Consider the following 111,979-nt stretch of genomic DNA (forward strand, 5'->3'; position numbering starts at 1 on the left):
TCTCCCGTCTCGGGAGAGGGTGCCTGCGAAGCAGGCTCTCGCGCTGGCTGGAAGCCAGCGCTGACGCGGCAGGCGGACCTTCGGTCCGCCGAGAGCGGGGGGGGGGCGGGGGGGGGGGGGGGGGGGGGGGGGGTTCCCCCCCCCCCTCCCGCCTCTCTGTGAACGAGAGCGCCATGGGAATCGCAACCATAGGGCACGTGAGGCGCGCCGAGCGGGCGCTGCTCCGAAGCAGCGAGGCCGAGCTCGATCGGCTCCTGGCGATGCCGATCGCGCAACGTCGGCAGGTGCCCGACGCCGTTCTTGCGTCGCTTGCCCGGTCGCACCGGCGCCGCTTTCTGGAAAGCCTGGCCGAGGGCGGCTTTACCGACGGCTACCGGGCGGCCGAGCGGCAGATCCGCCGTCGAAACGCCGAGGGGATCGGCAAGGCCGTCGTCTTCGGCGCGCAGAGCGCCGTTACCTGGGTCGATGCGCAAACCCGCGATGACCCGATCCTCCGGTCGGCCGTGGCGGGCGCGCGCTGGCTTGGCCCCCGGGTCGGTCGGGTTGCCCGGTGGGCGGCGCCGCACGCGGTCCGCCTTGCCATCTGGTCGGCGCCGCTGTGGGCGGTGCCATCCGTCGAGTGGCTGCTGATCAACAACCCCGCTCCGCGCGGGGGGGACGCGCTCCGGTGGGCCTGGCTGGCCAAAACCCTGGCGCCCGCGGTGGTGTGGTCGGGGCTGTCGTGGCTGGAGCGGGGCGGCCGGGCGACCGCGCGGCTGCCGATGACGCTGTGCCTCGGCTGGATGCTCATGCCGCTGTGGTCCGCGCTGCCCTACGAGGTCGGCGAACGCCTGCATCCGCTCTGGGCGTCCGATGGCGGCGTGGAAGGGGTCCTTCGCGAGCTCGACGGCTACCTTTTGACCGCGACGGCGATCACCGGGATCTGCATCGGCGCGACCGTGCGAGCGTGGACGCGCTCCGGGCACGGCGACAACGACATGCTGTGAAGGGGAATGAGATGTCAACGCAGGCAACGCGGATGGCGATGGCGTTGGCCCGGGCGGCGGCACGTCCGGTGCACTTGAGCGAATTCTTTGCGTTGGACACGCTGGCCGACGGCAGCGCGGTGGTGACGTCCAGCACGCTGGCCTACCTGGTGTCCATCGGCCGCATCGAGCGGGTGGCGCCGAAATGGTACCGGGCGGTTCCCGGAGCGAACTCGACCCCCGGGTCGTCCGACCATGCGCTCGACCTGATCGACGCGGCGGGCGGCACCCTGGGGGACGCCGAACTCGCGCGGGCGGGCATCAGGCCACCCGCCATCGAGTACCTCGAGCACCGTGGCCTACTCGAGCGCCGCCGAACCAAGCTGGTCCTCGCAGGCGAGTCCCTGGCGGCGCGCGAGAAGGTTCAGGCGGCGGTCGCGCGCATGGCCCTGGCGGCCAGCAAGATGGGCGGCGATGCGGACGCGGCGGCGAGCGAACCGGAGGGGGCCGAGCGGGTCAACTACGGCGTCAGGGCCTTGGACTTTGCGCGCTTGGCCGAGCGCCCGGTGCGCTTGAAGGAGTTCGTCAGCCGAGGCATACCGACCTCGGTGATCTACGCGCTGGCCGACAGCGGCCAGCTGCGGCGGGTCGGGCGCGGTGTCTACTCGTATCAGGCTGCTCAGCCGAAAGACGGCCCGCGCCAGCGCCGCCGTCGCGTCCTCCTGCGCCGCAAGGACTGCGCCACCACCAAAGCGCTCGACCTCGCCGAGGCGTCCGGTCGCCCGATCGACCTCGAGGCGTTCCGTGCGGTGGGGGTGTCGGTCGCGATCGTCTACTACCTGGCGCGCGAGGGGCGTCTGCGTCGGGTGTCCGCGGGCGTGTTCGAGGCGGTGTCCAAGGCGGAGCCCACCGTCGTCCAGCCTGTGTCGTCCAGCGACGAGGCTCTGACCCTCATCGCCGCCGCGGCTGCCCCGCTCATGACGTCGGAGCTTGCCGAGTTGGGCATCTCCGCCAACCGGGTGCGAGGCATGGTGCGCGCGGGCCGCTTGACGCGCCTGGACGACGGCCGCGTCCAGCTGACGGTACCGCCGATGCCCAAGCGCGCGAGCAGGGTCGGCAAGGTGCTGGCGATGGCGCACGCGGCCGCGCAGCGTGGCGAGCCGCTGCGGCTTGCCGACGTCGTGGCCGCAGGCATCACCGCGCAGACCATTCAGGATCTCGTCGACGACGGCCGCCTGGTGCGCACGGGGCGCGGACAGGTGGCTCTGCCGAAGCCCAAGGCGGCCGCCGTCGCCGCCCAGTCGGCGGGGCGTGACCTGCGCGGCGCGGTCCCCGCGAATGTCCGCGAGGCGGCACTGCGCCGTTCGTTGCGCGCCCGGATGCTGATGCCCGCCGGGCAGGATGAGGGGGAGGGCGCACCATGAGGACGGCGGTGGCGCTGGTCATCGCGCGGCGGGCGCAGCGGGCGCTCCGCCTGACCGAGTTCGAGGCCCTGGACGTGCCGCCGACGACCCTGCACTACCTGGTCCGCCGCGGTCGCGTGCAGCGTGGTGCGGATGGCCGCTACCAGTTCATCGAGGGCGCCCCACTGCCGCTGGAGACGGCGCTGTGGATGGCGGTGTGCGCGAACGGCGCGGCGGTCGGCGCGGAAAGGTTCACGCAGGCGGGTATCACCCGGTCCACGCTGTTGCATTTGACCCGCGAGGGCATGCTCGAGCGCGCCGGTGATGGGTACGCGGCGTCACCGCGCCTGCTTGAGTCCACCCGCGTCCCGCCCGTACCGGAGAGCGGTGCGCCTCCCGACCGACGGACGGCCGCCCTGGCACTGGCCGACGGCGCCCCCGGGCCGCTGCGCCTGCGCGACTTCATGCGGTCGGGCATTCCCGCGTCCACCGTGTACCGTCTCGTGTCCTCCGGGGCGTTGTGCCAAGTCGGCCGCGGTCGCTACGCACGGCCGCCCGGAGGCGGGCATCAGCATGCCGAGGCCTGACGCGGTACGCGCACCGACGTCGTACGCTCCGCGACGGCGACCGTCGTCGTGTTGGCCGAGGCGGCTGACGCACCGGTCCGCGACGCCTGTACGAAGCCGCCTCGGGGAAGCCGTCCCGCACGCCGACGGCTGCCCGCACCGAGGCGGATGTCCTGGCGCTGCTGCGGGGCGCCGGGCGGCCGCTCAGCGTCGGCCGATCTGGCGCGCCGTGGCGTTCCACGGCGGCGCCTCGGGAAGCTGGCGGCCGAGAGATTGCTGGAGGTGGACGCCGACGGTCGGTACACGGCGGCCAGATCATTGCCGCGGCCGCCCCGGGACCGTCTGCCGTCGCGGGCCGAGCGTCGCGCCAAGGCCGTGCCGGTCGTGCGAGCCGTCGGCGGTCCTGCGACCGGGCAGGACCTGGAGCGGGCAGGCTTCGGTCGCTCGATGATCCGTTGCCTGGAGCAAGCAGGGCTGATCGCGAGAGTCGGCTTCGGCAAGTACCTGCCAGCGGTGGTCGGAGAGGCCGAAACGCCCACCGACCGGGGACCGGCGCCATCGTGACCGCGGGACGGTACAAATCCTCATCGTCGCCACGTTACAAATCCTCATCGCTGCGGCAGCCCCGCCGAGAATCCTCACTAGGCGGGACTGCCGCGACCACGGCGCCTCCTCGCTCCATGCAGGTGTTGACAAGGACAACGCGCGCTTTAGCCTCCAGGGATTGCAGGCGGGGGCGGGATGGCCGAGGACGGGGACAAGCGCGGGCGTGGTCACGACAACATCGTCGGTCTCGACGCTGGCTTGGCGCGACTGGGCCGACGCCGGGCGCGCGCGGTCACGTTGCACCTCGACCCGGAGAGCGAGCGCATTCTCACCGCCCGCGCGCTGGGCGGCTCCGGCGACCTCTCCCAGGCCCTGGGCTCCCTTCTCCAGCGGTATGAGGCGATGGTGCAGGAAAGCCTGCCGCTGTTGAGCCTCCCGCAGTGGGATTTCGTGTTCTACGCGCTGCGGCCGCGGCCCGACCCGGACACCGGCGACCTGTCGGCGGCGTGGTCAGCTCCCGAAGCGCTCGACGAGATCCGGACGACTTCCTACCACGCCGACGGCTTCGGCGACCACGACGTGGCGATCGTCTATGGGATCCTCGACGGCCTGCGACAGACCGACATGCACGCCGTGCTCGACGCGGTCATGCGCTACCACGCGGCGGGTGAGGGCGCCCCTGGACGGCTGCGCGGCGTGGTTCCGCGCGACGCCGTACTTGGCTGGGATCGCACCGACGACCCGTGAGCAGCACCCGGTGACAGACTCGTCAATGTGCATTCAGGCGGCGGCAAGCGCCGTCGCAATGCGCCGCAGGCGCTCCAGGCCTCCATCCATCCAGGCGTCTTGACCTCGCCGATGCTCTTGCTTGAGCAGGTCGAGCGCGGCCACGGAGGCCCTCCGGGCGGGACCACGCAGCACCTTCCGGGCATCGACCAGCAGGGCGGGCACCGGACGCAGGATATCGGGCACGTCATAAATGTCAGAGGGGTCATCGATCGCCGCCGCCAGATTCATCAGCCGTACGACTTCGGCGAGCTCAGGGCGCGGTGCCAAGGGCGGCGTCACGCGAGGCAGCCCGCATAGCCGCGCCTCGCTCCAGGCGAGGCGGTCCAGCGCCAGCAGGACGGTCCTGGGAGCTTCGCCGCGGCGCGCATAGGTCTTCAAGGTGCGGTAGGTGACACCGAGCATGACGGCTACGGCGTCCAAGGGCAGGTCAAAGCCATCGAGCCATGCCTGAATGTCGGCGGGGTGAGTGGTCTGCACAGGCATCAGGGAGCCTCCCCATCCAGGAAGCGCCCAATGTCCACGCCAGCGCCGATGGCGATCCAGGCCAGCAGCGCCCACTGCACCAGCAGGACCATTTCCCAGCGCGGCAGCGCGCGGAGCTTGGCAACCAAATCCCCCGTTGCGGCATCCTCGTCGTCGGCCAGCAGATTCCCCAGCAGAGCCCCACGCCAGGCTTCCGGGGGCGTCTGGTGCATGGCGACGCCGTTCAATGCGTTGAGCACCCGCCGCCGCTCTTCGCGGTCCAAAAGCGGCTCGTAGGCCTCGGTAACGGCGCGGTGAGTGTTCATAGCCAGCGCCGCGGCGAGCGACCGGTTGCCACCGGTGACGGCGGTCATGCGGTCAATCCAGCCATCAACCTTGGCGTCGAGGTAGAGGGCGACGGTCTTGCCGCCGTCCACCGCCTTGGGACGTCCCCGGGCCATTACGTCACCCGCCGATGTTGGCCTCGGCCGAGGTGATCGGCCAGCTGCTCCATCAGGGTGTCGACCCAGCCGCCGAGACGGGCATCGACGTGAACCGACCAGGCGCACGCGGCGACTTCGCCGTCGTAGGCGGCAAGATCGGCGATCGGCGCGCCGTAGGTGTCTAGCCAAACCTCTTGGTCTTCGAGGTGGGGTTCGGTGGCGAGCTTGCGCTCAGGGTCGTAGGCGTCCGAAAGCAGCGTCACCCCGACGGCAGCGATCGGACCGTCGTCCATCGGGATTGCGCCGTCCTGGACCAGGCGCGCGATGACGCGCGGCGCAGGGTAGCCGTCCACCAGCTCGGCCACCCAGTTCACGCCCTGATTGGGCCCCAAAACGCAGGGACGGTCAAGAGCGGCCATCAGCAGGTCGCGGACCTGTTCACGGATGAGCGCCTCAAGGAGCGTCGCAGAGTTCGACATCGGTCATCTCCTTCGGATGTCGGTTGCGGGAAGCCCTCGAGGGGGACTGGAGCAGGTGCCGGTGACGGTGCGTGTTTTTCTTATAGAAATATTATAGAAATCCATGCCGCGAATATCAAGGGGTCACCCGAGGCGCCGCAGGACATCGGCGTAGCGGCGCTCGATGAGCGCGATGGTGGCGGTCATGGCCGGTCCTTCCGATGGTCTGCCACCACGCTCCCATCACCCCGGCTAGGAATTCCATGACGCTTACATCGACACGCGGCGCTGCTCGACGCGGCTGCTGAGGCGCGGCATGTCGGCGGCGTCCATCATCTGCGCGAACCGGACCGCCTCGTCGTGGTCCTCGAACCGGAGCATGGTGCGGATGTCGCGGCGCTCGAGCACGTTCAGCGGGCTGCCGAAGGAGACGCCCTCCAGACCTCGGCGGCTGCCACGCGGATCGGCCAGGTATCCCGACGGCAGCTTGAGCACCGCGGCGCATAGGTACTGCACGCCTGCGGCCGTCAGCAGCGTGCGGTCCGTCGCGGGCGTGACCGCCAGCCCAAGGCGCGCCGCCATCTCGCTCTTGGCCGCCCAGAGGATGTGGCCGTGCCGCATCGCGTGCTCGACCGCGTTGTGAGCAGAGCGCGAGCGATCGAAGCTGCGGTTGGCCTCCAGGACCTCCTGCCAGAGCAGGTCGACGAAGCGGGGCAGTGTCAGGTCCCGCCAGCCCGAGCTGGAGCAGGCGCTGATCAGGTCATCGACCTTGGCCGTCCATTCCTTCTCCGTCTGGAAGTTCCAGGTGTTGGGGCAGCGGTCGAGGATCATCACGATCAGCGTGCGTATGGCCCGGAGGTGCGCCAGCGGACGCTCATGCTCGGCGAAGATCCGCTCCATGGCGCCGTAGTCCCTGCTCCCCTTCAGCGCCCGGCGTTCGTCGTGATGGCACGCCAGGATCTCCCACAGGTCGACATCGGCGATGTCCAGCAGGCTGCGCGGCCGCGCGAATCCTCCGCCTTCGACCAGGAACCGGAACAGCCAGCCGCGGCCGTAGCCGACGTACTCGATGACGAAGGCGAGATCGCGCCACAAGACGCCATGCAGGGCCTCCAGGAAGCAGGCCCGGATCCGTTTCGCCGCCGCCTCCAGGTGGTGGTCGCTCGTCGGTCGGTCGCTTGGCGACCAGCCCCAGCTGACCGCCAGGGGCTTGCCGAGCGCCCGGGCGGGGAGGCGCTCGACCAAGCGGTCGACCTCCGCCTTGACCTTGGCGTCGGACAGGCGACGGCCGATGAAGTTCGCGCGCAGGTCCGCGTACGCCCCGACGGCTTGGCGGCGAACGGCCTCCCAAGAGGCCTCAATCTCGGGCTCGAGCCAGGACTTTGCGTTCATGTGTCCCCCTCCGGGTTGGGCACAAGACCAAGTGGCGCGCCGACCGCCGTGCCCGTCGGCGACCGCCAACCGAACCGCTTAGAACCAAGTCAAGACCTCGTCGAGGGGGCGCAGAATCCGGACCTGACGGCTGAACCCAATCTGGGCGATGGTCTCATCCCCGTCCTCGTCGGCGTCGGAGAGCGCCTGAAAAGCGCCCGGACGCACCGCGTGGCGCTTGCCGTCGACGTCCTTGAGAAGGATGAACCCAGCGACCCGCTGCCCGTCGGTCATGTCAGACATGCCAGCCTCCTGTTGCGAGTGTCGCACGAACATAACGCGAACTCGCAACGGCTGTCACCTGGGACGGAAGTCATATCGGGCGTGATCTGCACGCAGGCAGATGCAGGCACCAGGACTTCTGTCTGACCTTCAAGGACTTGGCGATCAGAGGCTCAAAGGTGGGAAGGCGCCTTCAACCTTCGTTGCTTCGGAACACGCCCCTCGGAGGAGAGGCGAAGCGCCAATGGCAGGGAGGTCACCGAGCGCAGCCTGAAGAGCGGGTCGTCGCCATTCCTGATGGGGGAGACCTTCGGGGCACCTGCTCACCGCGGTGCCGTCCGGCGGCGCTCCGGTCCTGGGCGACGGTTCGGTCAGCTGGGGCGGCAAGACCACCTCGGTGGCGCTGACCAACTGCTTGTCCTGGGCCAACAGCCTGGTCTGCATCGCCCCCTGCGAGATCGTCCGCTTCGTCGGCGCGCCGGGAGAAGTTCGAGCCCAAGGTCTATTGGCTGGACGGCAATCCCGAAGGCGACATCAACCCGGGCACCACCGTGTCCAGCCCCTGCTCGGCGTCCGGGTCGCCGCGGCGCTGAACCTGGCGCCGACCGCGGTCCCCCCTTGCGCCGTCGCCCCCGCCGTCCAGGCTGATGCGGAGCCCGAGCCGCCGCTGGTGCCGCCCGCGAACGAGAAGTTGGCCGCGGCGCGCCACTGGCTGCGCGCCATGCGCGAGCTGTCCCATTCGGTCAGCCTGTGAAACGGTGGGGCGGGGCGGCCGCGGTCCTCAGTTCCGGTTCAGCCCGAAGTCTCGGGTGAACAGCTTGCGCTTCCAGCGGGCCTCCATCGCGAGGATGTCGGCAATGGACGCTGAGGACGCGGCCACCTCGAGGATGCTCACATGGTAATCGGATGGCGGCACCTCACGCATCCCGATGTTCCCGCCATGCCCCGTGCTCACGTACGCTTCCCACCTCCCCCAAAATCCGCTCTCTCCGGACGCGGAGCCGACGTAGCGCTCGCCCGTGTTCGGGCACACAAGCAGGTAGACGCCGTTCACCGCGGCCAGCGCGCCCTTCCAGGCGGCCGGAAGCGCACGCAGGCCACTGAGCTGGGCGGTGAAGTCCATGAACCCGGGGAAGGGCGGCTCGTACCGGGCGCGGCTGATTTCCAGGATGAGCTTGTTCTGGTTGTCCGGGCGCTGCACCCAGGTCCGGGCGGCGGGGCCCCAGTCGATGACGACGCGGCCGTGCAGATCTTGAAGCATGGGGCTGCGGCGCAGGTCGTACTGGTGCTGCCCGGACACGTCTTCCCCGGTCAGGCGATCAGGGGTGCCCTGGGGGACCGTGCTGCACCCGTGATTCTCGTACATCCCGATGAAAACCGTTTCGCCCACCGGGGTCGCCACGAAGGCGGCGATCAGAGCCACGTCGGCGAAGACAGGGCGCTTCTGGACGCTCTGGTAGCTCTCCAGGCGGCCGTCGTCCAGTATCCAAGCATCGTACGGGCTGAGGGCCGTCTTGAATCGGGTGTCCTGGTGCCTGACCAGGCGGACGGTGGACAGGTCCAGGTCGCGGTTGCACTCCAGCAGCAATGCGTTGAACCCGGTCATGTGCCCTCCTTCTCCTTAGGGTCTGCCCCGACCAAGGAGTATGCCTGCGTCGGCGCGCCGTGTCGGCCATCGTGGAGCGTGCTCTCAACCGACGCGACCCTCCTGTCACCGAAGGCCGCGGCATGCGCGCCTTCAACTTTCCACTCTGCGCTGACCCGTCTACGTTGTTCTCGCACCGTGGCTTTCGGGGGCGAGGCGCCAGGATGAGTGACGAGCTGATCGCGGACAGCGGCACCAACGACAAGGTGTCGAACGAGCGGAAGAACCTGAATCGGCTGGCAGGCGAGTTCCTCGTCGCCTCGCGTCTGACGCAGCGTGGTTACATGGTCAGCCTGCAATGGGGGACGACCATCGGGTACGACATTCTGGCCTTCGACAAGAGCGGCAACGTCGCCTTCATCGAGGTGAAGTCCTCGGCCAGCTACAAACGCGCGTGGATTCTCCAGAGCAAGTACGCTACTCCGGAACGTGACGCCATCGACACGTCCAGGCGGTTCATCTGCTGCGTTGATTTGGTCACCGGGCAACGCGAGCCCGACGTGTACATTTTCCCATGCACCGTCGTTGCGCAGGGAATGCGCTACTTCTTTTCGGGGAAGTTCCCGAATTCCCCGTCCTACCATCTTTCACTGGACAAGCGTCCACAGGGCAGCGGCCGGAACGCGACCTGCCCAACAGTCGGGGAGCACATCGAGGCCCACCGATATCTTGAGCACTACGACGGACTGGGGCTGACCCCCATGCTCCGCTGAGCCCGTGCGCGTTCGTCAGGCCTTGCCGAGGGTCGCAGCGACAAGTCCAGCGACGAAGGGGGTCACGGCGACACCGGCGGCGGCCGCGCGATCGGCCAGCGCCTGCTTGCGGGCGGCGGCGATTGGAACCCGGATGACCGGTGCGGTCCGCGGAGCCACAGGAGCCTCGGCGGCCTCGACGTCGCCGTCGGCGACGATGTCGGCCAGCCAGCGGTTCAACGGCTTCCCCGCAGCTTTGGCGGCCTGCTTGGCCTGCTCGGCCAAGTCGGGATGCAAACGGACCCCCAGCGTGCCGTCGGCCTGCTCGAAGCACGTCACCTCGCCGTCATAGGGCAGGCTGGCACGCCAAGCCGCCAGCGTGTCCCAGGGCGTCAGCACCATGCGGTCGGAGACCGCCTCGAAGAAGCCGCCACGCGGCGCCCGGTACAGCCGCCGCATGCCCCACGAGCTCCGATGCTCTGCGACGGGCTCGGCCGTCTCGGTGTCGAGCATGCGGGTCCCGATCCGCATCCGCACCGGTGGCACCTCGCTCATGTTGCGCAGCAGGTTGGCTGCCCGGTAACGCCATTCCCGCGGCGCCAGGGTGACAGCGCGCAGGACGACGGCGCGGCCAGGCGCATCATCGGCTTCGGGTGGCATCGCCGCGGTCAGGAACAGGAAGGCTGAACGGGCTCTGAGCTTCTCGACGCCGTCCTTGGTGTCGATCGGGATGCCTTCCCCCTGGATCAAAGGCCCGTCCAGGATCCAGCCGCGCTCGGCCGCGTAGACGAAGGCGGCGGCGAGCATGACGGCGTTGTCCTGCGGGAGCGCCTTGCCCTTCCAGAGCTCCCAAGCGGCCCAAGGGTTGATGGTCGACTTCGGCATTGGCGGGTTCTGCATCAGGTGGAAGCGGGCTGACCGGCTCTCATCGGTCCGCTGGCGAAAATCACCCGGCGGCGCGGTGGGTGGCAACCTGGTGCGCCCGGATTTCGGCGATGGCGTCACGGACCTCCTCGACGGTCGTCACATGGAAGTCGTCGATTGCATCGCCCGCGATGCAGCGGCCTTTGGCATCCACAGCCCACACCGGAAAGCCAGCGATGTCGTCCGGGACCTGATGGCTGAACAGCATGTTGCCCAGATCGATGTGCTCATCCGTGTGCTCGACCTCGGCCTTTAGGTCCTTCAGCAGTCTGAGCAGACGTCCCGCGTCATGCCCGTCCCAACCCTTGATGGCGGCGACCCGGGTGCGGACGGCCAGATCTGTACCGTCGATGGTCAGGACCTTCTTACCGGTGCCGATGGCCGCTACGGCACCGTTCGGCAGGGATCCATCCCGGTTGGTGGCGACCTCGCGCAGGCCTTTGGGCAGCGCCTCACCGTCGCTCTCAGCCACGAACCAGACATCGTAGCAGGCAATCTGCCCCCACTCGGCGATACCGACACCAGCCCGCACGGATTCGGCAACAACCGCATCCTCCAGGCGTGTCTCGACGTCGGCGCCGAGCTCGATGGCGCCGATCAGCACCCCTTCCTGGCTGAAGGTGATGCGATGGGTTGGACGGTGGGCGTCGGTCAGACTGTGCATGGCGTGGGTCTCTGTTCGAAGAGCAGTGTTGCCTCCAATATGCACGTTGAAAACAACACACACAAGGGCGACTTGCGCGAAAGTGCGATCTTTTTCAATGCGTTACGGTTGTCAATTTGCCGAGCCTTGATGGGCGTTCCGGCTTGGCGGGGTGGTCGGCCGGGACACGGCACGCACCCCTCGGGCCTTCTGCTGCGCACAAGGGGGAGCGCCGCTGCGCGGACGTCACCGTCCGTTTTCCGGGAATGGCCTGCCCGCGGAGAAGACCCGCCACCCGAGGACCCGCCGCTATGGATGCCGTTGCCCAGCTGGAACGGATCGCGCTCGCCCCGTCATGAAACCCACCGCGCTGTTCAGCGGCAACATGGGGCCCCGGCGGCGGCGTTCACGCATGAGGGCGGCGTGGCGCTGCACGGTGTCGGCGATGGCGTTGAGCAGGTGCATGGTGGCCTACGGTGTGTTGGGGCCTGATCGGCGTTGGGCAGGTCGGCGAGCAAGCGGGTAATGGCACGCTCGGTTACGAAGGGATACCGTTCGGTTCAGTTCAGGATGTGCTCGGGACGCAGAATGCCGCGCAGCGGATCGGACGGGTCTTTATCCTCCTTGGCCCAGTACCGCTGGGCGACATCGGCGATCGCCAGCATCTGCTCCGCGGTCAGGCTCGACAGCCACGTCTTCACCTTGCCCATGTCGGTCGGGCTGACCGTCCCTTCGGCCGTGTACCAGATCGTCGTCCGCATCGCCTGCGGGTCTGGCGAGTAACAGATCGGCATCGTCTCGCCGTCCCAATCGTCGAAGTCGGGCATCTCGCCTTGGAGGGCGGTCAGCGCCAGCATCCATTGCCAGCGGGTCATGCTCGGAAGAGCCTCCTCGACCAGCACCTCGTAGCGCGCCAGCACATCGCGCAGGGCGTCCGAACGGCCGCTCCGGTTGCGAGCGTCGATACTCGCCAACGCTTCGGCGGTCAGGTTGAAGCTCACCACCCCTTGGTTGTCCTTTGGGAGTTTGCGAGGGCGACCACGGGGGCGCTTCGGCTTGTCTGGCGTGCTGCTCATGGCGTTCCTCCTGCAATAGATGGCCTGAATCCAAGATTGATCTGCCAGCGGTCAGTGGCAATGATTTTTTATTAAATAAATCGCTTGCGGTTGTATTCTCGCCGCCGTATATCTTGAGCGTATGCCACGGCCCGTGGTCATTCAGGCGACGCCGAGCAGGCGGGTTTCCGGTTCCAACCATCCAGCTAGGGAGAACCCCCATGCGCATCCTCGCCGCCTGCGACGCCGTCGACGTCATCATGAGCATTCTGGGGCAGCCGACTGACGTCTGTTGCGCGACCACTCAGACGCTGAAGAAGTTTCATCTGGAGATGGCTATGGCCATGAGCCTTGGCTGGGCAACCGCTGAGGACATGCACGTGGCTTTGCGGGATGACATCGAGATCGAGCGCCCGTTCAAAGGGAAGGCATTTGCCCATCACATCGCAGCGATCACCGGGGTCAAGCTGCCGGATTGGACTCTGCTGCAAGCCATCATCGTCGCGGCACCCGAGGTGCTTGTGGCCGAGACCGAGGACGAAGGGATCCTGGTCGCTGTGGCCCTGGAGGTCGACCGCCTTCGTGGCCGCAAGTGGGCGTACGACAACGGCGAGGTGCACGGCATCGCGCTCGACCTCGAGCATCTTGGCGGCCATGACTTCGACTGCACCGTTTCCGAATTCGCGGACTATAACCGTACCATCTGGATCGAGAACAATGCCGAGGAGGCGCTGGCTTTCCTGAACGGAGACTTGGCTGAGCTGAACCACGTGGTGGACAACTTCGACACGGATTGGATTGCCAACTACGTGTCGCCAGAGCAGCAGAATATCCAAGGCGACCCGAGCTACGACAGCGGCGTCTATTACAACGGTGTCGGCGTCGAGGTTTGGCCGCGGGCCGTCCGCTACACCATCATCGACCGCAACAACAACGTGATCCGCAAGGTCATTAATATCGACACCGCCACATACCGGAAGCTGAGTACAGCCATGCGCGTGCATGCGTACGGAGACGCTCAGCGCGTGGTCGAAGCCAAGCGCATCGTCCCGCTTGAGATCCATTGAGCGCAGGGCGCAGGCAGCCGAGATTCGTCACGGCGTCAGCCCGAGGCTCGTAGAGCGGGTGCGTCAGATCCCCGCTGCCGATGGCCATTCGATAGCGGAATGGCTGTGGCGGTTGATGGGCATGGTCAGGCCGCCGAGCTCATGGCTTTCCGGGCCGCCGCCTCGGTGCAGACGGTCCGGATGCGTTCGGCGACGTCATCCTCTACACGGCGCTCACCCGCTTCCAGGTAGGCGATCTGGCGCAGACTGAGACCGACTTTGGCGGCGAGCTTGCCCTGCGTCAGGCCAGCAGCCGCGCGCAGACGGCGCACTTCGGCGGCGTCCATGGCCCCGTGAGCTTCGCGGTACGCAGCCCGGTACAGTGCCCTGGCGACACCCTTCGACCAGGTAGTCGGCTGGCCACCGTCCATCAGCAGGATGGCCGCACGCATCGCGTAGGCCGCGTGCTCCTTGCCATCGGGCAGCGACGCGGCGATGGCGTCCTCTTCGGTGAGGCTGTCGAGTTCGTAGCCCGCTTGGCGCAGCTGATCCAGCACCCGGTCCGCTTCGAGTTCCGCCTCTTCAGGCCTGCCGCCGTACGACAGCCAGTCGCGCAGACCGCTGGCCACGGCGAGCGCGGCGTCGCGCTCGAGCCGCGGCACCTCCGAGCGCTTGATTTCGACCGCCGCGGGCAATGCGAACGGCAGGTCCCCAGGGAACTTCTCCAGCTCGATGACGGTCCGGGCAATGGAGCGCTGCGCCTCGGACGCACGGCGCCACACGTCGAGCTCGGCCGCGTAGACCTTTCTGTCGATGGCCGCCTTGTCGGCCGACCGGCTCGCCGCAGCGCCGCGCCGCGGCAGCCTCCGGTAGGCCTCAACCAGCTTCGTGGCCGACTGGACTTCCGAACGGGTCGGGCAGCGCGACGTGTCCATGTTCCCCTCCATCAAGCTCGCCAAGCCATTATGCACAACAGCAGTTCATTGGCAATGCTACCCTATGTTTATATGCCGTTCGATGCACATTATTTGTTCACATCATCCAGCAGTTCAATTCCCACTGATTGTGCGAGTTCACTTTTGTGCAGATGGTCGATGCGGTGCAGGCACGGAATGGTGCCGCTAGCGGCGCCTGCCGCTCGCGGCTGGCGGCTATGAACTGAGTTTGTGCATATTCGCCAACCAGGGTGTCGCGCTCCTGCCCGCGCCGCCCTTCCGGGGTGTGAGGGTACGCGCGCGAGCGCGCGTTCTATTTATTTATGGGTTCGTCGTTGAACGCCCGCGCTTACACGGTGGGGCGCTGACCGCTGTCTCGTATCGAGGAAGGGGCCGGGACGGCCTCGCCGTTCGCGCGCATGTCCTCGACCGTCTCTGCGACGAGCAAGCGAATGCCACGCAGCGCCTCGATCTCGTCCTCGCCGAGCCAAGAGAGGCTGGGGAACTCCAAGCAGGTGGCGACGTGCTCGTTGGCCTCGGAGGACCAAGCGACACTGTAAGTGTAGCGATCAACTGGCATCCAAGCACCCTTCAATACCTAGCGCCAACAGAGCCATATTTATTGCCTCAGAGCGCGTCCGCCCAGACGAGGACGCGGGCGACGTCTTCGGGCCACCACGCGCGGCCGCTGCCGTTCGGGATGAGGCGGGCGTTGAGCGCGGCGGCGATCTCTTCGGGTGTCGCCAGCCCCGTGGCGCGCAGCTCAGTGAGGATCGGCTTCAACCCCTCGACCCAGCCCCTCCGGTTCCAAGGCACGCTCACCGTTTTGACCCCGTCGGCTTCGGCGATCCAATCGAGGAGACGGCGAACGTCCGCCCCAGACCAGGTGCCGCCACGCTCGCTCGGGATGCTCCGCACGTTGAACTCGGCGGCCAGCGCGGCTGGCCCGTCGATGCCGTCGGCGCGCATCTGAGCAACAATGGGCTTGAGCTCGCGCACGCGCTCGAGCGTGTTCCGGCGGCGCGTGTCAGCGGCCTTGAGGCGGCTGTGATGGCGTTTGGCGGCGGCTTCCTCGGCGGCGTCGACGAGGTCGACGCCCGGATTGGCAAGGTCGCCGAACTCCCGGAACTTCATGGCCTGGGCGGTCTTCGGCCCCCTGCCCTTCCCGCTCGCGGCAACGGCGGCCGGGCGCTTCGAAGCCGTCACGACGGGCTCGCCCTCGCCACGTTGCAACGGATGGCCGCTGACAGTCACCACCATATGCTTCCGGGGCTCGTTCATGCGGCGGCCCTTTCCTTGGCCCGGGTTTCGGCAGCCATGGCGATGAGCAGCCGCCGCACGCTGCCTTGGTGCCAGCGCTTGCCGCGCGGAGTCGGGATATCGCGGCTGTTGAGCTCGTCAGCCAGCGCCTTTTGCGTGGTGATGCCCTTGTCGGTGCGCAGGTGCTCGATGAGGTCCCGCAGGTCGGCCACCTGCGCGGCGAACCGCTCGCGACGCGCCTCGGCCGACCGCTTGACGGCGGTCGCCCTGCCCTTATTGCCCGCGACGATCGCCGCCTCAGCACCGCGCACGGCCGTGTTGGCGAACCCCAGCCGCTTGCCGCGCTCCTTCAGGGCGCCGAGCGCCGCCTTCGTCCGCTGCGAGATGATGTCGCGCTCGTGCTCGGCCAGCGCCGCCATGATGTGAATGACCATCTTGTTGGCAGCGGGCACGTCGCAGGCGAAGAACTCGGCACCGGAGTCCATCAGGGCCGAGATGAACGCCACGTTGCGGCTCAGGCGATCGAGCTTCGCGATGACCAGCGTCGCGCGGTGGATGCGGCAGGCCCGCAGCGCGGCCGCGAGCTGCGGGCGGTCGGCCCTCTTACCCGATTCCACCTCGGTGTAGCTGTCGACCAGCCTGCCGCCGACGGACGCGACGTAGCGCTCGGCGGTCGCCTGCTGCGCCTCGAGACCGAGCCCGGACTTTCCCTGTTTGTCCGTCGAGACGCGGTAATACGCCACGAACTTCGGAGCCTTGCCCGTTTCGGTAGCGAACGTCACTCGATGCACTCCCATAAGGCGACTTGTCAACAAAAACGCTTGAGAGCCTACGGACGTAGGCGCTGGTGCGTTTTATGGATGGTTTGCCCAGACGCTGACAAGCGTCAACGGGGCAGGGGGCTCCACCGGCATTTTCCGAGACATGTGTGTCGTTCAACACACATGCGCATTGAAGGTCTTGTGCGCTGTTCCCTGCACATTGCATCTTGGCGGCTCGTGCCTTATCGTGCTCACATGCAGTTGAGGCGTTTTATGCGCCATAGTAAGTCTATGTGGGCAGGGAGCATGTGCGGTGCTGACGAATGTGATGGCGGATGATATCGTGCAAGCGAAGGGACTTGTGCAGGCGTACGCCCGCGTCCCAGTGCGTGGCGCTGTGACACATCCCGCTCCGCCGCCATCGGTCGCCCGCGCCATCGAAGCCTGCCGCGAACTGTGGAACGGGGCAACGCCGCTGGTCCAGGCGCTCGCGATCGCACTCATCGAGGCCGACCCCGACTCCCTGGGCGCCGCCGCGCTGAACGGGGCGCCGCTGCCGCGTGGCCACGCCGACCGCGACGACGTGGTGAGCATCCTCGCGTCGGAGATCACATGGCACGCGCTGACCGATGACCTTGACCAGGACTTCGCGCTGCTCGCAGGCGAGGACGCGGAACGGGCTCGCATGGAATCCCTGGCGACGGAGGTCGGCGCGGCCGCCGACGGTGTGCTGGACAAGCTGACTAAGTTGGGCTTCGACACGAGCGGGATCGGCGTCGAGGACGTGGTCGCGACGGTCGTTTTTGTCGACGACCAGGACGCCGCGCACGCGGCTCGTCACGTCGTCGCCGCGCTGTACGAGGGCAGGCGGACGCCTCTGGCGCTCGGACTGGCTCAGGCGGTGGCGGGCTGGACGCAGCGCGGCGTCTGGGGAGCGCTGGCGCCGGACGAGTTGCGCGGCCTGCGCAAAAAGGCTGGCCTGACGCAAGCGCAGCTGGCCGCAGCGGTGGGGAAGGGGTTGCGGACGGTCGTCAGCTGGGAGCAGGGCAGGGGACGCATCGACCCGGTGACGGCTGCCCGGATCCGCGCGGCGTGCGCCACGCACACGGTGGCGGCCATAGCCGCAGCCGAGGCGGTCCAGGACAGCTACTGCGATACGTCGAGTTGACGCCGCCGACGTCTGTGACCCAGACACCCTTGCGCAGGGCAGGGTCCTCCACCGGTTGATCGCTGGGGGCGCATGTGGTGAAAGGGCTGGCGAGTGGCCGCTGCACGTCGACCAGCTGAATAAGTCCAACCGGGCTAGTTCTCTAAGCATACTCCTCAAAATCAAAATAATGTGGTGGTCGGATTCCGCGATCGGCATACTGCGGAACCATGCCAATCCGCCGTGAATCTCGGTATCACTACCCCATCGACTGGCCACTCATCAGCCAGCAAGTTCGCTTTGGGCGGGCGCGAGGACGGTGTGAAGGCTGCGGGCGGCCGCACGGCCGTGAGGTGAGGTGCTTGCCCGATGGCCGCTGGTACGACACCGACGGCGGAACCTGGCGAGACCACCGCGGCCAGCCCGCGGCATGGCCTGACATCGTGGAGGCGTGCGCGGTCAAGAGGTCGCGGGTGATCCTGGCGGCATGCCACCTCAACCACGACCCCACCGACAATCATCCAAACAACTTGAAAGCGCTGTGCCAGCGCTGCCATTTGTTCCATGACCGCGAGTATCACCGTAAGCAGTATTGGATAACGATCATGCTGCGGCGCGCGGTCGGAGACCTTTTTTTGGGTGCCTATCGGCGTTGGTAGAGGGCGACATGGCGCGCATCGCCGTCATGAGCGACACACACATGGAACACGAAACATTTCGATGGGCCCACTGCACGGCCTGTGGCTCCACGCTGTCCAGCCGCCATGCCCGAGAAGGCGCCCGGTGCCACTGCGGCCGGTCGGCGATCAAGGTCCAGGGGACGATGCGCCGCCTCGTCGGACCCGCGGAATGGCTGCCGCCACCCACCCCAGGCTGGGGCTTCGAGGTGGGACGCGCCGGTGTGGATTTGGTCGTGTTGGCGGGCGACATCCACCGGGGCGCCGAGGGGATCGCCTGGGCCGCCCAGGAATTTGAAGGCATCCCCACGGTGTACGTCGCGGGGAATCACGAGTTCTATGGCGGCGAACTCCACAGCGGTCTCGAGGATCTGCGCGCGGCCGCCGCGAAGACCAGCAACGTTGCCTTCCTTGAACGCTCGGCAAGGACGTTCCAGTTGGACGGCCGACCCGTCCGGGTGCTGGGCGCGACGTTGTGGACCGACTACGAACTCAACGCGCCCCCCGACTTCAACGCCGTGCAGCGCTTGCGCGCGGTGGATGAGGCGATGATGACGGCGGAGGAAAAGCTCAACGACCACCGCCTGATTGAGATTCGCGAATCCTTGGTGAGAAGGCCCTTCCGCGGGCGCGATGCGCTGGCGTTGCACCAGACGACGGTCGACTGGCTCGATGACGAGCTGCGGCGCTCCGGGTCCGATGACGCCGTGATCATCGCCACGCACCACGCCCCCGCGCGCGGTTCGGACCTGCCGCCCCACCAAGCCAGCGGCCTGTCGCCAGCGTTCGTGAGTGACCTGGAGGATCTGGTCCGCGAACACGAGCCAGTGTTGTGGGTGCATGGGCATACTCATACCAGCTGCGACTACATGGTCGGTGCAACGCGGGTCCTCAGCAACCAGCGCGGCTATCCCGACGAGCCCGCGGCCGCGCTCTTCAGGCCGCTCGTGGTGGACATCTGAGCACGCGCACAGCGTCGACATCCGGCGGCGCATCAGCCGATCGTCCATAGGCTGGACATTGCGCTTTATCCCTGTAAGGTTCGGCATCGGCGCGACCAGCGACGCCTTCCAATCCTTCTGCGGCCCATCATGACCATCAACGACGACATCGACCTGCCCGAACGCTTTGAGAAGGTGCTCGGACCGAAGTGGCGCGAGAAGCTCGCGTATGCTCTGGAAACAGAGGTTTCAGGAGACGCCGTCTGCCTGGTTGCCGTGTTGGAATTCCTTGAGGACACCCGTGCCAGCGATTGGCCCAGCCGCTGGCAGGCCATGCGCCTCGCGTTCGGCGACAAGACCTTCGACCCAAAGTACGACATGCCGTACTTCCAGGACCGTTATGAAGCCCCCGGTGTCAACGGCACCGAGGTCATCAACGTCGCGACGGGCGTCCCGAACTGGCTTCTGAATGACATCGCTGAACGGCGGACGACCTTTGACGAGGCGGTGTCATGGTGGCAACAGTGGGGTCGCCGTTTCCACATTGCCTGGTGCGAGATGGTCGAGCTCACGGTGCTTGGCCATGATCTCCCCGACCCCGGTCCGCTGGAACATACGACGACAGCCGACGCGGTGCAAAAAGCCGTGTTGTTGATGGAGGCGACAGCCACGGAGCACCGCACGAAAGGATGGCGCTCTTCAGCAGACAAGGCGTCCGACGGCGGCGAGGCCTGACCTCGCCGCCTGACCTTAACGCCGTCGCCAACGGGCCCGGAGCGTCAGGCGAACTCCAGTAGCGCTTCGTGCACCAGCCACTCATCGGCCAGTTCGAACGGGTCAATGTCGGCACTGCTGGTGTCGATCAGCGCCGACATGTACGCGAAGACGTGGTTGATGCGCGCGCGGAAGACCGCATCCAACTCGCCGAACACGCCGCCCGGTTCGCCGATGTGGGTCTCGTGCACCACGGCGGCCAGCCTGCACAGGTATGCCGCGGAGTCCGGGTCGAGCGAGCGGTGCGCGCGGGCCAGAACCAGCAGCGCCTCGCTTACGCTGCGCGAATCTCCGTAATCTTGCGTCGAATCGTCGCCGTACTGGTCGAGACAGTAGAGATGCGTGCCTTGGCAGAAGGCGACCCTGAGCAGGTCGGACATCATCACCGCGACCGTTTCCCGCGGCGTCAGACCGCGCGCGCGCTGAAACCGCTTGCTGCGCGTCACGCCCGCGAGCTTGACGCGGGCGCTCGCCAGCAGGGCGTTGATCCGGTCCAGGCGAAGGTCCGCCTCGGAAGGCTCCGGAATGGGCGTGGCGCCGAGAACGCCCTGGATGGCCGCGGACAGAGGCCGCAGGTGCGGCGTCACTTCTCCGGGCGGGCACCACCAGCCATCCACGATCAGGCGCTCGCAGAAGTTTCCATCGTCGGCACCATCCACCACGACGCCTTCAGCGGCCCGAAGGTCAAGCTGGTCACGCGATAGGCAGAGCAGCCCGACGGCCACCGCGCGCGCCAGATCGGCATGCGCGACGCTCCGGAACGGCGCGGTCGCGGCAAGCCGCGCCTCGACGGCGGTGAGCAGCTCGGTGGACAGGGAGATGGCCATGGTCACGCTCGCAGGAATGGACCCGGATCGCGTAACACGACAGCCCATACGTGGAAAAGGGTTTCCCAAACCGGCTTTCCAGGTTCCCGTCCCCCTTCGTTGTCCGCGCCAGGGTTTCCTGAGGTCTGCACCAGCGACCGGGCAGGAGCATCAGAGGAGCGCGAGCAAGTGGAACCCGACCGTCATCACCACGCGAGGTGCCGGGCGCATCGATTCCACGTCCGTCGCCGCATGCGAAGCCGACGGCGGCCTGCACTTCGCCGTCGCGCTGTCGCGCCTGACCCATTGGCCGATCCAAGCCGTCGAGGCGGCCGACCAGCGCGGGCGACCGCTGCACTTCTGCTGCGAGGACGACACGTCCGACTGGGTCTTCGATGCGGCGGGAATTTTCTTGATCGACGGGTATCAGGCCCATCTCGGGGCCGTCCTGCCCAAGCGGTATCCCGGGCTGGCACCGCGCGGGGAAGCGGGCATGTGGGTCACCTTCTACAGCGAGGAGGAGCTGCGCGGCGACGAGACCCCGCTCCCCGCCGCGTTCGATGAGGGCAAGGTGGAAAGCTGCATGAACGTCATCCACGCCCACCGGGGGATGGCGGGGTAGAGCGAGCGCTTAGGCGTTGGCCGCCCTCGCCCCCTTGGCCACCTTCACGCAGAATTCGATGAAAACGGTCTCGGGCAGGTCCATTTTCATGATGTTGACGACCTTGTGGACCCATTGGATGTTGCCCGGGACATAACCGACCGCGCTGTCCCTGCGGTCGACCGAGGCCGTAAAGTCGGTTCGGATCATGCCCCTGGCGTTCATGACCTCGGGAAAGCCAAGCAGCTCCCCGGTGTACGCGCAACGTCCTTCCTGCGCCACCCACTGCGCCTCGAGGTCATCAACGGTGATGGTGAATTCGATCCCCCGCTCCCTTGCGCTGTGCCTGAGCGAGGTGACATAGGTCCCGGGCACGTGCGCGCTGCCCTTCCATTGAGCGTTCTGCGCTCCCCTGCTCTCGATGTCAGCGCAGTCCGCGCACTTGGTGCTGATGCCGCGCAGCAGGTTGGTCGAGTTGACGGGCTTCTCGGCGCCGCACCGACAGCGGCACACCCAATGCTGGTTGCGGGACCGCTCGTCCCGGTGCGAGAAGCCGATCACCGTCCAGAAGCCGAACTCCTGGCCGATGTAGTTGTCGATGTTGTAGAGCGGCGGGCGGCCAACCGGGCGCTTGAACTCGGTGGGATCGGCCTTCAGGCAGCCGCACGAGCGCGTGTACTGGCTGCGCAGCCGCGCGGTTTCCACTTCGGTGATGCGGCCGCACGAACACTGGCAGCGCCACGTCGACAACCCCTTCTCGTTGCGTGAGCGCTCGAGAACGGTCAAACGCCCAAATGTCTGTCCGACGAGGTCGTAAAGCCTGGTCATCGCGCTTTCCGTCCGTGCAGCAACACCGTCCCCTGTCTTCGCATCAAGCGGACCGCCAGAGTGTGCCACGTGTAGGCTTGCGCAAACAGGTTCAAAGGGTGAACTTGCAGCCAGACTTCCCCAGGGACCGAACCGAAACGGCGGCTAGACCGGAGCGGCCTCGGCGCCATTGGGACCGATCCGGTTGCAGGATGCGAAGCGGTCGGCGGCATCCCTCGCCTGGCGTGACACGCACCGCGACCGAGTTCGAGGGCGACCGCGCGCCGAGCGCAGTGAGCCGATCGCCGACAGCGCGTCCGCCTTGGCGTCTTCCACAGAGGAACTGACCCCACGCGCCAGCTCCCGATGCTTGTGCTCGACCAGCCAAGCGACGCCGCGCTCGGGCCACAACGACGCCGACGGGGCGACGATCTCGGCCCGCCAGGCGCCGTCGAGAAAGCAAAGCCCTCCTGATCGGCGACCATCGGCGCGGTAGGTCGGGTGCCAAGCCAAACGGGCGGCGTCCATGTCGGGCTTCGACGGCTGGGATGAACTCGTGTCGCTCCGCGCAGCGGTGCGGTGGCGCCGCACGGTACAGGATTGAACCCAGGAATGCACGCAGTACGCGCACCGACCGACGCGCGCCCGTCGATTAGGTTCTGGCGCGCAACTGCCTGCCCTGCCTGCGGCCCTGCTGCGCCACGGCCGACGCGGCCGCCGGTGCCGTCTCACCCGTCGGGACGGCCGAGCTGGCGTGGGCCGCAGCACCGCTTGGAACCGCCTGCGCGGTCGCACGGGCCGGAACCTCCTCGAGCAGGCGTTCGGCTCGCTGGGCGCGCTGGCGCAGGTCGGCGACCTCCTCCCCGATGCTCGCGCGGACCTGGGCCAAGCCCAGGCAGGCAGCTGGCTTCGAAATCGATCGCCATCACTGGCCGTGCGTCCTCGGGGTCCGCGTCGAAGGTCGTCATCAGCTCCAGCCTCCCACCGTCGCACCCGCGGGCGTCGTCAAACGGCGGGCGGCTCCGTCTCACTTCGTTGCCCGCCGTCAGGGCACCGTCGGAGTACCGGGTCCCGCCGCCCGGCCGCTTCGTTGCGGAGACCCGACGCCCATGAACCCAGACAAACCCGACCGTGGCACACGCCATCACCGCCAGCAATGCGCGCGGCCTCCCCCCGCCCTCTCCGCAGCCCGGTGCGACGCGCCGCAGGATGCATCGTCCGCGGCCGTGCCACTCCCGGAAGGGCAGGGCGGGGCGTCGACCGCAGAGCCCTCCCCTGCCCTGCCCGCCAGCTTTGAGACGGCGCCGAAGCCCCTCATCTCGGCGCGCCACCCCGCTTTCTAGGTGCAAGAACTCGAAGCGTTGCGGGTGGCCATCAAGACGGCCATCGTGCGAGCCGAGCGCGTAATCCTAGAACCGCTGACGGCGCTGCTGTCGCTCTACGGCGCCTACACCAACGTCAAGAAACCCGCTGCGATCGGCGCCATCGAGATCGCCACGGCGAAGGTCGCGGAGACGCTGACCGTCGGTGCCGTCGGGGTGACCGTCACGCTCGACGCCCCGGTCCCAAACTGGGCACTTAACCTGCCTCACCGCCCCCCTGCCCTCCTCCAGACGGAGCCCGCCACAGCCCCCTCGGGCGGTATCCCGGCCGTGACGCCATCTCCCTCCCCTACCCCAGCCCCCCACGGCGTCCAGCACCAAAGCGGCGCAGGCCCGTCCGCCGATGATCTCGTTGTTCCACGTGGACGGTGGCTGGAACGCACAGAATTCCTTTGAAGAGGGCCTGCGGAAGGTCGCGCAAAGGACGACTCCTTGTCATCCAAGCTGGGGGCCGGTGCTGGTTGCCCAAAGGACGACGGCGGCGCCAAGGAAAAGGTTGGGCAAACGACGAGACTCCAAGGAATCAGCGCACGGCAACGGCTCCAGCCCTAGGAAAACCGCAGCCCGAGCGCCCGACAACCGTCCAGACGCGGCTTTTGCGCGACCTTCTCGCCCCCCTACCCTGCCATCTCAGTATCACAGAGGCGCTTGACCAGCACGGCCGAGCCCCTGATCGTGCCATTGGCGTCCCGATGGCGTCGTTTGCGCGACCTGGTGCCGAGTTTGCCCAACCGCGCCCGTCGTTTGCGCGACAATCCAAGGAATCCGACATCGTCGTTTGGATGACTAAAATTGATGTGGATTGTTTGCCCAACCCAGACCCGTCGTTTGCGCGACCCTGTCTCGTCGGTTGCGTGACCGAGACTCGGCGGCAGCGCGACCGTTCTTCGCCGTTTGCCCAACCAAAAACCCCATAAGATGTTGGCGCCATTGCGAGATTCGACACGGTAACGGTAAAACTTTATAACCTGAAAACCTATAAACTCCTTCACTGGCATCCAGCCCCTCGAATCCCGCCTGCGAACCAGATTCTCTGAGGCCCAGAAACACCAAGGCCGCCGTCTCAGAGGAAAACGGCGGCCAGAGGGCTTTACAGGTCGGTTGGGCAAATCCCGCCCCTTGGAAACAAGTCCTCTCAGGAAGCCTCGTCGTAGAGCAGTTCACCGCCCTCACCGTCAACGTCCGGAACTTGGAAGGGCGTCGGCATCCGCGCGAGATTGTCCGTCCGGAAAAAGAAGACCTGGTAAGCCTTGAGCGGCGTGCGGCCGCGCGGCTTCGGCAATGCGGGGTCGGACATCACCCCGAAGCGCTTTGGGTCGCGCGGATCCACGAGCATGAAGCCGAACTCTGGCAGAGGCATCCTCTTCTTCGCGATCTGCGTCAGTTTGTATTTGAATTGCTTGAGCTCGTCGGTGAAGCCGACCCGCAACCGGAGCTTCTCCAAATTCATTCTAATGCCCGCCTGCTGGCCGCAGTGGGCCCGAGCCATCTCGTACAACCTCTTCTCCAGCGGGCCAAGCTCGAAGTATTTGGCGTGGTAGGTCAGTATCTTCTTATCGAGGGTGACCGCACGGTACAGCCAATTGCAGAGCGTCACTTCGACGCCGCGCAGGACCTTGTCGCCCGCACTGTTACGTCGGTAGCGCAACTTGTATTCAGAGAGCCAACTGAAGCCGCCGCTTTCCCCTTCACCGCCGGTTTCAATGTTCGTCTCGATGCTGGTGTTCTTCAACCGCTTCAGGCTTTCCTCAAGGCGATCGTACGCGGATCCACCCGCCTCGCGGCCGATGACACGGAACAAATCCGCCGCTGTGAACGTCATCGTCGGACCAACGGCCTCACCACGGTTGATTTTGTCCTGCATAATGGAAATCAAGTAAATCAGGATTTCCTTATCCCACATGTTCGCGATGCCGTACTGAAGGCCAGTAACAGCAATGCGCGTGCGCCCGTCGTCGTAGGTCATGCTATCGACCTTCTTTCGATCGAGCGCAAAAAACGACCAAACCATCAGGGTCCGGTCGTTTTTGATTTTGCCGATGAGCGGGCTATCGAACAGGAGTTCCAGCTGGGAGCCTCTCTCGTCAAGGACGACTTCCTTGTTTTCTGGAACCACCGCAAGCGCCGTGTCCGCCTTCCGGGCCATCGACCGTCACCCTCTACAACATGAGCCGCGTTAGCTTCGATCAGAAACGCTCGGCCGTCCAGCGTGGTGCCATGAGGTCGCGCAAACGACGGGCGAAGGTCACGCAAACGCCAAAGCCAGGTCACGCAAGCGACGATGTTGGTCGCCCAAGCGACGCGCCGTCGCCGATTCGGCCTGGAGAATCAAGACGCCGAGTCGCCGTGAGTGCGAATCGGTGTCCTTTGCCCAACCTGGCTACCGGCCATCCGCGCGTTCGGAGCGTCGGCCCCGTCTTTTGCGCGACCATCGCAAGCGGTGTCAGGCGGCGAGCCCCATCCGGGTCAGCACCGTCCCCCATGTCGCAGTTTGCCGTGTCAGCCTCACGGCCGTCGGTGCGGAACCTGCGTGCAGCCTGCACCAGGGAGCTGGAAGGGGGAGCCGCTGGTGGCGCTCTGCAACGACCAGGACAAGGTCATGGTCAGCGTTATGAAGACGCGGGACATTCAGACACTGCGCGACGGTCCGTTCCGGATGCAGACCTTGACGACGCCGCCAATTGAGCGAGCGCCACTTGCTGCTCGGCTACGAAGAGGACCATTTCGGCGGCTTCGACGTCGTCGTGATGCGCTTCCTCGGTAAAGGTGGGGAGGATTGGGACGACCGGGTCGACCTTCTCGACGACATCAAGGTCAACCCCGACGAGCACGCTCTCGGGCGGTCGCGAAGCCCTCGATGACGTGGCTCTGGCCCGCTCGATCATCGCCGAAGCCGAGGGGCGCACACGGGACGAGCTGAAGCTGCCGGACAGCGGGGGCGCTCAATGCTAATGCGCTCGGCGCCGAACTCGAGAAGCCCATGCGCGCTCCAGGACTGCCATCGGCAGCCGGACGGCGTCTGCGCGATGCGGACCCAGCGGGACGCCACCAGCAGGCGATCCGCGGTCACCGGGCGGCTGCGGTCCAAGCCATCGTCAGCCAAGCGCTCGGCGTCCCGGCGGCGGTGTGGGGCGACCTCGGCATCGCATCAGTGCGCACCAACAGCGTCGCGGGCCAGATGCTCCAGATCCTGGTCGAGCCAACCAGCTTCCAAACCGCCAGCGACAGTGCGGCCACCGCGCGGGCGCAGCTGGGCTGCGGCCTGTCGCTGGTCCGCGGCTGAACCGAGGATTTGCACACACCAAGGACGCCGGTCAGAACGACCGGCCTCCCCTCCCCGCTCGAACACCGGACCAAACCACGATGCCCCCGACCACGGCCCATCACCACGTGAAGGCGCGCCGTTCGTTGCCGTCGGCGCCGCCGTGCCTGCGGAGCACCAAGCGCACGCCGGGGCCATGCTCCACCGGGTGCTGACGCCCGCTGCGGGGGGCCCCGCCTCTTCCAGAACATGCCGCTGATCATCGGCGAGGCGTTCGAGCCCGAAGGATTCACCGCCGCGCCCGTTCGCCGTGCTCAGGAGCCCGTCCCCGACTTCATGGTGACGCGCTTGGCCAGGGCACCGTGGCCGTCACCCGAGTGCGCTGCGGAGGTGGCGCCCGTAGGCGGGCTTGGTCCGAAGTGATGCGGCTTCCCAACCGCTCCAGCCTGCGTGACCGGCGGCGCCGTTGGGGCCTCCGGCAGCGGCATCGGGCCTTGCGCGCAGCCCTGCGGCCCTATGGGCGAAGCGGACCGAAAACGGCAGAGCCCCGCCAAGACGAGGGTGTTCTGGCGGGGCTCAGTGCATCGCGTATTGCGGAAGGGCTGACGAGCCCTTCCCGTCTCTGAAGCCTTGATCGCTTGACGGCCGGTCAGCCGTCAACCGCTTCGGGTGTCACGTCGATGATCGTGGCGGCCTCGGCGTCGATCGTCTTCATCTGGGCTTCGACCTCGGTCAAACGCTGCTGGAGCGCCGCCATGTCGGCCAGGATGCGCTCGCGCTCGCGGGCCAGACGGCGCGCGGCCGCACGCTGAGACACCGGGCGTGCCGTCCGCAGGGTGCGACGGAACTCCAGGATCTCATGGCGCTTCAACGAGGGCCGTACCAGGCCATGCTCGCGCGCCATGGCAAACTTGTCGTCCTTCAAGCTGACCAGCAGGTAGCTCGTCGAATAGTCGGGCGGCAGATCGGCTTCGGTGACCTTTCGCTGCATTACGGCGTCAGCCACCGTCTTTAGGGCGTGTGCCACCGACTTGGAGAACGGAAGCTCGCTCTCGATCATCGCCTCGTATTCGCCATGCGGCAGGCTGTCCTTGGCATAAACGAGGTACTTGCCGATGTCGATGAACCGGGCGGTGGCCTCCTTCCACAGGCGGCCGATGGTCTCGACGTACTTGTCCTTGCTCGAGAGCTTGCCGACCGATCGGCGGACGTCGTCGAAACGCCCGTTCGGGTCCGTGACCTCCTGAGCCAGATCGGTCTTCACCGCGCGCTGTAGCCCAGCCATCTCACACCCCCAGCTTGCGACGGACAACGTCGAAGGCAGCCGCATAGTCCTCGGCGCCTCGTCCCTTCCGCATGTCGATGACACTCGTCCCCTTGGCGAGCGTTTTGGGGATGTCGGCGAAGTGCGGGATGTCAATGGCGCACAACGGTCCGTGCTTCACCAGTTTCCGCTTGGCGTCCTCGAAGGCGCTCTCTCGGCGCTGGGTGTCGCTCAACAGGAACATGCCGTCGCCGCCGAGGTCGGTGACCAGCTTCATCCACTTGGTGACCGAGTTGATGTCGTCGTCGTATTGGCGAGTCGGCACAACAACCAGGTCTGACACCCTGATGAGGGCACGGGCGTGATGAGGATAGGCTGCCAGCGAGGCAGGCGTGTCGATGATCAACAGGTCGTAGCCGTCAATGCCGAGGATGGCCTCCTCGACCTTGGCACCAATGACGGCGCCCTCGTCCTCGCCCTCCACGTCGGTGCCTTCGACGGCGACAAGCTCATGGATGGGGGCCCGGATGTGCTCAATGCTCGGCAGAGTGTCCGGGCGTTTCGTCCACCACTCGGAGAGTGTCGGGCTTTCATCAAGGTCGAGCGTAAGAACCGCAAGCCCAGCGTGTGCTGCCGCGGCTGAAAAATGGCGAGCAGTTGTGGTTTTGGTGCTGCCACCCTTTCCCGAGGCAATCAAGATTCGCCTCTTGGCGAAAGTGCGCGGTTCACCGTCGGTGACCGGTGCCTCCAACACGTCGACCATGCAATATACCCCCATTGAACGCCTCAACAAGGCATGTGTACGCGAGATCGTAAACCAGGGGAACGGGGTATCTACGGGACTTGTCGGCATGATTCACAGGTGGTGGCAACCGCGCCACAAAAGTCCTGCATTGCAGGACCTTTGCAGCAGCGTCGAGAAACGGAGAGTGCCGTAGAAGGGCGCGGGACCGTTTTCGGGTGTGGGGAAACCCGCTCCAACGGCCGTGTCGAGGAGGATAAGTCCGGCAATGCAGGACTTTTGCGCCACGCTGGCCAGTGACCAGAAGCCAAGCAACGAGGGCGAACGTAGTGGCGGGCATACTGGGCGCGCAGATCGCCGCCGTGGCCCTGCCAGCAGTCGTCGAAACCCGTCGCGGCCGCGTCCGGATCCGGGCGCTGTCGCAGGCGATGCTGGCCCGCCCCGCCCGCTCCAAGACCCTCAGCAGCGCTTCCGCGATGGGCGCAGTCTTGCTCTACATGATGCCGCGCGTGGCGAGGCTGAACCAAGCGGGGCGCCCGCCCGGACCACGTCCGCGGCCGTTTGGCGCGCCACCGCCATCTCCCCTTCGGGAACCGCGGCGGTCATGCGCCACGCTGCGCGCCGCAGGCCCGTGCGGTCGGCCGCCAGCCCGTCAGGCAGGAACGCCGTGACGCAACGGGGGCTCGGGCACCAAGGGCCACACAGCCGTTAGTGTTTCAACCTCGTCTGCCACAGCGCGTGTCCTCCCCATCCAGCCTGCCCTGCACCAGCGTAGAGGCTGCCGACACCAGGCAGATGATTCGCCGTGCCATGCGGGCGGCGTGTCGGGCTTCAGCGGCCGGGCGGCCGCGTTGGTCGGCGGTGCGTCCTCCACCCCGCGAGCCACTCTCGTACCAAGCGGTGACGGAGCGGATCAGTTGCTCCTACAGCATGGTTCCTCCCGAGCCAGCCGTGGTGCGTAGTGCCTTTGTGCTGAGTTCAATGAAGCGGCAGGCTCGGTACCGGCCGGGCATCGCCGTCATGCCGCCGCCCTCCCCGTCCCAGCAGGCGGTCGCCCTCGATCTTGGCCTGGGCATCGACCACCGCGTCGAGATCGGGACCGACGCGCGGTCACCGTATCTTCGTCCCACAGGATGCTCCGTGTCACCAAGGGGAACCACTCGGGGCGGTTGCCACCATCGTGCTGCGCACGGTCCTGAGCCGTCAGAGCGGTTCGGCCGCCGTTCGATACGGTCGTCGCCGAAGCGCGGCGCGCCGCGGCCCCCGAGTGGCAGGCTCACGAAGCCGACGTTGCCGCCCTGGGCATGATGCTGCGCGGCTGTCCCGAGTACCTGGGCGCTGTCGCCGCCGAGCGGGACAACAAGACGGCGGCCTTGTTCAAAGCCTCCGCGGAGGGCGTCGGCGCGAAGCCTGCGGCGCACGCCCGGGCCAAGCGCGTCCTGCGCGCGTTGTGACGCACCGTGGGCCAGCGCGAAGGACCGGGGCTTCTGGGCGGCCGTGTCGGACGTTCAGACGGGGGACACCCGCTCGGTCGAGGACGTCGCGCGCCAAGTCGTGGCGCTTGAGCGCGAGATGCCGTTCTTCGCCCTCGCGCCCAAGTTCGCGTTGGTTGCCATCTGCGACGCCATTGGCGCGCAACCCCGCCTCCGGGCAGAGGTGCAACCTGACGCGACCGTCGAGGAGCTCTTGCAGACGCCCTGGGCGGGCGAGCACGCCAGCTTGCATCAGCACGCCGACGGCGCCGTTGCGCTCACCGGGAGGACACAGAGGGGGCGCCTCAGGGCTTTGACATCGTCGGGGCGGCGGTAGAGAACGGGGGATGCATCAGCCTCCAGCAGTGGGCCGACCATGAGCTCGAGGCGGGGATCGCGGCCAACACCAAGACCGACCCGCGCGACCGCCGTGTCAGCACCACCGCGCTGGGCAACATCGGGGCGCTCGAGATCGAGCGCATTACGGCTCTGGCAATGGGCAGCTCGTGGGCCGCGAAGGCGTCGATCCAGGCCTTCGCCGAACACCGACGCGACAGGAAGTGAGGCGGCCAAGAAGCTCACGGGCAACAGGACCACGCCGACAGGACCCGCCGCCTCGGCGGCGCCATCTTCCGGTCGCGCGTCCAGACGGTCCGACCCGGCCGCATCCACCGGCGGCTTGCTGGAGGGACTGGTCGCCTGGGCTGCCAACTTGGTGGCGTCCTCAAGATGGTGTCCGCGACCGCGTTGGACGGGACGGCGCCCGCTGCCGCGGCGCTGCCAGGCGACCTGCCGCCCCACGTCCGGGAAGGCCCTGGCCAACGGCGCGGCGGGGCGCCTGGAGTTGACCGTAAACGACGGCAGGCTCGCGCTCTTTGCCGATGGTAGGACGCTCGGAGGCACACTCTCGGCGGATCTCGATCCGCACCCCGTCTACCGCGTTCGTCGTGGCGGACTGATAACCGTCGGATTCCTTTGACCGCCACGCGGCCCGAGGCGAGCACGAGCTCTCGCGGCACGTCAGACTGGCCGCGACTCTGACGTCGGTGGACCCGCGCATGCTCAGCTTCAACGGCAGCACGCTGGCGATTGGCGGCGAGGTTTTCGGTTTTGACCGGCAGCGGTTCACCGCGGTGCTCCCGCACCTGTTCCTCGGCTGCGAGTACGACCTCGGTGGCCGCCGCAGCCTGCGCTCTCCGGGGGCGAGCAAGAGCGGCTTCGCCGCGTACTACCCGCACCGTCCTCTGTTGGAAGCCGACCAGGCCAACCGATCCCCGCGTCCGGTGCCGCTGCGCCGCCCGCACCGAGCGCGGCCGAGCTTCAGCGGCGGGTGGATACCGCTTGGTTCAACACGCTCCAGACCATCACGACGGCGTTCGTGACCGCGACGCAGGATCTGGAGCACCGCGATAGGCTGACCGTGTTCCCGGATCGGGCGGCTTATCCGCGTGCAACGCCAAGGGGGGAGGGCGGTCCGACCTGAGCCGTCTTGAAGAGTTCCTGGCCAAGCGAGTCCGCGTCAGCCTCCAAGTGCTTCCGCTTGCGAACCCGAACGGCGACCGACCAGCGCTGCGTCTGGCCGCGTGCCGCTCGGCCGACGGCCGTGTCGTGCTGTGCGCCCATAGGGCAGGGGGCGGGGTGGGCATGGTGTCGGCTCCGAAAGACCTGTCCAGCGTGCTGGTGAAGCTGCGCGTGCACTGCGCTGTCAATCCCAAGCCCGTGTCCGCCAAGCCATCGGCGGCCAGCCCAGCCAGCACACGGCAGCCGCTCGCCGCGGTCGGGTGCACCGCCTTCGCCACGCGGCCGATGCCGCGCTCGGGCACGGCTCCGATGGGGCGCGTCCTTCGGCCCGACTCAAGGTGACGCCGCACTTCACAGCTGTCATGGAGATCGGGTCGGACAGCGATGGCCCTGACGACGTTCCGGACCCTCCGGGCGTCACGCTTCGCTGACCGGTGCGGGCGCCACACGGCTGAAAGCGCACGCGAGGGAGGCCATGCCCCACGCACACTGACGCGGACACCGCACTAGGGGCTCTCGCACAGGATGGTGGGCACCTGCCGACCTGGCTGGCCGACCTGAACGACCGGGAGGTCGAGGTCCTGCTGGCGCAAGAAGCCGTGCGCCTCGGCGCCGAGGTCGCATACGCCGAACGCGCGGAAGTGGCCGTGGACGTGGCGGCGCGGGCATCGACCCGTGGGCCGCCGTCCGGTGTGGTCCTTTCTCATCTCATGGCGCTCGAACGCTCATACCCGCTGTTCGCCGTGTCGCCCGCTTCGTTGTACGGCCGTCTCATCAACTCGGTGGTCGGCCAAGTCGTGCCGGACGCCGCGAAGAAGGACCTAGGGGAGCCTCCGGGAGGCCGTGTGGCGACCGGAAGCGGAGCCCTGAGCGCGGACCTGCGCCAACGCCGAAGCCGCAGGCGTCGTGCCGGAGAAGTGGATCGGCCGCTACGGCATGGACGTCGCTTCAGGTGACGGTTCATCAAAGGGATCTACAGCCGCATCGTCGAGACGCCGCTCGAGTGCCGCATCAAGGACATGGCGCAGAGCCAGCACTGGCCACGTTGAGGCAGCGGCCGAGAGGAAGAGGGGAGGGCACGATGCCCGATCTTATCAGGCTCCCTGCACCGCTGTAGACGGCCCCCCGCGGCTCGTCGGCGTTGCGCAGGCGCCTCGTGGCCAGGAGGAGACGGTGTACGAGGGGGTAGGGCGCCTGGCAACGGAAGGTGCCATCCAGGGCCTGTCGCCGCGCTCGCGGATTGAAGCGCCCCCGCCTCCCCCGACGAAATGGCCTACGCCGCCGACAGCGTGCACGAGACGGCGATCAGGCGCGTCGTCGGCGTCCGTCCGCCGCCAGCAGTGGAGCCTACAGCTGCATCGTGCTGGCCCCGCACCTGAGATATGGCTCGCCCGCGGACGGGATGTTGGGCATCGTCCGCCGCCAGACCGCCTCCGGCGGCGCCTAGGGCAGGGCGGCCACTGCGGTCGCCGTTGCGGTCCTGATTGCCGCTGTGTTGCGGGTGGTGTGACGTCCGGTGAAACCAGCGCTTCTTCTGTTTGGCGTGCAGGGGACGGCGCGGTCCGGACCGTGCGGGGACGATCGGGGGACGCCCTTGGCACAGGCGCCAACTGCCTGGAGTGGTCGCGGCCAACCCACTGGACGGTCGCCGCCTTGCCGCGAATCGTCCGACCACCCAAAAATCAAATATGTTGTCAAGGAAAATTCGAGCCGAATGCGCCCGGCTTTCTTGACGATTTCCTCGGGGTGACCGTACCTTGAAGTGGTTTCCCCGGAAAAAAAACGGTAGGCGCCGCGTTAGGGACCGCGGCGCCTACCATCCGGGGGTGGTCCTTGGGGAAAGGACCGGAAGTCTGGGTCTTCAGTTCCACGCGCCAGCGTCTGGGGTTTCTGCTGGCGCTTTGTCCACTGCCCTCTTGGTGTTCTGGGGAGTTCGCCAGAGGGCATCTTCGATACCGAGGCTGACACCTCGGGGAGGTCAACGTGGTAAGGTCACAGTATTGCGCCCAAACGGCTGCCGTCAATCGCGGATGGCGCGCGTCGGACAGCGTTGAACAGATTTTACATTTCCTGTCTGAGAGTCGCGGGATGCTCCCGCGGACGATGTCGGCGCGGCGGGGTAAGCGCGCTCGGGTTCTGGCGCCGACCTCCGACGCCGATCTGCGCCAGGCCGTGACCGCGGCGCAGGGCGCGCTGAACGCTTGGCTGCGCGACGTGATCGTGGGCGCCACTGGACGCTCCCGGCCACCGCGGAAAAAGGCCGCCGCCGAGCTGCCGTCGCTGCTGCTGGCCGCGCTCGACACAGGTCTCGGGAAGACCACGATGACCGCGCGCGCCCTGGCCCGTCTCGTCGGCGAGATCCGGGCGACTGGTCGCCCGGTCGTGTACCTCGTCGACAGCTATGCGCGCATGTCGGAGTTGGAAGCGGTGTTCGCCGCCATTGAGGCCGATGGCCTTTACAACGCCATGGGGGTGGCGCCGCTGACCACCGGCCGCTGGACCGGGCTGGCGCGCGGTGGCTGCCTGCGCGGCGACCTGATTGAGCGGGTGGCCGCCCTGGGGCAGTCGGCCAGCGGACTGTGCACGGGCCGCGACGCCGAGGGCGCGCCCGTCACCTGCCGCCACGCGGCGCAATGCCCTCTGCGGGCGTCGCGCGAGCGACTTGCCGAGCGGGCCCCCGACGTCGTCTTTATGGTGCACCGGTTCGCGCGCGGCGACGGCGGGGAACTGCCCGATGCCCTCAAGCGGCCCCTGCTGACCGTGCTCGACGAGCGGCCGCTGGCTCAGCTGGTCGGCATCGCCCGCCTGGATCGGGCCGTGCTCCTGCGGCCGCGCTCGTCGAGGCCCGAACACGCCGATACCGAGGCCCTGCGGCGGCGCGCCGCGGCGGCGGTGGACGCCGCGCTCGGCTGCGGCGACGATCCCGCCCGCGCGCTTGTACGCGCCTTCGGCGACGCCCGCAGTGCCCAGGCGGCGTGCCACGCGCTGCGGGCCCACTGTGCGCCCAAGCCGTCCTTCGGTCCGAACGCCACCGACGAGCAGATCCTGTCCGCGGCCAAGCGGCAGGCGACGGGTGCTGCGGCCGAGGAGCGGCGACTGTGGACGCTGCTTCAGGGGCGCATTGCCCGCTTGGAGCGGGGTGACGCGCGTCATGAATGCCTGTCGGTCACCCTGGACGGCACGCATGTCGAGCTAGCGTGGCGCGAGGGGTACACGTGGGCCGAGACGCCGACGCTGGTGCTGGACGCGACCGCCGATCTCGACGAGTACGACCGCCATTTCGGCGGCACCCACGACATCCAGCTGCTGACCCCCGACCGCCGCCTCATCGGCAACCAAGCGGTCGTGTGGGTTCACATCGGGGGGCTGACCAAGAGCTCCCTCATCCCGCAGGTGGACGCCTCCGACGATGAGCGCGCCAAGGCGGCGGCGATGAAGGCGCTGGTTGCCGACGCGCTGGCGTCCATCGACGCGCTCATGGCGCCGCACCTGGCGGAGGGACAGCGTCTGCTAGCCGTGGGAGCGAAGGCGGTCGTGCAGGAGACGTTGGCCGAGGCGTTCGACGGCGCACGGTGGGACTGCCGCTGGTACGGTGGCCAGCGGGGCTGCGACGCGCACCGCACCGCCGCTGGCGTGGTCCTGATCGGCCGCCCGGAGCTGCCGCAGAGCGCCTACCGCGCCTACGCCCGCGCGTGGACGCACGACCTTTCCGAGTTCGACGCGCCGCGCCCGGGCGGCAACAGCTTCCCATACACCACCGAGCCGCGCGCGCTGGAAATGCGCGACGGGGCGACACTGACCAGCAGGGTTTCGGTGCGGTGCGACGCCTGGGAGGCGCTTTGTCAACGCCAATACCGCGAGAACGAGATGCTCCAGGCGCTCGGCCGCACGCGCCCGCTGCGCCGCGAGGCCACGTCCCTGGCATGGATCGTCGGCGACGTCGTGCCCGAAGGCGTGGTGGTGGATCTGGTCATCCGTGCGGAGGACCTGATCGCCCTGGTGCCCCGCGCGGCCGCCGACGCCGACACGGCGGCCGTGCACCGGACTGCGCAGCGGCCGTCGGCGCCGACCGCCATCGTCGACCTGAGCGCGGTGGCCAACGAGAAAGCGCGCCGCGCCGCCGCACCCGCCCGCGACAACACCCCGGATCGCGCGGCCTGCGTCGTTCCGTTCACGGCGGCGCGGCGGCGCTGGTCTGCGGCCGCGCTCTGGGAGGACGGCGACGCGCCCGCCGATCGCGGGGCGGCCGAGACGCGCGACGAGGCGGCGTTTTCGGCATCCAAGTAAATTGACAAACGAAACGCATCAACATTGACAATCAAGACGCATTGATAAAGTTGACGAGCCCGAATGCCATGGAAAACGTTGACAAATGAGCGTCGTAATCCTTGGTGCTGAAGAAATAGAACGACGAGATTAATTCTAACTCCTTGCTTTTTACGCTTTGCCAAGGTAACTTATCCTTGTGCGATGGGGGTCGCGCTCGAGCGGTGGGGACCGCTCGGTGGTTTCTGGGTCTGGTCGTTTTTCTGGGGTTCGCTATGGACATCACGGTGATAACGGGCGCGGCCGCCGCCCCCGTAGAGGCTATCCGCGCCGCGTTGGGCGGGGCTGGCCACGCGGTCAAGACCGCGACGAAGAAGACGATGACCGCGCGGGCGGCCGAGGCCTACGCCGTCGTGCTCGCCATGTCCGCCACCGAATCCCTGGAAGCCATACGGGTGTTGCGCACGACCGCGGCCACCCGCCAAGTCGGGGCGCTGGCGCTTCCCACCGGCGGCGTCATCACCAGCGCCGCCTCGGCGCAGCTATTGCGCGCGGGAGCCGACGGCATCGCGCGTTCCTCGGCCGACCTGCCCGCGCTGCTGACGGCGCTGAGCCGTCGCATGCGCCCGCGCATCCGCAACGTCCGCTTGGCGTTTGGGATCGAGTTCCTGCCCGGGCGCGGCTTTCTGGTTGACGGCGAGGAGATCGGGCTGACCGCCACGGAATGCGCGGTCGTCGCCGCACTCATCAAGGCGGGCGGACGCGCGCTGCGCAAGCGGGCTCTGCACAACGAGGTGTATGTCGGCCGCCCGAACAGCGCGCCCGAGGGCTGCAAGGTCCTCGATGTCTACGTCTTCAAGATCCGCCAGAAGCTCGGAGCCGCTGGTGTCAGCGGCGAAGCCGTGCTGATCACGGACAGCGTCGGTGATGGTGGCGTCGGGTACCGCATCGCCTTGGACAACACCTCGGCCGCCTTGGCGGCTAAGGCCGCCTGATAGGGGAGGGCGCCACCATGAAGATTCTCGTCGCCAGCACCGCTCCCCTCCGAGCCAACCGGGCCGTTAATGCGCTGGCCTCCGCCTTGCGCGGCCGCGATCACATCGTCGAAACGGCGACCGGGGAGTACGGCCAGTGCGACCTAGACGATCTGCGCGCCCGGGTGCGCGCCTACCGGTACGACGTCACTGTCCTGCTCGCCCCCGAGAAGGCGTGCGAGGGCGTGAAGGCCCTAAGCCGCCACGACGGTGCGGGCGCGCTGATTGTGCTGGGCAGCGTCGGCGAGACCGCCCGCCTGCTTGAGGATGGCGCGGCGGCGGTCCTGTCGGCGTCGGCCGAGCTCGACGAGATCGAGGCCACGGTGCTGGCGGTGTGCCGCCGCGTCGCGGGCGCGCCCGACCATCTGCTCGAGATCGGCCCCCTCACCGTCGACTACGACGCCAAGCGGGTCCTCGCCAACGGCCAGTCGCTGGACCTGTCAGCGCGCGAGTTCGCACTGCTGGAGCTCCTGGCCCGCCACGCGGGGGCTCCGATCATGAAGGCCTACGCCATCTCGTGCCTGTACGGCGATCCGCGCCTGGACGATGACCGAGAGGGTGAGGACCTGAAGATCGTCGATGTCTTTGTCTGCAAGCTGCGCAAGAAGCTGAAGGCGGCGGGGCTCGGCAACCTGATCACCACCGTCTGGGCTCGCGGGTACTCGCTGGATATTGACGGACGAGCCGCCGCCGCAAAGGCGAAGCCCGCCAGGACGACCGCGCCCTCCGAAGCCACGATGTCGGCCGTCGTGGACGGCGCGGCCGAAGACGCCACCAGGTGTGGCGGCGCGATCGGGAGCGTCGGCAGCGTCGAGGACATCGGCACCATGGAAACGGCCGCTCCGGCGGGGCCCGAGACCACCACGCCCGCCGCCGCGCACGCTGGCGCCGTCACCATGACGCCGCGCCGTCGGCGGCTTTGGACAGCTCCGCTGCCGTGGCGTGCCACGTGGCACGCCGACACGCTGTCGGAACGGTGGGCGCCGTCGGGGCGCCGCCGCATCATCGCCCGGGGGCACGCCGGGCCCCTGATCGACCAGCCTCCATCCCATGGCGCGGCGAATATGAACTCTAATTGTGCATATTGGCCGAAGGTTCGGAGCATGGTCGCCCACCGGCGTGCCGAGCGAAAGCAAGCGACGCCCCGGGTGTGCGGATGGCCACCGCGGGCGCGCGGATCCGGCGCCGCCCGCCACGGCCCGTGCGTGCGCACCCCGGTCCCGATGCGGCCATCCCGACGACCAACGGGGATCGACCATTCCTGGTCGGGGACTGCTTTCATCTCAGCGGACCGCGGCGTCATGGCCTTTGCGCCACCTGCACGGCCGCACCGGGGATCTGGAGGACCGGGGTGCCCGGAAGCGGCTCCGCCGTTGTCCAGAGCGGCTTGACGGACGGGGTGGGGCGGGCAACTGGCTGAGGCCTCTCTGCGAGTGCCAAGCGAGGTCGATCGAGCACTCCCAGACCTTGTCGGTGGATTCCATCTCCATGGCCGCGCACGCCGCCGTTGCCCATCTGGCCCGGTGCGAAGGGCGGGACGCTGTGCAGCTTAAAGCCCTTAGGCAGGTGCCGCTCGAGCGCCGTGGTGAAGATGGGCTCCATGAACGCGCTGCGGGCCTCAGGGGTTGGGAGGCAGGAGATGTCATAGTCGACCGCCTGCTGCGGCGGTTCGCGCCGGACGGTGTCCACGGCGCTTTTCAGAACCCGGGTGGCCCGTCCCGAGGAGCCGCGTCCCTGGATGGATTCTTGACCCGCATCAGGCAAGAAGGGATGACGCCGCCAACGGCTACGTTTACGGTCGCGGCCGTGTTGATGTCGCCGGTCGAGGAGAGAAATGACCTACATTCTGCTGCGCCGCGATGGCCCGTCGGTGTTCATGGCGGTCGAGCGCAAGTCATTCAACCGGCGCACCAGGGTCGCGACCGATGTGACCAAGGTCCGTGATTTCGGGACGCTGGGCGCCCTCGCGCTGGCGGGGCAGCCAAACGTGGTCGACGACTATTTCGAAGAGGTGCTGAAGGACATCGAGCGGGACAGTGCGGTGCCGCTGATCGACCGCGTCTGGGACGTTGTATCCAAGTTGCCGCAGCCTGACGAGCTCACCGTGCTCGCGGTGGCGTCCTTCACCTCCACGGGGGTGCCTCAAGCTCACGTGATCAAGTGCTCCGCCCAACAAACCCGAAAAGAGATTTTTACGACCTGGACCAACGTGAAGCCGTTGCAATACGCCATAGCGCTGCCGCCAAAGCAGCAGGACATGAGTGGGTTCCAGGAGTTGCTGGACCGCACCACGGCGACGCTGCAATCGCTAACAACCTGCACCCTCACGTTCGAGGGCGTGGAGTTCGAGGCGCAGATCGCGGATGTCTACGGCACGGTGTACGACGTCCGGCACCTGAACAGCGCTGCTGGCACGCCGACAATTCAGTCGTGCGTCTACGACGCTGCCACCCGGATGTTGACCTGCCAGTGAGCGGACCTTGACGCGCACAGCGCGTCCTGCTGGCTCCCTGCGCGGGAGAGGGTGACACCGGAGGCGCGCTGCCCGGTCAGACGTCCTGCCCGGGCGCGCGCGGCGGGCGCGGTGCGACGGCGCCGAAGGGGCGGCGCCCGGGCGGCACCGCGGCGGGGCGGACCGCGGCAAGGATGGAACGGCCGAACGCGGCCGCGGCGGCCTCGATGCGATCGAGTGAGGCATCCTCCACATCCTCGCCGCCAGCATGGCTGGCGTAGTCGTCGCGATGGTTGGCGCCGTTGCCGAACTTGCGCTCGGCGGCTTCCCATTCCCGGTCGAACTTCGACAGGTAGTCGGCGATGTCGCCCTCGCGGTCGTGCGCCCCCGGAGCGGATGTCAACGCCTCGTCGACCAGGCCGCGCACGGTGTCGCGGCTCAGACCGACCCGGACGCCGGTGGCGATAGCGGCGATCATCGGCCTGCGGAACCCTTGCAGCATCGCGCCGTTCGGCGCCGCGCCGTCGCCCGCGAGCAGGAGATGGCGGCGCACCGCGCCCACCGCGCCGTCATACCGGGCATCCCCGGCAGCCTGGATCTGCTGGCGCTCGAACGCGGCCTCGGCCACCTTGCCCTGGCACTCCCAGGCAGCGACGACGCGCTGGACCTCGGACCAGTCGATCGCGTCGACATCCACCACGCGGCGCTCCCTGCGCACGAGGGTGTTGCGCTCGGCGGCGTACGGGTCGGGCATGCCGCGCCAGTCAACGTGCACGTAATGCTGTTGAACGCACTGGGCCAGCGCGGTGTCCGGCGCGCCCTGGCGGATGCTCAAGCCCTTCACGGCTTGCACGTACTGCATCAGCAGCTTGCGCTGACCGTCGTCGAGCGGGCGGCTCAGGCAGCAGGCGATGTGCAGCTTGGCCGCGCCACCGCACCGCTCGTCCGCCGACATGAGGCGGTAGTATTTGATGGTTCTGGCGCGGTTCGGGTCGCCCGGCGTCGGATCGGGCACCACCTTCTGCCCGACAGCGTGCAAGCCCGCGCTGGCGGACAGCTGCACGAAGAGGTCAACGCCGCGAAAGGCAGGGTGCAGGAGCTCGTCGGCATAGCGCCGTGCGACCTCCGCCCGGTCGGCGATCACATCCAGCCCATTCGGCGCCGTCCATCCGTCTACGTCGGCGAAGAAGAACGTCGAGGTCTGTGCCCGGAACACCGGTGTCTGGCCACGGAAATCGCTGCTGAAGCGGTGCACGGCCGTGGCGTTCCGCGGGTCGATCGGCGCGCCCGTGATGATGAGCTCGTCGGGGCGGATCTGCGTGCTCATGCACTCGGCCAAGGCCTCCACGCTGTTCTCGAGCGCGACTGGACGGGCGTCGAACAGCGTCCAACGAGGGTTGTCCTGCGCGCGCTCGATGGTGGCCTCCGGGAACTCCGCAGGATTGCTGTTGGGCTGTTGGAGCTTGCCAGCGCCGCGCGGAATGTTCAGCGCGCGGCGCCCGCCCGCGGTCATCGTGGTCGCCAGCGGGCCGTCGTAGTGGCGGCGTAAGACGGTGAAGCGCAGCGGCCTGCTTTCCTCGACCCAGACGGCGTCCAGACGGACCTGGTCGAGGGCGTCCTCTTTGCCCTGGCGACCGTAGCGCGGCATCCAACGGTATTCGGCCTCGGCCTCGCCGTAGTCGATCCTGCGCTCGGACACGGCGCGGCGGACGCATTCGGCCTCGAAGTCGGTGACGATCGCCTGGGCTTGGTCGGCCTCCTCGGGCTGGAGCGGCCGCACCCCGAACGCCGCCAAGTCCCGGTATTTGAACGCCACCACCTTGCCTTCGACGCGCACTTGGCCGAGTTCGCTGCCGCTCGCCGACACGGAGCAGGTCCGGTAGACGAGGCCGTTCACATGGGTCGGTTTGCCGCTCTTGAAGCGCGGCTCGATCAGCAGGCCCTCGCGGGCGGCGCGGCGCATGAGGTCGAGGAATCCCATCTTGCGCTCGCCCTCGGCGCGGGCCATGGCGACCGTGCGCGCGAGCAGGCCGACCAGCTCATAGGCGCGCTCGCGCACAAGCGGGTCGGCCGACGGTGGCGAACCAAGCTCATCCGGCCACTCGCGCGGGGCTCTGGGCGGCTCGGGGGGCACCGACGGCGCCGTCGCGTCCGGAACGGCGCTGGCGGGCGCCGCGGAAACGAGCGTTCGCGGCAGGATGACGGCACCAAAGGGGCGCCGCGGCGGAACTGTGGCCATCCCGTTCTCCGTTGTTTCGCGGTCGCGCGCCGCGCTCGCTTGAGTTCCAGCGCGTCCAGCCGATCGACCTCCTTGCCAATGCGCTGGGGCCCGCGCCCTCGCGGCCCTGCTGCGCTTGACCGTCCAGGATGTCGAGCGACCTCGGATTCCCAATCGGCGACCACGTCCCCTTGGCGCAGGAGGGCAGGGGGCCGCAGCACAGGACAGTGCACGCGAAGACCTAGGCGACGGCGATCATCGCCAGCAGCATGATGCCGCCGATGGAGGTGCCCTGAACCAGTTGGCCCGGCTGCGGCGTCTGCGCGGGCGTCCGCGCTGCGTCAACCTGTGCCCCCACGCCATGGCGTCCTCCGACCGGTAGCGGCCGCGGTGCGGCGGCCTTGGCCTATTGTGCGGAGGGCCGGGTTACGAAAGGATGTTGAAGAGGTGGCTCAGGCGTCGGTGTCCTCGGAGGCGTCGTCAGCCTCAGAAGCGACCCAACGCTCGCCGAAACGCTCCACGTAGGCCACCATTGCCGACTCTGATGGCGTTGCCTTGATGGATCTCTTCCCAAGCGTCCTGCGGTGCGGTAAAGCCGTTGCCTCCGCATTCCTGGACACCGTGATGAACAACGACCCTGAGTTCACACCGAAGGAGCGCGAGCTGATCCGGCGTGAGTTCATGCTTCGGCTCAGCAGCGCGCGCTCGCTCCACGATGGCATTCTCGTGAGGCGATGGGCGACCGGCCCCAACAAAGGCAAGCCGAAGCCCCCTGCCGCCGTGCAGAGCATGCTCGATCGCGGTCTGGTGGCGCTGGACGATGATGGATCTCACTGGCTCAAAGCCGTGTTCACGGCCACCGGCATCGCGGCTCTGCGCCGGATGACGGAGGACAAGCGGGCGCTGCCGCCAGGTGAGTACCAGCACCTGCTCGACGAGTTGGCCAACCTGCCGTAGAGCGAGGCCTGCTGGGGCGCAGCAAGGCCACCAAGGGCAATCACCACTTCAAAGGCACATCCTGTGGTTGCTTTGAGCGGCCTCCGCATACGTCTCGCATTGCTGTCTCATTTACACGACAGGCCGCTGCCGTCATCCACGGTGACCAGCCGCTCAGATCGCGACCACCACCGTGACGTACCGGGCGGCCTTTCCAAAGGTGACCAGCGGCAGGAAGATCCAGAGGCTAGTGCGAAGCATCCCGGCGATCAGCGTCAGCGGATCGCCGATCACCGGAGCCCAGGCCAGCAGCAAGGACCACACGCCCCACCGCTGGTACCACCCTTCAGCCCGGTCGATGACGGGCTGCTTGATCGGGAACCATCGACGCCCCTTGAAGTGCTCGATGTAGCGGCCAAGCGCCCAGTTCACCGTCGAGCCCAGCACGTTCCCGGCGGTCGCCACGGCCACGAGCCACCAGCGGCCGTAATCGTCCGTGAGATGCAGGCCCGCCAGCACAAACTCCGACTGCGCTGGGAGCACCGTCGCCGCCAGGAACGCGGTGAGGAACAGACCGCCGAAGCCGGTGAGGTCACTCATGACGTCCTCCGCCCGTTCACAGCCGGGTCCATCGCAGCCGCAGCGCGTTGCCGATCACCGAAACCGAACTCAAGGCCATGGCCGCGGCCGCAATGATGGGGGACAGCGTCCAGCCGAAGAGTGGGTAAAAGACGCCCGCTGCGACCGGCACGCCGAGCACGTTGTAGACGAAGGCGAGAAACAGGTTTTGCCGAATGTTTCCCATGGTCGCCCGGCTGAGCGTCCGCGCTCGGGCAATGCCTGCCAAGTCGCCCTTCACCAGGGTGACGCCCGCGCTCTGAATCGCCACGTCAGTCCCGGTTCCCATGGCGATGCCGACGTCAGCCTCGGCCAGCGCCGGGGCATCGTTCACGCCGTCGCCCGCCATCGCCACCACACGTCCTTCGGACTTCAGCCTGCGGACGATCTGGTGCTTCTGGTCCGGCAGCACCTCGGCTTCGATCTCGCCGATGCCCAGCTTGCGCGCCACCGCCTCGGCCGTGGTCCGGTTGTCGCCAGTCAGCATCACGATGCGGATGCCGTCCGCCCGGAGCGTCTCCAGAGCCTGCGGGGTCGTCGTCTTCACCGGGTCCGCAACGGCGACGACACCCGCAGGCTTGCCTTCAACCGCGACGAAGAGCGCTGTGGCGCCCTCGCGGCGGTGCGGTTCAGCCAACCGTTCCAGATCGGAGGCCGATACTCCTTCCTGCTCCATGAGCGGCCGGTTGCCGAGTGCGACGCGCCTTCCTTCGACAAGGCCGGTGACGCCTTTGCCCGTGACGGAGGCGAAATCGGATACTTTGGCGAGCGGCAGGTTCGCCTCGCGGGCCGCAGCGACGATGGCGGCCGCGAGGGGATGTTCGCTCGACCGTTCGATGGCGGCGGCGAGCGACAGAACGGTGTTCACGTCGAAGCCGGAGGCCACCTCGACGCCGGTCACACGTGGCTTGCCCTCGGTCAAGGTGCCGGTCTTGTCCACGACGAGCGTGTCAACCTTCTCCATGTGTTCGAGCGCTTCGGCGTTCTTGATAAGCACGCCCGCCTGGGCGCCCTTGCCGACACCAACCATGATCGACATCGGCGTTGCCAGCCCAAGCGCACACGGGCACGCGATGATGAGCACCGACACCGCGGCAATCAGCGCGTACGAGAACGCGGGGTGTGGTCCCCAGACCATCCACGCAACGAAGGCCAGGAGCGCAACGACGATGACCGCCGGGACGAAGTAGCCAGAGACCACGTCGGCCATGCGCTGGATGGGAGCCCGGCTGCGCTGCGCCTCGGCGACCATGGTCACGATGCGCGACAGCATGGTGTCCGAGCCGACCTTCTCGGCCCGCATCACCAGAGCCCCGGTTTGGTTGATGGTGCCGCCGATCACCTTGGCGCCGGGTTCCTTCTCAACCGGCATGCTTTCGCCGGTGACCATCGACTCGTCCACGGCGCTGCGGCCTTCGAGCACCTCACCATCGGTCGGCACGCCCTCTCCGGGCCGCACCCGCAGCTGGTCCCCGACATGGACCTGGTCGAGCGAAATCTCCTCATCCTCGCCGTCGGCGCGGATGCGACGCGCCGTCTTCGGCGCCAGGTTCAGCAGCGCCCGGATGGCGCCACCGGTCTGCTCGCGGGCGCGCAGCTCGAGCACCTGTCCCAGCAGCACCAGCACGGTGATGACGGCGGCCGCCTCGTAATAGACGGCCACCACGCCATCCATGCCGCGGAAGGCGGGGGGGAAGATGCCCGGCAGGACGGTGGCGACCAAGCTGAACACGTAGGCCACACCGACGCCCAAGGCGATCAGCGAGAACATGTTCAGGCTGCGGTTCATGAACGAGCGCCATCCCCGCTCCAGCAGGGGCCAGCCCGCCCACAGCACGACCGGTGTGCCCAGCAGGAACTGCACCCAGACGGAAACGCGAGGCGGCACGAGGTCATGGATGCCGAGCCCTGGGATGTGGCTGCCCATCTCCAGCACCAGGAGAGGCACGCTCAGGACCAAGCCAATCCAGAACCGCCGCGTCATGTCGACGAGCTCGGGATTCGGGCCCTCCTCCAGGGTAGCGCCGACCGGTTCCAGGGCCATGCCGCAGATGGGGCAGTTGCCTGGACCCTCCTGCCGGATCTCCGGGTGCATCGGGCAGGTATAGATGATGCCCTTCTGCGGTGAAGCCTGACCGGCGTTCTCGAGTGCCGCGGGCGCGGCCTCGGGGGTCAGGTACTGCTCCGGGGACGCGACGAACTTGTCGTGGCACCGCATCGAACAGAAGTGGAAGGTCTGGCCGCCGTGGTCGGCGTGATGCTCGGTTCTCTCGGGATCGACCATCATGCCGCAGACCGGGTCCTTCACCTTGGCGTGGTCGCCGCGTTCGGCGTGGTGATCGTGCCCGCCATGATGATGATGACCATGGTGGTGCGCGTGGCCGCCGTGCTGGTCGTTCATGTTCGCATCTCCCTTCGCATGCCCGGCGCCGGTGCCATGGCGCTCGTTCGCGCCTCCCGGCATTGGCGTGCACTGGCGTTCATGGAACCAAGGCTCCACCTTCCAATCGCTGGAAGGTCAAGCGCCGCAAACGGGCTGCCCGCACCCGCTCGTTACTTCTTTGCGCGATCGCTCATGGCGGCATGTCGGCGACGGGTTTCCTCGGGCCAGGAGCTCTTAATAAAGGCGAGCACCGCCCAGATCTCGGCGTCGCCCAGCACATCGCCGAAGGCGGGCATGTCGCTCTCGTAGCCGGGCGGAGCGAACGCGGTGATGCCCTGCTTGGTGATCTTGGCGAGGTCGGCGTCGGGGTGGTGCCACGTGTGCCCGGAGGCGTCGTGTGGCGGCGCTGGCATCCGGCCGTTTGGCTTGCGGCTTTGCCAATCCGGCTGGCCCTCGAGCCGCGCACCGTGGCACGACGCGCAATGAACACCGTAGATGCCTTCTCCCAGAGCCACTTGGCGAGCGTTGGTGGGATCAGCCGTATGTTTCGGCGTCGTGAGGAACAGCACGCCAGCCACCGCAACCGCGGCTCCCAGGGCCAAGCCCATTACAATCCTCATCTTCGGCGTCACTTCTTCTCCATCCCGATCAGGCCGTCAGGTACCGCGATGTTGTGGCATTGGCCGCAGCACGCAGGCGGCTCTCATCGTCGATGGCAAGTTCTGCGTGCAGCGATCGGCAGATTTTCAGGAAGGCGTCCAGCAGGTGGGGATCGAAATGCTGACCACGGCCTTCCTCAAGGATGGCGACGGCACGCTCGACCGGGATCGGCTCCTTATAGGGGCGCCGTGATGTCAGAGCGTCAAAGACGTCAACGATCGCAAAAATCCGTGCCGCCAGTGGGATTCCTTCACCGGCCAAACCACGCGGGTAGCCGCTGCCGTCCCATTTCTCATGATGCCCCCCGATGACGGCGACGGCGTCCTCCAGCCAGGGCACCTCGTCTACGATCTCCAAGCCGTGCCGAACATGCAGCTTCATCGTCTCGAATTCGTCGTCGGTCAGGCGGCCGGGCTTCAGCAGAATGGCATCCGCGATGCCGATCTTGCCGACGTCGTGGAGAAACGCGCCCTTGATCAGCGCCGCCATTCCGGACCGTGGAAACCCGATGGCTTCCGCCAGCCGGGTGGCGTAGAGCGTGACCCGGTAATTGTGGGCGTGCGTGTCGCTGTCGCGCTTGGCAACGGCTCCGCCGAGGACATCGAGGATGTCGATGTTGGCCCTGAGCAGTTCCTGCGAACGGCGGGCCAGGCTGCCGTCCAGCCTGATCACGACGGGATAGAGGACCAGCGCGGTGAGCAGGACCGCCACGACGGCGATGCCGATGGTCTTGAGGATCTGCGCCCGTAGCTCGGAGGCAACGGCAGGGCTCAACTCGAACAGGCCCGCCAGGTATCGCATCACCCCGTCGGCACCGCTGATCGGGGCGATGGTCTGGACATACGTCGCCGCGCCGGAGCGGATGATGCGGTGAACAGCACGTTCTCCGGCGGGCGCGTCTGAAGGTGCTCGTAAGGCATCGAGTCCGGCAGCTTGGTAAGCTGGATCCACGGCGGAGAGGAGTGTTCGGCCAGAAGCGTCCAGAAGCCGTGCGGCGATGAAATGGCCATCACGGAAGTGACGCCGTTCGGCCAGGAGCTGAGTGAGGTCACGTTCCAGGTCGTTGCCCGTCCTTGAGAACCCCCCGTAGCCAATCGAGTCGAGCAGGGTGCCTGCTTCCCGCATCGAGAGATCAACGAGGCGGTCCTCGACCCTGTGGAGCTCGTAGACGTATGCCAAGGTCCCAAGGACAGCGGACAGCAGCACAGCGGCCAAGCCGAGCGCCCTGATGATCCTCCAGTGCAGGGAGACGTTCATGGGCATCCTCAGTACCAAAGGCCGGACACGCGCCAGCGGGGGCGATGGCCAGGCGGAGCGAGATGGGCGGGCAACACCACGTTGCGCGGTCCAAAAACCGGCTGCATGGGCGCGATCTGCTCAAGCGACAGAAGCCGTTGGATGCGCTCATCGGTGTCGGGATGGGTGCGCAGCACGGACGGGTGCGGGTTCCGTCGACCGGGAAGGAGGATGCGTTCCCAGAAGCCCGGATCGTATTGCTGGAGCTTCGCCAGGGCCGAGGCCAACCCGGCCGGGTCTCCAGTGAGGCCTGCGGCGTCGAGATCAGCGTCGAACTCCCGCGTGCGCGACAGCCGGAGTTGAATGAGCGTGTTGATCGTGGGCGCCACCAGGAGCAGCGCGATCAGCGGCCAATGGGTGCTTCCGTGTTCCTCCAGCATCAGCGGCAGGCTCATGAGCAGCAGGAAGCCGCCAGCCGTTGCCATAGCGCCCGTGATCCGGCTGATGATGTCGGCCAGCCCCATGGTCCAGAGGTCGTGGTTCCGTACGTGGCTGACCTCGTGCGCCAGGATCCCGGCGAGCTCGCGCAGATCCATCACCCGAAGCAGGCCATCGGTCAGGACGATAACGCTGCCCTTCGTTGAGCCAACGGCGAAGGCGTTCGGGGCCGAGGTCGCCAGGTAGTGCAGTTCGGGGACACTGGGCAGCCCGGCCCGCCGGGCCAGCATGGCCATGACCTCATGGAGCTCCGGAAGCTCGTAACGGCTGAGGCGGCGGGCTCCGTACAGGCGCAGGATGGCCCGTGGCGAGATGGAAGGGCTGAACGCCAGCGTCACGCCAACGAGGACGGCCACCCAGAGGATGCCTACCGGCCCGACGAGCAGCCAGCCGATGGCCGCCGCGAGCAGTCCCAGACCCCCCACCAGAAGGGTGGACTGGACCACGTTGCGGAGCTTATGGCGACGGCGTTGGCGCTCGTCGAGGCGGACGACATACATGGTAACCGGTCCTTGCGGGGGGCTAAGACTGGAGCGGCTTCCAAGTCTTCCCGCCGTCCTGGCTGGCCAGAATGGCGCTCTTGTCGGTCACGGCGTAAAGCCGCTCGGGGTTCGTCGGATCCACCGCGAGATGCAGCAGAACCGCGTCTCCGAAGCCGTTGCTGACCGGCTGCCATGCCATGCTCGGCTCGATGGTCTTGAGCAGGCCAGTGCCGACCTGGAAGGCGTAGGCGGTGCCGTCCTTCGTGGTCACGACCATGGTCGCCGGGCGCTGCACGATGTAGGCGGCCTGCCAGGTCTTGCCCGCGTCGCGGCTCACCAGCAACCCGGCGCGCGTGGCGCCGTACACGGTGTTCGGGTCCTTCGAGGACGCGGCCAAATCAAACATGTCGGCGGGCGGCTTGCCGGTCACCTCCCAGGTCTTGCCGCCGTCGCGGCTGACCTGGATGCTGCCATAGTGTCCGTACAGGACCTTTGAGTCGGCCGGGCTGACGTCCATGGAATGGAAGTCCACCGGCCCGTTCACGCCCGCGGAGATTTGCTTCCAGGTCTTCGCTCCGTCGGTCGAGACCAGGACGCCCAGGTTGCCGCCCCTCTCCGGGTGACCGCTGGCGAAGAAGGCGCCGGGCTGCGCCGGATTCGGCGTGAAGCCCATGTAGTCGGAACGGTTGTCGGACACCCGCGTCGCCGTGCCGTCCGGGTTGGTCACCCACACTCCATGGTGCGTGGCGAGATACAGGCGCGACGGGTCCGCCGGGTCCACCGCGATCCCGTGCAGGTGCGACACCTCGGACAGCTTCAGGGTCTCCGCAGCATGAACAGGCCCGACAAGCGTCGCGCCAAGCACAAGGGCTGCTGCGGTCATCAGGGCCAGCTTCTTCTTGGCGCTCATCGCGCATCTCCGTGCTGAAGGTCGTGTAGGGAAGGGATGCCGTTCGCGGTGGCGCGCGGACGCGCCGACCAGAAGGCGAGGGGGGGAATGACCAGCCACTGCGCCAGAGGCGACAGACCGGTTCCCAGCCAGGGCAAGGTTGGCATGAGATCCGAGTAAGCCCACGTCTGGCGAACCTCGATGTTCAGCCACTCGCTGAACACCGTGTAGCCGACGCCCACCGCCACCGCCCCGGCCGCCACCGGTCGGAACCGTTGGTGCGGCCAAGCCGGGGATCCGAAGGCGAACAGGGCCAAGAGGAGCGCCCCCGTAGCGATCAGCAGGTCGCCGCCGGTGCAGTGGATGGCCGCGAAGGCGATCTCGCCCGGTGTTCCGGTGCGCCACAGCGTGTAGAGCGGCATGTGGGCAAACTCCCAGACCAAGTTACCGGCCGCGGTCACCGCCAGATACCGGCGCATCGCTGATAGCCAGGTGTTCGGGGCTGTCCACATGCCACTCATGGGGCCGCGCTCCTTCTTCGGCTGCCTCAGTGACCCCCATGGCCCATTTCGAAGCGGGCCTGGACGGGCTTCTGCCCAGGCATGGTCAACGCGGTGACCACCTTTACGCTGTCATGCGCACCGCCGAGGTTCGCCTGCCCCTTGAGGGTGTTGCCGCCCGCGGGCTCGAGTGCGACCTTCTGGGTCTGCTTGTTCGCCAGGATGGTCGCCTCGGCCTTGGCGCCGGTCACGTCCACCGGCTTGTCGGCGCCGTCGGTCACGTACAGCACGACGTCGTTGCCCTTGAGCACGAGCTCGGTGTGGTACGGACCGGCGTCGGTCCGCTGGCCGCCGTTGGGGCCGATCTTCGGGCCGTCGGCGAAGGCTGTGGCCGGAGCAGCGAAGAGGGCGGCGGCGAGGACGAGCGTTGAGAACTTCACGGTGAGTTTTCCTTCTGGATTGCACATGGTGAAAGGGTGGATCAGTAGGCCTCGGCCGGACGCAGCGAACCGGCCTGGGCTTCGACCAAGCGGTTGAGCGGCTTCTCGCCGAGCTTGAGGAAGAGGACCGGGGTCAGGACCGTGTCGAGCAGGGTGGCGCTGACCAGGCCGCCGAAGATGGTGACGGCGACCGGGTGCAGGATCTCCTTGCCCGGCGCGTCGGCGCCGATCATCAGCGGCACCAGGGCCACGCCCGCCGACAGCGCGGTCATCAGCACCGGCGTCAGCCGCTCTTGGCTGCCCCGGATGACCATAGCCTTGCCGAAGGCTTCGCCCTCGTGAAGGACCAGGTTGATGTAGTGGCTGATCTTCAGGATGCCGTTCCGGGTCGAGATGCCGGTCAGCGTGATGAAGCCGATCATCGAGGCCACCGACAGCGGCTGCCCGGCGATCCACAGCGCGGCGACGCTGCCGATGAGGGCCAGCGGCACGTTGCCCATGATGATGAGCGTCAGCACGGCCGAGCGGTACCGGCTGTAGAGCACCAGGAAGATCATCGCCAAAGACACCATCGACAGGGCGGCGATGGTCTTGGACGCCTCCTCCTGGGCCTGGAAGGTGCCCTCCAGGCTGGTGAAGTAGCCAGACGGCAGCTGCGATGTGGCGACCACGTTGCGGATGCCCGCGACGATCTGCGCCATGTCGGTCTTGCCGTCGGAGTTGCCGAGGATGACGATGCGCCGCTTGCCGTTCTCGCGCAGGATCTGGTTGGGCCCGTCGGTCTCCTCGACCGAGGCGAACATGCTGAGCGGCACCCGGCCCGCCGGGGTCTCGACGAGCAGGTTCGCCAGACCGCTCGTGGTGCGGTCCTCGTCGGACAGGCGCAGCACCACGTCGAAGCGCCGGGTGCCGTCCACGATCTCCGACACCACGCGGCCGTTGGACAGGCTCTCCAGTGCCTCGGTCGCCATGGCCGGGGTGACGCCGAACATCGCGGCGCGCTCGTAGTCCACCACCACCTGCACCTGCGGGATGCGGACCTGCTTCTCGATCTGGAGATCGACCAGCCCGGGCACGCCCGCGAGCTTCTGCTGGAGCTGCCCGGCCAGGCTGCGCAGGGTGTCCAGGTCCTCGCCGTAAACCTTGAGCGCGATCTGGGCGCGGACGCCGGACAGCATGTGGTCGAGCCGGTGCGAGATCGGCTGGCCGATGTTCACCGACACCGGCAGGGCCGCCAGCCGGGCGCGCACGTCGGCCAGCACCTCGGCACGGCTGCGGTTCGACGGCGCCAGATCCACGTCAATCTCGCTCGAATGCACGCCCTCGGCGTGTTCGTCCAGTTCGGCACGCCCGGTGCGGCGGCCGACCGACTTCACCTCCGGCACCTTCATGATGAGCTTCTCGGCGGCCTGACCGACCCGGTTGGCCTCGGCCAGTGAAATGCCGGGGTTCAGGACCATGGAGATGGTCAGCGTGCCTTCGTTGAAGGGCGGCAGGAAGGCGCGCGGCAGGCTCGGCACCGTCGCCGCGGCAATGACAACGGCAGCGCCAACGGCGGCGAACAGCGTGCGCGGGTTGGCGAAGGCCCAGCCCAACAGCCGGGCATTGCCCGCCTTGAGCCGCCGCACCAGCCAGCTGTCGTGCTCCTCCAACCGCTTCAGGCGCGGCAGCAGATAGTAGGACAGCACCGGCGTGACGGTGATCGCGGTGACGAGGCTGGCGAGGATGGAGACAATGTAGGCCACGCCCAGCGGCGCGAAGAGCCGCCCCTCGATGCCGGTCAGGGCGAACAGCGGCACGAACACCAGGATGATGATGATGGTGGCGTACACGATGCCCGAGCGCACCTCCTGCGAGGCGGCCGCCACCACCTCCAGGATGGGCCGCGGGTTGCCCGCCCGGCGGTTCTCGCCCAAGCGCCGGTAGATGTTCTCCACGTCCACCACGGCGTCGTCCACCAGCTCGCCGATGGCGATGGCGAGGCCGCCCAGCGTCATTGTGTTGATCGACATCCCGAACGCCTTGAACACCAGAACGGTGATCAGGATCGAGATCGGGATGGCGGTCAGCGAGATGAACGTCGTCCGGACGTTCAGCAGAAACAGGAACAGGATGACGGCGACCACCGCCACCGCCTCCATCAGAACCTTCTCCACGTTGCCGATCGAGGTTTGGATGAAGTTGGCCTGCTTGAACAGGATCTCGTCGGCGTGCACGCCCTTCGGCAGGAACTGCGTCAGGTCCGCCAACGCCTTCTCAACTTCGGCCGTCAGCTTGGTGGTGTCGGCACCGGGCTGCTTCTGGACGGACAGGATGACGGCGGGCTTCCCATTGACGCCCGCGTCGCCCCGCTTTACGCGGGCGGCGAAGTCCACCGCCGCGACCTGATGGAGCAGGATGGGCTGTGCCGCCTTGTAGGCGACGACCAGGTTGCGCAGGTCGTCCAGCCGGGTGGTGCGGCCGATGTTGCGGATCAGGTACTCCTCGGTGTGCTGGTCGATGAAGCCACCGCCGGTGTTGGCCGAGAATTGCCGGAGCGCCTGCGCGAGCTCGTCGGTCGTGACCTCGAGGTCGTGCATGCGTGCCGGGTCGGGGGCGATGCGGTACTGCTTGATTTCGCCGCCGATAGGGATGACCTGGCTGACGCCGGGGATGGCGAGCAGGCGGGGCCGCACCACCCAGTCCGCGATCTCGCGCACCTGCATTGGGCTGACAGCCTTGCCCGATGTATCGTCGCCCGACATGGCGATGAGCATGATCTCGCCCATGATGGAGGAGATCGGGCCCATCTGCGGCCGGACGTTCGGGGGCAACTGCCCCTGGACGATAGCGAGGCGTTCGGCGACCTGCTGGCGGTTGCGGTAGATGTCGGTGCCCCAGTCGAACTCGACGAAGACGATGCTAAGGCCGACGCCGGACACCGACCTCACGCGGGTGATGCCCGGCATGCCGTTCATCGAGGTCTCGAGCGGGAAGGTGACCAGCTGCTCGACCTCTTCGGGCGCCAAGCCCTCGGCCTCGGTCATCAAGGTGACGGTCGGCTTGTTCAGGTCGGGGAAGACGTCGATGGGCAGGTCCTTCAGCACGAAGGAGCCGTAGACGACCAGGATCGCGGCGGCGGCGAGGACGAAGAGCCGGTTGCGCAGACTGGTGTTGACAAGGAAGTTGAACATCGCCGCCTCACCGGACCTGGTTGAGAAGACCGGCGCCGTCGGTCACGATGCGCGCTTCAGGCTCGATGCCCGCCGACACCAGCACCGTGCTGCCGTCGACCGGCTGCATGCGCACCGGCCGGGCGACGAACCGCTGGGGGGACTCGTGTTGCCAAACCAGCGGCTGACCGTTCGGCCCCCGCACCACGCTCTGGCGCGGGAGGACGATGCCGGACATCGTGCCCTGGATCTGCGCGACGATGCGGACCGGCTGGCCGACGCTCAGGCCCTGGGGCGGGTTGTTGATCTGGAAGAGCAGTGGGATGGCTTGCTGGCGCAGCGCTAGGCTGTGGCCAAGGTGCTCCAGCGTCAGGGTGACGCCGTCAGCGGTGGTGGCCGTCGCGCCGTGAACGCTGTTGGCCACGCGGGGGTCGAAGGCCACCGCCTCGACCATCAGCCGGGACGGGTCGACGATCTCGAACAGTACCTGGTCGCGCCCTTCGACGACCTGCCCGACCTTGACGTTGTTCGCCGTGACGACGCCGGAGATGGGGGCCTTCAGGGCCTCCCTGGTGGTGAGCGCGGGTGACAAGGCTGCACGCTGCCTGCGCAGGCCATTCAGTGTTGCTTCAGCCTCGTCGATGTCGCGTTGCGGCACGCTGCCCGTGAGTTTGCGAAGGCGCTCGACCCGCGCCTGGGCAATGGCGAGTTCCTGCTCGACGCTGGCGATCTGCTGCTGAAGGCCGCTGCGCTCCACCGAGGTCACAGCCGGAGCCACGTAGGCCAGGATTTGCCCGGCCTCGACCCGCTGACCGACATAGGGCAAACCCTTGTCTCCCGGCTCGATGCGCCCGGTCTGCGTGGCCTGGATGTGGCCGCCACCGTTCGGGTCGGCGGCGATCTGCCCGATCAGCTGCACCGTCTGTGCGGCCTCCTGCGGCTTGGCGACGGTGGTGCGGATCGACAGCAGGCGTTGCGACGGCTTCGGCACGTACAGGCTGCCGTCTGGCAGGCGGCGCGGGCTCTCTGACGCACCCGTTGCCGCCACAGGAGCGGTCGTGGGGGCGCTCGCGGCTGGTGCCTTGCCCTTGTTGTCCTGGCTGTGGTCCTCGTCGCCGTGCGCAAACGCGGCCCCGCTGGCCAGCAACAGGCCCACCCCGATCAGGGCGGCACCCGCGACCGTCCGCGTGCGCCCACGCTGGGTCAGGGCGACGGTCGTCAGCACGCCGAGCAGGAAGGCCATCACGGCACCAAGCATGAGGCCGTTGTCCTGCCGGACCCGCCCGAGCAGGTCGGCTACGCCGCCATTGCTCCCCATGACCTGCGCGTCGGTCGCGCCCTCAGGAATGTCCAGGGTACCGATCAGCAGGTCGGCTGTATCGGTGGCGGTGATCGAAACGGTCAGCTCATGCGGCCCCGGTTTCGACAGCCACCCGGCCTGAAGGCGGTAGACGCCCTCCTCGCCGGGCACCGCCGATGCGGTGGCGGTCTCGCCCTCGGCGCTCACCTCAACGGTGGCGCTGTTCACGGGCTCGTTGGTGGCGGAGCGGTCCAGATAGACCAGCAGCGCCTTGCCCTGGGCGACCACCACCAGCTGGAAGTCCGCCGACATCGTCTCCAAGGTGGGCGCGGCCGTCGTGACGACCGGCTTCGGTTCCTCACCACCGTGCGCGTGACCCTCATGGGCGAGGACCGGGGCGGCGACCGGCGCGATGAGGCTCGCGGTGGCAATCGCGGCCGCGGCGAGAAGGCGTCGGGTGATCATGGCAGAACTCCAAGGGACTGATTCAGGCGGGCACGGGCGGCGCCGACCTGGACTTCCGCGGTGGCGCGGGCGAGGTCGGCCTCAAAAGCCGCTTCCTGGGCGCGCACGTACTCAACGAGGCTGATCTCGCCCGCTCTGCGGGCCCGCTCGACGTTGGACAACCGCGCTTTAAGAGCGGCGGCGCGGTCACGGGCGATCGCCAGGCGCTCGGTCGCGGCCTGGTGAGCCAGCCGGGCTTGCTGGATGTCGGACTCGACCGTGCGGGCCACGTTGGCCTGCTCGGCTTCGGCGCGAACGACCTCGCTCATCGCCTCAGCACGCTTGGGCGCGTTCACCGCGTCGACCGAGAACGGAATTCGGACCGAGACACCCATGATCGTGTCATACCGCTCTCCCCGGGCGTCGCGCTCGCGGCGGGCCATTAGCCCGACCTCCGGGTTGTCGCGGGTCGTCAGGTCCACCAGCTGGCGCTGGGCCTGAGCCGAGCGGATGCCCAGCTGCGCCGCCAGCAGCGACGGGTGCTGTTCAAGCGGCGGTTGGCCGATGTCCGGCTCTGGTGCCGCCTTCGGGGGCGCCATGCCGGTCAGCGTGCGGAACGCCTGACGGGCCTCGTTGAGAGCCAGTTCCTCGTCGCGGAGATCCGTGGCAACAGAGAGCGCCTCGGCGCGGGCCAGTTGGTAGTCGGCCTCCGAGGTCTCCCCGGCCCGGGCGGTCCGTTGAGTGTCCGCCTCGAGCTGGCGGGCGACCTTGAGACGCTGGCGGGCCAGTTCGGCGCGCCGCTCGGCGAGCGCGACCTGCCACAGGGCGGTCCGGACCTCCCCGGCAATCGTTAGCTGGCGGGCAGCGATCTCCGCGTCGGTGCGCGCCAGCAGCGCGTCGGCGGCGCGGACGGTCGCCGTACCCTGACCGGGCAGCCAGAGCGGAACGCCGAGCTCGGCCTCGTATTCGCGCCGCCCGACATTCCGATTCAGGTAGTCGGTGGTGTGCCGCAGCGTGACCGCCGGGGCGGCCGGAACCAGCGACTCTCCAGCGCCGCGCTGGGCGGTGGCCACGGCCCGCCGGGCCTCCAGACTCCTGACTTCGGGGTTCAGCCGCCAAGCGCCCTCGACGGCGTCGCGCAACGTCTGCGCCCCGGCGGGGAGCGCCAGCAGGCACACGGCAACGGTCGTTGCCGCCGCCTGCTTCATGAGCTTCAAACCAAAATCACGCACCGAACGACCCTCCCACTCTGGGGTGGTTCGGCCCGTGAGAGGAAAGGCGCGGAATCCAGCCCGGCGTGACGGCCGCGTAGCGCTCGTATTCGGCGCCGAACGCCTGGAGGGCATCGCGTTCCTCGGAGCGGGCGAGCCGCACGTACATCAGGATCAGCAGCGGGAACATCGCCAACGTTAGGACGGTCGGCCACTGGAGCAGGAAGCCGAACAGGATGCCTATGAAGGCGATGTACTGCGGGTGCCGGACATGGGCGTACACGCCCGTCGTGGCGAGCCGGTGCTGCTTCTGCGCCGCGTGAAGCACCTTCCAGGCCGCCGAGAGCAGGACGAAGCCCGCCAGGATCAGCACGTTGCTGAGGATGTGCAGCACGTTGAAGTGCGGGTTGCCCTCCAGGCCGAAGACGGTCGACCAGAGGTGCCCGGCGTCGTGGGACATCAGGTCAAGGCCCGGGTAGCGGGTCTGGAGCCAGCCCGAGAGCAGGTAGATGGTCAGCGGAAAGCCGTACATCTCGGTGAACAGCGCCACGATGAAGGCGCTGAACGCCCCGAAGGACCGCCAGTCCCGGGGCGACTGCGGCTTGCCGAAGCTGAAGGCGAAGATGATGAAGATGGCCGAGTTGAGGGCGACCAGCACCCACAGGCCATAGGCCGAGGCTTCGTGCGTCATGGCGAGCCTCCCTTGTTCGGTCGGTCGTCGTCGCCGTTCCCGCCGTGGCCGCCATGCCCGTGGCCGCCGTGCATGAACAGGTGCATCAGCGGGCACAGGAGCAGGACGAGAAGCGGAAGCGCGTCGAGCACATGGTTGACGTGGAAGAGCGACAGGTACACCGCCGCCAGGGCAGCCGCGCCGAGGCAAGCCAAGCCAGTCCAGGTCCGGTACCAGGGCGTGCGCGCCTCCGGTTCCGGGGTGTGATGAGTGTGTTCGTTGTGCGTCATGGCCGCCTCCTCACATCATGCCCATGGGGCCGGTGAGCAGCTTGTCCGCGAGCTTCTTCTGCTCGTCGGTCAGCACGGCGTAGAGAGGCTTAGCGGCCGCCTCGAGGGCCTTCACGGCATCAAGGCGCATGCCCAGCATCTTCTGCTGCATTGTCAGGCGATCCGGCCACGAAGACGGCATGCCGCCTTTGGTCATCTGCTCGTGCACCGCCTGATGGGCCCTAGCGTTCGCTCGCAGGGTGTCGGCGAAGGCGATCCACGGCTGTGCCTGGGCGTCCGTGATCTTGAGTTCGGCCTTCAGAAACGCGATGCGGCCCTCGACGTGTTCGAAGGGCAAGCCCATAGCACCCTGCTGCCCCATCATCATCTGGCGCATCATGGACATCATGCCGGAGGGGCCGTCCTGCTGGCCCGTCATCGAGCGCATCTGGTCCATGTTCATCATCATGCCGGGCTGGCCGCCCGGTTGCTGGGCACCGGGCTGGACGATGGCCCCGCTGCCCATCCCCTGGCCGATCATCGGCGCATTGGCTGCCGCGCCAGGCTTGGTGGTCTGGGCCTGGGGTCCGGGCGCTGGAGCCGGAGCGGACTGGTTCTGCGTGGTCGTGGCGCCATCGGGGTGATGGGCGTCTTCGGCGACGGCGGTGCGGACCTGAGTGGTGACCATCAGGGCGGCAAGCGCGAAGGCCGGGAGCACCGTGCGGGAGAGAGACGACATGGCGTCCTCCATCTGAACATCGGGTTCATGCCATCCCGGACGGACTCCACGCGGGAGCGCCGGGGCGCAAAAGCCAAGCGCACGAAGTCCGGAACCGGCGTCCCACGCTGAGCCATGGCTCAGGTCGGGCGCGGGCGGACTCGTGGCGTCAGATGATCAGAGCGGGGGACGAAGAGCCGGATCGATGCCGATGCCGTCCGGCGTGGCCAAGGCAGGCAGATGGAGGGAGGCGTTCAGGCGCGGGACGAACGTCTCGAACACCACCGCGGGAAGGCCGCCGTGCATGGTGGCACACTGGGCGACGCTACAGCAGGCGCCGTCGTCGAGCAGTCCGAGATCCCCACACGGGGCCTCCTCGTGCTCGTGGTCGGCGGCCGCGGCAATGGCATCGCCATGGGCGTCGACCAGAACGTGCTCGTGCGGTGCCGGTGCTTGGTGGTGGGGGAGGAGGTTGGCGTGGCTCGGAACGGCGTAGACGAGCAGCGTGGCCAGCATCAGCAGGCTCACCACCACCCTCCTCACCGTCGACCGCGTCGCGCGCCACATGGCGATTGCCTCATCCTCAATGGAGGTCGCATGACACCGGAGCGCTCTGCGGCCTCTCTTAGAACCTAGGACCAATCCTCGGTCCCTGCAACCATTCTTGCCAGGGATCTGAAGAAGGGTGCGGCATCCTGCCACTCACTCCTTCGAGGTCACCGCAAGGGCTACTGCGCCACCATCCACCTTCCAGCTGCTGGAAGGTCAACAACAAAATGAGAGGTGGTGGCGCCAGTGACGGACAGCCGCTTGCGTCGGGTCTCAACCCTTGCAACGATGCCCAACCGGAAAAGTGTTCGCCCGCCCTTCCTTGTCCTTCGCCCTGGGCGCCGTCGCCCGGCAGGCCAAGCTGGTTTCAGCGTCAACCCTGGCCTCTTGAACAATTCCACTGTTCCGCATCCCGTATCACCGAGCGGTGGTATTTTGCGCCTCAGAGATGATTTATCACCGGTCGGTGATAAAGATGCCCAAAACTTGTAAATATAACCGGTCGGTGATAAATAGGGTTTGGGAGCACATTTATCACCGACCGGTTATATCATGACTGATCTCCTGACGTTGGATGACGTGCGCAAGCTGGTCCGTGTCGAGCGGAAACGCCGTGGCTTGACACAGGGTGACGCAGCCGGGCTGATTGGGCACACGCAGAAATGGCTATCGGATTTCGAAAACGGCAAGGCCGACCCGCCGACCAGCATGACGTTGAAGTTGCTGGTGCTTCTTGGCATTCCGTTGAGAGCTGGCGTGGCGGCCGAGAGCGCCGCGACCCCGCCGGAGGCCGGTCTGGACGAGCGGGAAGTCGACATCGACGAGGGACTGTGACATGTCGGCTTCCGTGCGCTTGTATGGGCTTTCCGTCGGTACGCTGACCGCCTCACGGGATGGTTCCTTGTCCTTCGAGTACCTCCCGAGCTGGATCACCGCGGCGAGCTCTGGCAACGCTCAAGCGCATGGGATTTCGGCGAAGATGCCGGTAGGCGAGGGCGTCTACGGCGAGGACAAGGCGGGCCCGTATTTCGACGGGCTTCTTCCGGACAACACGAACGTCCGGGCGACGCTGGCGCGATACTTCAAGGTGGACGCCAGCGACGACTACGGCCTGCTGACGAAACTGGGGCGGGAATGCCCGGGCGCCATCTCCATCGTCGCGCCCGAAGCGGAGGTCGTACCAGAGGATCGAGTGCTGCCGGAGTACGATGTTCTGGACGACGCGCGCTTGGCGCAGCACATCCGGGACCTCCCTCGACGGCCTTTGTTCGTGGATGCCGACGGGGAGCTCAGGCTGTCGCTGCCGGGTGTCCACCACAAGACGGCGGTGTTGCTGGCCCAAGGGCAGGTTGCCCTGCCGCGCGGCCGGACACCGACCTCGCACATCCTGAAGGTCGACATCGACGGCCTCCCGGACTCGGTGCGGGTCGAGCACTTCTGCCTGCGCGCCGCCGCAGCCGTCGGCCTCGACGTCCCACGTTCCAGCATCCGGCGGGCGGAGGACATGGTGTACATGCTGATCGCACGCTACGACCGCACGCTCATCGAATCACAGGGCCAGCGGTATCTGCGCCGCGTGCACCAGGAGGATTTCTGCCAAGCTCTCGGCCGTTACCCGCGTGAGAAGTACGAAAAGGACGGAGGCCCCGGCTGGGCTGAGTGTTTCGAACTGATGGCTCACACGGTAGACCCGGCCGCGGCGCGCCAGGAGCTTCTGGGACGAGCCGTGTTCCAGTTCCTGATCGGCAACCCGGACGCGCACGCCAAGAACTACTCGCTGGTCTACCGCGGCGACCGCATGGCGCTGAGCAAGCTCTACGACGTGAACAACGCGGCTGCCTTCCGCAGCCACTACAAGGAACAGCGCCCGCGATTGGCCATGTTCGTGGGAGGCGAACGCGATCCGGTGCAGCTGACACTGGACCATTGGGACGCCTTTGCCGAAGAGGTTGGGGTGAGGAAGAGCATCGTGCAGGAGCGTCTTCAGGACTTGGCCTCGCGCCTGCCGGATCGTATCGCCGAGGTGCGCGAGGCATGCCGCGGGACCGAAGCCGACAGCCCTCTGCTCGACCTCGTCGTCGACGATGTCCGCGAGCGGAGCGCCCGGGTGTCGGCGTGGTTCGCCGGAAACAAGCCGCGCCGTTGATCCGTTCTCCTTGGGTGATTCCAAAAACATTGAGCTGAATCAGGCGCTTACTTGGGGAAAACCGGGAGAATCATTGACTCTAAAGGGTGGTGGCTGATGGGGTTCTGGTTGACCTTGGTCAATGACCGGACCCACTGTATGAGTTATGCCTGAGCTGACCTGGGCACACCCGGGTCGAGCGTAACGACGGCAGACATGAAGCGATTGGGACACATCTTCGCCGTGCTGGTGTTCGCCTTCGCGCTCCTGGTGGGCGCGGCGGGCGGAGCCATGGCGCATGTGGACGCTCATGGCCGCTCGGTGGACCACAGCTCCCATCACATGCCGTCACCTACGGCCCCGTCGCATGGTGACTCCCACAAGGCCGCCCTGGTGGTCGTGGCTCCGTGTTGCCCGGCGGCTGAGGCCCCGACGGGCCATGCCATCACCGTCTCCGTGACGACGGTCGAGACGTCTTGGCATCCTCGGCCGGACTACGTCCCGAACGCTCGGGACATCACCCCGGACACGCCCCCTCCGAAGACCAGCCTCTGATCGGCCGAGCGCTCTGACGTCTGCGTCGGAAGCCCGGCCACGCGCCGCGTTCGCGCGGTGCCGCACGTGTTTCCGACTACGCGATCAGAGGACTCTCACCATGCCTGAGAGGCATTTGACGACCCGTCGCGGCTTCATCGCCGGACTGGGCTTCGGCGCCGTCTCCCTGTACGGCGCCTGGGCGGCCTTCGGCGCCGCACCGCTTCCTTTCGGCGGCAAGACGGCTGCTGCCCCCGAACCCGACGCTCACGGCGGTGGTCATGGCGGCCATGGTGCCGCCGAAGCGCCCGCCGAGGCCGGTGGGCACGGTGGTCACGGGGCTTCGGCGGGCGTGGCGCCCGAGGAGTTCCGCTTCGAGCACGACTACTTCGTCCAGCGCTACGCCCAGAAGGACGGCAGCGTGAACCCGCACGTGAGCGAGGACACGCACAGCCATGCGGCCGAGGGGCACGACCACAGCCACGACACCGGAGGCGAGCCGGTCGACGTCTACCTGATGGCGCAAAAGTTCGCCTACAGCCCCGATGTGCTGCGCCTGAAAGCTGGACAGCCCTACCGGTTCCGCATGATGGCCGACGACATCACCCACGGCGCGTCGATCCAGCTGGGCTCCGCCAGCCGCATCATCCGTCTGCGTCCGAACACGGTCACCGAGCAGGTCATCACCTTCACCAGGCCGGGCGAGTACCTTGTGTACTGCACCGTCTACTGCGGCCAGGCGCACGACGCCATGATGGGCCGCATTGTCGTCGCCTGAGTGGATGGAGGAGACCATGAACATGATGTCTAAACCCTCCGCCCCGATCGGCGCCAAGCCCACCCTGACCACGCGGATCGCTGCCTTGCCGACACCCGACAAGGCCCTTCTCAAGCTGCTGTTCGGCGCCGCCCTGCTGGCGCTCGGCCTCGGCCTCGCCGGTGGCTTCGTGACGGCACTGGCCCGCGCCGGTGCGCTGACCTTCTTCCCCGACGATGCCTACCGCCTGCTGACACTGCACGGCGTGTCCGTGTTCTTCTACTGGCTCTACCTGATCCAGGCGGCGCTGCTGCTGGTGCTGGCGGCCGCTGAAAATGGACGTGGGCTGGCCCTGCGCCCGTTCGCCTGGCTCGGCGCTGCCCTCATGCTGGTGGGCTTCGGTGTCAGCGAGTGGATCTCCTACACCGGCACGCCGCTGCTCTACGACGGCAGCCCCGAACTCGCCGCGGACGACCCGCGCTCGGTCGGCTTCTTCGCGCTCGGCTACCTGCTGCTCTCGGGCGGCTTGGTCGCCTCGGCGATCAGCGGCATCGCCACGGTGCTCCAGCCGCGGCTGCGCGGCGAGGCGGACGAGTTCACCGCCGTCGGCTTCGCCCTGTTCGCCTGGGCGGGATTCCTGGTGGTCAGCGCCATCGCCGCGACCAACGCCTTCCTGCCCGGCGTGCTGTGGTCCCTGGGGATGGGGTCCTTCCCGGCCGACCACGGCACCGAGTGGCACATCCTGTTCCACAACCTGCATTACCTGCCGCTGATGGCGACGGTGCTGGTGTGGTACGTGCTGACCGAGCACCTGACGGGCGTGAAGTCGATCCACGGCGCGCGGCTGTCGAAGATCGTCTTTGCGGCGTACCTGGTCTTCGTGCCGCCGACGAGCCTCTACCATATGTTCCTCGAGCCCAACCTGTCCGAAGGGGTGCGCGTCGTCGGCTCGCTGCTGTCGCTGTTCGTCTCGGTGCCGACGCTCGCGGCCTTCGCCATCATCGTCTCGTCGCTTGAAGCCAGCGCGCGGGCGCGTGGCGCGACCGGCTTCTTCGGCTGGATGCGCGGGCTGCCCTGGGACAACCCGGCCATGGCGAACATGGGCTGGGCGGTGGTGAACATGATGCTCGGCATCACCTTCGCCTTCGTCCTGATCCAGGGCGAACTGGCACCGATGCTGTCCGACACGTTCTTCGTCCCCGGCTACTTCCACTTCTTCGCCGTCGGCGTGCTGACCCAGACCTTCCTGGCCGCCATGATGGTGATGCTCCCGGCGCTCGGCGGCGGCTCGCTGTGGCGTCCGGCGGTGCTGAAACGCATGCCGGTCATCGTCACCATCGGCTTGGTCATCTTCGGTGCCGCGGGCATCACGGCCGGGTTCATGGGCGTGCCGCGCCGCGTGTTCGACGTCAGCTACGGCGGCATGGCCCCGGCCGCGTGGCCGGTGCTGATGGCGCTGGTTGGCGTCGGCGCCACCATCTTCGCCGTCGCCATTTCGGTCACCGTCTACGGCGTCGTCCGCACGCTGCTGTCCCGGCGTGCGCCGGTCGCGACGGAGGTGCCGGTGGTCGACTGGCAGACCGGGGCACGCGGCGTCGGTGCGGCGCCCGCCTGGACAGGGCCCGTGTCGGTCGCGGCTCTGGTCGCCGCGATGTACGTCTTCACCATCATCGCGTTCCAGCTGATCCAGTCCCTGCCGATCATCGCCATCGGCGGCGGCCACGGCCACTGAGCGCAGGAGATCCGTCATGAAGAACGATGAACTCTGGCTGACCGCGGCCATCGTCGCCGTCTGGGCCGTCCTCGCCGCCGTCTACGCCCTGGTCCCCAGCCTCGGGATGCCGGGCTACGTCCGGGTCTGGGGCGGAGGCGCCGTGGTGTTCCTGGTGCTCGCCGGGGTGCTGGTCGCCGTCGGCAGAAAGCCCCGTAAAGGCTGACTGGATCTGGAAACGGGCTTCGGCCCCACCATCGGCTGACGGTGATGGGGCCGAAGTCACTTCTCGAAACGGATGGAGCGGGCTGTTGGACTCGAACCAACCTGGCCAGCCTGGAAAGCCGGTGCCCAACCTCTGGACCAAACCCGCGTCACACCAAGGATTCTGCACCACCGGCACCATCATCCTCAACCAAGCATAAGTAGCGCCCCGATTGCGGGGTGCTGCTGGCTCGAGGCGGTAATGAACCTGGGTGCGGTGACGGTCAGTGTTGCGGTGGCTCAGGCAGACATTCCAAGTAACCGCGGTACCCGATCCTGAGGTCCTGTCCGGCCTCGAAGACCATGTTGGCTTCCCGGCGCTGCATCCCGACCCGGATTTCGGCCGCTTCTCCGGGAACGGGCACGATGGACGCCCGGATCGGCTCGGCGACCAGCGCAAGCTCCTCGACCTGCCCGATCCCGCCTCCGGCCGATGCAGGGTCGGCCGACGCAACCTCGGCCGATGCGAGCTCCAGGACGACCAGGCTCCCGTTCAGCTTCAACACACCGCGCTGCGCCTTGCTATCCGGCACCATGCACCGACGGCCGCAGGTAGAGCGGGTCTATGGTGTCCTCGAGGATCCGGCCCTCCATCAGCCGGACGAAGTCGGTCATCATGTTCTCGGCGCCGCTGTAGATGACGTCGGCGTCCTGCTTGGTCTTGTCCAGCCACTGCGGCGTCGGCCTGGCGGTGACGTTGACCGTGCCCCCGCCCGTCTGCCCGAACATGGCCGCCGCCTCCTTCATCGCGGGCAGCGGGCCGCCGGGGCCGTAGACGTTGACGGCGTCCTGTGCCGCCGCGGGCAGCGCCAGACCCGCCGCCAAGATGGCCGCACCAAGCAAGGCCCTGATGTGGGACAGGAAGGGCATTGTCTCCCCCGTCGGCCGTGACCGGCGACTCTCTATCAGACAGTTCTGATAAAGATTCGTTCCCGCCACCGTCTGGCGCGCCGTTGAGAAACATGGTTCCGGCGGAACTGAAGGCGGAGCACGGCCGCCCCCCGTGGTAGAGGGCGGCGCGTCAAAACAGGCCGAGGACTCCGGCGTTGCGGTACAGCATGTAGGCCGCTACGGCGAACAGCACGCCAGCGAAGACCTTGGTCAGCGCGCCCTTGCGGGTGGACAGCCCGACCGCGGCCTTCATGCCCGCGAAGCCTCCCACCACCCCACCGGCGATGAACAGCGCAGCGATCGTCCAGTCCACGAGACCCGAGAGCGCGTAGTTGGCCGCCGTGGTCAGGCCGAAGGTGCCCACCGAGAACAGCGACGAGCCGATGGCGTTGAGCACGGCCATGCCGCTGCCGAGCATGATGCCGGGGACGATCAGGAAGCCGCCGCCGATCCCGAAGAAGCCCGAGATCGCTCCGGCCAGGAACCCGATGGCAACGAGGCGCACGGCGATCCGCTTGTTGATGTGGACGCCCGGATCGCCCTCGCTTCCCCGCCGCCGGAGCATCGAGACGCCGACTGCGACCATCACCAGCGCGAAAAGGAACAGCAGGCTCTCACCGTCGACCGACTTGCCGATGGTCGAGCCGACCAGCGCGCCGACCACGCCGGACAGGGCGAACGTCGCCGCGCACGGCCACTTCACGGTTCCGGCCCGGGCGTGCTGGGCCAGGTTGGCGAAGGCGTTCGCGGCGACCGCCAGGGCGCTGGTGCCGATGGCGACGTGCGGGTTCGGGACGCCCACCACGTAGAGCAGCAGCGGGACGGCCAGGATCGACCCGCCGCCCCCGATCAGGCCGAGGGAGAAGCCGACCAGGGCCCCGGAGAGGAGAGTGACGAGAACGGTCATGGAACGCATCTGGTCGAGTGGGTCCCGGTGGCGAAGCGGGGGGTCAGCGGGGTCGAAGGTCGGCGCGCATAGGTGGGCGTCGCCGTGGCTGTCGGCAGGACGCGGTGCAGGGCCATGCCCACAAGCACGCGGCCACGAACACGACGACCTGCCAGAGCCCCAGCGGCAACGTGGTGAGCGCCGGGCCCGGACAGAGGCCGACCAGCCCCCAGCCGATCCCGAACAGGGCCGCCCCGGTGATGAGCCGGGCGTCGAGGTCACGCCGGGTCGGGATCTGGAAGGCGGGCGCCCACAGCGGTGCGGCTCGGCGCCCGGCGACGGCGAAGCCCACCGAGGCCGCCGCAACGGCGCCCGCCATCACCAGGGCGAGGCTCGGATCCCAGGCCCCGAAGATGTCGAGGAAGGCGAGCACCTTGGCCGGATTGATCATCTGCGAGATGACCAGTCCCAGGCCGAAAAGCAGTCCGACGACGAAAGCGGAGGCGATCAGGCGCATGGCTCACACTCCGAAGAGATGGCGAACGACGAAGACAGTGACGACGGCACTGGCCATGAAGACGGCGGTGGCGACGAGCGAGCGGGGTGATCGGCGCGCGAAGCCGCAGACACCATGCCCGCTGGTGCAACCCGACCCCATCCGCGTGCCGAAGCCGACCAGCAGGCCCGCCACGACCAGCAGCCCGAGCGGGGCGTCGCCCCGCACCCGCGGAAGCGTGCCCGTCACCGCCGCATACAGTAGGGGCGCCGCCAGTAGCCCGGCGACGAAAGCGACCCGCCAGGAGGTGTCGCCGCGGGTCGGCGGCAGCAAGCCGCCCAGGATGCCGCTGACGCCGGTGATCCGGCCGTAGAGGAGGACGAACAGGGCGGCGGACGACCCGATCAGCAGGCCGCCCACGAGGGCCGATACAAGGTGAAGTGTTCCATTGAGGGGCCTTCATGAGGAGGAGTTCCGGCCGGTGCAGAACAGCCGGTAGAGTTCGGTCAAGATCGGGCGGACGCGCTCGGAGCCGATCCGGTAGTGGATGGCGGTCCCTTCGCGGCGGGTCGCCACCAGCCCCTCGTCGCGCAGCTTGGCAAGGTGCTGGGAGAGGTTGGACTGGGACAGGCCAAGGCGCCGGACAAGCTCGCCGACCGCCATCTCGCCTTCGACCAGCGAGCACAGGATCATCAGGCGGTGGCGGCTCGCGAGCGAGTGCAGGAACGCCTCGGCCTCGGCGGCGCGGTTCGTCAACTCGGCGGGATCCAGCGGCGTGTCGTTCGGCGCACCCATCGTGCTCTCGGTCATCCCCAAGCGGCCTTGGCTGAACGTCGATGAGCGCCGCCGTGGCGGTGAACGGCCGGAGGTCCCCGGCCATCCCGATCGCCGCCCCCAAGGAACAGGGGCGCGCCGACACGCATCGCGCCGGGCGTCAGCGTCGCGTCCACCGTCCATCCCGGTCACAATGGAACAGTTCAATCCTTTCTAATGTTTCCGAATCAGTTTCCCATCCGACATCGAGGAGAATGCCCATGCTGCCCGCGACAACCTCGCGCGTCAGGGATGCTACCTCGGACGCCGTCAACCGGCGGATCGCCGAGCAGATCGAGCGGAGCGTCGAGCATCACGCCGAACACCCGGAGGAGATCGACGGGCGGCTGGACGAGCTCGACCACGAGTGGGACATCGAGCGCACGCTCGAGGCCAACGCGGCAACACTGGCGCTGACCGGCACGGTGCTGGGAGCCTTCCTGGACCGCCGTTTCCTCGTCCTGCCCGCGGTCGTGACCGGGTTCCTGCTCCAGCACGCGCTTCAAGGCTGGTGCCCGCCCGTGCCCCTCTTCCGCGCGCGGGGCGTCAGGACGGCTGCCGAGATCGACCGCGAGCGGACCGCGCTGAAGGGCCTGCGGGGCGACTTCCGGCGGCTGGAGGCGGCCACCCCGCACGCCGCTCCGCGCGAACGCGCCCAGGCCGCGCTGGAGGCCGTCGGGACCTGACCCGGCTCGGCATGCCCATGCTTGCGCCGCAAGACTGGGGACAGGGCCCTGCACCGAGGAGCAACCGATGTCGAACCGCATAAAGGCGGATGACCGCTTCACCATCGAGATGGCACCGCCGACCGCCGAGCGCGTCGCGGAGTTGGCCCGCGAGGGCTTCCGCTCGGTCGTGAACCTGCGGACGCCCGGCGAGAAGGACGAGATCCTGTCGCCGAGCGAAGAGGGCGAGGTCGCCCGGGGCCACGGCCTGGAGTACGTGAGCATCCCGGTCTCCCCGCAGGACATGAACGAGGCCACCGCCGAACGCTTCGACCGGGAGGTGGCGCGCCTGCCGGGTCCGGTCGCCGTACACTGCGCCTCGGGGCGCCGTGCCGGGCTCTTCACCTTCCTGTCCATCGCCCGCAGCGAGGGCCTGTCCGGGGACGCGGCGGCGGCCAAAGCCGAGGCGATGGGCTTCCAGTTCGGGACGCCGGAGACGAAAGCGTTCTTCACGCGCGCCGTGGACGGCGGACGGACGCGGGGAGGGACATCATGATCTTCCGTCAGCTGTTCGAGCCGGAATCCTCGACCTACACCTACCTGTTCGGCTGCCGCGACATGGGTGAGGCGATCCTTCTCGATCCGGTGATGGAGACGGTCGAGCGCGACCTGGCCGTCATCCAGCAACTCGGGCTGCGGCTCGCCGTGACCCTCGACACGCACATCCACGCCGACCACATCAGTTCGGCCTGTCGGCTGCGGGCCCTGACCGGGTGCAAGGTCGCCTACCCGGCGATGGACGGGCTGCCCTGCGCCGACGTCGGCGTCGCCGAGGACAAGCCGCTCACCATGGGCAGCCTGGCCTTCCAGCCGCTCTACACCCCCGGCCACACCGACACGCACCACTGCTATCTCGTCGACCGAGGCGACACGTCGCGGGTGTTCACCGGCGACGCCCTGCTGATCGACGGCTGCGGCCGCACCGACTTCCAGAACGGCGACACCGCGGCGCTCTACCGGTCGGTGCGCGAGAAGATCTTCTCCCTGCCGGACGACACGCTCGTCTACCCGAGCCACGACTACCAGCACCGGCACGTCTCGACGGTGCTCCAGGAGCGGGAGCGCAACCCCCGCCTGGGCGACGCCAAGTCCTTCGAGGAGTTCGCCGGGATCATGGCGAACCTCAACCTGCCGTACCCGAAGAAGATCGACGTCGCCGTGCCCGCGAACCGCCTGTGCGGCGATTGCCCCGACGACGCCCCGCGGGCGCTCCGGGAGATCGGGGACAAGTCCTACCAGGGGTGGCCGCCATGACCACGCACGCGACGCAGGCCCGCGCTCGGGAGCGGGTCCGGGACACGGCCTTCACGGGCCGGTTCTCCTGGGCAGGCTACCTGCTCGGCTTCGGCTTGGGCGGCTTCTTCGACGGCATCCTGCTGCACCAGGTGCTGCAATGGCACCACCTGCTCAGCGCGCTTGAGGGAGAAACGTTCCGCGACCTTCGCACGCTGGTGCTCGCGGACGGGCTGTTCCACGTGGCCATGTACGTCATCGCCGCGGCGGGCCTCTGGCTGCTCTGGCGCACCCGGCGGGAGTATGGCGAGCCCGGCGCCGACCGCTGGATGTTCGCCAACACGCTTGTCGGGTTCGGCGTCTGGCACGTCGTCGACAGCGTCCTGTCCCACTGGGTCCTCGGAATCCATCGCATCCGCATGGACTCCCCGAACCCGCTGGTGTGGGATCTGCTCTGGTTCGCCGTCTTCGGGGTGGCCTTCATCGTGGCGGGATGGCTTCTGAGGCGGAGCGCCGGAGAGGGGCGTCCGCCCGGCGGAGGACGGCGGCTCGCTACCCCGGTTGCGCTCACGCTCGCCGTGCTGGTCGCCGGGCCCGTCGCCGCCCTGCCGCCGCCGAGCGTTACCACGGCGATGGTCCTGTTCAAGCCCGGCACCAGTGCCGCCGAGGTGTTCGCTGCGGTGGCGGCCGTGGACGGGCGCGTCGTCTGGAGCGACCGCTCCGGCGGCCTCTGGGCGGTCGACCTCGACGACATAGCCAGGGCCCGCCTGCTCTACGCGCATGGTGCGCTCTTCGTCAGCAACGGCCTCCTCCCCGCCGGGTGCTTCGCCTGGTCGCGTGCGTAGGATCTGTTCAACCGAGCCTGGCTTCACGCCATCGACCGCTTCTTCATGCTGGTCCGGCGCCGCTTGGCAAGTGCCTCGACATCTTCCGGGTCTGGTACAACTGGTGCTTCACGGGTGAGGACGGCCTGACCCCGGCGGAGCGCCTGGGCGTCGCCAAGGGTAAGGTCCGAATGGAAGACATCGTCTACTTCGATCCCTACGCCTGATATACAGCCCGTCTTACCCAGCCCCTCTCATGCTCGCTCTGGCAGAGTTCGTGGAGCGGCGTGCCACGACAATGAAAAGCTGCGCGGGAACAAAAATGATGGGGGTTTTGTTCCCCCTCATTGGGCAGAATGGGGTAGAGGAAGCCACAATGTCATACGAGCAAAATCACCATAGGAACATGATGAAAATGGGTTGGGGTCGGTTTGCGGCAATGATCGCAACCTCAACGTTCATCATGTTCTTTTTGATGTACCAGCTTGTTTATTCGCTCGATCACGCCCTTTTCAGCGTAAACCGGCTGGTCTCCTCGCTCGTTATGGGGTGCGTCATGACTATCGTGATGCTCGGCTTCATGTGGTCAATGTACAGGGGTATGGCCATTAAGATCGTCGTATTGGTCGGAGCCGTGCTGGTCGGAGTTGTACTCCTCTACGTGAACCGCAGTCAGGGCCTGATCGGCGATGTCAGCTTCATGAAGTCGATGATCCCGCACCACTCCATCGCCATCAATAACGCAAGCAACGCCAGCATCAGCGACCCCCGCGTGCGCAAGCTCGCGGATAAGATCATCGAATCACAGGTTCGCGAGATCGCTGAGATGAAGCTGCTCATTGACGACATTGGGAACAATGGCAAGCGCGGGAGTCAGCCCCTTCCTGCGCGACCGGCTCAGGTCACACCCGATATGGAGCAGCAGATACGAGAGGCGGTTCAGTAGCGCCGTCGAACCCAGCGGACCGTGTCGGCTTCCGACGGTGCACGCCGCTCGGTTTCGGACTTCAAGCAGAAGAGATGATGCCCAGAGTAGTGTTGCAGGCCGCATGGCCTGCAACACCTTTGTGTAGGGGCTGGGGCAATGGCATCGTCCTTCTACTCCGCCACCGCGAAGTTCGTCAGGTCCCTGAGCGTTTCCCGACCAGTCCGCGGATTTATGCCGCCGGACGGAACGCGGATCTCCAGCGCATCATCGACGCCCTCCAAAAAGCTGAACGCCTACGGCCTTTCCCCTGAGGACGACCAGATCGCGCGCAACGGCGCGAAGAAGATCATGGCAGAGTGGTTGGCGGGACACGAGTAAGCTCCCCCGACGTTCCACGGCGGGGGCCGGGATGGCCGGAACGGTCACGCAGCCGTTCTACGGGCGATGAGTCCTGCACTTTCCAGGGCAGACAGTGCCCTGTAGATGGCTTCATGTGTTAGCTCATCCCAGGCGGGTTCTCTTCCAAATACCGGCAGCTTCGCTCAAACCAAGGTCCGCGAGATGGCGTGGATGGCCTTCATGCCGGTCCCGAAACGGGCGATGGACTCCCGGTGGCTCTCGAGCTCACCGTACGGCAGATAGCGCACCTTGAGGTCGGCGACCCGGGAGAACGCGGGCCGAGCCAGCTGCGCTCGGACCTCGTCTTCGCGGCCGTTCGGCGCGACCAGGAACATCCCCTCGAGAGCATGCGCCTCGGTGCCGAGCGCCAGATCGAGCATGCGGACAATGCCGGAGTAGATGGACGTCGAGTGCTCGACCTCGAAGGCAGCCGCGACGTGCGCCTTTCCACGGCCGAGCCATAGCACGTCGATGAGCCGGACGGCGTCGGCGCCGGGAGCTTTCTCGATCACCTCAGGCAGACGCTCAAGGCACCCCTCGCCGAGCTTGCCGCCGTTGTACGGCCGCCCGCGGTCGTTCGAGGCGATCCAGACATCGTAGTCCAAGGCCTTGCCAAGGTCACGCAGCCAGCCCTGGATCTCGGTGTGCGTGCGGTCGCCTTCGCGCTCGGCCGCGGTCGCCTTCGACGCCTTGGCGTTCTCCTCGCGCACCTTGGCGAGGTCGGCCTCCCAAGCGGCGCGGGCGACCGCGTCGTCGGCGCGCGGCGGCGCGGTGTACCGGCCGGAGCCGACATCGAACAGCAAGCCGCCGATGGCGCCGAGGTCGTTCGACAGCAGGTCGCGGTACTCGGCGTTCAGGGCCAGGATGCCCTGGCGCATGGCCAGGAACTCGTCCCACTTCCCGAGCTTCACCTTGGCGCCGGTGAGCGCGTTGTAGCCGTTCACGATGGCCGTATTGAAGGGCGGCACGATGGTGGGGTGCAGGAAATAGAGCAGGTTTGCCACGGCCGGGCCGAGGCCCTTGATCTGCTTGGAGTCGATCTGCCGGATGGCGGCGAGAACCTGCGCCTCGGCGTTGCAGCAGACGCAGGTGTCGAGCAGGCGGCCGAAGGCGCGCTGGTTGTCGGGGTTCTCGTAGATGTCCGGGATGCGTAGCTTGGGCTTCCACAAGAAGGCGTGGTCGGCACCCTTGAAGATCTGCCGCTGTTCCGCGATCGAGTGGACCACCGTTTCCAGCGAGGAGCCGCGGTAGGCGTTGCCGAAGGTTCCGGCCTCGATGTCGGCGACGACCTGCTGGATGCCGCGGCGGATGGAGCGGAAGTTCTTCACCCGCTCTTCCCACAGAAACCAGCTGCGGTACGTGGCATTCGGGTCTTCCCGCCACCGTTGGACAAGCGTGCGCATCGCGTCGGACAAGGCCATTCCCCAAAGAAAGTCCCTACCTGGACAGGGTAGATCACCGGGTCGTCATGGTGCAATTGCCGAGGGGTGTCCTGCACGCCACCTGCAACTTTCTCTGTCGCCGCTGGGCTCGAGGCTGCAAGACGGGACTCCAGGACCGGCTCGGCCGCCCGCCACAAGCTCTCAAAAGTGACGAGCATGAGGAAAGGCAGCGCGCCGTGGTGACGCGCTGCCCATGTTCGTCGGCGGTCAGACGTGGCGTCAGCCGCCCTTTCCAGGGTCAGTGAACGCGGTCGGCACCGGCTCGGCCTGGCACCACAAGCGGCGCGACGGCCTGCCGCAGAAGGCCGCCCGCAGGCTCCTCCACGGCGTTGAGGTCGACGGCCTGAAGCAGGATCTGCCGGACGGTGTCGTAGGGCGGAGCATCGTCCGCCTGGAGGTTCTTTGCCGCCCCCCACCAGTTCTCACCCGTCTCCTGGCAGAGCCGGAACGCGACATGGTTCGCCAGGAGGCCAACCCCGACCCCTTCGGCGGCAGCGATCTTCTGGACCGCGCCCTTCACCCAGGCAATCCGCCCCTTGGCTTCCCTGCTGACCAACCCGTAGAGCACGTCGGCCTTGCCGTTGAGAAGGACGTCGGCCGCGAACGCATGCGCGCGGAGTTCCTCGTCGGCCAGACGCCGCCCATCCGAGGTTCCCTCGGCTTCGATGGCCGCGAACTCCTGGCAGGGACCGGCTTCGGCGAGATGGTGGAGTTCATGGACCAGATCGAAGAGCCACCGCGACGCCGTCTGCATCGGCTGCTTCAGCACCACGGCGCCACGCCAGTCGATGCGCCAGCACGCCCCGTGGAATGCCCCCTTGTCGCACAGCGGCAGCACCGGGATGCCGAGTTCCCAAGTGCGGCGAACCGCCGTGGCCAGATCTGGACGGCCGTCTCTGAACAGCAGCGTCCGCATCGCACGCCAGTCCAGCGGGAGGTCCCTGTCCACCGGGCCCCGCATCGTCCGGCACAGGGCCGATGCAAGGAAGTGCGCGTACGCGCTGTAGAACGCGACTGGCTTCTCCTTGGCGGTGGCGCCCAGCTTGTAACGGGCGTTGGCGACGGCGCGTCCCCACCATGGGTCGTCGTCGTTCATCGCCACCAGGTCCTGGAACGGCTTGCCGAAGATCGCCTCGACACGGGACGCGAAGAGCTGCGCGCACTCATGCGTCGACCGCTCGGCACCACCAGCCGGTCCGTCCGCCGGTGGAACGAGGCGGGACGTGAGGAACCCCTTGTCGATGCCGACTCCCTTGAGCTTGTCGACGGCGACCGGGATGCTGGGCGCACTGGGCTGGGGCAGGCTCGCGGTGATCGAGAAGGACAGCCCGAGCGCCTCCGCCACCTCGATGAGGCGCCAGAACGACGCGGTCTGGTAGTCGTCCTCTTCCCACCGCTGGATCTGCTGAGGCTTCACTCCCAAGCGCTCCGCGAGCTTCTCATGGGTGAGCCCCGATGCGATCCGCGCCTGAATCAGCAGCTTCGGCAGATCCTCGACCCGGTTGACCTCGAGGGCCTCGATGCCGCCGCTCGCCAGCCGGTCGTAGTCCGCGACCGCCGCCTCGAGGTCCTCAAGCTGAGCCTGGATCGCCGAGGCTTCCGCCTGGACGGAAACGGGGTCGCGCCCGGTGTGGTCGGCCGCCCGGTGGGCCGCCAGGGAGTCCCTGAAACGCGCCGCTGCGGCCTTGGTGACCTTGTATTCCCGTTCGTTCTTGATCATGGCAGCGTTCCCAACGTCAGAACCAGCAGACCTTTTGGACGGTCCTTCTTGTCTTTTTGGAAGAACGAGAGGAACGGTTCCCCGGAATTGCCTTCGCGCCAGTTGGCCGGAAAGAGGTCGGCCATGTACTTGTCGGCGATCGCCTTCCGGTTTGCCCTGACGTCCTTCAGCAGAGGGTCGACTTTGGTCCAGTCGAGATTGTCCGTCGGGAACAGCCCGTCCCAGTCATCGGGAACGGGTTTATCCGTTGCGAAGCTCCCGTCGATGTAGAGCACAGCCGCACCGGCGTCGCGCAACATCGCCCCGGCCTCCCGGATCTTCCCGAGGATCTTCTGGCGCCGTGACCCCTGTCCGAAACGTGTTCTCAGTTCATCCCATGTGACCTCGTGTTCGCCTTCCGGCAGGACCTTTCGGACGCCCTGAGAAACGAGCTTCGGGACCATAACACCACATATATGTTGTGTTGGCAAGAAATGTCCATAGCTTACCTCCGCCGCGTGTGCGCGAGGAATGAATGACCAGCGGGACGGGCCGACCATAGCAGGCGTGGCGATGTCCATCTACCAGATATTGCGGATCATCAATGTAGATCCCTCTACCTATCCACAGTCCCTGTCGAGCTCGCGCTGGCTGCCCGGTTGATCCAGCTGCATACCCGGCCTGCGCGAAACGCTGGTGAAGAAGCGGTTGACCTTCCCATGACTGGAAGGTTGAGACTGGCCTCCAGATGAACACGATTGGTCCGGCAGGACCTCGTCCAGGAGGATACCTATGTTGCAGTTCACCGTTCCCGGCATGAAGTGCGGCGGTTGCGCCAACTCCATCCGCAAGGCCCTGGTCGCCATCCCAGGCATCTCGGACATCCAAGCCGACCCGCCCAACCGGCGCCTCGCCGTCGATGGTGACGTCGGCGCCGACCTGATCATCCGCACCCTGGCCGACGCGGGCTACGACGCCGAGCCCGCCGCCTGAGGAGACGCATCATGTCGACGAAGAAGAACGCGCTGCTGGGCAGCGCACTGATACTCGCCATGACGCTGTCGGCGGCCTCGGTGGCCATGGCTGACGGGGGTGGCGGCGGGGATTGGCACAACACCGTCGTCTACGAGCTCGACCTGGTCTCGGGCAGCGTGGTCGACCCCGCGGTCCTGAAGGCGGACCTCGACTACGTCACCGGCCTGCGCGAGCACCATGCGGGCGCGCTGACGATGTCCGAGGAGTACCTGGCCAAGGGCCGGAACCCGGTGCTGCGGCGCATGGCGGGTGCCATCATCGCCAACCAGGAGTACGAGATCGCCGTGCTCGACGAGGTGAAGCGCCAAGTCGAACAGCCGCCTCAGGTGCTGGTCGACTTCGGTGCGACGAAGTTCATGCGGCGGCCGGTGGCCACCGAGGGGCTGGAACACCAGCTGGCCTACGTGAAGGCGCCGCCGCCGACGGCTCTTGACCTCTGGACGGCATCCGGCGAGGTCGACGAGTATGACGTGCGCTGGGCCAAGGCGATGATTGCGCACCACCAGGGCGCGCTCGACATGGCGCGGGACTACAACGCCGACCCGAACGGCGAGAACAGCTTCCTGCGCACCATGAACTACGACATCGTCCAGGATCAGGAATACGAGATTGGGCTTCTGGAGAGCGTCATCGATCGTTACCCGGGTGACGCCAACGCCATCCAGTTGGACCCCTCCATGGTGCACGGCATGTCCATGCACGGCGGGCACGGAAAGGTCGATCACGGGACGATGGATCACGGCGTGATGGACCACAAGGCCATGGAGCATTGAGAAGCTGGTCCGGCCGCCTGCACTGTTGGTGACGGCGGCCGTTCAGCCAATCCACCGGAGGGCAGCGGAAGGGGCCTTGACCTGCCCATTGCTGGAACGCGGAGGCTTGGTCCAGGCCCCGATCCCGGGGCAATCTTCCATGGAGCTTAGAGCATGAAAGTTCTCCTGACCGGCGCCACGGGGTACGTTGGCAGCCGGGTTGCCGATCGGCTGGTTGCCCGCGGTCATCAGGTGGTTGGCATCACGCGGCGGGCGGATGCCGCCGACCAGCTCGCCCGCCGCGGCGTCGAGCCGTTCATTGCGGACCTGACCCAGACGGACCGTCTGGCTGAAGTCGCCAAAGCCTGTGACGGCGTGATCCACACCGCGTTCAGCCATGACTTCGATTACGCGACCGGCGTCGCGATGGACCGTGCCGTCCATGAGGCGTTCGTCGGCGCACTGGCGGGCACCGGCAAGCCGCTCGTCGTGTCGAACGGCACCGCTGGGTTCGGCGACACGGGCGACCGGGTGGCCGACGAGACCACACCAATCGACCTTGAGCAACCGCTGGCGGTGCGTACCCGTGTCGAGAGCCTGGCGGCCGAGGCGGCTGGCGTGAAGGGAATCGCCGTGCGCCTGCCGCTGCTCGTCTACGGGCATGGCGGCAGCGTCTTCTTGCCGATGCTGATCCAGTCGGCCCGTCGTCTCGGCGTGTCCTACTACATCAGCGACGGCTCGAACCGCATGTCGACCGTGCACGTCGACGATGCGGCCGACCTGTACGCCCTGGCGCTCGAGCGCGGGCGCGCGGGCGAGGTCTACATCGCGGGCGGGGGTGAGGACGTCGAGCTTCGCGCCGTGGCCGAGGCGGTGGCGCACGGTGTCGGGAATGGCTGTCGGGTTGAATCCGTGACACCCGATCGCGCCGCCGCGATCTGGGACCCGGTCTGGGCGAAGATGCTGGCGCTCACCAACCGCGTCTCGGGGCGCAAGGCCAAAGGGGAACTCGGTTGGACGCCGCGGTCCTCGCCCACGCTTCTCGACGACGTCGCCCGAGGGTCCTACGCGGTGTCGCCCCAGCATGCTGAGGCGGCGCTATGAGTGCCCGACCGTTCCCGAGTGCCAGGGGCAGCCACCCCGTGGCACGCCATGAGCACTTCCAGGACGCCGAGCACCACCATGGGCATGGCTGCGAGGGCCGCCAGGACCATGCCCACGACCATGCAGGTCACGGCCACCGGCACGGTCCTGGCGGCCATCATCCCCCGGTGACGGCCGACAGTGAGCGCAGGGTGATCTGGGTGATGCTGTTGACCGGCGGCTTCATGCTGGCCGAGGTCGCCGGAGGGCTCGTGTCCGGCTCGCTGGCCCTGCTGGCCGACGCCGGGCACATGCTCACCGACGTCGCATCGCTCTCCCTGGCCTGGACCGCCTTTCGTCTGGCCCGGCGTCCGGCGGACACGCGACGCTCCTACGGGTGGTACCGCGTCGAGGTCCTCGCCGCGTTCGTGAATGGCCTGACGCTGTTCGCCGTGGCGGGTTGGATCGTCGTCGAGGCCGTTGAGCGCTTCCGCGACCCCGTCGCGGTCATGGGGCAGCCGATGCTGGTGATCGCGGTCCTCGGCCTGTTGGTGAACACCCTGGGCTTGTGGATCCTGCATCGCTGCGGCGGTGAAAACCTCAACGTCCGCGGCGCCGCTCTTCATGTGCTCGGCGACATGCTCGGCTCGGTCGGCGCCATCGCGGCCGCCCTCATCATCCTGTGGACCGGCTGGACGCCGATCGACCCCATCCTGTCGGTCGTGGTCGCTCTGCTCGTGCTGCGCAGCGCCTGGGCCATCGTGAAGGACGCGGGCCACATCCTGCTCGAAGGGACGCCGGACGGGCTTGACGCCGCCCGCATCAAAGCGGCCGCGAAGGCCGTTCCCGGAGTGCTGGACATCCATCACGTCCACGCCTGGTCCCTCACCGGCGAGCGCTCGATGGTCACGCTCCATGCGGTCGTCGAGGATGCGGCCAACCAGAACGAGGTCGTGGCTGCCATCGGCTCGGTCCTGGAACAGCGGCTCGGCGTTGCGCACGCAACCGTCCAGGTCGAGCGTGGTGGAGGCGGCAGCACGCCCACCTGCCTTCAGTGCTGAGCAGCGGATAGGACGTGTTCAGGGCGACGGAATCAGCGGGGTTCCGTCGCCCTTCTCCATTCACGACCGCTCGACGACGCCCACATCGCGGATGGCCACAAACGCTCTTGACCTTCCCATGACTGGAAGGTCCATCTGTAAGGGCAGCAAGGAACAACAGGAGCCAGCCATGGCTTACACAGCTGCACAGGATCGGTCAGCGCCGCGGGAGCAGGCCGCGTCCGAAGTCGACATCGGGATCGGCGGGATGACCTGCGCATCGTGCGTGGGGCGCGTCGAACAGGCCATTCGCAAGGTGCCGGGCGTCACCGATGTGTCCGTGAATCTCGCGACCGAGAAGGCGCGCATCGCGTTCCAGGGCACGCCGAACACTCAGGGCGTCGTCGAGGCCATCGAGGCCGCGGGCTATGAGCCCCTCCTGTCCCAACTGGCCGGAGCCGAGCTCGACCTGCGAGTCGAGGGCATGACCTGCGCGTCGTGCGTCGGCCGTGTGGAGAAGGCACTCAGGAAGGTGCCCGGTGTTGCCGAGGCGACGGTGAACCTCGCCACCGAGCGGGCGCACGTTGTGGGCCAGGGGCTCGACGCCGCCGCTCTGGTCGAGGCGGTGGAGAACGCCGGATACACCGCCAGCCCGGTCACCCCGGACCAGGCGGCAACCGCCGCGCCGGACGAGGCGCAGAACCGCAGCCGCCGCGACCTCCACCATGTGCTGATCGGGGCCGCCCTGTCGGCACCGTTGGTGGTCGGCATGATCGGCGATCTGCTCGGTCTGCACATGATGCTGCCGGGCTGGGTGCAGTTCGCGCTCGCCACCCCCGTACAGTTCTGGCTGGGCTGGCGCTTCTACCGGGCCGCCTACAAGGCCGTGCGCGCCGGGACTGGCAACATGGATCTGCTGGTGGCGCTGGGCACCTCGGCGGCCTGGGGCTTGAGCGTCTACATGCTGCTGGCGGCACCGGCCGGTGTGGCTCCGCACCTGTACTTCGAAGCCTCGGCGGTTCTGATCACCTTCGTCCTGCTCGGCAAGTGGCTGGAGAGCCGCGCCAAGGGCCAGACCGCCGCCGCCATCCGGGCGCTGATGGGCCTGCGGCCGGACAAGGCTCGCGTCCGCCGCGACGGTGCAGAGATCGAGGTGCCGGTCGGGCAGGTCACGGTCGGCGACCATGTCGTCGTCCGTCCCGGCGAGCGCGTTCCGGTGGACGGCCGCGTTGTTGAGGGCGCCAGCAGCGTTGACGAGTCCATGCTGACCGGCGAACCCCTGCCGGTGGAGAAGGGTGTCGACGCCAAGGTCACCGGCGGCTCGATCAACGTGGACGGGCTGCTCGTCATCGAGACGACGGCGGTCGGCTCGGAGACGATGCTGTCGAAGATCGTCCGGCTGGTCGAGGGCGCCCAGGCGTCCAAAGCGCCGATCCAGCGCACGGTGGATCGGGTCAGCGCCGTGTTCGTCCCGGTGGTTCTGGTCATCGCCGCGATCACCTTCGCGGCCTGGTGGGGGCTCACCGGCGACGTGGAGACCGCCATCATCACCGCCGTGTCGGTGCTGGTCATCGCCTGCCCCTGCGCGCTGGGCCTCGCCACGCCGACGGCGATCATGGTGGGCACGGGTGCGGCTGCGCGGCGCGGCATCCTCATCAAGGACGCCGAGGCGCTGGAGCGTGCGCACGCCGTTACGGCGGTCGCCTTCGACAAGACCGGCACGCTGACCGAGGGCAAGCCGCGCGTCACCGACCTCGTTCCCGCCAAGGGGCTGGCGGAAGCGGAAATCCTGCGCGGCGCCGTCACCCTTCAGCAGGGCAGCGAGCACCCGCTGGCGCACGCGGTCCGCGCCCGCGCCGAGGATGAGGGCGTGTCCGTGGGCGCGCTCGTGGACTTCAAGGCCCTAGCCGGGCGCGGCGTGTCGGGCGTGGTGGACGGCCGTTCCCTCCTGCTCGGCACAAAGCGGCTGATGGCCGAAACCGGGCTGGCCGACGCTGTCTTGGTGACGGCGGCGGCGGGCCTGGAGTCCTCCGGCCGGACGGTGTCCTGGCTGGCCGAGGTGGCGCCTGAGAAGCGCGTGCTTGGGCTGGTGGCATTCGGCGACACGGTGAAGGAAAGCGCGCGCGTCGCCGTGAGCAAGCTGCACGAGCAGGGCATCGAGGCGGTGATGGTCACCGGCGACAGCAAGGGCGCCGCCCAGGCCGTGGCTCGGGAACTGGGAATTGACCAGGTGTTCGCCGAGGTGCTGCCGGGCGACAAGGCGGAGGTCGTGGCGACGCTGAAGCGCGAGGGCAAGGTGGTGGCGATGGTTGGTGACGGCATCAACGACGCCCCGGCGCTCGCTGCGGCCGACGTCGGCATCGCCATGGCGACCGGCACGGACGTCGCCATGCACACGGCTGGCGTCACTCTTATGCGCGGCGACCCCGTGCTGGTCGGCGGTTCCATCGACGTGTCGCGGCGGACCTATGCCAAGATCAAGCAGGGTCTGTTCTGGGCCTTCGCCTACAATGTGATCGGCATCCCGCTGGCGGCGCTGGGCTATCTGAGCCCGGTCCTGGCCGGTGCGGCCATGGCGCTGAGTTCGGTCAGCGTGGTCTTGAACGCGCTTACGCTCCGGGGCTGGAAGCCCCGGGGCCTGTGAAGGGAGATCCCCATGAACATCGGTGAAGCCGCCAAGGCCTCCGGCGTGAACGCCAAGCTCATCCGGTACTACGAGAGCATCGGGCTCATCCCTGAGGCTGGGCGCACCGCCTCGGGGTACCGGGTCTACACGAGGCAGGAGGTGAACATCCTGAGGTTTGTGAAGCGGGCGCGGACGCTGGGCTTCAGCATCGAGCGCATCCAGCACCTGGTCGGGCTGTGGCGGGACAAGGACCGCGCCAGCGCCGAGGTGAAGCGGGTAGCGCTGGAGCACGTCGCCGAGCTCGAGGCGAAGATCGCCGAGATGCAGGCGATGGCTGACACGTTGCGCGAGCTTGCCGACGCCTGCCACGGCGACCATCGGCCGGACTGCCCAATCCTGCACGACTTGGAGAGCCAGAACACAACAACCGGCCGCGAACAGGTGTCCGCTCACTGACGGCGCTGCTCTTGGCCGCTCCGGTCACAGCACCAGATGCTCCTGTTCTTCATCCATCGTTCAGACCTCCGGTTGCGGTTCAATCTACCGCAGCCAGGTGTCTCGCCGTACCGTGCCGCGCCCCACGAGCGGCATCAGCCTGCACGCAACGGGCGCAAGCCAGGATGCGCCGCGAACCACGACGGGGCTTGCGCAAGCCAGCCGCAACGACCCGACGGTTCTGGCAGGGCAGGAACGATGGTAAAGTTGACTTGGTTCTGAACAAACAGTTCCTCACCGGTCCGTGGGCAGGCTTCCTGATGCTGGCGGCGATCGGTCTGGGCGTGGTGAAAACGACCCGCCAGCGCGCTCGGAGCCATGGTGATGTCCTGCCCTCGGGCAGACACGCACGCTTCGGTGTCAAACATCGACGGTGGAATTGCCCATGCTCCTTTCCACGCTGCCCGACCGTCGTCTGTTCCTGCTCATTGCCGCCGCCATCCTCCCTCTGCTCGGCTTTGAGATCCACAACCAGTTGGACCTGCGCGACTCCCAGGTGGCCGAAGCCCGCCAAGACGCCATGCGCTGGGTCAATCTGGTCCAAGGCGAGCAGGACCGCATCATCGAGGACATCCGCCACGTGCTGGCCACCATGGCCTCGGTCGGTGGCGACGAACTCACCGGCGCGGACTGCCAGCCGTCCATGGATCGGATAAAGACGCACCTGCCCGACTACTTGGTCATCGAAGCCACCGACCGGCACGGGGTGGTGCGCTGCGCCACCGATCCGCGGTCCATCGGCGCGTTCATCGGCGACCGTTCCAACGTGCAAGGGGCGCTCGCCACGGACGCTTTCACCATCGGGGATTACGCCATCGCCGCCAATATCGGTCATCCCATTGTTCCCTTCGCGCTTCCGTTCCATGGAGCGGACGGCCGCCCCGCCGGGGTCCTCACCGCCCTGCTCGACGTGCGTTGGCTGGTCGACTTTCTGGCGCGCAAGCCGTTGCCGCCGGACGCCGCCGTCGCGCTGACGGACCGGCATGGCACCATCCTGGCGCGGGTGCCGGAGATCCCCGGTTTGGTCGGCCAGCCCCTGCCGGATCGGTATCGCTCCATGACCAGGGGCCCGCGCGGTGGGACGGCCGAACTCGTCGGCTTCGACGGGACCACGCGCATCGTCGCCTACTCCCGAGCCGGGGTCGACCAGCCGGACTTGATGGTCTGGGTTGGCTTGAGCAAGGCTCAGGCAATGCGCCTGGTCGAGCAGGCGATGTGGCGGACCGTGGGGGTGTTCATCGGCCTGCTTGCTCTGGCGGGGATGCTGGTCGCCTGGGGGGTGGCCCGCTTCACCCGCGTGCGCGCGGAGGCGACACGCACCGCCCTCAAAATGGCCCGGGTGCTCGAGAGCACGACCGACGCCGTGTTGGAGGTGGACCGCGACTGGCGCGTGGTGTTCATGAATGAGCGCGCGCGGCGCTTGGTTCCGAACCGAACCGATCCGCTCGGCCAGATTCTTTGGGAGGCCTATCCGGAGGTGGTCGGCTCCGACACGTGGTCGCGGTGCCAGGAAACCATGGCCAGCAACGTCGCGTGTGAATTCGAGGCCGTGGGACCGCTCACCGGACGATGGTACGCCGCACGGGCCTTTCCCACCCCGGACGGCCTCGCCGTTTTTTTCCAGGACATCACGGCACGCAAGCAGGTGGAAGAGGAACGCGAGCGCTTGCGCCGCGACCTCGAGAAGGAGCGCACGCTGCTCAAGGGCGTCCTCGCGCATTTGCCGTCGGGGGTGTTCGCGGTCGCCGCCCCCGACGGGCGCCTGCTGCTGCACAACGCCACGGCGGAGCGCCTGCTCGGCCATTCCGTCGTCCTGGCCCAACACGTGCAAGATTATGCCGAGCACGGGGCCATCCACGCCGACGGCTGCCCGTACCGCCCGGAGGAGTACCCGCTCGCCCGTGCCTTGCTGAAGGGCGAAACGGTGATGCAGGAGGAGATGCTGTACCGGCGCGGCGACGGCCGTCTCACCACGTTTGCGGTGAGCGCTGCCCCGGTGCGGGATCCCGAGGGACGCACGGTGATGGCTGTAAGCAACTTCCAGGACATTTCCGGGAGCAAACGCCTGGAGGAGGAGTTGCGCCGCAGCAACGAGCGCCTGAGCCTCGCGCTGAAGGCCGCCCAGGCCGGGATGTTCGATGTCGACCTCCAGACGGACGAGGCGGTGTGGTCCGAGCACAGCTACTGGCTCCTGGGCCTCGATCCCGCCCGTACCACGCCCAGCCTGGATGCCTGGGCGGGAAGGCTGCATCCCGACGACCGGGATTGCGTCCTCGCGGCCAAAGCTGCGGCAATGAGCGGCCGGATGCCCGAGATCGACGTGGAGTACCGCGTGGTGCACCCCGACGACACGGTCCGCTGGCTCGCCGCCCGCGGGCGGGTGACCTCCGCTTCCGACGGCACGCCCCTGCGCATGACGGGCCTGAACATCGACATCACCGCGCGCAAGCAGGCTGAAGAGGCGCTGCGCCGCAGCGAGGAGCGGCTCAGCTTCGCCCTGGTCGCAGCCAGCGCGGGCTTGTGGGACTGGGACATCCGGACCGGGGAACTGACCTGGTCGGAGGGGCTGTACGCGCTGCACGGGCAGACTCCGGACCGTTTTGCGCCGAGCGCCGAGGCGTGGTTGCGCCTCGTTCACCCGGACGACCGCGCGGCCATCGAGCACGCCGTACAGTCGGCGCTGAACGCTACCAAGAGCGACTGTGTCATCGAGCACCGCATCCTCCATCCGGAACGCGGCGAACGCTGGCTCGTGAGCCTCGGCCGGGTTACCCGCGCTTCCGACGGTTCGCTATTGCGTCTGAGCGGGATCAGCCTCGACGTCACCGAGCGCAAACAAATCGAGGAGGCTCTGCGCCGCAGCGAGGAGAGCCTCGCTCTCGCCCTCGCTTCCGCCCGGGCCGGGACCTTCGATTGGGACATGCGGACCGGCGCCGCCGTCTGGTCGCCGGAGCGCTACCGGCTCTTCGGCCTCGATCCCGAACCGGGGCGGGGCGGCTACGCGACGTGGCTGAACGCCATCCATCCCGATGATCGGGAAGCCGTGCTGGCCCGTTGCGCCAAGGCCGTGGCCGAGCGCCGGAGCAACCTCCAGGCCGAGTACCGCGCCGTGCAGCCGGACGGCGCCGTGCGGTGGCTGATGGCGGTGGGGCGGATCACCTACGACGCCGAAGGCTGTCCGCAGCGGATGGTCGGCATCGACGTCGACATCACCGAGCGCAAGGAAATGGAAGAAGCGCTGCGCGCCGCCAAGCGCGAAGCGGAGCGGGCAGATGTGGCCAAATCGCGATTCCTGGCGGCGGCCAGTCATGACCTGCGGCAGCCGTTGCAGGCGCTGTTCCTCTTCGCCGCCGCGCTGCACGGCCAGGTGCTGACGGAGCGGGGTCAGCGCGCCCTAGCGACCCTGGAGCGTAACCTTGAGGCGCTCAAGGGGCTGCTGGACGGCTTGCTCGACATCTCGCGTCTCGATGCCGACGTGATCCGGCCGACCTTTGAGAATGTCCCGATCGCTTCAGCGCTCGACGAGATCGGCGCCTCCTTCGCCCCGGTGGTTCAGCGCAAAGGGCTGGAGTTCACCTTGGATGTCGCGTGCGACGTCGTGGTGCGCAGCGACCGCACCCTGCTCGGCCGGATGATCCGCAACCTCGTCGAGAACGCGATCAAATACACCGAGCACGGCTCGGTCAGCGTAACGTGCCGCGTGGTGGACGGGCGCGCCCGCATCGAGGTGTCCGACACAGGTATCGGCATTCCGGCCGACGAGCAGGACCTCATCTTCCAAGAGTTCCACCAAGTCGGCAACCCCGACAGCGATCAGGCCAAGGGATTGGGCTTGGGGCTTTCCATCGTGCAGCGCCTGGCAAAGCTCCTCGACCACCCCGTGACCGTACGCTCCACGCCCGGGCAGGGCTCGGTGTTCACGCTCGATCTCCCCCTCGGCGCAACCGACACCCTGCGCCCACGTACCCCCTCCACCTCAACGGCACCGGATGATGGCGGGCGGTTGGCAGGGCGGATCGAAGACGAGACTGATGCATCCCGCGAGCCGAACAGAGGGGGACCTGCTCGGTAGGAATGAGACCATTGTCGCCACCCGTGAGCAGAGCGTCCTTTGGCTTCCGGCAGTTCATTCACGAGGCCTGCGACGACCTGGCCCGCTCACTCTGCCTGAGCACCAATACCTTCAAACACGCGCTTACACCAGGACAGCGTCATTGACCCCCTCGCGCGCAAGCTCGATGTCACCTCGGCCGTGGAACAGCGGGATGGATGTCACTTCACACTCGCCATCCCGCCGCCTCAACGCCCATCAGCGCCGCTTGTCGGGTGAGTCCTCGTGGGAAGTCCGATGGACGCCGTCTGCCTCGGCTCCGGCCAGCAAGTCCGTGATCAGGCGGACCAGATCCTCGTTGCGGTAGGGCTTTTGCAGTGTCGGCGTGCCCTGGTACGCCGGTTCCACTCCTTTCAAGCCGTAACCGGTAGCGAACAGGAAAGGGATGCGACGGTCGCGGAGAACGTCGGCGATCGGGTAGCTCCGGCCCTCGCTGAGGTTGACGTCCAGCACGGCCACATGCACGTCGGCTTCCGCAGCCAAACGCAGCCCGTCCTCCAAGCGCATGGCCAGGAGGACCTCGCAGCCGAGGTCGACCAGCATGTCCTCGACGTGCATGGCGACCAAGCTCTCGTCTTCCACCACAAGAACGCGGCACCCGGGTGGTAAGGGCATCAGGACCCCTCATGTGCCGGGCCGGAGGCGCCCGGCGCGCCTGGGCTGCTGGCCGCTTCGCCGAGAGGCGGTAGGCGCACGTCGACGGTACAGTCAACACCGGTGGGCTCGACCGCGAACTTGACCGCCGCACCAAACTCCAGAGCGAACTGCCGTTCGAGCAGCCGGGTGCCGAAACCACGCCGGGCGGGGGGCGTGACCGGCGGCCCGCCCCGCTCCAACCAGTGGAGGTGGAGATCGTCCACACCCCCAGCCGCGGTGACCATCCAGCGGAGCTCAATCCGGCCACTGGGAACGCGCAGAGCTCCGTGCTGGGCCGCGTTGGTCGCCAGCTCGTGCAGCACCATGGCCAGCGCGACGGAAAATTTCGGATTGAGCCGGTGGTCCGGCCCGTCGAGCACAAAGCGGGTCAGGTCAAAGGGGGCAAGGGTGTGCTCGACAACCACCCGCAAGCCTGCGCTCTCCCAATTCTCGTCCGTCAGAATGGTGTGCGCCATCGACAGCGCCAGCAGGCGCGAGTTGAACAGCTCCAACACTTCAGCGTGTTCCGGACCCCGAAAGGTTTGCATGGTGATCGACTGGACAGCGGCCAGCGTGTTCTTCACGCGGTGGTTCAATTCATTGATCAGCCGTCGCTGGTGCGCCTGTGCCACCTTCTCCGCGCGGATGTCGCGCACCTCGATGATGGTGCCGACGACCTGGGCGGCTTCGTCGCGGATCGGACTGGCGGTGAAGGCGACCGGGTAGAAGTGGCCGTCCTTGTGGACGAACACCTCCTCGCCCTGCTCGCGATCATTCTCCGGAAAGGCGCGATCGATCGCGCACTCCTCCAAGGGGAAGGGGCGGCCGTCCGGCCGCGTGTGGTGGATGATGTCGTGCAACGGCCGGTCCAGAACCAACACCTCATCCAACGTGAAGCCGGTCAACTCTTCCGCGGCCCGGTTCATGTAGACGCACCGTTGCCGGTCGTCCATGAGGAAGACGGCGACCGTGGCGTTGTCGAGCACGGCGTTCAGGCGGCGCTCGCTCTCCCGCAGGCGCGTGGCGGTGTGCCGTTCACCCGCGTGTTCGTTGCCGTCGTCGTCCGCCACGACTGATCCCCCTCATGCCTTCGGCAATTTGCCTGACATTGGCTTGAATGGAAATGCCCAGGTCAAGTGAGAAGCGCCCTTCGCTGCGCTGGCGCTGTCGGCCGGTGCGGAAGCTGTGGTGTCGCCCATCGCCACCCGGAAGACGCTTACGCCCAACAGTGCTCCGGGGGGGCACATCACGGTTCCGTGGTCAATTCCGGTGGCTTTGCCCGTGTCACGGTTGATGTGGTGACGCCGCCGAAACATCGCCCCCTTATACCGTCAAGACTGCGCTTACGGGTATGACCGCTCTCAACGGGGCGCCACCGATGCTCCGATCCGGGGTGTTCTGGATCAGGGCGGCGGAGCGGAGAACGGTGGACACTGCCCCCAACGAACAAGCTGCCGGACGGCGGCGGGCGTGGATGGATTGCCTCGGGGACTTCCGAAGCCGCGGGTTCGTTTGCCTGGTTTGCCTGAGCACCTCGGAACACCCTCCACACCGCGACGGGACGGCGGCGTACGGAGGAGGCGCGCCATGCCGTTCAAGAAGATCCTGGTGCCGGTGCTCGAGGGCGCCGCCGAATTCGCCGCGTTCCGGGCCGCGCTGACCATCGCCTGCCGCTACAACGCCCATGTCGATGCCCTGCACATCGGCGACGAGCCGCTGTCGACGTCGGCGCGGGAAGCCGCACGGCAGGCGTACAGCCGCTTCATGGTCGCGGTGGCCGCCTATGGCGTTCCCATGCAGGAGCGGGCCGCGGACCCAAGCTCCGTCTCAGCGTCCTGGCGCGAGGTCACGATCTGCGTCCCCGAGGAGATCGGCTTCGCGGCGCACGACGCCAAGCTGGTGGTGTTCGCGGCGGACAGCATCGACCTGAACAGCCGCCTCGGCCGGATCCTGCAAACGACCCTGCTCGACTCCGGGCGTCCCGTTCTGATCGTGCCCGGCGGTACGGCCGCGCCGTTCGGCCGCAAAGTGGCGATCGCCTGGAACGGTGACCGGGAAGTCCAGCACGCCGTCGATGGCGCCGTGCCGCTGCTCGGCCGTGCCGACGCCGTGGTCGTGCTGTGCGACCCGGCGGTCCTCGGCGACGCCGTCAAGAGCCAGGAGCTTCAGGCCTGCCTGACGCGGCATAACCTCGCCGCCGAGATTGTCCCGCTCGACCAACGGGGCCGCCAGACCTCTCAGGTGCTCGTGGACAAGGCGAAGGCGTTGGGCGCCGACATCCTCGTCATAGGCGCGCATCCGATACCCGGCCGCGCTCTGCCGTTCCCCGCAACGCTTGGCGTCACTGGTGCCGTCACGCGGCATGTCTTCGACCACGTCGAGATGCCGACGCTGATGGCCTCGTGAACCGGAGCGGACAATCGAAGAGGCCCACCGCGGGGGACCCGGGGCGTATAACTCTGAAACCATTACAGGCTCTTGCGACGGCGCGGGGGACGTGGGTTGTCGGTCCGCGGGGTCCCGTTCGCGTTCTTGCTTGGGGAAAGTTGGCCTTTTTGCCTTCTTGCGGAATTGATCGCGATGCCGGGCATGCGTGCGCAACACTTGGCATCCCTGGCCGTTATGAGTACCGATCTTCGGAGCCACCCCCCTCCAAAGATCCTCCCATCACCCGGATGCTGTTCTCGTTCGGCGGGACCTCTCCTGGCCGGGTTATGGAAGCGTGGTTCTGTATGGGCGTTTCCTCCCTAGACTCAGGCCGCAGCGCTTGGCTGCGGCCTTTCTTTTTGCGTCTCGTTCACTCAAACCCACGGCATCCGAGTGGTTGGGCGCCTCGCTGCCGGGTTCGTGGGTAAAATGCCCCTACCGCTTTGGCGTTGTTGCGGAAACGGGGCGTCCTGATGTTGCGATCTTGCGGTTTTCTCGTCGCATCGCCCGTCACCGCTGTGATGAGGTGCCCCCGCCCGGGTTTCCGGAACACCGGGGCTTCTCCGTGCCGGACACGGCCGTTCCTCGGGCCCGTTCGCCCCGGAACCGGAACACTCGCATCAGAAGGAGGGCTGCGCCCCGTGACAGCCGCGAACGCCAACGCTTACGATGGCAAGACCCTTGTGGTGATCGAAGACAACGCCCAGCTTCGGTTTGCCCTGACGATTTTTCTGAAAGAGCACGGCTACACGGTGGCCGCGGCGGCGTCGTACGAGGAGGCCATGGGCCTGCTCGACGCCCATGGCGGGCCGCCGGACGCCATCCTCACCGACTACGATTTGGGCGATGGCCGGACCGGGCTCGATACGATCCGGGACGTTCATGCCCGGTACGGCCACAGCATTTCCGCCATCGTCCTAACCAGCGAATCCCTCCCCAAGAGCATCGTCGAGATCCAGCGGCTGTGCCACCGTCTGCTCCACAAGCCGGTGTCTCCGGCGACGCTCCTGGACGCCCTCGCCGCGGTCTGAGGGGCATCTCCATGAGACAGCCGATGCCGACGCACAACGCACGAGAAAACCGATCACCGGTGGCTGGGCGGATGCCTTCGGACGCTGACATCGACGCCTTGCTCCGCCATGTTCCCCCGCATCTCCGGCACGCCGCACGGGCGGTCATCCAAGCGTACCTCACCGGTCTCCACACCCGCCGCTACGGCCTGGAGCGGATCGCCGGAGTGGTCGCGTCACGGTCGTTCGAAGCGTATCTCCGGGACTGGTTGGGAAACCGGCTCCAGGATGGCCGGTAGCCGCGGGTGGCACGCCCAAGACATGCGAACCACAAGGATGGAAGAGGTTTCCGTGACCGGTCTCTTGCCGGGCAATGGCGATAACCGGGAACTCTGTCCCGGACCTCGACCGAAAGTGCACATCGACGCCGTCTCCGGACCATTTCATACTGCCTGCCCTCAAAAGGAGCAGCGTGCCGGAGTGAAGGAACAGCGCCGCGGCACACCGGTCCCCGGAGAAGGTTTGATGACTGTGCGCAACGCCGATGTTCGGACCGATGGTCGTTCCTCCGTGTCCTGCGCGGATTCGGAGAATTGGCTCGGCTTGGCGCTCGAAGGCGCGGGCATGGGCGCGTGGCGCTGCTGTCCGGAGTCGGGGCGCTTCGAGGCGACCGCCACGGCCAAGAGGCTGCACGGCCTGCCGGACGACGCGCTGCTGGACGCAGCCGCCGCTATGGAGGTGGTTCACCCGGACGACCGCGAGCGGGTCCGCCAAGCCCTCGAGACGGCCATCAAATACGGTGAGCCGTACTATGCCGAGTTTCGAACGGTTCTTCCCAGCGGCACCATCCGCTGGCTCCTCTCCCGCGGCCGCTGGGTGTCGTCCCCCGGCGAACCGACGCCCCACATGGTCGGCGTCGTCCAGGACATCAGCGAGCGCAGGCAGGCGGAAGAGGCGCTGGCACGGAGCGAGGAACGGTTCCGGGTCGCGCTGGCCGACGCCCCGATCGTCGTGTTCTGCCAGGACCGGGACCTGCGTTACACCTGGATGTACAACCCACGCATGGGCTTCGTGGCCGCCGACGTCCTGGGCAAGACCGACGCTGAGCTTCTCGACCCGGAGAGCGCCGCGCCGGTGATGGCGGTGAAGCGGCAGGTGCTGGCGACCGGCGAACCGGCCCGCGCCGAGGTCACGACGGCCTGCTCCGGCCGTGTGGAGACCTACGACCTGTATGTCGAGGCGCTGCGCGACGCCGATGGGCGGATCGTCGGCGTGCGGTGCGCCGCCACCGACATCACCGAGCGCAAGCGGGCCGAAGAAGCCCTGCGCAACAGCGAGGCGCGCTTCCGCACGCTGTTCGACACCCTGACGCTCGGCGTGGTCCTTCAGGATGCCTCGGGCGAGATCACCGACGCCAACGCCGCCGCCCAGGACATCCTTGGCTTGTCGTTCGACGAACTGCGTGGGCGCGTATCGCGCGACCCGCGCTGGCACGCGACGGACGAGCACGGCCAGCCGCTGGAGAGCAACGCGCATCCGGCCATGCTCGCGCTGCGGACCGGGCAGCCGGTGCAACTGCGGATGATGGGGGTCTTCAACCCACGGCGCGGCGAGCGGCGCTGGCTGGAGGTCGACGCCATCCCCCAGTTCCGTCCGGGTGACCCGCAGCCCTCCATGGTGTGCTCGGTGTTCCACGACGTCACCGACCAGCGCCGGGCGGAGCAGGCGCTGCGCGACAGCGAGGAACGGCTGCGCGAGGCCCAGGACATCGCCGGGCTGGGCTTCTGGGAATTTGACGTGATCGCCCGGAACATCACCTGGTGTGACGCCATATTCCGGATGCTCGGCCGCGATCCGCGCGAGGGTCCGCCAACCTTTGATGAGGTTCGCACGCTCCTGCACCCCGAGGACCGGCCCTTGCTCGATACCTTTGTGGAGCGCGCGGCAGCAACCTGCGAGGACTACGAGGTGGACTGGCGCCTGCGCCACGTCGATGGGGCGTACCGCTGGGTGCGCACCCGGGCGCGGGCGTTCGCGGATAAGGCCGGACAATGCGTGCGGCTGGTCGGCACCGACTTGGACATCACCGAGCGCAAGCGGGTCGACGAGGACCTGCGGCGTCTGGTCGAGCAGCGCGAGACGCTGGTCCGTGAGGCGCACCACCGCATCAAGAACAGCATCGCCTCGATCGCCGGGCTGCTGGCGATGCAAGCCCGCTCCGAGGCCTCGGACACGGCGCGTGAGGCACTGCTCGACGCCCAACAGCGCGTCCACACGGTCGGGCGCATCCACGAGGCGCTCTACCGTTCGGAGAGCTTCACTGCGGTTGATGTGGGGGCGCACCTGCAAGCGCTGATGGGGGACATCGCGCGGTCGGCGGTGACCCGGAAGGGGCACCCGCCGACACTGCGTCTCCAGTGCCCAGTGGGGATTGATCTGTCCGCCGACACCGTCACGCCGCTGTCGATGATCGCGGTCGAGCTCGTCACCAACGCCCTCAAGTACGCGGGTGGTGCCCAGGACGACGTCGAGATCGACATCGCTCTGGCCAGCGGCTCGCCGATGCGCCTGGTCGTGGCCGACAACGGCCAGGGGTTGCCCGCCGGAGCCCGAAAGACGAGCGGCCTGGGCTTGCGCCTCGTTGACCTCTTGACACGGCAACTCCGGGGAACGGTGTCGTTCGAAAACACCCCGACCGGGTTGCGGGTGACCGTGGCGTTCCCATCCCAACGGACGTGATGGCCGCCGGTGGCAAAGCACGGCGGAGGTCGCCTGAGACTCCAGAAGTTCGCTTTTCCCGAACGTCAACGCAACACGCCCGTCATAGTCCTGTTGAACCGGGCATCGACGGAAATGCCGAACATGACACCCAAGTTGCCAGAAGGACAAGCTCGCAGGCTGCTGAAACTGGCCCGGCGGGCGGCCAACCTCGCTACGCAGACGCAACACCATGCCGCGAGGGCGTCGAGCATGGTCCAAGAGGCCCACATTCAGGCCCAGGAAGCCCACGCCAGAGCCAATCAGGCCCACCGACGTGCCGCAGACAAACACCGGCGGGCGGCGGCCTTCTTACGAAACAAAGGATAGGGCTCTGTTCGCGATACCCGTCGTATGAAGTGAACCTCGTACGCTTCCCCCGAGATGTCTGGCCCCGAGGAGTCTGTTGGGTTGACGGCGCCGGGTTTGGTCGATGAAGGCGACCACGGCCGCTTCCATGTTGACAGGGGCTGACGGCCGAGGATGTTGGCAGGCCAACGGAACAATCCCGGCCTGCCGTGAATCACTGGAGCTTCTGAAAGACGGTGCGCAGCAAGGTCACTGGCACACCCGTGCGAGCGGCGGCCTCCTCCGGCGGATGACTTCCCCGGACCAACAGGTCGTCGGCAACCGCGTGGCGCCGCTGGCCAATGTACTGGCGCGGCGTCATGCCGAACGCCGCCCGGAAGCTCTGCCACAGCACCGTAGGCGGCAGGTCGACGGCTTGGGCGACCATGCGCGTCGCAAGCGTCGGCTCGGCGAGGGACTGATCGATGTACGCGCAGGCGGGCCGCAGGTCGACAACGCCCGTCAGAGGCTTGGGAACCGGATTGGCGATCAGCGCCGTCCGCACGGCGTGCAGCGTCAGGAGCGTTGCGGCAGCTTGCAGGCCATGTCCAGCGAGGGCGGCCCGTTCGGTAAAGCTGCTCTGGATGATGCTGCCGACCGCGTGCGCCGCGGCATCGGCATGCCCAAGAACCGTCCGAACATCGGCCCCGTCGATGCCATACTCCTCGAGCAGCATGTCTTCAAGATGGCCGGGCGCCACCGTGACGGCAATGTAGGGGCCGCTGTTCGGCGCGATGATCTTCGCCCGCGTCTCCGCCGGGTAGAAGGTCAGACCACCCGGCGGAATGACGACCCGCTTGTAGTGGTCACTTTCCACGGCGATGTCGCACGGCGACTCCTGGAGGTTGACCGCAAGAACATGGTCGGTCAGCCGGAAGTGCGTTTCGCAGTCGCAGCCGGGCACGTATTCGACGATGCCTCCGGTGATCGGCTGGCGCATGCCCCAGCCGTCCGGCATCTCGGTCACCGGCGGGCCATCGAGCGGGATGTGATGAATGGGAACGTCGGTCATGATCGGTCAGCCCGGTATTGCATTGGGGTCACGCCGAGAACTTTGCGGAACACCGTGGAGAAGTGGGTGGGGTTGGGAAAACCGCAGCGGGCGGCAACGTCGGCGATGGGCAACGTGGTCGTCGCCAGCAGACTCCCGGCGCGCTCCAGCCGCCGCTCCATCACATATCGGCACGGCGGCTTGCCGGTGTCCTGGCGGAAACAGCGGGCGAAGTGATACGGGCTCAGCCCGGCCACCGACGCTAGGCTCTCCAGAGAAAGCTCCTCGGCAAGGTGCTCCTCGACATGGTCCAGCACCCGGCGAAGCACGGCAGGCGAGAGGCTGGAGCGGACGACCGGAGTCGGAGCCCGTCGCGCTTGTCGAATGGCTTCGGCCGCGATCAGCGTCAGCAGGGACTCCAGGTAGAGTGGCCCCCAGCTTTCCCCGTCCGCCGTGATCACGACGTTGTGCAGCAGGCGGGTCAGGTGAAGGGCGTTCGGGGTGCGGATCGGCACGGAAACGCCAAGTGCCGCCGGGCCGTCGTCACAGATGTCCGCCGTGATGGACGCAAGCCGTTCCGGCGTCATGCTGACGATGGCGTAGTGATGCGGCGCATCACACGCGATGTGGAACTCGGTGCCACCCGGGAAGTAGCTCAAGTCACCGGGTGCGGAATCCAGCTTGCGCAAACGATCGGAATTGATGGCGACCAACCCCGGCGACGCGCGGAACAGGGAACAGATGGCGGGCCCGCCATGCCCGCCGCGCGCGGTGATGGCCGGAGAGGCGATGGATTGCAGAATCAATCCGTTCAGGGTCCATTCGCGAACCACCGGCCGCTCCTGGTCAGGAGGGATTGGGTCCAACCGGTAGCCCCCCATCCCGCTCCTCCGTCATCTGTGGCTCTGTCGGCAGCCCCGTCCAACGGTTTCAGCGCACCATCGTGACGGAGGTCTGCATGGTACCGTCCCGGGCGGTCGGGAGCATCTGCCCATTGGTGGACGTGTCTGCGGGCCAGCAAGACGCAGATCCTCCCGGCTCGCCGCGCCCAGTGGCAGCACCCGGAGGGTTGGCACCCCAACTCGAGGCTGATGTTGGTGTCGACGCTGCCAAGCCTGGAGCGAGGTGGGGCTTCTTCCTGCGGCTCACCGCCCCCGGCGCCGCCAAGCGGGAGTTGGTGCTCATCCCGGCAAACTTGGGCTAACCGGGTGTTCTCTGCGCGACAGCAAGCGAGTGATCGGCATCGGCGTCGCCCTGGCTGCCATGACTTCGCCCAGCGGGATCGCCGATGTCGTCATTACGCGACGTTGAGGAGTCGTCTCACGACCTGATGAAGCTGCCGCGGTGTCACCGGCTTGAAGGCCACACCAACCCCCACCCCCGTGGCCTCACGCTGCCATTCCATGCCGGTCTCCCCGGTCAACACGATGGCGGGCACCTCGGCGCCGACCAAGCGACGGAGCTCCTGGATCGCCTCGATGCCGGTGCGTCCTTCGCGGAGGCGGTAATCGGCGATGATGATGTCGGGGATACGCTTGGATGCCTTTACTCGGTCCAAGACCTGTTCCACTGATCCACCGCTCAACGTCTCGTACCCCCAGCCATGGAAGATGGACTGCAATCCCAAGAGCACGATCTCGTCGTCATCCACCAACACGGCAAACCGTCCGCTCCCATCCTTGGGAACAGCTCCTTCTGGCACCTTGGGGCTCTGCACTTCCATCTGGCCGAGCGGCATATCCACTGAAAACACGGAGCCTCCGCCTGGCGTAGATCGGACATTGACCGGGTGATCCAGCAGTTCCGACAAACGCCGCACGATGGACAAGCCCAAGCCAAGCCCACGGCTGCGGTCCCGCTCCGAATTGCTGACCTGATGGAACTCGTCAAAGATCCGGGTCAGGTGGTCGGGCGGAATCCCAATTCCGCTGTCCCGGACCTCAAGGCGAGCGCAGCCGTCCACCACGCGGCATTCCAAGCGGATGACGCCGCTCTCGGTGTACTTGATGGCGTTTTCAACCAGGTTGCGCACCATGCGGCCAAGCAGGCTCCGGTCGCTGCGCACCGCCACGCCTCCGGGAACGGCAACCTGAAGCTCCAGCCCCTTGGCCATGGCGATCGGGGCGAAGGAGGCGCCGATCTGGTCGAGGACCGGCTTGACCGCGAAGTCCTCGACGGTCGGCTTGACGCCACCCGCGTCCAGGCGGGACATGTCGAGCAAGCCCTCCAGCAGCCCCTTCAGGGTGTCCAGGCCACGCTCCAGCATGGTCATGGCGTCCTGGCCGCGCTGGTCATGAACGTGCCCGCGCAACGCCTCGGCGAAGAAGAACAGCGACTGCATCGGCTGGCGCAGGTCGTGGCTGGCTGCCGCCAGAAACTTCGACTTCGCCAGATTGGCCTGTTCGGCGTGCGCCTTGGCTGCGCGAAGGTCGTCTTCCAGCCGCTTGCGCTCGGTGATGTCGGTCACCGAAGCGACCCCCAGGGTGATGCGGCCGTCCCGGTCACGGAGCGGATCTGCGTTGACCACAAAGGTCTTCACGTCACCATCAGGGTGGCGGTACAGCATCTCCTCCTGCTTGACGGTCTCACCGTGCAGGATGGCGCGGGCAAGCGGGTAGTCCTCGGCCCGGTAGGGGGTGCCGTCGCGGTGGAAGGCGGTGTGCGAGGCGTATTCGCCGATGTCGCGCAACGGCTTGAGCGGAGCACCGACCACACGGTCGGCTGCTTCGTTGTGCAGCACCAGCTTCCCCGTCGGCGCTTCCGCGACGAGGACGCCGGACGGCAGGTTGGCGATGACCGCCTTCAGCAGTCTGCGCTCGCTGTCACGGACCCAGGCGACCCGCCGGATGAGCCAGCCCCCGCAAGCCGCCGACAGCGCCAACACGGCCAGGAACAGCAGCATCGAGCGCAGCGCCGCGAGGTCAACCGAGCGCATCGCGGCCTCCTTGCCGATGCCCACCGCCAGCATGACGCCTCGGCCCCCGCTGCCCGGAGGCGAGTATGCCACCACACGTTCGACATCGTCGAAGCCGGTGAGTTCAACCACTTTCCGCTCATCACCTTCCAGAAAATGGCGGAATCGCTCAGGCAACGGTTGTCCGATCAACTCCGGCTTCGGGGGAATACGCGCCATCATGGCACCTGTCGCATCGGTGAGCAGGATGGCGGTGTTGGCGGGCAACGGCTTGCGTGCCAGGTAGCCTTCCAACCAGCTGAGGTCGAGCAGCCCGGCGATCACCCCGGCGTGCACGCCATCGGGACCAGTGTAGGGCAGACCGAAGGGAAGGATCGCCTTGCCGATGCCGATGGCGAAGCCGAACTCGCCAATCGAAAACTCACCCGTGGCCAGCGCACGCTGGATGTTGGCGCGACCGCCAAGGAAGACACCAATGGCGCGCGGGTCGGTGGCGCACCGGACGGTTCCCTGGAGATCGGTGACTTCGATGGTCAGGTACGAGGGAATGTGTTCGTTCAGCCGCTCCAGGGCCGCCTGGCAATCCGGCCCCGAGAGTTCCGCCGCCGTCGTCCCGAGCACCGTCATGATGTCGCGCATGTTGTCGATGATGCGGTGCTGTTCGGTTTCCAGGAGGTCGAGCAGCTGCCGAACCTCCTGGCCAAGCTCCGCCTCACGCGAAGCCCGCAGGTTCAGCTGCGTGTAGGCTTGAAACCCGACCAGAGGGGCGACGGCCAACAGAAAGAGGAGGATGTGTCGGATACGCGCCATCAGACCGCTCCCCTCCCTTGCACGCCCCTTGGGCTCTTCTCCGTCGCGGAATCCATTAGATACCGCTGAGATAACCGGCTGCAAAGTGAAAATGCCTCGTTTGAGGTAGAATGCTACCCGGTGCAACTCCGCTGGTCATTCCTTTATTGGGCAACTGTCCATCAGAACAACTGAAAAGAGCGCAGATTCAGTTGTTTTTCGCCAAAAACTTCACGTCGCTCAAGACTGCGCGCGAAATAAGATTTGAAAGGCGGTATCCAAGCCTTGACAGGAAACGCCATCGCCTTCGACAGTGGATGCCGCACCCTCTGTGGCCGCTGTATGGTGCCGTCCCCTCGCTGAGGCGTTGCCATGATCGTCGATGGACTGCCTGTTGCCGCTCGCACGCTCTGGATCCGTGGTGGCCTGGTCGCCGCGGCGGTGATGGCGGTGCTGGCCGCGGCGGCGGCCGTGTGGCTCTGGCTTGACCTCGCCCGGGCACTCGCGGCCGGGGAGCGGTCCGCCCGCTCGCTGGTCCGGGTGCTCGAGGAGCAGACAGCCCGGAGCTTCCAGGCGGTCGACCTGACGCTGACCGGGATCATCGACACCCTAACGCTGAAACACGACTTTAGCGAGCACGATCTCGCCTTCGCGGACACGTTGCGCGAACGGCTGAGGTCTCTGCCGCATGTCCGGGCGCTGTTCGTGATTGGCGCGGACGGCTTCATCACGCAAGACACCGACCACCCGAAAACGCCCCGCGTCACCCTTGCCGACCGCGACTACTTCATCGCGCACGCCAAGGATCCCAGCGCATCCCTGCTCATCGGCAAGCCGCTGATCAGCCGTTCCCTGGACGATTGGTTCGTCAGCGTGAGCCGCCGCATCGACCAGTCGAACGGCAGCTTCGGAGGGATTGCCGTCGCCGCCGTCGAGCCGCGGTACTTTGAGCGCTTCTACCAAGCCCTGGGTCTTGAAGAACGCGACAGCATCGCCCTGTTCCGGCATGACGGCATTCTGATCGCCCGCTTCCCGCAACATGATGCGGTCGTCGGAAAGGACTTCTCGTCGCTGGAACTTTTCACAGTCCGTCTGCCGGGCAACGCTGAGGGAACCTACCACGCCCCCAGCATGATTGACCGCACCCCGCGGGTCGTCAGCTATCGCTCGGTTCCGGAATTCCCTTTGGTGGTCGCTGTCACGCTGAACAAGGACACCCTGCTTGCCGGGTGGTGGCGCAACGTGACGGCCACCGTGGCTGCGGGCTTCTTGGTCGCAGGTCTGCTCGCTCTTCTGGTTGCGCTCTGGGTCCGGCGCCGGGTCGAGCGTGAACAGGCTGTTCAGCAACAGATTCAGGCGCAGAAGCTGGAGGCGCTCGGTCGCATGACCGGCGGTGTGGCGCACGACTTCAACAATCTGATGGCCGTCGTGTCCAGCTGCCTCATGCTCGTCAGGCGTCGGGTTGACACCGAGGAGGTGAAGCATCTCACGGAAACGGCCTTGGGGGCCGTCGAGCGTGGAACCAAGCTGACCCAGCAGATGCTGGCGTTTGCGCGTCGCCAGGATCTCACGATCGTCGAGGCCGACGTCAACGAGATGCTGGCCAGCCTTCAGGAACTGCTGCGCAATGCGGCGGGACGCCAAGTCGAGGTAATCTTCGACCTCGGGAGCGACGTCCCGCTCTGCCGGACCGACCGGACGCAATTTGACACCGCGCTGCTGAACTTGGTGGTCAATGCCCGCGACGCCATGCCCTCCGGCGGCACGATCCGCATCGCGACGGCGCGGTGCACCGAGGGCGACGTGCGGCGGACGGGGACGCTGAAACCCGTTCCACACGCCTGCGTAACGATTGCCGATACTGGGCAAGGAATGCCGCCGGACGTGCTGCGCCGGGCCCTCGAGCCCTTCTTCACCACCAAGGGCGACAAGGGCACCGGCTTGGGGCTGAGCCAGGTTTATGGCTTCGTCAGACAGAATGGCGGCGACATGAAGGTGGAGAGCGAGGTCGGCGTCGGCACAACGTTCCACCTGCTGTTCCCCGCGGTCGAGCGTGGCAGCATCCCCGCTTCCAGCCGAACGAAGACGCCTGGGGACGAAGACCGATCCCGGGCATCGCCCACGTCGGCGTGAACCCCGGACATCCGCTGGCCAGTAGCTGAAACAGCGCTTTCGCAACATAGAAAATATAGGATTGCGTCGTGTTGCCCACGATACCCCGTGGAGAACGACGAATACCTTACCCATTGCGAGGGTTTGAATAACTTTGCTCGCAAGGGCGATCTCTTTCAGATTCTTGCGAAAAAATGGCGGACCTTTTCCCTCGCGGCGCCCGCTTCGGCGGCTTTGAATGTTCGCAAGGTGGCGTCGATACCGGAATGGAAAGCAGCGATGAGTACGGAAGACCTGCGCGTTCAAACCGCGATAAACAGCCTTGACGACGTTGAGGCGATGCTCGAGGAGGTCTGCGCCGACCGGCGAATTCCAGCACCGCAGGTGAACGCCTTGCTGGAACGGTTGGCCGCCATCGCGGATCTCGTGGATACGGGGTCGTCCGCCCCCGAAGAGCGTCCTGACCCGCCAATTACCTGGCTTCATTAGGAGGCGAGCCATGGGCCCCCTCGCTCACGACCGGGATACAGGAAAGGCCGTGACCATCGTCATCGTCGAAGACGACGGCATCGCCGCTTTGGGGATGAAGATGGCGCTGGAGCGGCACGGGTGCCGGGTCCGGGGTATTGCCGGTCACCCCGAAGCGGCGGTCACCCTGTGCGGCTCGGGAATCGACCTTGCCTTGGTCGACATCAATCTCGCGTACGGCCGATCCGGTGTTGCGTTCGCCCGCGCCCTTCACGAAGCGTGTGGAGTTCCTTGCCTGTTCGTCACCGGGCACCTCGAAGAGGCCCTTGCGGCGAAGGATGCGGCGGTTGGCTGCCTGGGCAAGCCGTTCACCGACCTTGCCCTGACCATGGCCGTCGATGTCGTCCGGCGCATCCTGGCCAACCGGCCACCGGGGCCGATCCCGTACGGGATGGAGCTGTATCCCGGCTGGAGCCGCGCCAGGACACGCCGGGAGCTTGCTCATGCAGCGCTCCGCCAACGCACCGGCGCGCACGGTCGCAGGGTCCAGCGTTGAAAAGCGATCTACAGCGGCAGAGTCTCTGATGAAGCATGAGCCAAGTGCCGGGGGCACGGGTCCTCAGCGCGATGGACCGGACGAGAGGTCGGACGCGGCGGTGATCGCCGACCTGCGTCATGGCATGGCGAACAGCCTCCAGATGCTGGCGGCGTTGGTGCAGGTGCGCATCTCCGCCCTCGAGGATCCCGGCACGCGCCAGGAACTCGAAGCTCTGGTGTCGGGCGTGCACGGGATGGGCATGGTGTACCGCGCTCTCGATGTGAGCACTGGTCGGTTGCGGACGGCCGTCCACCGGGTGGTCCAGGATCTGTGTGGAGTTCACCGCGCCGCCTTGGAATCCGCGAACATTCAGCTGCGCTGCCACACCGACGACGTTCTGATCCCGCTCGACGCCGCCATGCCACTGGCGGTACTGACCTCTGAAATGCTCATGGCCGCGATCAAACGCTGCCAGCGGGCCAGACACGGGGCTCTCGACGTCCTTCTCGTCCGCGACGACGATGGGTGCCTTCGCCTCGACGTCCTCAACGACGGCTTCGACCTGCCTCAGCACTCCGGCCGGGCGGCCGGGGACCTGCTCGGCTGGACCGTCGTCACCGCCTTGGCCCACCAGATCGGTGCCTCCGTGGAGCGGAGCGCCGACGATCGCCGCATCACGCTCATCCTCAGGCCGAGCAGGCTGGAATGAGCACTCACGGTCGGCGTCGTGGAGGCGCCGATCATCTCTTGACCAAGTGCTACCGAGGGAGACAGCGATGCCGACAATGGAGTCCCCGCGCGTGATGAGCCTGCGTCAGCGCCACGCGGCACTCGACGCCCGGATCCATGCCGAGTACAGCCACACCCATCCCGATGACCTGGCGTTGAAGCGGCTGAAGCTCGAGAAGCTGCGCCTCAAGGAGGAGATCGACCGGCTCGCCCAACACTGAATCTCGGCTGAGTCCTGCAAGACGGGAGGCTCGCCGCGGATCCGGCGCGGTGGACGTCCGCAAAAGGCGGCGTCCGCCACCTCCCCCTGATCGCTCCATTATCCTGGCTGCGAAGGTCCCGTTCGCTGTGACCGCTGACGCCTATTTGATCCCGATCGCATGGTCCGCCAGTTTCGAATCTGGGATGCCGGAACTCGATGAGGAGCATCGGGTGCTCGCCACGCTCTACAACGACCTCGTACGGGCGCTCACCCGCCGAACCTCTCTTATTCTGCGGCACGAGTTCTTTGAAACCGTGGAGACGGCCGCCGCCGCGCATTTCGGCAACGAGGAGCGCTTGCTCCGCAAGCTGGGCGGAACGGATGTGCTGAACCACATCAACTCGCACAGCCGATTCCTCGACGACATTGCCCGGCTGCGTCTCGCGGCCGCTGAGGAACACGCGCTTCACGATGCAGCCCATGTTTTGCGCCGGTGGCTGATCGAGCACTTCCACGAAGACCAGGTTCTGTTCAAGGCCCTGCGCTTTCATGGCAAAGCGCCGCCGGACTGAGATTTTCAGATTCTTGCGGAAATGATGCTGGGCCGCGAACTGGGTCACTCTCCCCGCGCAACAACGGAGACGTCCCTCCGTTAAGAGTACCGATCTTGGGAGCGACATGCCTCCGAAGATCCTGCTGGCCATCGCAAGCTGCTTCCCCCCAGCTTGCGCTCCCCGCGGCTCGGCGCGGGGTTCTCTGTGTGGTAGCGTTTCCTCCCTAGACTCGGGCCGCGCCGGTTAGGCGCGGCCCATTTCTTTGGCGCGCAGGTCGCGGCCATCGCTTCCCAGGGTGGTGTTGTTCCGGTCCCCAATCAGGAGCCGAACAGGACCAACCGGGCGGGGGCGTCCGAAGGGAATCTTCCTTCAAGCAGGGCCTCAATGGCGAGCAGCGTGCCCGCGACTTCGCGCTCGCTGAACGGCTTGGCCAGCACCCCCAGGCCGGTTGCCCGGACCTCGGGAGTGTCCGGCAGCGTGGCGGTGATGAAAACGCTCGGGATGTTGTGGACCCGCTTCAGCGATGCGGCCGCATCGACCCCGGACGACCCGTCCGCCAGCGCCACATCCATCAGGGCGACGTCGGCACCTTCGGCTGCGGCGATCGCCTCGGCATCGGACGCCGTCGCGGCGATGCCAACAACATCATGACCGGCGTGCAGCAGCTGCTGTTCGAGGTCGAAAGCGACCAGTGCGTTGTCCTCGACGATCAGTATCCGCATGGTGCATCCCGCCAGCCGGACCCAAGGCAGGACGCTGTGCGTGTCGGGCATCCTCCTTCCCCGTTAACACGGCGCCGGAGGATCGGTCACGTCGCCAAGGCGCCTATGCCTGACACGCGAGGTCCGCTCACCAAGGCGGCGGGCGCCCCCTGAGTGGCGTCTCGCGGCAGCTCAACCCGAACCGTCGTTCCCGTCTCGACCACCACCGTCAGCGTGGCGCGAAGCTGACGGGCCAGCACTTGGACCAGCGGTTTGCCCATTCCTGCGCGCGGTTCCCCCCGCGGGTCGCCGACCCCGTCGTCCCGCACGGTCAATACAGCCCCGGGCTCGCCGCCTCGCAGCGACACGTGGATGGTGCCGGTACGCTCGCCGGGGAAGGCGTGCTTCACGGCGTTGCCGATGACCTCGTTGGCGAGCAGCCCAAGAGGAACGGCCACGTCGAGCGAGCCGTACAGGTCCTCGACCTCGACCATCATCCGAACACGGCCTGATGGCGGCGCGAGCTGCTGAATGCTGACGCACAGATCGCGGACTTGCTGGCCGAGGTTGACCACGGACAGGGTCTTCGATGTGTACAGGTTCTCGTGAACCCGGGCCATCACTTGAATGCGGCCGCTCATCGCCTCGAAGCGTTCGGCCAAAGCGTCATCGCCCGTGCGTCGTTTCTCCAGCTGCATCAGCGCCAGCAGGCTTTGAAGGTTGTTCTTCACCCGATGGTGGACCTCGGTGAGCAGCACCTCCTTCTCGGCCAGCGATTCGCGCAACGCCTCGGTGGTCCGCACCCGGTCGGTGATGTCCGCGATGGTCCCCAGGAAGCGGCGCCGAGGCGTCTCATCCTCCACGTCGTTGTAGACGGCCCCTTGAACGTCCATCCAGCGGGTGTCCCCGTTCGCTGTCAGGATCCGCACCTCCATGTCAATAGCACCCTTGTGCAAAGCCTCCGCGAACGCCGCCCGGACCTGTTCCTGGTCCTCGGGATGAACACGCTCGAAGAACCCCTCGACCGGCTGCTCGTCGTCCGTGTCCAGCATGGCCCGGCATTGCGGTGACCGGACCACGGTACCGGTTGTCAGGTCCCACTCCCATAGGCCGACGTTGCCCGCGGCGGCGGCCAAGCGGGCGCGTTCCTCGCTCCGCGCCAAGTCGGCCGTGCGTTCCGCAACGCGGCGCTCAAGCTCGTCCCGGGCTTCCCGCAAGGATGCTTCCGCTGTCAAGCGTTCCTGGATCTCCCGTTCCAGCCGCGCATTGGCTTCCCGAAGGGCGCGCGGGCTCGGAATCGTGACGATCCGTGGGAGCAACGGCCACAGCATTGCGGCCGTCGTGACCGAGACCACGGCGGTGACGGCCTTGATGATGCCGTCGAGGCCGTAGGCGGGCCACCACAGCGTGATCATCCCCATGAGGTGCGTCAGCCCGCACAGGACGATGAAGGCGGCGAACAGCCACGCGACGCCACGGTGCTCGAAGTCCGGCTTGCGCCGCAGGTAGGCCAGGATGACCACCGGAATGGAGAAGTAGGCCAAGCCGATCGCTAGGTCGGAGACAATGTGCAAGGCCAGAAGGTCCGGTCGCCAGGTCAGGCAAAACCCATGTGGCAGGAACGGCGACACCCCGAACAGGTAATCGAGCATCAGAATCCTCTTAACAAAGCGGCGCGTTGTGGCACGAGCCGTTTGGGGGTTCAACGGCAGCGTCGGCCGGTTCCCCTTTTTTGCGGATAGGAGTCCTGATGCTGTTGGCTTCAGGATGCGCGGGGCAGCTGCACCATCGCGAGACCGCCTCCTCCCGCCCGCAGAAGCTGTGCGAGGCGCGCTTCATCGCCAACCCCACTCTGTACCGCCGCCTCGGCCAGGGTTGTTCCACGTCCCAGATAGGCCCTTGCGCGGGTGACCCGGCGCTGGAGCACATACTGCGCCGGTGTGCTTCCAAACGTCGCCCGGAACGCCGCATGCAAGACGTCGACGGGGAGATCGAGGGCACGGGCCAACGTGCGGGTGTTCAGGTCGGCCGCGGAGATATTCGCTTCGATGTAGTCGATAGCTCGGCGCAGGTCGCGCTTGGCCAGTCCCATGCCCGAGGTGGCGGGCGGCATGCTGATCGCGCGGGCGGCATGCAGGGCAAGCAGTGTCGCCCCGGATCGGAGAATGGTTGCGGTGACAGGTGATGGCTCCCGCAAAGCGTCGCGCACCGTGGCGGCAATTGCCTGGGCTGCGGGATCGCAATGGCCGATGAGGGGCGAAAGGCTTGTCGGCTCTGTGCCCAAGCCTTCCAGCACCATGTCAGCGAAGCGAACCGGCTCCAGCATGAGCACCAGGTAGGGGCCGCTGTCCTGGGTCGCGATCTTGACCTCGGTGCCCGCCGGGTAGAACACGATTCCGGCCGGTGGCACAATGACCTTGTTGGTCCGATCAGCTCCCAACGCGAGGTTGGCTTCGGCGCCCTCCAGGTGGACCGATATGCGGTGGCACGGAAGTTCCAGGTGGAGGTCGAGGTCGCGGCTTGGCACGTACTCCACAATCACGCCGCTTAGGGTGCGCCGTGCTCCGAGTTTTGGCGCGTTGCTGCATGGGTGTGCATTCGTCATTTCCGATCGGTCCTGAAGCGGCTCGGCGTGGTGCCGATGGCTTTTCGGAAGAAAGTCGAGAAGTGGCTGGCGCTCGAGAAGCCGCACTGTGTGGCGATGTCGGCGACGGGTAGGTTGGTTTTGGCCAGCAGACCGGACGCCATGGCCACCCGGCGCCGCAGCACGTAGCGATGGGGTGGTTCGCCGACGTCTTGGCGGAAGCCTCGCGCGAAGTGGTAGGGGCTGAGCCCGGCCACCGCGGCAAGGTCGGTCAGGCTCAACTCGGCCGCGAGGTTTTCTTCGATGTAGTCCAGCACCCGGCGCAGCGCGGCGGGAGGAAGGCTGAGACGCTCACCGAGCGCAGGCGTTTCGGTCCACGCTTCCCGCAGCGCCTCGGCGGCGATCAGGGTGAGCAGGGATTCCAGATACAGCGGTCCCCAGTCCGCTCCGCTTTCCAGATACCCGCGCAGCACCGGTTGCAGGCGGACAAAATTGGGAGGGCGGAGCCCATGGACGTAGCGGAACGAGCCCGACCGCCCATCGAAGAGTTCGTGGGTGAGCGTGGTCAGACGTGCGTCCTCGACGCCGATCAGGATCATCGAGGGGGGGACGGTGTGGAACGCCCCCTCGACCGGCATGCTTCCGGGAATGAAGCCCAGGTCGCCGTCATTGCAGCGCTGGAGTGACTTGCGTGACGAGCCGACGGCGACATCGCCGACCAACGGGCCAAGCGGGGTGCAGATCGTCGCGAGCGGTTGGCCTCCCTGCATGGCAAACGGTTGAGGGCGGACAAGGTCCACCGTGAAGCCTGGGACCTGCCAGCGGCGGCTCGCCACAAAGGAGATTGACCGGGGGTCGATGAGCTTGAACGTCACACCGGAGACCGGCTTTGCTCCTTTTCTGGCCGGGATCGGTTGCACCCCCTGGCTCGCTGCATCGCTCATTACGGCCTCTGGTAAACTGTCGTCGGGCACGGCGGTCCTGGCGCTGACGCGGTCGGCGCTCCGGGACAACAGCAAAGAGGCAATGAAGGCTCGAAAGTTCTAAACGGGAGTTGGCGTGAGTAAGAAAAATGCATCGAATTGCCTGCTGACTGCTTGCATCCAACGTGCGTTGGCGCTGTGCTCCCCATGAGCTGGTGGCCGGGCGAGTCGTTGAACCGTCCCGTGCGTCACCGCCATGAACGTGGCCTTCACGGCCTTTTCCCGAACTCACCGACCCCGGCGCGGTGAAGCGGGAGTTCGTGCTCGTCCCGGCTGATATCGGCTGATGAAGACATGCGAAGAACCGCATGGTGTTGGAAGCACAGCGGTCACCTTCGGCTAGCCCTCGGTTAGGGAGCCCGTCTTGTCGGAGGCCAGTGTGTCGACCTTCCCGAACCGCTCCAGAGATGCCACGTCCTCGAAGAGCACGCCGACCACAAGGCTTTTGAGCTCGGCACCGCCAGGGTCCTTCGGTGCAAGGCAACCCGTCTCAGCCTTCCTTGGCCCATGTTGAATCGGATCAGAACAGGCCCAAGGCACCCGCGTTGCGGTACAGCATGTAGGCGGCCACCGCAAACAGCACGCCCGCGAAGACCTGGGTCAGCGCGCCCTTGCGCGTGGACAACCCCACCGCCGCCTTCATGCCCGCGAATCCTCCGATCACGCCACCGGCGATGAACAGTCCGGCGACCGTCCAATCCACCAGATCCGAAAGTGCGTAGTTGGCCGCCGTGGTCAGGCCGAAGGCGCCGACCGAGAACAGCGACGAGCCGATGGCGTTGAGCACGGCCATGCCGCTGCCGAGCAGGAGGCCAGGGACGATCAGGAAGCCGCCGCCGATCCCAAAGAAGCCCGACACCGCGCCGGTCAGGAAGCCAATCCCGACAAGCCGTACGGCGATGGTCTTGTTGATGCGCACCGCGGAGTCGCCCTCGCTCCCGCGCTTCCTCAGCATGGAGACGCCGACGACGACCATCACCAGCGCGAACAGAAACAGCAAGCTCTCGCCGTTGACTGCCTTGCCGACCGTCGAGCCAACCAGCGCCCCGACCACGCCGGACGCGGCGAAGGTGGCCGCACAGGGCCACTTAACCGTCCCGGCCCGGGCGTGCTGGGCCAGGTTGGCGAAGGCGTTGGCGGCGACCGCCAGGGCGCTGGTGCCAATGGCCACGTGGGGATCCGGCACGCCCACGACGTAGAGCAGCAACGGCACAGCGAGGATCGAGCCGCCGCCCCCGATCAGGCCGAGGGAGAAGCCGACCAGCGAACCGGACAAGATCGTGAGGAGTTCGGACATCCTGGGAATTCCGGGTTGGGGGAGGTCACGCGACCGCGGTGCGGCGCATGCGGATGGCCATGATCAGGTCGTGGGCGGCCATACCGGCCAGCATGGCGGCGACGAACGGCCACGGTCCCGAAGCCCCCAAGCCGAGCGTGGCGAACGCCGGGCCGGGACAGTAGCCGACCAGCCCCCAGCCCACGCCGAACAGGACGGCGCCTGTCACGAGGCGGCGGTCAATGGCGGTTGCCTTGGGACCGTGGAAGGCGGTGCCGACCAGCGGCGTCCCGCGTCGGCTCGCCACAACAAAGCCGACGGCCGCCACGGGAATGGCCGCGGCCATCACGAAGGCGAGGCTCGGGTCCCAGGAGCCCGCCATATCCAAAAAGTTCAGCACCTTGGCGGGGTCGATCATGGAGGACACCGTCAGCCCCAGGCCGAACAGAAGGCCGGACACCAGGGCGACGAGCAGGGAGGGCATGGCGGTCAGGCTCCGATCAGATGGCGGGTGACGAAGACGGTGGCGGCGGCGCTGGCCATGAACAGGCCGGTGGCCGTCAGGGAACGCGGCGACAGCCGGGCCAAGCCGCAGACACCGTGGCCACTCGTGCAGCCGTTGCCCAGGCGCGTGCCGAAACCGACCAGAAGACCGGCTACGACAAGGAGGGCGGGGTTGGTGGGCGACGCGGGTTCCGGTAGCGCACCACCCGCCGCGCCGTAGAGCAGCGGCGCCGCCATCAGACCGACCAGGAAGATGGCGCGCCAGGCGACGTCGCCGGAGCGTAGAGCGCCAAGGCCGCCGAGGATGCCGCTGATCCCGGCGATCCGGCCTTTGGCGACCCACAGGAGGGCGGCGGACAAACCGATCAGGAGGCCGCCGACGGCGGCCGAGACTGGCGTGAAGTGTACCATGGATCTCAGTTTCAGAGGTGAGGCGTCACTCGGGGCGACCGGCGACGCAGAACAGGCGGTAAAGCTCGGCGAGGATGGGGCGAACCCGGTCCGAGCCTATGCGGTAAAAGATGGCCGTGCCGTCCCGGCGGGTCGCCACCAGTCCTTCCTCGCGCAGCTTGGCCAGGTGCTGGGACAGGTTGGACTGGGACAGGCCGAGGCGCCGGACGAGCTCACCCACCGGCATCTCACCCTCGAGCAGTGAGCAGAGGATCATCAAGCGGTGGCGGCTCGCGAGCGAGCGCAGGAACGCCTCGGCCTCAGTGGCGCGGGCTTCCAACTCGGCGGTGTCCATCGGCAGATCGTTCGGCGTGGTCAGCGCAGTTTCCATCTCTGTAATTTAGCCTTGACTGATATATTGAGCCGGGCCACCTGTTCAAGCGGTACCAGGAACGGTCCCGCCGGACCAGCCAGGAGGTCTCGATGAAACCCGACGTTATGCCGCTGTTCGACGAGGCGACCAACACCGTCAGCTATGTCGTCGCCGATCCCGCCACCCGGGCTGCGGCCCTGGTCGACAGCGTGCTCGACTTCGACCCGAAGTCCGGCCGCACCGCGACCGCCTCGGCCGACCGCATGGTCGCGCTGGTGCGCGAGCGCAGCTTGACGGTCGAGTGGATTCTGGAGACCCATGTTCACGCTGATCACCTGTCCGCCGCGCCTTATCTGAAGGAACGGGTCGGCGGCCGCATCGGCATCGGCGAGCACATCCGTGAGGTCCAGAAGGTCTTCCGCGCCTTGTTCAACATGGAACCCGGCTTCGTGGCCGACGGGCGCCAGTTCGATCATCTGTTCGCCGACGGCGAGCGGTTCCGGATTGGCCAGTTGGAGGCACAGGCCATTCACACGCCCGGCCACACCCCGGCGGACATGACCTATGTGGTGGGCGACGCGGCGTTCGTCGGCGACACCCTGTTCCAGCCCGACTACGGCACGGCGCGCTGCGACTTCCCAGGTGGCGACGCGCACGCCCTGTACCGCTCGATCCGGCGCATCCTGGCTCTGCCGCCGGACACGCGGCTCTTCACCGGCCACGACTACAAGGCGCCCGGACGGGACGAGTACGCCTGGGAGAGCACGGTCACCGAGCAGCGGGCGCGCAACGTTCATGTTCGGGACGGCGTGAGCGAGGACGAGTTCGTGGCGCTCCGCACGGCCCGCGACCGGACTCTGGAGGTGCCGAAGCTGATCTTGCCATCGGTGCAGGTGAACGTGCGGGCGGGGCGGTTGCCCCCACCCGAAGAGAACGGCAAGCGCTATCTGAAGATCCCGATCGACACGCTCTGACCGCGGCGCTGGACAAGCGACAGGAACGAGGAACCGAGGCGTTAAGGCTCTCCGGTGTCCGGCATCTCCTGCCGGGTCCCAGAGACCAGATCCTCGATCCACGTCGTCGCGGCGACGGCCTGGGGCAGGCCCAGGGTCGGGATGGCCAGAAGCGCCACCTGCCGGATCGCTTCGGGGTCGACCCCTTCGGCAAGCGCGCGTCGGACATGGGAGTGGACGGCGCCCTCCGAGCGGGCGCCAATCGCCAAGGCCAGCTTCACCAGCCGCCGCGTCGTGTCGTCGAGCGGTCCCGACCGGGCGACGGCGTCCCCGAGTTGGGCGAAGGCGTTCCAGACTTCCGGGTGCCGCTCGGCGAGGCGGCCCGCTCCTGAAGGCAAATCCTGGGTCATGCGATCCTCTCGGCTTCTGTCCGCCCCAGAATGGCTGTGCGCGACAATGGTTCCCTTCACCGCGGCGGAGGTGCTGTAAACCGCTCGCGTCGTTCTTTTTGCTTCAGTCGATGGACAGAGAGCGCCACGGATGGCGTGTCGGGAACCCTATAGCTCATTGCGTTAAATCTGAAGCGGGGATGCCTCTGCGGCAGCGACTGGTTCGCGGTTCAGAACGATCCAGATTTAACGCAACGGACTGTAGGAGCGGGAGCATGGATGGGTATGTTCACCTCGAGGCTCGGCCGTCGCCCGTGTGTTCCACGGCGGGGCCAGTCCGTTCTCCCGCTTCTCGCGCTGGTCGCCTGGCTTGCCGCCTGTCTGACCGCCAGCACGGTTGCGGCCGCGGAGCCGCCGATCCGCGTCGGCGTGCTCGCCTACCGGGGTGGTGACCACGCAAACGCCGCCTGGGAACCGACCGTCCGCTACCTGGCCGAACGGTTCCCCGACCGCGGCGCGGAGATGGTCCCGCTGGACCTGCCCGGTATGGACGCCGCCGTGCAGGCCCGAACTGTCGACTTCGTCCTGACCAACACCGGCAACTACGTGGAGCTCGAGGCGCGCTACGGTGTCACCCGCGTTGCCACACTTCATTCGTCCCGCGCTGGCGCTTCCGGCGCGTCGATCGGCTCGACGGTCATCGTCCGGGCCGACCGTACGGACCTCCGCGATCTGGCCGATCTCAAAGGACGGACCGTCCTGGCCAGCGACCCGGACGCCTTCGGCGGCTTTCAGATCGCCTGGGGCGAGATGCTCAAAGCCGGGGTCGATCCCTATCGCGATTTGAAGGAACTCCGCTTCTCCGGCTTTCCCGTGGACCGCGTCGCTTTCGCGGTTCAGGACGGTACGGTCGATGTCGGCGTGCTGCGGGCCTGCCTGCTGGAGGAACTAGCGGCGGAAGACCGCGTGGACTTGGCACGCTTCCGGGTCCTGGCGCCGAAAACGGTGCCGGGCTTCAACTGCGCCTTATCCACTGATCTGTACCCGGACTGGCCCCTGGCCCGGCTGGCCTCGACGCCGGAGGATTTGGCGAAGGCGGTCGTCGTCGCGCTGTTTGAGATGCCCGCCGACCACCCGGCCGCTAAGGCCGCAGGCTACGAGGGCTGGACGGTGCCGCTCGACTACCAGTCCGTCCACACGCTGTTCCGGTCCCTGCGCATCGGGCCGTACCGCTATCTGCGCGAGGTCTCGCTGGTCGACATCGCCCGCGAGCACTGGGAGTGGCTGGCGGTGGGCGCGCTGGCCCTGCTGTGGTGGGCGATCCATTCGCTGCGGGTCGAGCACCTGATCAAGGTCCGCACGGCCGAGCTTCGCACCGCCAACCATGACCTTGTTCGCGAGATGGCCGAGCGCCGCCGTGCCGAGGAGACCGCGCGCGAACGGCAGAAGGAGATGGACCACGTCGCCCGCCTGTCGATCCTCGGCGAGATGGCCAGCAATCTGGCCCACGAGTTGAACCAGCCGCTCGGGGCCATCGCCAACTATGCCCGCGGCTGCACCCGACGTCTGGAGATGGGGACGGGCGATCCGGCCCAGTTGGTGGAGATCACGCGGGCCATCGCGGAGCAAGCCGAGCGGGCCGGGCAAATCATCGTGCGCATCCGCAATTTTGTGCGCAAGCGGGCCTCCCAACTTGAACCGATGGACGTGAATGAGGCCGTCCGCACGGCCGTGTCCTTGTGCCAGGGGCAGGCGCGCAACGGAGGCGTCACCATCGCCTTGGACCTCGCCGACGACCTTCCCCTTGTGATGGCGGACCGCGTCCAGATCGAGCAGGTCGTCCTGAACCTGGTCAAGAACGCCCTCGACGCGATGCAAGACGTGCCGGGCGGCACGGCGGATGGACGTGTCCGCA

General features: G+C 67.2%; 112 protein-coding genes and 1 tRNA gene (1 of these 113 cut by a window edge). 53 read left to right on the forward strand and 60 right to left on the reverse strand.

Annotated elements, in window-relative coordinates:
- The first annotated feature begins 173 nt into the window (after positions 1-173).
- The 4 genes from DS843_RS15885 (at position 174) to DS843_RS15905 (ending at position 4,227) form a co-directional block, all read left to right on the forward strand.
- The gene (locus DS843_RS15885) at positions 174-986 is read left to right on the forward strand and encodes a hypothetical protein (RefSeq protein WP_149469873.1); all 813 of its coding nucleotides are present in this window, start codon (positions 174-176) and stop codon (positions 984-986) included.
- 32 nt (positions 987-1,018) lie between these two features.
- Complete coding sequence (locus DS843_RS15890) at positions 1,019-2,389, forward strand: type IV toxin-antitoxin system AbiEi family antitoxin domain-containing protein (RefSeq protein ID WP_149469874.1); 1,371 nt, start codon at positions 1,019-1,021, stop codon at positions 2,387-2,389.
- Complete coding sequence (locus DS843_RS15895; protein WP_149469875.1) at positions 2,386-2,955, forward strand: type IV toxin-antitoxin system AbiEi family antitoxin domain-containing protein; 570 nt, start codon at positions 2,386-2,388, stop codon at positions 2,953-2,955. The genes DS843_RS15890 and DS843_RS15895 overlap by 4 nt, the downstream gene beginning before the upstream one ends.
- Before the next feature lie 720 nt (positions 2,956-3,675).
- Positions 3,676-4,227: a hypothetical protein gene (locus DS843_RS15905; RefSeq protein WP_149469877.1), complete on the forward strand. Its 552-nt coding sequence runs from the start codon at positions 3,676-3,678 to the stop codon at positions 4,225-4,227.
- 33 nt (positions 4,228-4,260) lie between these two features.
- On the opposite strand, the gene DS843_RS15910 is transcribed toward DS843_RS15905, so the two are convergent.
- From DS843_RS15910 to DS843_RS15930, 5 genes are all read right to left on the reverse strand, one after another.
- Positions 4,261-4,752 (reverse strand): hypothetical protein, encoded by a 492-nt coding sequence (locus tag DS843_RS15910; RefSeq protein ID WP_149469878.1) that lies wholly within the window; start codon positions 4,750-4,752, stop codon positions 4,261-4,263.
- Complete coding sequence (locus DS843_RS15915) at positions 4,752-5,192, reverse strand: hypothetical protein (protein WP_149164764.1); 441 nt, start codon at positions 5,190-5,192, stop codon at positions 4,752-4,754. Before DS843_RS15915 ends, DS843_RS15910 begins: the two co-directional genes overlap by 1 nt.
- On the reverse strand, positions 5,192-5,653 hold the full coding sequence (locus DS843_RS15920; protein WP_149164763.1) for a hypothetical protein: 462 nt from the start codon (positions 5,651-5,653) through the stop codon (positions 5,192-5,194). Before DS843_RS15920 ends, DS843_RS15915 begins: the two co-directional genes overlap by 1 nt.
- 249 nt (positions 5,654-5,902) lie before the next feature.
- Entirely contained in the window at positions 5,903-7,024 is a 1,122-nt protein-coding gene (locus DS843_RS15925; RefSeq protein ID WP_149469879.1) for a hypothetical protein, read from the reverse strand.
- Positions 7,025-7,102: 78 nt separating this feature from the next.
- On the reverse strand, positions 7,103-7,306 hold the full coding sequence (locus DS843_RS15930) for a hypothetical protein (protein WP_149164761.1): 204 nt from the start codon (positions 7,304-7,306) through the stop codon (positions 7,103-7,105).
- Positions 7,307-7,682: 376 nt separating this feature from the next.
- Between DS843_RS15930 and DS843_RS15935 the strand changes: the two genes are divergently transcribed.
- Positions 7,683-8,039, forward strand: a complete 357-nt coding sequence (locus DS843_RS15935) for a hypothetical protein (RefSeq protein ID WP_149164760.1) — start codon at positions 7,683-7,685, stop codon at positions 8,037-8,039.
- A 27-nt stretch (positions 8,040-8,066) separates the two neighbouring features.
- On the opposite strand, the gene DS843_RS15940 is transcribed toward DS843_RS15935, so the two are convergent.
- Entirely contained in the window at positions 8,067-8,891 is an 825-nt protein-coding gene (locus DS843_RS15940; RefSeq protein ID WP_149469880.1) for a GIY-YIG nuclease family protein, read from the reverse strand.
- Between the two features lie 203 nt (positions 8,892-9,094).
- Between DS843_RS15940 and DS843_RS15945 the strand changes: the two genes are divergently transcribed.
- Positions 9,095-9,643, forward strand: coding sequence for a protein NO VEIN domain-containing protein (locus tag DS843_RS15945; RefSeq protein WP_149469881.1), 549 nt, complete (start codon positions 9,095-9,097; stop codon positions 9,641-9,643).
- Between the two features lie 15 nt (positions 9,644-9,658).
- Here the strand turns inward: DS843_RS15945 and DS843_RS15950 are convergent, their stop codons facing one another.
- From DS843_RS15950 to DS843_RS15960, 3 genes are all read right to left on the reverse strand, one after another.
- Complete coding sequence (locus DS843_RS15950) at positions 9,659-10,507, reverse strand: toxin-antitoxin system HicB family antitoxin (protein ID WP_167525329.1); 849 nt, start codon at positions 10,505-10,507, stop codon at positions 9,659-9,661.
- Between the two features lie 61 nt (positions 10,508-10,568).
- The gene (locus DS843_RS15955; RefSeq protein ID WP_149469883.1) at positions 10,569-11,210 is read right to left on the reverse strand and encodes a hypothetical protein; all 642 of its coding nucleotides are present in this window, start codon (positions 11,208-11,210) and stop codon (positions 10,569-10,571) included.
- 539 nt (positions 11,211-11,749) lie between these two features.
- Positions 11,750-12,265, reverse strand: coding sequence for a hypothetical protein (locus DS843_RS15960; RefSeq protein ID WP_149164755.1), 516 nt, complete (start codon positions 12,263-12,265; stop codon positions 11,750-11,752).
- A gap of 200 nt (positions 12,266-12,465) precedes the next feature.
- Here DS843_RS15960 and DS843_RS15965 point away from each other — a divergent pair, with 200 nt between their 5' ends.
- Positions 12,466-13,311 (forward strand): hypothetical protein, encoded by an 846-nt coding sequence (locus tag DS843_RS15965; RefSeq protein ID WP_149469884.1) that lies wholly within the window; start codon positions 12,466-12,468, stop codon positions 13,309-13,311.
- 125 nt (positions 13,312-13,436) lie between these two features.
- Here DS843_RS15965 and DS843_RS31575 read toward each other — a convergent pair whose 3' ends face one another.
- The 4 genes from DS843_RS31575 to DS843_RS15985 form a co-directional block, all read right to left on the reverse strand.
- Entirely contained in the window at positions 13,437-14,225 is a 789-nt protein-coding gene (locus DS843_RS31575) for a helix-turn-helix domain-containing protein (RefSeq protein WP_208852253.1), read from the reverse strand.
- Positions 14,226-14,574: 349 nt separating this feature from the next.
- A complete protein-coding gene (locus DS843_RS15975) occupies positions 14,575-14,805 on the reverse strand; it encodes a type II toxin-antitoxin system HicB family antitoxin (protein WP_149469885.1) in 231 nt (76 codons plus the stop codon).
- Positions 14,806-14,852: 47 nt separating this feature from the next.
- On the reverse strand, positions 14,853-15,506 hold the full coding sequence (locus tag DS843_RS15980) for a hypothetical protein (protein ID WP_149469886.1): 654 nt from the start codon (positions 15,504-15,506) through the stop codon (positions 14,853-14,855).
- On the reverse strand, positions 15,503-16,267 hold the full coding sequence (locus DS843_RS15985; protein ID WP_286192130.1) for a recombinase family protein: 765 nt from the start codon (positions 16,265-16,267) through the stop codon (positions 15,503-15,505). Before DS843_RS15985 ends, DS843_RS15980 begins: the two co-directional genes overlap by 4 nt.
- A 292-nt stretch (positions 16,268-16,559) precedes the next feature.
- Between DS843_RS15985 and DS843_RS31580 the strand changes: the two genes are divergently transcribed.
- The 4 genes from DS843_RS31580 to DS843_RS16005 all read left to right on the forward strand — a co-directional run bounded on the left by DS843_RS31580 (position 16,560) and on the right by DS843_RS16005 (position 19,746).
- Positions 16,560-17,414, forward strand: coding sequence for a helix-turn-helix domain-containing protein (locus DS843_RS31580; RefSeq protein ID WP_208852254.1), 855 nt, complete (start codon positions 16,560-16,562; stop codon positions 17,412-17,414).
- A gap of 341 nt (positions 17,415-17,755) precedes the next feature.
- On the forward strand, positions 17,756-18,052 hold the full coding sequence (locus tag DS843_RS15995; RefSeq protein WP_247889868.1) for a hypothetical protein: 297 nt from the start codon (positions 17,756-17,758) through the stop codon (positions 18,050-18,052).
- A gap of 8 nt (positions 18,053-18,060) precedes the next feature.
- Positions 18,061-19,032: a metallophosphoesterase gene (locus DS843_RS16000; protein ID WP_149469889.1), complete on the forward strand. Its 972-nt coding sequence runs from the start codon at positions 18,061-18,063 to the stop codon at positions 19,030-19,032.
- A 129-nt stretch (positions 19,033-19,161) separates the two neighbouring features.
- Entirely contained in the window at positions 19,162-19,746 is a 585-nt protein-coding gene (locus tag DS843_RS16005; protein ID WP_149164748.1) for a hypothetical protein, read from the forward strand.
- A 44-nt stretch (positions 19,747-19,790) separates the two neighbouring features.
- Here the strand turns inward: DS843_RS16005 and DS843_RS16010 are convergent, their stop codons facing one another.
- On the reverse strand, positions 19,791-20,612 hold the full coding sequence (locus tag DS843_RS16010) for a hypothetical protein (RefSeq protein ID WP_149469890.1): 822 nt from the start codon (positions 20,610-20,612) through the stop codon (positions 19,791-19,793).
- Between DS843_RS16010 and DS843_RS16015 the strand changes: the two genes are divergently transcribed.
- Positions 20,611-21,213, forward strand: coding sequence for a hypothetical protein (locus DS843_RS16015; RefSeq protein WP_149469891.1), 603 nt, complete (start codon positions 20,611-20,613; stop codon positions 21,211-21,213). The genes DS843_RS16010 and DS843_RS16015 overlap by 2 nt on opposite strands.
- Positions 21,214-21,222: 9 nt before the next feature.
- On the opposite strand, the gene DS843_RS16020 is transcribed toward DS843_RS16015, so the two are convergent.
- Together DS843_RS16020 and DS843_RS16025 are read right to left on the reverse strand one after the other, a co-directional pair.
- Entirely contained in the window at positions 21,223-22,020 is a 798-nt protein-coding gene (locus DS843_RS16020; protein ID WP_149469892.1) for a hypothetical protein, read from the reverse strand.
- 144 nt (positions 22,021-22,164) lie between these two features.
- The gene (locus DS843_RS16025; RefSeq protein WP_149469893.1) at positions 22,165-22,527 is read right to left on the reverse strand and encodes a hypothetical protein; all 363 of its coding nucleotides are present in this window, start codon (positions 22,525-22,527) and stop codon (positions 22,165-22,167) included.
- Positions 22,528-23,366: 839 nt separating this feature from the next.
- On the opposite strand from DS843_RS16025, the gene DS843_RS16030 reads away from it, so the two are divergent.
- A complete protein-coding gene (locus tag DS843_RS16030; RefSeq protein WP_149469894.1) occupies positions 23,367-23,777 on the forward strand; it encodes a hypothetical protein in 411 nt (136 codons plus the stop codon).
- Between the two features lie 739 nt (positions 23,778-24,516).
- Here the strand turns inward: DS843_RS16030 and DS843_RS16035 are convergent.
- Positions 24,517-25,527, reverse strand: a complete 1,011-nt coding sequence (locus tag DS843_RS16035; protein WP_149164743.1) for a replication initiator protein A — start codon at positions 25,525-25,527, stop codon at positions 24,517-24,519.
- A gap of 535 nt (positions 25,528-26,062) precedes the next feature.
- On the opposite strand from DS843_RS16035, the gene DS843_RS16040 reads away from it, so the two are divergent.
- Positions 26,063-26,242: a hypothetical protein gene (locus DS843_RS16040; protein ID WP_149164742.1), complete on the forward strand. Its 180-nt coding sequence runs from the start codon at positions 26,063-26,065 to the stop codon at positions 26,240-26,242.
- Positions 26,243-26,361: 119 nt separating this feature from the next.
- A complete protein-coding gene (locus DS843_RS16045; protein ID WP_149469895.1) occupies positions 26,362-26,664 on the forward strand; it encodes a hypothetical protein in 303 nt (100 codons plus the stop codon).
- Between the two features lie 628 nt (positions 26,665-27,292).
- On the opposite strand, the gene DS843_RS16050 is transcribed toward DS843_RS16045, so the two are convergent.
- Positions 27,293-27,907, reverse strand: coding sequence for a DUF3102 domain-containing protein (locus DS843_RS16050; protein WP_167525330.1), 615 nt, complete (start codon positions 27,905-27,907; stop codon positions 27,293-27,295).
- Between the two features lie 22 nt (positions 27,908-27,929).
- Complete coding sequence (locus tag DS843_RS16055; protein WP_167525331.1) at positions 27,930-28,670, reverse strand: ParA family protein; 741 nt, start codon at positions 28,668-28,670, stop codon at positions 27,930-27,932.
- A gap of 1,283 nt (positions 28,671-29,953) precedes the next feature.
- Between DS843_RS16055 and DS843_RS31230 the strand changes: the two genes are divergently transcribed.
- From DS843_RS31230 to DS843_RS16080, 6 genes are all read left to right on the forward strand, one after another.
- Positions 29,954-30,103 (forward strand): hypothetical protein, encoded by a 150-nt coding sequence (locus DS843_RS31230; RefSeq protein WP_167525332.1) that lies wholly within the window; start codon positions 29,954-29,956, stop codon positions 30,101-30,103.
- 1,076 nt (positions 30,104-31,179) lie between these two features.
- Entirely contained in the window at positions 31,180-31,503 is a 324-nt protein-coding gene (locus tag DS843_RS16060) for a hypothetical protein (RefSeq protein ID WP_149469897.1), read from the forward strand.
- Between the two features lie 2,227 nt (positions 31,504-33,730).
- Positions 33,731-35,929, forward strand: a complete 2,199-nt coding sequence (locus DS843_RS16065; RefSeq protein WP_149469898.1) for a hypothetical protein — start codon at positions 33,731-33,733, stop codon at positions 35,927-35,929.
- 254 nt (positions 35,930-36,183) lie between these two features.
- Positions 36,184-36,903, forward strand: coding sequence for a winged helix-turn-helix domain-containing protein (locus DS843_RS16070; RefSeq protein WP_149164734.1), 720 nt, complete (start codon positions 36,184-36,186; stop codon positions 36,901-36,903).
- 17 nt (positions 36,904-36,920) lie between these two features.
- The gene (locus DS843_RS16075) at positions 36,921-38,333 is read left to right on the forward strand and encodes a winged helix-turn-helix transcriptional regulator (RefSeq protein WP_149469899.1); all 1,413 of its coding nucleotides are present in this window, start codon (positions 36,921-36,923) and stop codon (positions 38,331-38,333) included.
- Between the two features lie 443 nt (positions 38,334-38,776).
- On the forward strand, positions 38,777-39,415 hold the full coding sequence (locus tag DS843_RS16080) for a hypothetical protein (RefSeq protein ID WP_149164732.1): 639 nt from the start codon (positions 38,777-38,779) through the stop codon (positions 39,413-39,415).
- A 76-nt stretch (positions 39,416-39,491) separates the two neighbouring features.
- Here DS843_RS16080 and DS843_RS16085 read toward each other — a convergent pair whose 3' ends face one another.
- Positions 39,492-41,633 (reverse strand): hypothetical protein, encoded by a 2,142-nt coding sequence (locus DS843_RS16085; protein ID WP_149469900.1) that lies wholly within the window; start codon positions 41,631-41,633, stop codon positions 39,492-39,494.
- A 603-nt stretch (positions 41,634-42,236) separates the two neighbouring features.
- On the opposite strand from DS843_RS16085, the gene DS843_RS16090 reads away from it, so the two are divergent.
- The gene (locus DS843_RS16090; protein WP_149469901.1) at positions 42,237-42,569 is read left to right on the forward strand and encodes a hypothetical protein; all 333 of its coding nucleotides are present in this window, start codon (positions 42,237-42,239) and stop codon (positions 42,567-42,569) included.
- Positions 42,570-42,722: 153 nt separating this feature from the next.
- Here the strand turns inward: DS843_RS16090 and DS843_RS16095 are convergent, their stop codons facing one another.
- From DS843_RS16095 to DS843_RS16165, 15 genes are all read right to left on the reverse strand, one after another.
- Positions 42,723-43,148, reverse strand: coding sequence for a YqaA family protein (locus tag DS843_RS16095; RefSeq protein ID WP_149469902.1), 426 nt, complete (start codon positions 43,146-43,148; stop codon positions 42,723-42,725).
- A 16-nt stretch (positions 43,149-43,164) separates the two neighbouring features.
- Positions 43,165-45,567 carry a heavy metal translocating P-type ATPase gene (locus DS843_RS16100; protein ID WP_149469903.1) on the reverse strand — a complete coding sequence of 801 codons (2,403 nt, stop codon included), beginning with the start codon at positions 45,565-45,567 and terminating at the stop codon, positions 43,165-43,167.
- A 152-nt stretch (positions 45,568-45,719) separates the two neighbouring features.
- Positions 45,720-46,157: a c-type cytochrome gene (locus DS843_RS16105; RefSeq protein ID WP_286192131.1), complete on the reverse strand. Its 438-nt coding sequence runs from the start codon at positions 46,155-46,157 to the stop codon at positions 45,720-45,722.
- Positions 46,158-46,197: 40 nt separating this feature from the next.
- Entirely contained in the window at positions 46,198-47,466 is a 1,269-nt protein-coding gene (locus tag DS843_RS31780) for an HD-GYP domain-containing protein (protein WP_167525333.1), read from the reverse strand.
- Positions 47,467-47,474: 8 nt separating this feature from the next.
- Positions 47,475-48,443, reverse strand: coding sequence for a zinc metalloprotease HtpX (locus tag DS843_RS16115; protein ID WP_149469905.1), 969 nt, complete (start codon positions 48,441-48,443; stop codon positions 47,475-47,477).
- 22 nt (positions 48,444-48,465) lie between these two features.
- Entirely contained in the window at positions 48,466-49,335 is an 870-nt protein-coding gene (locus DS843_RS16120) for a WD40/YVTN/BNR-like repeat-containing protein (protein ID WP_149469906.1), read from the reverse strand.
- On the reverse strand, positions 49,332-49,736 hold the full coding sequence (locus DS843_RS16125; protein WP_208852255.1) for a hypothetical protein: 405 nt from the start codon (positions 49,734-49,736) through the stop codon (positions 49,332-49,334). Before DS843_RS16125 ends, DS843_RS16120 begins: the two co-directional genes overlap by 4 nt.
- 125 nt (positions 49,737-49,861) lie before the next feature.
- The gene (locus tag DS843_RS16130; RefSeq protein ID WP_149469908.1) at positions 49,862-50,254 is read right to left on the reverse strand and encodes a hypothetical protein; all 393 of its coding nucleotides are present in this window, start codon (positions 50,252-50,254) and stop codon (positions 49,862-49,864) included.
- Positions 50,255-50,295: 41 nt separating this feature from the next.
- Positions 50,296-53,427: an efflux RND transporter permease subunit gene (locus DS843_RS16135; RefSeq protein WP_149469909.1), complete on the reverse strand. Its 3,132-nt coding sequence runs from the start codon at positions 53,425-53,427 to the stop codon at positions 50,296-50,298.
- A gap of 7 nt (positions 53,428-53,434) precedes the next feature.
- Positions 53,435-55,171 carry an efflux RND transporter periplasmic adaptor subunit gene (locus DS843_RS16140; RefSeq protein ID WP_149469910.1) on the reverse strand — a complete coding sequence of 579 codons (1,737 nt, stop codon included), beginning with the start codon at positions 55,169-55,171 and terminating at the stop codon, positions 53,435-53,437.
- Complete coding sequence (locus DS843_RS16145) at positions 55,168-56,382, reverse strand: TolC family protein (RefSeq protein ID WP_167525334.1); 1,215 nt, start codon at positions 56,380-56,382, stop codon at positions 55,168-55,170. The genes DS843_RS16140 and DS843_RS16145 overlap by 4 nt, the downstream gene beginning before the upstream one ends.
- On the reverse strand, positions 56,375-57,052 hold the full coding sequence (locus DS843_RS16150) for a methyltransferase family protein (RefSeq protein ID WP_149469912.1): 678 nt from the start codon (positions 57,050-57,052) through the stop codon (positions 56,375-56,377). The genes DS843_RS16145 and DS843_RS16150 overlap by 8 nt, the downstream gene beginning before the upstream one ends.
- Positions 57,049-57,321 (reverse strand): DUF2933 domain-containing protein, encoded by a 273-nt coding sequence (locus tag DS843_RS16155; RefSeq protein ID WP_149469913.1) that lies wholly within the window; start codon positions 57,319-57,321, stop codon positions 57,049-57,051. The genes DS843_RS16150 and DS843_RS16155 overlap by 4 nt, the downstream gene beginning before the upstream one ends.
- 10 nt (positions 57,322-57,331) lie before the next feature.
- Positions 57,332-58,039 carry a Spy/CpxP family protein refolding chaperone gene (locus DS843_RS16160; RefSeq protein WP_167525335.1) on the reverse strand — a complete coding sequence of 236 codons (708 nt, stop codon included), beginning with the start codon at positions 58,037-58,039 and terminating at the stop codon, positions 57,332-57,334.
- 156 nt (positions 58,040-58,195) lie between these two features.
- Positions 58,196-58,546, reverse strand: coding sequence for a hypothetical protein (locus DS843_RS16165; protein ID WP_149469915.1), 351 nt, complete (start codon positions 58,544-58,546; stop codon positions 58,196-58,198).
- Positions 58,547-59,119: 573 nt separating this feature from the next.
- On the opposite strand from DS843_RS16165, the gene DS843_RS16170 reads away from it, so the two are divergent.
- The 6 genes from DS843_RS16170 (at position 59,120) to DS843_RS16195 (ending at position 63,920) form a co-directional block, all read left to right on the forward strand.
- Positions 59,120-59,401, forward strand: a complete 282-nt coding sequence (locus tag DS843_RS16170; protein ID WP_149469916.1) for a helix-turn-helix domain-containing protein — start codon at positions 59,120-59,122, stop codon at positions 59,399-59,401.
- Between the two features lies 1 nt (position 59,402).
- Positions 59,403-60,713 (forward strand): type II toxin-antitoxin system HipA family toxin, encoded by a 1,311-nt coding sequence (locus tag DS843_RS16175; RefSeq protein ID WP_149469917.1) that lies wholly within the window; start codon positions 59,403-59,405, stop codon positions 60,711-60,713.
- Positions 60,714-60,908: 195 nt separating this feature from the next.
- The gene (locus DS843_RS16180; RefSeq protein WP_149469918.1) at positions 60,909-61,247 is read left to right on the forward strand and encodes a hypothetical protein; all 339 of its coding nucleotides are present in this window, start codon (positions 60,909-60,911) and stop codon (positions 61,245-61,247) included.
- A 115-nt stretch (positions 61,248-61,362) separates the two neighbouring features.
- A complete protein-coding gene (locus tag DS843_RS16185) occupies positions 61,363-62,004 on the forward strand; it encodes a cupredoxin domain-containing protein (RefSeq protein ID WP_167525336.1) in 642 nt (213 codons plus the stop codon).
- 22 nt (positions 62,005-62,026) lie between these two features.
- Positions 62,027-63,715: a cbb3-type cytochrome c oxidase subunit I gene (locus tag DS843_RS16190; RefSeq protein ID WP_167525337.1), complete on the forward strand. Its 1,689-nt coding sequence runs from the start codon at positions 62,027-62,029 to the stop codon at positions 63,713-63,715.
- A gap of 16 nt (positions 63,716-63,731) precedes the next feature.
- Positions 63,732-63,920, forward strand: a complete 189-nt coding sequence (locus tag DS843_RS16195; RefSeq protein WP_149469921.1) for a hypothetical protein — start codon at positions 63,732-63,734, stop codon at positions 63,918-63,920.
- Positions 63,921-63,993: 73 nt separating this feature from the next.
- Here DS843_RS16195 and DS843_RS16200 read toward each other — a convergent pair.
- From DS843_RS16200 to DS843_RS16230, 7 genes are all read right to left on the reverse strand, one after another.
- A tRNA-Gly gene (locus tag DS843_RS16200) sits at positions 63,994-64,067 on the reverse strand.
- 115 nt (positions 64,068-64,182) lie between these two features.
- Positions 64,183-64,494, reverse strand: coding sequence for a hypothetical protein (locus DS843_RS16205; RefSeq protein ID WP_149469922.1), 312 nt, complete (start codon positions 64,492-64,494; stop codon positions 64,183-64,185).
- On the reverse strand, positions 64,481-64,828 hold the full coding sequence (locus DS843_RS16210) for a substrate-binding domain-containing protein (protein ID WP_208852256.1): 348 nt from the start codon (positions 64,826-64,828) through the stop codon (positions 64,481-64,483). The genes DS843_RS16205 and DS843_RS16210 overlap by 14 nt, the downstream gene beginning before the upstream one ends.
- Positions 64,829-64,979: 151 nt before the next feature.
- Positions 64,980-65,756 carry a sulfite exporter TauE/SafE family protein gene (locus DS843_RS16215; protein ID WP_149469923.1) on the reverse strand — a complete coding sequence of 259 codons (777 nt, stop codon included), beginning with the start codon at positions 65,754-65,756 and terminating at the stop codon, positions 64,980-64,982.
- Between the two features lie 43 nt (positions 65,757-65,799).
- Positions 65,800-66,252 carry a DUF6691 family protein gene (locus DS843_RS16220; protein ID WP_286192132.1) on the reverse strand — a complete coding sequence of 151 codons (453 nt, stop codon included), beginning with the start codon at positions 66,250-66,252 and terminating at the stop codon, positions 65,800-65,802.
- A gap of 3 nt (positions 66,253-66,255) precedes the next feature.
- Positions 66,256-66,651, reverse strand: a complete 396-nt coding sequence (locus DS843_RS16225) for a YeeE/YedE family protein (protein WP_149469924.1) — start codon at positions 66,649-66,651, stop codon at positions 66,256-66,258.
- Between the two features lie 39 nt (positions 66,652-66,690).
- Positions 66,691-67,041: an ArsR/SmtB family transcription factor gene (locus DS843_RS16230; RefSeq protein WP_286192133.1), complete on the reverse strand. Its 351-nt coding sequence runs from the start codon at positions 67,039-67,041 to the stop codon at positions 66,691-66,693.
- A 224-nt stretch (positions 67,042-67,265) separates the two neighbouring features.
- Here DS843_RS16230 and DS843_RS16235 point away from each other — a divergent pair, with 224 nt between their 5' ends.
- The 6 genes from DS843_RS16235 (at position 67,266) to DS843_RS16260 (ending at position 71,132) form a co-directional block, all read left to right on the forward strand.
- Positions 67,266-67,730 carry a hypothetical protein gene (locus DS843_RS16235; RefSeq protein ID WP_149469925.1) on the forward strand — a complete coding sequence of 155 codons (465 nt, stop codon included), beginning with the start codon at positions 67,266-67,268 and terminating at the stop codon, positions 67,728-67,730.
- Between the two features lie 67 nt (positions 67,731-67,797).
- A complete protein-coding gene (locus DS843_RS16240; protein WP_149469926.1) occupies positions 67,798-68,265 on the forward strand; it encodes a protein tyrosine phosphatase family protein in 468 nt (155 codons plus the stop codon).
- Positions 68,262-69,023: an MBL fold metallo-hydrolase gene (locus DS843_RS16245; RefSeq protein WP_149469927.1), complete on the forward strand. Its 762-nt coding sequence runs from the start codon at positions 68,262-68,264 to the stop codon at positions 69,021-69,023. The genes DS843_RS16240 and DS843_RS16245 overlap by 4 nt, the downstream gene beginning before the upstream one ends.
- Entirely contained in the window at positions 69,020-69,847 is an 828-nt protein-coding gene (locus DS843_RS16250) for a DUF2243 domain-containing protein (RefSeq protein WP_167525338.1), read from the forward strand. Before DS843_RS16245 ends, DS843_RS16250 begins: the two co-directional genes overlap by 4 nt.
- A 235-nt stretch (positions 69,848-70,082) precedes the next feature.
- Positions 70,083-70,772, forward strand: coding sequence for a DUF305 domain-containing protein (locus tag DS843_RS16255; RefSeq protein ID WP_286192134.1), 690 nt, complete (start codon positions 70,083-70,085; stop codon positions 70,770-70,772).
- Positions 70,773-70,910: 138 nt separating this feature from the next.
- On the forward strand, positions 70,911-71,132 hold the full coding sequence (locus DS843_RS16260; protein ID WP_149469929.1) for a hypothetical protein: 222 nt from the start codon (positions 70,911-70,913) through the stop codon (positions 71,130-71,132).
- A 164-nt stretch (positions 71,133-71,296) separates the two neighbouring features.
- Here DS843_RS16260 and DS843_RS16265 read toward each other — a convergent pair whose 3' ends face one another.
- The 3 genes from DS843_RS16265 to DS843_RS16275 form a co-directional block, all read right to left on the reverse strand.
- Entirely contained in the window at positions 71,297-72,574 is a 1,278-nt protein-coding gene (locus DS843_RS16265) for a type II restriction endonuclease (RefSeq protein ID WP_286192135.1), read from the reverse strand.
- A 259-nt stretch (positions 72,575-72,833) separates the two neighbouring features.
- Positions 72,834-74,315 (reverse strand): helix-turn-helix domain-containing protein, encoded by a 1,482-nt coding sequence (locus DS843_RS16270; RefSeq protein WP_149469930.1) that lies wholly within the window; start codon positions 74,313-74,315, stop codon positions 72,834-72,836.
- Entirely contained in the window at positions 74,312-74,875 is a 564-nt protein-coding gene (locus DS843_RS16275; RefSeq protein WP_149469931.1) for a DUF6932 family protein, read from the reverse strand. Before DS843_RS16275 ends, DS843_RS16270 begins: the two co-directional genes overlap by 4 nt.
- Before the next feature lie 211 nt (positions 74,876-75,086).
- Here DS843_RS16275 and DS843_RS16280 point away from each other — a divergent pair, with 211 nt between their 5' ends.
- From DS843_RS16280 to cueR, 7 genes are all read left to right on the forward strand, one after another.
- On the forward strand, positions 75,087-75,287 hold the full coding sequence (locus DS843_RS16280) for a heavy-metal-associated domain-containing protein (protein ID WP_149469932.1): 201 nt from the start codon (positions 75,087-75,089) through the stop codon (positions 75,285-75,287).
- Positions 75,288-75,298: 11 nt separating this feature from the next.
- Positions 75,299-76,102 (forward strand): DUF305 domain-containing protein, encoded by an 804-nt coding sequence (locus DS843_RS16285; protein ID WP_149469933.1) that lies wholly within the window; start codon positions 75,299-75,301, stop codon positions 76,100-76,102.
- Between the two features lie 153 nt (positions 76,103-76,255).
- Positions 76,256-77,185 carry an NAD-dependent epimerase/dehydratase family protein gene (locus DS843_RS16290; protein ID WP_149469934.1) on the forward strand — a complete coding sequence of 310 codons (930 nt, stop codon included), beginning with the start codon at positions 76,256-76,258 and terminating at the stop codon, positions 77,183-77,185.
- A 48-nt stretch (positions 77,186-77,233) separates the two neighbouring features.
- Positions 77,234-77,356, forward strand: coding sequence for a hypothetical protein (locus DS843_RS31785; RefSeq protein ID WP_286192136.1), 123 nt, complete (start codon positions 77,234-77,236; stop codon positions 77,354-77,356).
- A 20-nt stretch (positions 77,357-77,376) separates the two neighbouring features.
- Entirely contained in the window at positions 77,377-78,225 is an 849-nt protein-coding gene (locus DS843_RS16295; protein WP_475849206.1) for a cation diffusion facilitator family transporter, read from the forward strand.
- 169 nt (positions 78,226-78,394) lie between these two features.
- Entirely contained in the window at positions 78,395-80,848 is a 2,454-nt protein-coding gene (locus tag DS843_RS16300) for a heavy metal translocating P-type ATPase (protein WP_149469936.1), read from the forward strand.
- Between the two features lie 12 nt (positions 80,849-80,860).
- On the forward strand, positions 80,861-81,286 hold the full coding sequence (gene cueR / locus DS843_RS16305; RefSeq protein ID WP_149469937.1) for a Cu(I)-responsive transcriptional regulator: 426 nt from the start codon (positions 80,861-80,863) through the stop codon (positions 81,284-81,286).
- Positions 81,287-81,420: 134 nt separating this feature from the next.
- Here cueR and DS843_RS16310 read toward each other — a convergent pair whose 3' ends face one another.
- Positions 81,421-81,645 (reverse strand): hypothetical protein, encoded by a 225-nt coding sequence (locus DS843_RS16310; RefSeq protein ID WP_149469938.1) that lies wholly within the window; start codon positions 81,643-81,645, stop codon positions 81,421-81,423.
- 65 nt (positions 81,646-81,710) lie between these two features.
- On the opposite strand from DS843_RS16310, the gene DS843_RS16315 reads away from it, so the two are divergent.
- Positions 81,711-85,397, forward strand: a complete 3,687-nt coding sequence (locus DS843_RS16315) for a PAS domain-containing protein (protein WP_149469939.1) — start codon at positions 81,711-81,713, stop codon at positions 85,395-85,397.
- Positions 85,398-85,634: 237 nt separating this feature from the next.
- On the opposite strand, the gene DS843_RS16320 is transcribed toward DS843_RS16315, so the two are convergent.
- Positions 85,635-86,051 (reverse strand): response regulator, encoded by a 417-nt coding sequence (locus tag DS843_RS16320; RefSeq protein ID WP_149469940.1) that lies wholly within the window; start codon positions 86,049-86,051, stop codon positions 85,635-85,637.
- Positions 86,051-87,142 carry an HWE histidine kinase domain-containing protein gene (locus DS843_RS16325; protein ID WP_208852257.1) on the reverse strand — a complete coding sequence of 364 codons (1,092 nt, stop codon included), beginning with the start codon at positions 87,140-87,142 and terminating at the stop codon, positions 86,051-86,053. The genes DS843_RS16320 and DS843_RS16325 overlap by 1 nt, the downstream gene beginning before the upstream one ends.
- A 517-nt stretch (positions 87,143-87,659) precedes the next feature.
- Between DS843_RS16325 and DS843_RS16330 the strand changes: the two genes are divergently transcribed.
- From DS843_RS16330 to DS843_RS16340, 3 genes are all read left to right on the forward strand, one after another.
- Positions 87,660-88,478: a universal stress protein gene (locus tag DS843_RS16330; protein WP_149469941.1), complete on the forward strand. Its 819-nt coding sequence runs from the start codon at positions 87,660-87,662 to the stop codon at positions 88,476-88,478.
- 662 nt (positions 88,479-89,140) lie between these two features.
- The gene (locus DS843_RS16335; protein WP_167525339.1) at positions 89,141-89,530 is read left to right on the forward strand and encodes a response regulator; all 390 of its coding nucleotides are present in this window, start codon (positions 89,141-89,143) and stop codon (positions 89,528-89,530) included.
- A 504-nt stretch (positions 89,531-90,034) separates the two neighbouring features.
- On the forward strand, positions 90,035-92,248 hold the full coding sequence (locus DS843_RS16340) for a PAS domain-containing sensor histidine kinase (RefSeq protein ID WP_167525340.1): 2,214 nt from the start codon (positions 90,035-90,037) through the stop codon (positions 92,246-92,248).
- A gap of 541 nt (positions 92,249-92,789) precedes the next feature.
- Here DS843_RS16340 and DS843_RS16345 read toward each other — a convergent pair.
- The 3 genes from DS843_RS16345 to DS843_RS16355 all read right to left on the reverse strand — a co-directional run bounded on the left by DS843_RS16345 (position 92,790) and on the right by DS843_RS16355 (position 97,329).
- A complete protein-coding gene (locus DS843_RS16345; RefSeq protein WP_149469944.1) occupies positions 92,790-93,626 on the reverse strand; it encodes a helix-turn-helix domain-containing protein in 837 nt (278 codons plus the stop codon).
- Positions 93,623-94,486 carry a helix-turn-helix domain-containing protein gene (locus DS843_RS16350; RefSeq protein WP_149469945.1) on the reverse strand — a complete coding sequence of 288 codons (864 nt, stop codon included), beginning with the start codon at positions 94,484-94,486 and terminating at the stop codon, positions 93,623-93,625. Before DS843_RS16350 ends, DS843_RS16345 begins: the two co-directional genes overlap by 4 nt.
- 416 nt (positions 94,487-94,902) lie before the next feature.
- Positions 94,903-97,329: an ATP-binding protein gene (locus tag DS843_RS16355; protein WP_149469946.1), complete on the reverse strand. Its 2,427-nt coding sequence runs from the start codon at positions 97,327-97,329 to the stop codon at positions 94,903-94,905.
- Positions 97,330-97,680: 351 nt separating this feature from the next.
- Here DS843_RS16355 and DS843_RS16360 point away from each other — a divergent pair, with 351 nt between their 5' ends.
- The 6 genes from DS843_RS16360 to DS843_RS16385 all read left to right on the forward strand — a co-directional run bounded on the left by DS843_RS16360 (position 97,681) and on the right by DS843_RS16385 (position 101,929).
- On the forward strand, positions 97,681-99,441 hold the full coding sequence (locus DS843_RS16360; RefSeq protein WP_149469947.1) for a hybrid sensor histidine kinase/response regulator: 1,761 nt from the start codon (positions 97,681-97,683) through the stop codon (positions 99,439-99,441).
- An 87-nt stretch (positions 99,442-99,528) separates the two neighbouring features.
- Positions 99,529-99,909, forward strand: a complete 381-nt coding sequence (locus DS843_RS16365; protein ID WP_149469948.1) for a hypothetical protein — start codon at positions 99,529-99,531, stop codon at positions 99,907-99,909.
- A 49-nt stretch (positions 99,910-99,958) separates the two neighbouring features.
- A complete protein-coding gene (locus DS843_RS16370) occupies positions 99,959-100,444 on the forward strand; it encodes a response regulator (protein ID WP_286192138.1) in 486 nt (161 codons plus the stop codon).
- Between the two features lie 100 nt (positions 100,445-100,544).
- Positions 100,545-101,135 carry a histidine kinase dimerization/phosphoacceptor domain -containing protein gene (locus tag DS843_RS16375; protein WP_167525341.1) on the forward strand — a complete coding sequence of 197 codons (591 nt, stop codon included), beginning with the start codon at positions 100,545-100,547 and terminating at the stop codon, positions 101,133-101,135.
- A gap of 94 nt (positions 101,136-101,229) precedes the next feature.
- The gene (locus DS843_RS16380; RefSeq protein WP_286192139.1) at positions 101,230-101,376 is read left to right on the forward strand and encodes a YdcH family protein; all 147 of its coding nucleotides are present in this window, start codon (positions 101,230-101,232) and stop codon (positions 101,374-101,376) included.
- Positions 101,377-101,503: 127 nt separating this feature from the next.
- Entirely contained in the window at positions 101,504-101,929 is a 426-nt protein-coding gene (locus DS843_RS16385; protein WP_149469951.1) for a bacteriohemerythrin, read from the forward strand.
- A 299-nt stretch (positions 101,930-102,228) separates the two neighbouring features.
- Here DS843_RS16385 and DS843_RS16390 read toward each other — a convergent pair whose 3' ends face one another.
- The 8 genes from DS843_RS16390 to DS843_RS16425 all read right to left on the reverse strand — a co-directional run bounded on the left by DS843_RS16390 (position 102,229) and on the right by DS843_RS16425 (position 108,740).
- Entirely contained in the window at positions 102,229-102,684 is a 456-nt protein-coding gene (locus DS843_RS16390; protein ID WP_149469952.1) for a response regulator, read from the reverse strand.
- A 35-nt stretch (positions 102,685-102,719) separates the two neighbouring features.
- Entirely contained in the window at positions 102,720-104,264 is a 1,545-nt protein-coding gene (locus DS843_RS16395) for a sensor histidine kinase (protein ID WP_149469953.1), read from the reverse strand.
- A gap of 110 nt (positions 104,265-104,374) precedes the next feature.
- Positions 104,375-105,217 (reverse strand): helix-turn-helix domain-containing protein, encoded by an 843-nt coding sequence (locus DS843_RS16400; protein WP_149469954.1) that lies wholly within the window; start codon positions 105,215-105,217, stop codon positions 104,375-104,377.
- Complete coding sequence (locus tag DS843_RS16405) at positions 105,214-106,140, reverse strand: helix-turn-helix domain-containing protein (RefSeq protein WP_149469955.1); 927 nt, start codon at positions 106,138-106,140, stop codon at positions 105,214-105,216. Before DS843_RS16405 ends, DS843_RS16400 begins: the two co-directional genes overlap by 4 nt.
- 559 nt (positions 106,141-106,699) lie before the next feature.
- On the reverse strand, positions 106,700-107,476 hold the full coding sequence (locus DS843_RS16410) for a sulfite exporter TauE/SafE family protein (RefSeq protein WP_149469956.1): 777 nt from the start codon (positions 107,474-107,476) through the stop codon (positions 106,700-106,702).
- A 25-nt stretch (positions 107,477-107,501) separates the two neighbouring features.
- Entirely contained in the window at positions 107,502-107,939 is a 438-nt protein-coding gene (locus DS843_RS16415) for a YeeE/YedE family protein (RefSeq protein WP_149469957.1), read from the reverse strand.
- 5 nt (positions 107,940-107,944) lie between these two features.
- On the reverse strand, positions 107,945-108,370 hold the full coding sequence (locus DS843_RS16420) for a YeeE/YedE family protein (protein ID WP_149469958.1): 426 nt from the start codon (positions 108,368-108,370) through the stop codon (positions 107,945-107,947).
- 25 nt (positions 108,371-108,395) lie between these two features.
- Positions 108,396-108,740 carry an ArsR/SmtB family transcription factor gene (locus DS843_RS16425; protein ID WP_286192140.1) on the reverse strand — a complete coding sequence of 115 codons (345 nt, stop codon included), beginning with the start codon at positions 108,738-108,740 and terminating at the stop codon, positions 108,396-108,398.
- 92 nt (positions 108,741-108,832) lie between these two features.
- Here DS843_RS16425 and DS843_RS16430 point away from each other — a divergent pair, with 92 nt between their 5' ends.
- The gene (locus tag DS843_RS16430; protein ID WP_149469959.1) at positions 108,833-109,696 is read left to right on the forward strand and encodes an MBL fold metallo-hydrolase; all 864 of its coding nucleotides are present in this window, start codon (positions 108,833-108,835) and stop codon (positions 109,694-109,696) included.
- Positions 109,697-109,737: 41 nt separating this feature from the next.
- Here DS843_RS16430 and DS843_RS16435 read toward each other — a convergent pair whose 3' ends face one another.
- On the reverse strand, positions 109,738-110,085 hold the full coding sequence (locus DS843_RS16435; protein WP_149469960.1) for a carboxymuconolactone decarboxylase family protein: 348 nt from the start codon (positions 110,083-110,085) through the stop codon (positions 109,738-109,740).
- Between the two features lie 258 nt (positions 110,086-110,343).
- On the opposite strand from DS843_RS16435, the gene DS843_RS16440 reads away from it, so the two are divergent.
- Positions 110,344-111,979, forward strand: partial view of a sensor histidine kinase gene (locus tag DS843_RS16440; RefSeq protein ID WP_286192141.1) — the 5' portion only. It continues 290 nt past the right edge of the window; the window shows 1,636 of its 1,926 coding nt (coding positions 1-1,636); the start codon lies at positions 110,344-110,346; the stop codon falls past the right edge of the window.

The organism is Roseomonas genomospecies 6 (assembly GCF_008365375.1).
Classification (GTDB): Bacteria; Pseudomonadota; Alphaproteobacteria; order Azospirillales; family Azospirillaceae; genus Azospirillum.

Bases quoted from the DNA above. Each gene is read 5' to 3' on its own strand.
- DS843_RS16010 (WP_149469890.1), bottom strand. From the start codon at position 20,612: ATGGCCATCTCCCTGTCCACCGAGCTGCTCACCGCCGTCGAGGCGCGG.
- DS843_RS15945 (WP_149469881.1), top strand. From the start codon at position 9,095: ATGAGTGACGAGCTGATCGCGGACAGCGGCACCAACGACAAGGTGTCG.
- DS843_RS16135 (WP_149469909.1), bottom strand. From the start codon at position 53,427: ATGTTCAACTTCCTTGTCAACACCAGTCTGCGCAACCGGCTCTTCGTC.
- DS843_RS16085 (WP_149469900.1), bottom strand. From the start codon at position 41,633: ATGGCCACAGTTCCGCCGCGGCGCCCCTTTGGTGCCGTCATCCTGCCG.
- DS843_RS31575 (WP_208852253.1), bottom strand. From the start codon at position 14,225: ATGGACACGTCGCGCTGCCCGACCCGTTCGGAAGTCCAGTCGGCCACG.
- DS843_RS16380 (WP_286192139.1), top strand. From the start codon at position 101,230: ATGAGCCTGCGTCAGCGCCACGCGGCACTCGACGCCCGGATCCATGCC.
- DS843_RS16250 (WP_167525338.1), top strand. From the start codon at position 69,020: ATGACCACGCACGCGACGCAGGCCCGCGCTCGGGAGCGGGTCCGGGAC.
- DS843_RS16175 (WP_149469917.1), top strand. From the start codon at position 59,403: ATGTCGGCTTCCGTGCGCTTGTATGGGCTTTCCGTCGGTACGCTGACC.
- DS843_RS16190 (WP_167525337.1), top strand. From the start codon at position 62,027: ATGATGTCTAAACCCTCCGCCCCGATCGGCGCCAAGCCCACCCTGACC.
- DS843_RS15955 (WP_149469883.1), bottom strand. From the start codon at position 11,210: ATGCACAGTCTGACCGACGCCCACCGTCCAACCCATCGCATCACCTTC.
- DS843_RS16430 (WP_149469959.1), top strand. From the start codon at position 108,833: ATGAAACCCGACGTTATGCCGCTGTTCGACGAGGCGACCAACACCGTC.
- DS843_RS16400 (WP_149469954.1), bottom strand. From the start codon at position 105,217: ATGACGAATGCACACCCATGCAGCAACGCGCCAAAACTCGGAGCACGG.
- DS843_RS16215 (WP_149469923.1), bottom strand. From the start codon at position 65,756: ATGACCGTTCTCGTCACTCTCCTCTCCGGGGCCCTGGTCGGCTTCTCC.
- DS843_RS16025 (WP_149469893.1), bottom strand. From the start codon at position 22,527: ATGGACGCCGCCCGTTTGGCTTGGCACCCGACCTACCGCGCCGATGGT.
- DS843_RS16045 (WP_149469895.1), top strand. From the start codon at position 26,362: ATGCGCGCTCCAGGACTGCCATCGGCAGCCGGACGGCGTCTGCGCGAT.
- DS843_RS16285 (WP_149469933.1), top strand. From the start codon at position 75,299: ATGTCGACGAAGAAGAACGCGCTGCTGGGCAGCGCACTGATACTCGCC.
- DS843_RS16345 (WP_149469944.1), bottom strand. From the start codon at position 93,626: ATGACCGACGTTCCCATTCATCACATCCCGCTCGATGGCCCGCCGGTG.
- DS843_RS16410 (WP_149469956.1), bottom strand. From the start codon at position 107,476: ATGTCCGAACTCCTCACGATCTTGTCCGGTTCGCTGGTCGGCTTCTCC.
- DS843_RS16420 (WP_149469958.1), bottom strand. From the start codon at position 108,370: ATGGTACACTTCACGCCAGTCTCGGCCGCCGTCGGCGGCCTCCTGATC.
- DS843_RS16155 (WP_149469913.1), bottom strand. From the start codon at position 57,321: ATGACGCACAACGAACACACTCATCACACCCCGGAACCGGAGGCGCGC.
- DS843_RS16340 (WP_167525340.1), top strand. From the start codon at position 90,035: ATGACTGTGCGCAACGCCGATGTTCGGACCGATGGTCGTTCCTCCGTG.
- DS843_RS15920 (WP_149164763.1), bottom strand. From the start codon at position 5,653: ATGTCGAACTCTGCGACGCTCCTTGAGGCGCTCATCCGTGAACAGGTC.
- DS843_RS16390 (WP_149469952.1), bottom strand. From the start codon at position 102,684: ATGCCCGACACGCACAGCGTCCTGCCTTGGGTCCGGCTGGCGGGATGC.
- DS843_RS16180 (WP_149469918.1), top strand. From the start codon at position 60,909: ATGAAGCGATTGGGACACATCTTCGCCGTGCTGGTGTTCGCCTTCGCG.
- DS843_RS16100 (WP_149469903.1), bottom strand. From the start codon at position 45,567: ATGAACGACCAGCACGGCGGCCACGCGCACCACCATGGTCATCATCAT.
- DS843_RS16035 (WP_149164743.1), bottom strand. From the start codon at position 25,527: ATGGCCCGGAAGGCGGACACGGCGCTTGCGGTGGTTCCAGAAAACAAG.
- DS843_RS16000 (WP_149469889.1), top strand. From the start codon at position 18,061: ATGGCGCGCATCGCCGTCATGAGCGACACACACATGGAACACGAAACA.
- DS843_RS15925 (WP_149469879.1), bottom strand. From the start codon at position 7,024: ATGAACGCAAAGTCCTGGCTCGAGCCCGAGATTGAGGCCTCTTGGGAG.
- DS843_RS16020 (WP_149469892.1), bottom strand. From the start codon at position 22,020: ATGACCAGGCTTTACGACCTCGTCGGACAGACATTTGGGCGTTTGACC.
- DS843_RS16230 (WP_286192133.1), bottom strand. From the start codon at position 67,041: ATGACCGAGAGCACGATGGGTGCGCCGAACGACACGCCGCTGGATCCC.
- DS843_RS16095 (WP_149469902.1), bottom strand. From the start codon at position 43,148: ATGAGTGACCTCACCGGCTTCGGCGGTCTGTTCCTCACCGCGTTCCTG.
- DS843_RS16260 (WP_149469929.1), top strand. From the start codon at position 70,911: ATGGCATCGTCCTTCTACTCCGCCACCGCGAAGTTCGTCAGGTCCCTG.
- DS843_RS16160 (WP_167525335.1), bottom strand. From the start codon at position 58,039: ATGTCGTCTCTCTCCCGCACGGTGCTCCCGGCCTTCGCGCTTGCCGCC.
- DS843_RS16330 (WP_149469941.1), top strand. From the start codon at position 87,660: ATGCCGTTCAAGAAGATCCTGGTGCCGGTGCTCGAGGGCGCCGCCGAA.
- DS843_RS15885 (WP_149469873.1), top strand. From the start codon at position 174: ATGGGAATCGCAACCATAGGGCACGTGAGGCGCGCCGAGCGGGCGCTG.
- DS843_RS31785 (WP_286192136.1), top strand. From the start codon at position 77,234: ATGAGCACTTCCAGGACGCCGAGCACCACCATGGGCATGGCTGCGAGG.
- DS843_RS16300 (WP_149469936.1), top strand. From the start codon at position 78,395: ATGGCTTACACAGCTGCACAGGATCGGTCAGCGCCGCGGGAGCAGGCC.
- DS843_RS16075 (WP_149469899.1), top strand. From the start codon at position 36,921: ATGAAGATTCTCGTCGCCAGCACCGCTCCCCTCCGAGCCAACCGGGCC.
- DS843_RS16115 (WP_149469905.1), bottom strand. From the start codon at position 48,443: ATGTATGTCGTCCGCCTCGACGAGCGCCAACGCCGTCGCCATAAGCTC.
- DS843_RS16355 (WP_149469946.1), bottom strand. From the start codon at position 97,329: ATGGCGCGTATCCGACACATCCTCCTCTTTCTGTTGGCCGTCGCCCCT.
- DS843_RS16070 (WP_149164734.1), top strand. From the start codon at position 36,184: ATGGACATCACGGTGATAACGGGCGCGGCCGCCGCCCCCGTAGAGGCT.
- DS843_RS16140 (WP_149469910.1), bottom strand. From the start codon at position 55,171: ATGATCACCCGACGCCTTCTCGCCGCGGCCGCGATTGCCACCGCGAGC.
- DS843_RS15915 (WP_149164764.1), bottom strand. From the start codon at position 5,192: ATGGCCCGGGGACGTCCCAAGGCGGTGGACGGCGGCAAGACCGTCGCC.
- DS843_RS16080 (WP_149164732.1), top strand. From the start codon at position 38,777: ATGACCTACATTCTGCTGCGCCGCGATGGCCCGTCGGTGTTCATGGCG.
- DS843_RS16290 (WP_149469934.1), top strand. From the start codon at position 76,256: ATGAAAGTTCTCCTGACCGGCGCCACGGGGTACGTTGGCAGCCGGGTT.
- DS843_RS16220 (WP_286192132.1), bottom strand. From the start codon at position 66,252: ATGCGCCTGATCGCCTCCGCTTTCGTCGTCGGACTGCTTTTCGGCCTG.
- DS843_RS16280 (WP_149469932.1), top strand. From the start codon at position 75,087: ATGTTGCAGTTCACCGTTCCCGGCATGAAGTGCGGCGGTTGCGCCAAC.
- DS843_RS31230 (WP_167525332.1), top strand. From the start codon at position 29,954: ATGATGCTGCGCGGCTGTCCCGAGTACCTGGGCGCTGTCGCCGCCGAG.
- DS843_RS16065 (WP_149469898.1), top strand. From the start codon at position 33,731: ATGCTCCCGCGGACGATGTCGGCGCGGCGGGGTAAGCGCGCTCGGGTT.
- DS843_RS15910 (WP_149469878.1), bottom strand. From the start codon at position 4,752: ATGCCTGTGCAGACCACTCACCCCGCCGACATTCAGGCATGGCTCGAT.
- DS843_RS16405 (WP_149469955.1), bottom strand. From the start codon at position 106,140: ATGAGCGATGCAGCGAGCCAGGGGGTGCAACCGATCCCGGCCAGAAAA.
- DS843_RS15890 (WP_149469874.1), top strand. From the start codon at position 1,019: ATGGCGATGGCGTTGGCCCGGGCGGCGGCACGTCCGGTGCACTTGAGC.
- DS843_RS15905 (WP_149469877.1), top strand. From the start codon at position 3,676: ATGGCCGAGGACGGGGACAAGCGCGGGCGTGGTCACGACAACATCGTC.
- DS843_RS16125 (WP_208852255.1), bottom strand. From the start codon at position 49,736: ATGCCGCTCTACACGCTGTGGCGCACCGGAACACCGGGCGAGATCGCC.
- DS843_RS16170 (WP_149469916.1), top strand. From the start codon at position 59,120: ATGACTGATCTCCTGACGTTGGATGACGTGCGCAAGCTGGTCCGTGTC.
- DS843_RS16425 (WP_286192140.1), bottom strand. From the start codon at position 108,740: ATGGAAACTGCGCTGACCACGCCGAACGATCTGCCGATGGACACCGCC.
- DS843_RS15965 (WP_149469884.1), top strand. From the start codon at position 12,466: ATGCGCATCCTCGCCGCCTGCGACGCCGTCGACGTCATCATGAGCATT.
- DS843_RS15960 (WP_149164755.1), bottom strand. From the start codon at position 12,265: ATGAGCAGCACGCCAGACAAGCCGAAGCGCCCCCGTGGTCGCCCTCGC.
- DS843_RS16395 (WP_149469953.1), bottom strand. From the start codon at position 104,264: ATGCTCGATTACCTGTTCGGGGTGTCGCCGTTCCTGCCACATGGGTTT.
- cueR (WP_149469937.1), top strand. From the start codon at position 80,861: ATGAACATCGGTGAAGCCGCCAAGGCCTCCGGCGTGAACGCCAAGCTC.
- DS843_RS16005 (WP_149164748.1), top strand. From the start codon at position 19,162: ATGACCATCAACGACGACATCGACCTGCCCGAACGCTTTGAGAAGGTG.
- DS843_RS16435 (WP_149469960.1), bottom strand. From the start codon at position 110,085: ATGACCCAGGATTTGCCTTCAGGAGCGGGCCGCCTCGCCGAGCGGCAC.
- DS843_RS16320 (WP_149469940.1), bottom strand. From the start codon at position 86,051: ATGCCCTTACCACCCGGGTGCCGCGTTCTTGTGGTGGAAGACGAGAGC.
- DS843_RS16270 (WP_149469930.1), bottom strand. From the start codon at position 74,315: ATGATCAAGAACGAACGGGAATACAAGGTCACCAAGGCCGCAGCGGCG.
- DS843_RS16210 (WP_208852256.1), bottom strand. From the start codon at position 64,828: ATGCCCTTCCTGTCCCACATCAGGGCCTTGCTTGGTGCGGCCATCTTG.
- DS843_RS16120 (WP_149469906.1), bottom strand. From the start codon at position 49,335: ATGAGCGCCAAGAAGAAGCTGGCCCTGATGACCGCAGCAGCCCTTGTG.
- DS843_RS16105 (WP_286192131.1), bottom strand. From the start codon at position 46,157: ATGGGCTTGGCCCTGGGAGCCGCGGTTGCGGTGGCTGGCGTGCTGTTC.
- DS843_RS16265 (WP_286192135.1), bottom strand. From the start codon at position 72,574: ATGGCCTTGTCCGACGCGATGCGCACGCTTGTCCAACGGTGGCGGGAA.
- DS843_RS15940 (WP_149469880.1), bottom strand. From the start codon at position 8,891: ATGACCGGGTTCAACGCATTGCTGCTGGAGTGCAACCGCGACCTGGAC.
- DS843_RS16090 (WP_149469901.1), top strand. From the start codon at position 42,237: ATGAACAACGACCCTGAGTTCACACCGAAGGAGCGCGAGCTGATCCGG.
- DS843_RS16310 (WP_149469938.1), bottom strand. From the start codon at position 81,645: ATGGCTCCGAGCGCGCTGGCGGGTCGTTTTCACCACGCCCAGACCGAT.
- DS843_RS16415 (WP_149469957.1), bottom strand. From the start codon at position 107,939: ATGCCCTCCCTGCTCGTCGCCCTGGTGTCCGGCCTTCTGTTCGGCCTG.
- DS843_RS16275 (WP_149469931.1), bottom strand. From the start codon at position 74,875: ATGGACATCGCCACGCCTGCTATGGTCGGCCCGTCCCGCTGGTCATTC.
- DS843_RS15980 (WP_149469886.1), bottom strand. From the start codon at position 15,506: ATGAACGAGCCCCGGAAGCATATGGTGGTGACTGTCAGCGGCCATCCG.
- DS843_RS16205 (WP_149469922.1), bottom strand. From the start codon at position 64,494: ATGGTGCCGGATAGCAAGGCGCAGCGCGGTGTGTTGAAGCTGAACGGG.
- DS843_RS16195 (WP_149469921.1), top strand. From the start codon at position 63,732: ATGAAGAACGATGAACTCTGGCTGACCGCGGCCATCGTCGCCGTCTGG.
- DS843_RS31780 (WP_167525333.1), bottom strand. From the start codon at position 47,466: ATGAACGTCTCCCTGCACTGGAGGATCATCAGGGCGCTCGGCTTGGCC.
- DS843_RS15895 (WP_149469875.1), top strand. From the start codon at position 2,386: ATGAGGACGGCGGTGGCGCTGGTCATCGCGCGGCGGGCGCAGCGGGCG.
- DS843_RS16240 (WP_149469926.1), top strand. From the start codon at position 67,798: ATGTCGAACCGCATAAAGGCGGATGACCGCTTCACCATCGAGATGGCA.
- DS843_RS16060 (WP_149469897.1), top strand. From the start codon at position 31,180: ATGCTCAGCTTCAACGGCAGCACGCTGGCGATTGGCGGCGAGGTTTTC.
- DS843_RS16245 (WP_149469927.1), top strand. From the start codon at position 68,262: ATGATCTTCCGTCAGCTGTTCGAGCCGGAATCCTCGACCTACACCTAC.
- DS843_RS16235 (WP_149469925.1), top strand. From the start codon at position 67,266: ATGCTGCCCGCGACAACCTCGCGCGTCAGGGATGCTACCTCGGACGCC.
- DS843_RS16360 (WP_149469947.1), top strand. From the start codon at position 97,681: ATGATCGTCGATGGACTGCCTGTTGCCGCTCGCACGCTCTGGATCCGT.
- DS843_RS15930 (WP_149164761.1), bottom strand. From the start codon at position 7,306: ATGTCTGACATGACCGACGGGCAGCGGGTCGCTGGGTTCATCCTTCTC.
- DS843_RS16055 (WP_167525331.1), bottom strand. From the start codon at position 28,670: ATGGTCGACGTGTTGGAGGCACCGGTCACCGACGGTGAACCGCGCACT.
- DS843_RS15975 (WP_149469885.1), bottom strand. From the start codon at position 14,805: ATGCCAGTTGATCGCTACACTTACAGTGTCGCTTGGTCCTCCGAGGCC.
- DS843_RS15950 (WP_167525329.1), bottom strand. From the start codon at position 10,507: ATGCCGAAGTCGACCATCAACCCTTGGGCCGCTTGGGAGCTCTGGAAG.
- DS843_RS16255 (WP_286192134.1), top strand. From the start codon at position 70,083: ATGCTCGCTCTGGCAGAGTTCGTGGAGCGGCGTGCCACGACAATGAAA.
- DS843_RS16150 (WP_149469912.1), bottom strand. From the start codon at position 57,052: ATGACGCACGAAGCCTCGGCCTATGGCCTGTGGGTGCTGGTCGCCCTC.
- DS843_RS16015 (WP_149469891.1), top strand. From the start codon at position 20,611: ATGGTCACGCTCGCAGGAATGGACCCGGATCGCGTAACACGACAGCCC.
- DS843_RS16315 (WP_149469939.1), top strand. From the start codon at position 81,711: ATGCTCCTTTCCACGCTGCCCGACCGTCGTCTGTTCCTGCTCATTGCC.
- DS843_RS16350 (WP_149469945.1), bottom strand. From the start codon at position 94,486: ATGGGGGGCTACCGGTTGGACCCAATCCCTCCTGACCAGGAGCGGCCG.